Annotated in this window: 101 protein-coding genes and 1 other RNA gene; 47 read left to right on the top strand and 55 right to left on the bottom strand. The window is 67.9% G+C overall.

Annotated elements, in window-relative coordinates; all coding sequences use genetic code 11:
* Positions 1 to 127: 127 nt before the first annotated feature.
* From QZM35_RS29420 to proC, 6 genes are all read left to right on the top strand, one after another.
* On the top strand, positions 128 to 1,537 hold the full coding sequence (locus QZM35_RS29420; protein ID WP_301777345.1) for an FAD-binding oxidoreductase: 1,410 nt from the start codon (positions 128 to 130) through the stop codon (positions 1,535 to 1,537).
* Between the two features lie 40 nt (positions 1,538 to 1,577).
* The gene (locus QZM35_RS29415) at positions 1,578 to 3,071 is read left to right on the top strand and encodes an FAD-linked oxidase C-terminal domain-containing protein (RefSeq protein ID WP_089424543.1); all 1,494 of its coding nucleotides are present in this window, start codon (positions 1,578 to 1,580) and stop codon (positions 3,069 to 3,071) included.
* Positions 3,072 to 3,211: 140 nt separating this feature from the next.
* A complete protein-coding gene (glcE, locus tag QZM35_RS29410) occupies positions 3,212 to 4,300 on the top strand; it encodes a glycolate oxidase subunit GlcE (RefSeq protein ID WP_089424542.1) in 1,089 nt (362 codons plus the stop codon).
* 317 nt (positions 4,301 to 4,617) lie between these two features.
* Positions 4,618 to 5,844, top strand: coding sequence for a glycolate oxidase subunit GlcF (gene glcF / locus QZM35_RS29405; RefSeq protein WP_089424541.1), 1,227 nt, complete (start codon positions 4,618 to 4,620; stop codon positions 5,842 to 5,844).
* Positions 5,845 to 5,987: 143 nt separating this feature from the next.
* Positions 5,988 to 6,686 carry a YggS family pyridoxal phosphate-dependent enzyme gene (locus QZM35_RS29400; RefSeq protein ID WP_089425846.1) on the top strand — a complete coding sequence of 233 codons (699 nt, stop codon included), beginning with the start codon at positions 5,988 to 5,990 and terminating at the stop codon, positions 6,684 to 6,686.
* A gap of 51 nt (positions 6,687 to 6,737) precedes the next feature.
* Positions 6,738 to 7,550 (top strand): pyrroline-5-carboxylate reductase, encoded by an 813-nt coding sequence (gene proC, locus QZM35_RS29395; RefSeq protein WP_089430622.1) that lies wholly within the window; start codon positions 6,738 to 6,740, stop codon positions 7,548 to 7,550.
* A gap of 154 nt (positions 7,551 to 7,704) precedes the next feature.
* On the opposite strand, the gene ubiA is transcribed toward proC, so the two are convergent.
* The 7 genes from ubiA to recG all read right to left on the bottom strand — a co-directional run bounded on the left by ubiA (position 7,705) and on the right by recG (position 15,904).
* Positions 7,705 to 8,568, bottom strand: a complete 864-nt coding sequence (ubiA, locus tag QZM35_RS29390; RefSeq protein ID WP_089424539.1) for a 4-hydroxybenzoate octaprenyltransferase — start codon at positions 8,566 to 8,568, stop codon at positions 7,705 to 7,707.
* A 275-nt stretch (positions 8,569 to 8,843) separates the two neighbouring features.
* Positions 8,844 to 9,332 (bottom strand): non-specific DNA-binding protein DpsA, encoded by a 489-nt coding sequence (gene dpsA, locus QZM35_RS29385; RefSeq protein WP_089424538.1) that lies wholly within the window; start codon positions 9,330 to 9,332, stop codon positions 8,844 to 8,846.
* A 104-nt stretch (positions 9,333 to 9,436) separates the two neighbouring features.
* Positions 9,437 to 9,577, bottom strand: coding sequence for a hypothetical protein (locus tag QZM35_RS29380; RefSeq protein WP_179255249.1), 141 nt, complete (start codon positions 9,575 to 9,577; stop codon positions 9,437 to 9,439).
* Positions 9,578 to 9,679: 102 nt separating this feature from the next.
* On the bottom strand, positions 9,680 to 11,866 hold the full coding sequence (gene katG / locus QZM35_RS29375; RefSeq protein ID WP_089424537.1) for a catalase/peroxidase HPI: 2,187 nt from the start codon (positions 11,864 to 11,866) through the stop codon (positions 9,680 to 9,682).
* A 100-nt stretch (positions 11,867 to 11,966) separates the two neighbouring features.
* Positions 11,967 to 12,095: a hypothetical protein gene (locus tag QZM35_RS29370; RefSeq protein WP_256976531.1), complete on the bottom strand. Its 129-nt coding sequence runs from the start codon at positions 12,093 to 12,095 to the stop codon at positions 11,967 to 11,969.
* Positions 12,096 to 12,488: 393 nt separating this feature from the next.
* Complete coding sequence (locus QZM35_RS29365) at positions 12,489 to 13,448, bottom strand: hydrogen peroxide-inducible genes activator (RefSeq protein ID WP_043189592.1); 960 nt, start codon at positions 13,446 to 13,448, stop codon at positions 12,489 to 12,491.
* Positions 13,449 to 13,573: 125 nt separating this feature from the next.
* Complete coding sequence (gene recG, locus QZM35_RS29360) at positions 13,574 to 15,904, bottom strand: ATP-dependent DNA helicase RecG (RefSeq protein WP_301777344.1); 2,331 nt, start codon at positions 15,902 to 15,904, stop codon at positions 13,574 to 13,576.
* Positions 15,905 to 16,071: 167 nt separating this feature from the next.
* On the opposite strand from recG, the gene queA reads away from it, so the two are divergent.
* The 6 genes from queA (at position 16,072) to QZM35_RS29330 (ending at position 23,888) form a co-directional block, all read left to right on the top strand.
* Positions 16,072 to 17,139, top strand: a complete 1,068-nt coding sequence (queA, locus tag QZM35_RS29355; RefSeq protein ID WP_301777343.1) for a tRNA preQ1(34) S-adenosylmethionine ribosyltransferase-isomerase QueA — start codon at positions 16,072 to 16,074, stop codon at positions 17,137 to 17,139.
* A gap of 163 nt (positions 17,140 to 17,302) precedes the next feature.
* The gene (gene tgt / locus QZM35_RS29350; RefSeq protein ID WP_089424534.1) at positions 17,303 to 18,502 is read left to right on the top strand and encodes a tRNA guanosine(34) transglycosylase Tgt; all 1,200 of its coding nucleotides are present in this window, start codon (positions 17,303 to 17,305) and stop codon (positions 18,500 to 18,502) included.
* Positions 18,503 to 18,758: 256 nt separating this feature from the next.
* Positions 18,759 to 19,082 carry a preprotein translocase subunit YajC gene (gene yajC / locus QZM35_RS29345; RefSeq protein WP_006476868.1) on the top strand — a complete coding sequence of 108 codons (324 nt, stop codon included), beginning with the start codon at positions 18,759 to 18,761 and terminating at the stop codon, positions 19,080 to 19,082.
* 106 nt (positions 19,083 to 19,188) lie between these two features.
* Positions 19,189 to 21,210 (top strand): protein translocase subunit SecD, encoded by a 2,022-nt coding sequence (gene secD / locus QZM35_RS29340; protein ID WP_089424533.1) that lies wholly within the window; start codon positions 19,189 to 19,191, stop codon positions 21,208 to 21,210.
* A gap of 16 nt (positions 21,211 to 21,226) precedes the next feature.
* On the top strand, positions 21,227 to 22,177 hold the full coding sequence (secF, locus tag QZM35_RS29335; protein ID WP_089424532.1) for a protein translocase subunit SecF: 951 nt from the start codon (positions 21,227 to 21,229) through the stop codon (positions 22,175 to 22,177).
* 145 nt (positions 22,178 to 22,322) lie between these two features.
* Positions 22,323 to 23,888, top strand: a complete 1,566-nt coding sequence (locus tag QZM35_RS29330; RefSeq protein WP_301777342.1) for a S41 family peptidase — start codon at positions 22,323 to 22,325, stop codon at positions 23,886 to 23,888.
* Positions 23,889 to 23,906: 18 nt separating this feature from the next.
* On the opposite strand, the gene QZM35_RS29325 is transcribed toward QZM35_RS29330, so the two are convergent.
* From QZM35_RS29325 to QZM35_RS29310, 4 genes are all read right to left on the bottom strand, one after another.
* Positions 23,907 to 25,184 (bottom strand): MFS transporter, encoded by a 1,278-nt coding sequence (locus QZM35_RS29325; protein WP_301777341.1) that lies wholly within the window; start codon positions 25,182 to 25,184, stop codon positions 23,907 to 23,909.
* Between the two features lie 185 nt (positions 25,185 to 25,369).
* A complete protein-coding gene (locus QZM35_RS29320; protein ID WP_089424529.1) occupies positions 25,370 to 25,951 on the bottom strand; it encodes a YceI family protein in 582 nt (193 codons plus the stop codon).
* A gap of 65 nt (positions 25,952 to 26,016) precedes the next feature.
* Positions 26,017 to 26,577: a YceI family protein gene (locus QZM35_RS29315; protein WP_089425844.1), complete on the bottom strand. Its 561-nt coding sequence runs from the start codon at positions 26,575 to 26,577 to the stop codon at positions 26,017 to 26,019.
* Positions 26,578 to 26,585: 8 nt separating this feature from the next.
* A complete protein-coding gene (locus QZM35_RS29310) occupies positions 26,586 to 27,146 on the bottom strand; it encodes a cytochrome b (RefSeq protein WP_089424528.1) in 561 nt (186 codons plus the stop codon).
* Positions 27,147 to 27,404: 258 nt separating this feature from the next.
* Between QZM35_RS29310 and QZM35_RS29305 the strand changes: the two genes are divergently transcribed.
* The 6 genes from QZM35_RS29305 to QZM35_RS29280 all read left to right on the top strand — a co-directional run bounded on the left by QZM35_RS29305 (position 27,405) and on the right by QZM35_RS29280 (position 35,097).
* Complete coding sequence (locus QZM35_RS29305) at positions 27,405 to 28,070, top strand: paraquat-inducible protein A (RefSeq protein ID WP_301777340.1); 666 nt, start codon at positions 27,405 to 27,407, stop codon at positions 28,068 to 28,070.
* A complete protein-coding gene (locus tag QZM35_RS29300; protein WP_301777339.1) occupies positions 28,067 to 28,696 on the top strand; it encodes a paraquat-inducible protein A in 630 nt (209 codons plus the stop codon). The genes QZM35_RS29305 and QZM35_RS29300 overlap by 4 nt, the downstream gene beginning before the upstream one ends.
* Positions 28,689 to 30,308 (top strand): intermembrane transport protein PqiB, encoded by a 1,620-nt coding sequence (locus QZM35_RS29295; RefSeq protein WP_089424525.1) that lies wholly within the window; start codon positions 28,689 to 28,691, stop codon positions 30,306 to 30,308. Before QZM35_RS29300 ends, QZM35_RS29295 begins: the two co-directional genes overlap by 8 nt.
* A complete protein-coding gene (locus QZM35_RS29290) occupies positions 30,305 to 31,033 on the top strand; it encodes a membrane integrity-associated transporter subunit PqiC (protein ID WP_089424524.1) in 729 nt (242 codons plus the stop codon). Before QZM35_RS29295 ends, QZM35_RS29290 begins: the two co-directional genes overlap by 4 nt.
* A 473-nt stretch (positions 31,034 to 31,506) precedes the next feature.
* Complete coding sequence (locus tag QZM35_RS29285) at positions 31,507 to 33,630, top strand: site-specific recombinase (RefSeq protein WP_089430618.1); 2,124 nt, start codon at positions 31,507 to 31,509, stop codon at positions 33,628 to 33,630.
* A 165-nt stretch (positions 33,631 to 33,795) separates the two neighbouring features.
* The gene (locus QZM35_RS29280; RefSeq protein ID WP_039361417.1) at positions 33,796 to 35,097 is read left to right on the top strand and encodes a class I SAM-dependent RNA methyltransferase; all 1,302 of its coding nucleotides are present in this window, start codon (positions 33,796 to 33,798) and stop codon (positions 35,095 to 35,097) included.
* A gap of 96 nt (positions 35,098 to 35,193) precedes the next feature.
* Here QZM35_RS29280 and QZM35_RS29275 read toward each other — a convergent pair whose 3' ends face one another.
* Positions 35,194 to 35,658 (bottom strand): SRPBCC family protein, encoded by a 465-nt coding sequence (locus QZM35_RS29275; RefSeq protein ID WP_089430617.1) that lies wholly within the window; start codon positions 35,656 to 35,658, stop codon positions 35,194 to 35,196.
* The gene (locus QZM35_RS29270) at positions 35,651 to 35,983 is read right to left on the bottom strand and encodes a helix-turn-helix transcriptional regulator (RefSeq protein ID WP_089430616.1); all 333 of its coding nucleotides are present in this window, start codon (positions 35,981 to 35,983) and stop codon (positions 35,651 to 35,653) included. Before QZM35_RS29270 ends, QZM35_RS29275 begins: the two co-directional genes overlap by 8 nt.
* Positions 35,984 to 36,156: 173 nt before the next feature.
* Between QZM35_RS29270 and QZM35_RS29265 the strand changes: the two genes are divergently transcribed.
* Positions 36,157 to 36,561 carry a VOC family protein gene (locus QZM35_RS29265; protein WP_089424518.1) on the top strand — a complete coding sequence of 135 codons (405 nt, stop codon included), beginning with the start codon at positions 36,157 to 36,159 and terminating at the stop codon, positions 36,559 to 36,561.
* A 73-nt stretch (positions 36,562 to 36,634) separates the two neighbouring features.
* The gene (locus QZM35_RS29260; protein WP_069746174.1) at positions 36,635 to 37,321 is read left to right on the top strand and encodes a YafY family protein; all 687 of its coding nucleotides are present in this window, start codon (positions 36,635 to 36,637) and stop codon (positions 37,319 to 37,321) included.
* 78 nt (positions 37,322 to 37,399) lie between these two features.
* On the opposite strand, the gene QZM35_RS29255 is transcribed toward QZM35_RS29260, so the two are convergent.
* Positions 37,400 to 38,323, bottom strand: coding sequence for a carbon-nitrogen hydrolase family protein (locus QZM35_RS29255; RefSeq protein WP_046544957.1), 924 nt, complete (start codon positions 38,321 to 38,323; stop codon positions 37,400 to 37,402).
* 80 nt (positions 38,324 to 38,403) lie between these two features.
* On the opposite strand from QZM35_RS29255, the gene QZM35_RS29250 reads away from it, so the two are divergent.
* Entirely contained in the window at positions 38,404 to 39,324 is a 921-nt protein-coding gene (locus tag QZM35_RS29250; protein ID WP_301777338.1) for a LysR family transcriptional regulator, read from the top strand.
* 88 nt (positions 39,325 to 39,412) lie between these two features.
* On the opposite strand, the gene QZM35_RS29245 is transcribed toward QZM35_RS29250, so the two are convergent.
* From QZM35_RS29245 to QZM35_RS29235, 3 genes are read right to left on the bottom strand one after another with little or no spacing between them, the layout of a single operon-like run.
* The gene (locus tag QZM35_RS29245; protein ID WP_175238186.1) at positions 39,413 to 40,867 is read right to left on the bottom strand and encodes an NAD(P)(+) transhydrogenase (Re/Si-specific) subunit beta; all 1,455 of its coding nucleotides are present in this window, start codon (positions 40,865 to 40,867) and stop codon (positions 39,413 to 39,415) included.
* Positions 40,864 to 41,190 carry an NAD(P) transhydrogenase subunit alpha gene (locus QZM35_RS29240; RefSeq protein WP_301777337.1) on the bottom strand — a complete coding sequence of 109 codons (327 nt, stop codon included), beginning with the start codon at positions 41,188 to 41,190 and terminating at the stop codon, positions 40,864 to 40,866. Before QZM35_RS29240 ends, QZM35_RS29245 begins: the two co-directional genes overlap by 4 nt.
* A gap of 17 nt (positions 41,191 to 41,207) precedes the next feature.
* Positions 41,208 to 42,347, bottom strand: a complete 1,140-nt coding sequence (locus QZM35_RS29235) for a Re/Si-specific NAD(P)(+) transhydrogenase subunit alpha (protein ID WP_301777379.1) — start codon at positions 42,345 to 42,347, stop codon at positions 41,208 to 41,210.
* A gap of 274 nt (positions 42,348 to 42,621) precedes the next feature.
* On the opposite strand from QZM35_RS29235, the gene QZM35_RS29230 reads away from it, so the two are divergent.
* Complete coding sequence (locus QZM35_RS29230) at positions 42,622 to 43,131, top strand: NUDIX hydrolase (RefSeq protein ID WP_089424513.1); 510 nt, start codon at positions 42,622 to 42,624, stop codon at positions 43,129 to 43,131.
* Positions 43,128 to 44,276: a tRNA 2-thiouridine(34) synthase MnmA gene (mnmA, locus tag QZM35_RS29225; protein ID WP_301777336.1), complete on the top strand. Its 1,149-nt coding sequence runs from the start codon at positions 43,128 to 43,130 to the stop codon at positions 44,274 to 44,276. The genes QZM35_RS29230 and mnmA overlap by 4 nt, the downstream gene beginning before the upstream one ends.
* A gap of 51 nt (positions 44,277 to 44,327) precedes the next feature.
* Here mnmA and QZM35_RS29220 read toward each other — a convergent pair whose 3' ends face one another.
* The gene (locus tag QZM35_RS29220) at positions 44,328 to 44,702 is read right to left on the bottom strand and encodes a helix-turn-helix domain-containing protein (protein ID WP_089424511.1); all 375 of its coding nucleotides are present in this window, start codon (positions 44,700 to 44,702) and stop codon (positions 44,328 to 44,330) included.
* A gap of 74 nt (positions 44,703 to 44,776) precedes the next feature.
* On the opposite strand from QZM35_RS29220, the gene QZM35_RS29215 reads away from it, so the two are divergent.
* Together QZM35_RS29215 and QZM35_RS29210 are read left to right on the top strand one after the other, a co-directional pair.
* Positions 44,777 to 45,547, top strand: a complete 771-nt coding sequence (locus QZM35_RS29215; protein ID WP_301777335.1) for an NAD(P)H-dependent oxidoreductase — start codon at positions 44,777 to 44,779, stop codon at positions 45,545 to 45,547.
* 190 nt (positions 45,548 to 45,737) lie between these two features.
* Positions 45,738 to 47,357, top strand: coding sequence for an FMN-binding glutamate synthase family protein (locus QZM35_RS29210; protein WP_174973251.1), 1,620 nt, complete (start codon positions 45,738 to 45,740; stop codon positions 47,355 to 47,357).
* A gap of 121 nt (positions 47,358 to 47,478) precedes the next feature.
* Here the strand turns inward: QZM35_RS29210 and QZM35_RS29205 are convergent, their stop codons facing one another.
* Entirely contained in the window at positions 47,479 to 48,093 is a 615-nt protein-coding gene (locus QZM35_RS29205) for a glutathione S-transferase family protein (protein WP_089430611.1), read from the bottom strand.
* A 184-nt stretch (positions 48,094 to 48,277) separates the two neighbouring features.
* Between QZM35_RS29205 and QZM35_RS29200 the strand changes: the two genes are divergently transcribed.
* From QZM35_RS29200 to QZM35_RS29155, 10 genes are all read left to right on the top strand, one after another.
* Positions 48,278 to 49,663 carry an aminopeptidase P N-terminal domain-containing protein gene (locus QZM35_RS29200; RefSeq protein ID WP_174973247.1) on the top strand — a complete coding sequence of 462 codons (1,386 nt, stop codon included), beginning with the start codon at positions 48,278 to 48,280 and terminating at the stop codon, positions 49,661 to 49,663.
* A 40-nt stretch (positions 49,664 to 49,703) separates the two neighbouring features.
* Positions 49,704 to 50,891: a UbiH/UbiF/VisC/COQ6 family ubiquinone biosynthesis hydroxylase gene (locus QZM35_RS29195; protein ID WP_174973246.1), complete on the top strand. Its 1,188-nt coding sequence runs from the start codon at positions 49,704 to 49,706 to the stop codon at positions 50,889 to 50,891.
* Between the two features lie 124 nt (positions 50,892 to 51,015).
* Complete coding sequence (gene dusB / locus QZM35_RS29190; RefSeq protein ID WP_006497523.1) at positions 51,016 to 52,083, top strand: tRNA dihydrouridine synthase DusB; 1,068 nt, start codon at positions 51,016 to 51,018, stop codon at positions 52,081 to 52,083.
* Positions 52,080 to 52,313 carry a Fis family transcriptional regulator gene (locus QZM35_RS29185; RefSeq protein WP_006476892.1) on the top strand — a complete coding sequence of 78 codons (234 nt, stop codon included), beginning with the start codon at positions 52,080 to 52,082 and terminating at the stop codon, positions 52,311 to 52,313. The genes dusB and QZM35_RS29185 overlap by 4 nt, the downstream gene beginning before the upstream one ends.
* Positions 52,314 to 52,357: 44 nt before the next feature.
* Complete coding sequence (gene purH, locus QZM35_RS29180) at positions 52,358 to 53,923, top strand: bifunctional phosphoribosylaminoimidazolecarboxamide formyltransferase/IMP cyclohydrolase (protein WP_069247146.1); 1,566 nt, start codon at positions 52,358 to 52,360, stop codon at positions 53,921 to 53,923.
* Positions 53,924 to 54,073: 150 nt separating this feature from the next.
* Entirely contained in the window at positions 54,074 to 54,616 is a 543-nt protein-coding gene (gene ruvC / locus QZM35_RS29175) for a crossover junction endodeoxyribonuclease RuvC (RefSeq protein ID WP_089424505.1), read from the top strand.
* Positions 54,617 to 54,771: 155 nt separating this feature from the next.
* Positions 54,772 to 55,353 (top strand): Holliday junction branch migration protein RuvA, encoded by a 582-nt coding sequence (gene ruvA / locus QZM35_RS29170; RefSeq protein WP_014898064.1) that lies wholly within the window; start codon positions 54,772 to 54,774, stop codon positions 55,351 to 55,353.
* Positions 55,354 to 55,472: 119 nt separating this feature from the next.
* Positions 55,473 to 56,543 (top strand): Holliday junction branch migration DNA helicase RuvB, encoded by a 1,071-nt coding sequence (gene ruvB / locus QZM35_RS29165; RefSeq protein WP_089430607.1) that lies wholly within the window; start codon positions 55,473 to 55,475, stop codon positions 56,541 to 56,543.
* Positions 56,544 to 56,566: 23 nt separating this feature from the next.
* Positions 56,567 to 57,520 carry an oxygenase MpaB family protein gene (locus tag QZM35_RS29160; RefSeq protein WP_301777334.1) on the top strand — a complete coding sequence of 318 codons (954 nt, stop codon included), beginning with the start codon at positions 56,567 to 56,569 and terminating at the stop codon, positions 57,518 to 57,520.
* 152 nt (positions 57,521 to 57,672) lie between these two features.
* The gene (locus tag QZM35_RS29155) at positions 57,673 to 58,800 is read left to right on the top strand and encodes a ParB/Srx family N-terminal domain-containing protein (RefSeq protein WP_089425842.1); all 1,128 of its coding nucleotides are present in this window, start codon (positions 57,673 to 57,675) and stop codon (positions 58,798 to 58,800) included.
* 59 nt (positions 58,801 to 58,859) lie between these two features.
* Here the strand turns inward: QZM35_RS29155 and QZM35_RS29150 are convergent, their stop codons facing one another.
* The 3 genes from QZM35_RS29150 to tyrS are packed head-to-tail and all read right to left on the bottom strand — an operon-like array spanning position 58,860 to position 61,242.
* Positions 58,860 to 59,522: a histidine phosphatase family protein gene (locus tag QZM35_RS29150; protein ID WP_089424501.1), complete on the bottom strand. Its 663-nt coding sequence runs from the start codon at positions 59,520 to 59,522 to the stop codon at positions 58,860 to 58,862.
* A 23-nt stretch (positions 59,523 to 59,545) separates the two neighbouring features.
* Positions 59,546 to 60,004 carry a D-aminoacyl-tRNA deacylase gene (dtd, locus tag QZM35_RS29145; RefSeq protein WP_011350959.1) on the bottom strand — a complete coding sequence of 153 codons (459 nt, stop codon included), beginning with the start codon at positions 60,002 to 60,004 and terminating at the stop codon, positions 59,546 to 59,548.
* Complete coding sequence (gene tyrS, locus QZM35_RS29140; protein WP_175238194.1) at positions 60,001 to 61,242, bottom strand: tyrosine--tRNA ligase; 1,242 nt, start codon at positions 61,240 to 61,242, stop codon at positions 60,001 to 60,003. Before tyrS ends, dtd begins: the two co-directional genes overlap by 4 nt.
* A 199-nt stretch (positions 61,243 to 61,441) precedes the next feature.
* Between tyrS and QZM35_RS29135 the strand changes: the two genes are divergently transcribed.
* A complete protein-coding gene (locus tag QZM35_RS29135) occupies positions 61,442 to 62,533 on the top strand; it encodes an anhydro-N-acetylmuramic acid kinase (protein ID WP_306427339.1) in 1,092 nt (363 codons plus the stop codon).
* A gap of 113 nt (positions 62,534 to 62,646) precedes the next feature.
* Here the strand turns inward: QZM35_RS29135 and erpA are convergent, their stop codons facing one another.
* From erpA to rplM, 3 genes are all read right to left on the bottom strand, one after another.
* Positions 62,647 to 63,018, bottom strand: a complete 372-nt coding sequence (gene erpA, locus QZM35_RS29130; RefSeq protein WP_011350956.1) for an iron-sulfur cluster insertion protein ErpA — start codon at positions 63,016 to 63,018, stop codon at positions 62,647 to 62,649.
* A gap of 218 nt (positions 63,019 to 63,236) precedes the next feature.
* Positions 63,237 to 63,629, bottom strand: coding sequence for a 30S ribosomal protein S9 (gene rpsI, locus QZM35_RS29125; protein WP_011883283.1), 393 nt, complete (start codon positions 63,627 to 63,629; stop codon positions 63,237 to 63,239).
* Positions 63,630 to 63,640: 11 nt separating this feature from the next.
* Positions 63,641 to 64,069: a 50S ribosomal protein L13 gene (gene rplM / locus QZM35_RS29120; RefSeq protein ID WP_009687896.1), complete on the bottom strand. Its 429-nt coding sequence runs from the start codon at positions 64,067 to 64,069 to the stop codon at positions 63,641 to 63,643.
* Between the two features lie 311 nt (positions 64,070 to 64,380).
* On the opposite strand from rplM, the gene QZM35_RS29115 reads away from it, so the two are divergent.
* Together QZM35_RS29115 and QZM35_RS29110 are read left to right on the top strand one after the other, a co-directional pair.
* Positions 64,381 to 64,689, top strand: a complete 309-nt coding sequence (locus tag QZM35_RS29115; protein ID WP_301777332.1) for a DUF1090 family protein — start codon at positions 64,381 to 64,383, stop codon at positions 64,687 to 64,689.
* A 417-nt stretch (positions 64,690 to 65,106) separates the two neighbouring features.
* Complete coding sequence (locus QZM35_RS29110) at positions 65,107 to 65,571, top strand: OsmC family protein (RefSeq protein WP_172625585.1); 465 nt, start codon at positions 65,107 to 65,109, stop codon at positions 65,569 to 65,571.
* Positions 65,572 to 65,641: 70 nt separating this feature from the next.
* On the opposite strand, the gene rnpB is transcribed toward QZM35_RS29110, so the two are convergent.
* An RNA gene (gene rnpB / locus QZM35_RS29105) (RNase P RNA component class A) lies at positions 65,642 to 66,053 on the bottom strand.
* Positions 66,054 to 66,121: 68 nt separating this feature from the next.
* Positions 66,122 to 67,186, bottom strand: coding sequence for a dihydroorotase (pyrC, locus tag QZM35_RS29100; protein ID WP_301777331.1), 1,065 nt, complete (start codon positions 67,184 to 67,186; stop codon positions 66,122 to 66,124).
* Positions 67,187 to 67,391: 205 nt separating this feature from the next.
* Here pyrC and QZM35_RS29095 point away from each other — a divergent pair, with 205 nt between their 5' ends.
* Positions 67,392 to 68,303 (top strand): class II glutamine amidotransferase, encoded by a 912-nt coding sequence (locus tag QZM35_RS29095; RefSeq protein ID WP_089424497.1) that lies wholly within the window; start codon positions 67,392 to 67,394, stop codon positions 68,301 to 68,303.
* A gap of 634 nt (positions 68,304 to 68,937) precedes the next feature.
* Complete coding sequence (locus QZM35_RS29090; RefSeq protein ID WP_301777330.1) at positions 68,938 to 74,196, top strand: autotransporter outer membrane beta-barrel domain-containing protein; 5,259 nt, start codon at positions 68,938 to 68,940, stop codon at positions 74,194 to 74,196.
* Between the two features lie 100 nt (positions 74,197 to 74,296).
* Here the strand turns inward: QZM35_RS29090 and QZM35_RS29085 are convergent, their stop codons facing one another.
* The 6 genes from QZM35_RS29085 to QZM35_RS29060 form a co-directional block, all read right to left on the bottom strand.
* Entirely contained in the window at positions 74,297 to 75,022 is a 726-nt protein-coding gene (locus QZM35_RS29085) for an amino acid ABC transporter ATP-binding protein (protein ID WP_046544940.1), read from the bottom strand.
* Positions 75,019 to 75,696, bottom strand: coding sequence for a glutamate/aspartate ABC transporter permease GltK (gene gltK, locus QZM35_RS29080; protein ID WP_089424495.1), 678 nt, complete (start codon positions 75,694 to 75,696; stop codon positions 75,019 to 75,021). The genes QZM35_RS29085 and gltK overlap by 4 nt, the downstream gene beginning before the upstream one ends.
* Complete coding sequence (locus QZM35_RS29075; RefSeq protein ID WP_089424494.1) at positions 75,696 to 76,436, bottom strand: amino acid ABC transporter permease; 741 nt, start codon at positions 76,434 to 76,436, stop codon at positions 75,696 to 75,698. The genes gltK and QZM35_RS29075 overlap by 1 nt, the downstream gene beginning before the upstream one ends.
* 84 nt (positions 76,437 to 76,520) lie before the next feature.
* Positions 76,521 to 77,414, bottom strand: a complete 894-nt coding sequence (locus QZM35_RS29070) for a glutamate/aspartate ABC transporter substrate-binding protein (RefSeq protein WP_174973240.1) — start codon at positions 77,412 to 77,414, stop codon at positions 76,521 to 76,523.
* A 252-nt stretch (positions 77,415 to 77,666) separates the two neighbouring features.
* Complete coding sequence (locus QZM35_RS29065) at positions 77,667 to 78,953, bottom strand: Glu/Leu/Phe/Val dehydrogenase (RefSeq protein WP_011350945.1); 1,287 nt, start codon at positions 78,951 to 78,953, stop codon at positions 77,667 to 77,669.
* A 250-nt stretch (positions 78,954 to 79,203) separates the two neighbouring features.
* Entirely contained in the window at positions 79,204 to 80,157 is a 954-nt protein-coding gene (locus QZM35_RS29060) for a LysR substrate-binding domain-containing protein (protein ID WP_089424492.1), read from the bottom strand.
* A gap of 231 nt (positions 80,158 to 80,388) precedes the next feature.
* Here QZM35_RS29060 and purB point away from each other — a divergent pair, with 231 nt between their 5' ends.
* Positions 80,389 to 81,777, top strand: a complete 1,389-nt coding sequence (gene purB / locus QZM35_RS29055) for an adenylosuccinate lyase (protein ID WP_043191242.1) — start codon at positions 80,389 to 80,391, stop codon at positions 81,775 to 81,777.
* A gap of 77 nt (positions 81,778 to 81,854) precedes the next feature.
* On the opposite strand, the gene QZM35_RS29050 is transcribed toward purB, so the two are convergent.
* Positions 81,855 to 83,276, bottom strand: coding sequence for an FAD-binding oxidoreductase (locus QZM35_RS29050; protein WP_301777329.1), 1,422 nt, complete (start codon positions 83,274 to 83,276; stop codon positions 81,855 to 81,857).
* Positions 83,277 to 83,559: 283 nt separating this feature from the next.
* Here QZM35_RS29050 and QZM35_RS29045 point away from each other — a divergent pair, with 283 nt between their 5' ends.
* Positions 83,560 to 84,207, top strand: coding sequence for a TetR/AcrR family transcriptional regulator (locus QZM35_RS29045; protein WP_301777328.1), 648 nt, complete (start codon positions 83,560 to 83,562; stop codon positions 84,205 to 84,207).
* 77 nt (positions 84,208 to 84,284) lie between these two features.
* On the opposite strand, the gene QZM35_RS29040 is transcribed toward QZM35_RS29045, so the two are convergent.
* The 4 genes from QZM35_RS29040 to edd form a co-directional block, all read right to left on the bottom strand.
* The gene (locus QZM35_RS29040) at positions 84,285 to 84,788 is read right to left on the bottom strand and encodes a gluconokinase (protein WP_089424489.1); all 504 of its coding nucleotides are present in this window, start codon (positions 84,786 to 84,788) and stop codon (positions 84,285 to 84,287) included.
* A gap of 13 nt (positions 84,789 to 84,801) precedes the next feature.
* Positions 84,802 to 86,163 (bottom strand): GntP family permease, encoded by a 1,362-nt coding sequence (locus QZM35_RS29035; protein ID WP_089424488.1) that lies wholly within the window; start codon positions 86,161 to 86,163, stop codon positions 84,802 to 84,804.
* 219 nt (positions 86,164 to 86,382) lie between these two features.
* Positions 86,383 to 87,009 carry a bifunctional 4-hydroxy-2-oxoglutarate aldolase/2-dehydro-3-deoxy-phosphogluconate aldolase gene (gene eda / locus QZM35_RS29030; protein WP_011350938.1) on the bottom strand — a complete coding sequence of 209 codons (627 nt, stop codon included), beginning with the start codon at positions 87,007 to 87,009 and terminating at the stop codon, positions 86,383 to 86,385.
* Between the two features lie 19 nt (positions 87,010 to 87,028).
* Positions 87,029 to 88,885 (bottom strand): phosphogluconate dehydratase, encoded by a 1,857-nt coding sequence (gene edd, locus QZM35_RS29025; protein WP_301777327.1) that lies wholly within the window; start codon positions 88,883 to 88,885, stop codon positions 87,029 to 87,031.
* A gap of 282 nt (positions 88,886 to 89,167) precedes the next feature.
* Here edd and QZM35_RS29020 point away from each other — a divergent pair, with 282 nt between their 5' ends.
* Positions 89,168 to 90,016, top strand: coding sequence for a MurR/RpiR family transcriptional regulator (locus QZM35_RS29020; protein WP_039361495.1), 849 nt, complete (start codon positions 89,168 to 89,170; stop codon positions 90,014 to 90,016).
* Between the two features lie 107 nt (positions 90,017 to 90,123).
* Here the strand turns inward: QZM35_RS29020 and QZM35_RS29015 are convergent, their stop codons facing one another.
* The 9 genes from QZM35_RS29015 to bamE form a co-directional block, all read right to left on the bottom strand.
* The gene (locus tag QZM35_RS29015; RefSeq protein ID WP_089424484.1) at positions 90,124 to 90,546 is read right to left on the bottom strand and encodes a CopD family protein; all 423 of its coding nucleotides are present in this window, start codon (positions 90,544 to 90,546) and stop codon (positions 90,124 to 90,126) included.
* Between the two features lie 19 nt (positions 90,547 to 90,565).
* Complete coding sequence (locus QZM35_RS29010; protein WP_301777326.1) at positions 90,566 to 91,837, bottom strand: glutamate-5-semialdehyde dehydrogenase; 1,272 nt, start codon at positions 91,835 to 91,837, stop codon at positions 90,566 to 90,568.
* A gap of 138 nt (positions 91,838 to 91,975) precedes the next feature.
* Positions 91,976 to 93,070 carry a DNA polymerase III subunit delta gene (gene holA, locus QZM35_RS29005; RefSeq protein ID WP_175238201.1) on the bottom strand — a complete coding sequence of 365 codons (1,095 nt, stop codon included), beginning with the start codon at positions 93,068 to 93,070 and terminating at the stop codon, positions 91,976 to 91,978.
* 18 nt (positions 93,071 to 93,088) lie between these two features.
* Positions 93,089 to 93,643 (bottom strand): LPS assembly lipoprotein LptE, encoded by a 555-nt coding sequence (gene lptE / locus QZM35_RS29000; protein WP_069247123.1) that lies wholly within the window; start codon positions 93,641 to 93,643, stop codon positions 93,089 to 93,091.
* Positions 93,644 to 93,681: 38 nt separating this feature from the next.
* On the bottom strand, positions 93,682 to 96,276 hold the full coding sequence (leuS, locus tag QZM35_RS28995; protein WP_089424481.1) for a leucine--tRNA ligase: 2,595 nt from the start codon (positions 96,274 to 96,276) through the stop codon (positions 93,682 to 93,684).
* Positions 96,277 to 96,568: 292 nt separating this feature from the next.
* On the bottom strand, positions 96,569 to 97,030 hold the full coding sequence (locus tag QZM35_RS28990) for a biopolymer transporter ExbD (protein ID WP_069247121.1): 462 nt from the start codon (positions 97,028 to 97,030) through the stop codon (positions 96,569 to 96,571).
* 24 nt (positions 97,031 to 97,054) lie between these two features.
* On the bottom strand, positions 97,055 to 97,723 hold the full coding sequence (locus tag QZM35_RS28985) for a MotA/TolQ/ExbB proton channel family protein (protein WP_089424480.1): 669 nt from the start codon (positions 97,721 to 97,723) through the stop codon (positions 97,055 to 97,057).
* An 18-nt stretch (positions 97,724 to 97,741) separates the two neighbouring features.
* Entirely contained in the window at positions 97,742 to 98,539 is a 798-nt protein-coding gene (gene dapB / locus QZM35_RS28980; protein ID WP_089424479.1) for a 4-hydroxy-tetrahydrodipicolinate reductase, read from the bottom strand.
* A 65-nt stretch (positions 98,540 to 98,604) separates the two neighbouring features.
* Positions 98,605 to 99,423, bottom strand: a complete 819-nt coding sequence (gene bamE / locus QZM35_RS28975) for an outer membrane protein assembly factor BamE (protein WP_089424478.1) — start codon at positions 99,421 to 99,423, stop codon at positions 98,605 to 98,607.
* A 141-nt stretch (positions 99,424 to 99,564) separates the two neighbouring features.
* On the opposite strand from bamE, the gene fur reads away from it, so the two are divergent.
* A complete protein-coding gene (gene fur, locus QZM35_RS28970) occupies positions 99,565 to 99,993 on the top strand; it encodes a ferric iron uptake transcriptional regulator (protein ID WP_011350926.1) in 429 nt (142 codons plus the stop codon).
* A 178-nt stretch (positions 99,994 to 100,171) separates the two neighbouring features.
* Here the strand turns inward: fur and QZM35_RS28965 are convergent, their stop codons facing one another.
* The 3 genes from QZM35_RS28965 to QZM35_RS28955 form a co-directional block, all read right to left on the bottom strand.
* Complete coding sequence (locus tag QZM35_RS28965; RefSeq protein WP_069247118.1) at positions 100,172 to 100,690, bottom strand: ureidoglycolate lyase; 519 nt, start codon at positions 100,688 to 100,690, stop codon at positions 100,172 to 100,174.
* Positions 100,691 to 100,704: 14 nt separating this feature from the next.
* Positions 100,705 to 101,712 carry an allantoicase gene (gene alc, locus QZM35_RS28960; RefSeq protein WP_301777325.1) on the bottom strand — a complete coding sequence of 336 codons (1,008 nt, stop codon included), beginning with the start codon at positions 101,710 to 101,712 and terminating at the stop codon, positions 100,705 to 100,707.
* A gap of 104 nt (positions 101,713 to 101,816) precedes the next feature.
* On the bottom strand, positions 101,817 to 103,139 hold the full coding sequence (locus tag QZM35_RS28955) for a C4-dicarboxylate transporter DctA (protein ID WP_046546282.1): 1,323 nt from the start codon (positions 103,137 to 103,139) through the stop codon (positions 101,817 to 101,819).
* Positions 103,140 to 103,351: 212 nt separating this feature from the next.
* Here QZM35_RS28955 and QZM35_RS28950 point away from each other — a divergent pair, with 212 nt between their 5' ends.
* A complete protein-coding gene (locus QZM35_RS28950) occupies positions 103,352 to 104,074 on the top strand; it encodes a FadR/GntR family transcriptional regulator (RefSeq protein ID WP_089472139.1) in 723 nt (240 codons plus the stop codon).
* A 45-nt stretch (positions 104,075 to 104,119) separates the two neighbouring features.
* Here the strand turns inward: QZM35_RS28950 and cynR are convergent, their stop codons facing one another.
* Positions 104,120 to 105,010: a transcriptional regulator CynR gene (gene cynR, locus QZM35_RS28945; protein WP_089425841.1), complete on the bottom strand. Its 891-nt coding sequence runs from the start codon at positions 105,008 to 105,010 to the stop codon at positions 104,120 to 104,122.
* 312 nt (positions 105,011 to 105,322) lie between these two features.
* On the opposite strand from cynR, the gene QZM35_RS28940 reads away from it, so the two are divergent.
* On the top strand, positions 105,323 to 106,522 hold the full coding sequence (locus QZM35_RS28940; RefSeq protein ID WP_089424475.1) for an MFS transporter: 1,200 nt from the start codon (positions 105,323 to 105,325) through the stop codon (positions 106,520 to 106,522).
* 110 nt (positions 106,523 to 106,632) lie between these two features.
* Here QZM35_RS28940 and QZM35_RS28935 read toward each other — a convergent pair whose 3' ends face one another.
* The 4 genes from QZM35_RS28935 to QZM35_RS28920 form a co-directional block, all read right to left on the bottom strand.
* Positions 106,633 to 107,691, bottom strand: coding sequence for an L-idonate 5-dehydrogenase (locus QZM35_RS28935; protein ID WP_089424474.1), 1,059 nt, complete (start codon positions 107,689 to 107,691; stop codon positions 106,633 to 106,635).
* Positions 107,692 to 107,701: 10 nt separating this feature from the next.
* Positions 107,702 to 108,658 (bottom strand): 2-hydroxyacid dehydrogenase, encoded by a 957-nt coding sequence (locus QZM35_RS28930; RefSeq protein WP_089424473.1) that lies wholly within the window; start codon positions 108,656 to 108,658, stop codon positions 107,702 to 107,704.
* A gap of 69 nt (positions 108,659 to 108,727) precedes the next feature.
* Positions 108,728 to 110,176 carry an MFS transporter gene (locus QZM35_RS28925; RefSeq protein ID WP_089424472.1) on the bottom strand — a complete coding sequence of 483 codons (1,449 nt, stop codon included), beginning with the start codon at positions 110,174 to 110,176 and terminating at the stop codon, positions 108,728 to 108,730.
* Positions 110,177 to 110,332: 156 nt separating this feature from the next.
* Entirely contained in the window at positions 110,333 to 111,106 is a 774-nt protein-coding gene (locus tag QZM35_RS28920) for an SDR family NAD(P)-dependent oxidoreductase (protein WP_301777324.1), read from the bottom strand.
* A 151-nt stretch (positions 111,107 to 111,257) separates the two neighbouring features.
* Between QZM35_RS28920 and QZM35_RS28915 the strand changes: the two genes are divergently transcribed.
* The gene (locus QZM35_RS28915) at positions 111,258 to 112,160 is read left to right on the top strand and encodes a LysR substrate-binding domain-containing protein (RefSeq protein ID WP_089430594.1); all 903 of its coding nucleotides are present in this window, start codon (positions 111,258 to 111,260) and stop codon (positions 112,158 to 112,160) included.
* Positions 112,161 to 112,306: the final 146 nt, after the last annotated feature.

The raw sequence follows: 112,306 nt of genomic DNA, 5'->3' as shown, positions 1-112,306 counted from the left end.
GAACGCGATTATCGCAGCCCGCGGAGGCGGGCGCAGCGGGCGTTACAGCGTAGAATGGGCCGAAACCCTGCAGCACGGGAGCCGGGCCGGTGCCAACGCGCTCACCCGGATCGACAAGGAGACGTACGTGAATCACCCTGCCCAGCCGGCCGCCACGCGCCGCCCCCTTCCCCCTGCCATGCTCGATGCGCTGCGCGCCGCCTTCGGCGAGCGCGTGTCGACCGCCGACGCCGTCCGCGCCCACCACGGCCGCGACGAATCAGCGTTCGACCCGCAGCTACCCGACGCCGTCGTGTTCGCGCACAGCGCGGACGACGTGCGCGAAGTCGTGTCGCTGTGCTCGCTGTACAGCGTCCCGCTGATCCCGTACGGCGCCGGCTCGTCGCTCGAGGGCCATCTGCTCGCGGTGCGCGGCGGCGTCTCGCTCGACCTGTCGGAAATGAACCGCGTGCTGTCGATCAACGCCGAAGACCTGACCGTGACGGTCGAGCCGGGCATCACGCGCAAGGCGCTCAACGAAGCGCTGCGCGACACCGGCCTGTTCTTCCCGATCGACCCGGGCGCCGACGCGAGCATCGGCGGGATGACCGCCACACGCGCGTCGGGCACCAACGCCGTGCGCTACGGCACGATGCGCGAGAACGTGCTCGGCCTGACCGCCGTGCTCGCCGACGGCCGCGTGGTGAAAACCGGCTCGCGCGCCCGCAAGTCGTCGGCCGGCTACGACCTCACGCGCCTGTTCGTCGGCTCCGAAGGCACGCTCGGCGTGATCACCGAGATCACGCTGCGCCTGCATCCGCTGCCCGAAGCCGTATCCGCCGCGATCTGCACGTTCCCGTCGATGGGCGACGCGGTGCGCACCGTGATCGAGACGATCCAGATCGGCGTGCCGATCGCGCGCGTCGAATTCGTCGATGCGCTCGCCGTGCGCTCGATCAACCGCCATTCGAACCTGACGCTCGCCGAAGCGCCGACGCTGTTCTTCGAATTCCACGGCACCGAGGCCGGCGTGAAGGAACAGGCCGAGCTCGTGCAGGCGCTCGCCGGCCAGAACAACGGCCAGGGCTTCGAATGGGCCACCCGCCCCGAGGACCGCAGCCGGCTCTGGGCCGCCCGCCACAACGCGTATTTCGCGATGCTGCAGTTGAAACCCGGCTGCCGCGCGGTGACGACCGACGTGTGCGTGCCGATCTCGCAGCTCGCCGCGTGCGTCGAGGAAACCGAGGTCGACCTGCGCGCGTCGTCGCTGCCCTGCCCGATCGTCGGCCACGTCGGCGACGGCAATTTCCACGTCGCGATCCTGATCGACCCCGACAAGCCCGAGGAAATCGCCGAAGCCGAGCACATCAACGACCGGATCGTCGAACGCGCGCTGCGCCTCGGCGGCACCTGCACGGGCGAGCACGGCGTCGGGCTGCACAAGATGCGCTTCCTGCCGAAGGAGCACGGCGACAACGCGATCGACACGATGCGGGCGATCAAGCTCGCGCTCGATCCGCGCAACCTGATGAATCCGGGCAAGATTTTCACGTGCTGACACGGTGCGCGACACCGCGCCGCCTGCTGCAGGAGACCCCATGAACGCTCCCGTCGAACTGTCGAGCGCGGCACGCGCGCAGCGCCAGCGTGAAGTCGTGCAGGCGCTGATGGCCGTGCTGCCGACACACTGCCTGCTGTACCGCGACGAAGACACGGCGCCGTACGAATGCGACGGCCTGTCCGCGTACCGCCGCCTGCCGCTCGCGGTCGCGCTGCCCGAAACGGAATCGCAGGTACAGCGGATCGTGCAGATCTGCCGCCGCATGGAGGTGCCGATCGTGCCGCGCGGCGCGGGCACGAGCCTGTCGGGCGGCGCGCTGCCGATGGCTCTCGGCGTCGTGCTGTCGCTGGCGCGCTTCACGCGCATCGTCGAAGTCGATCCTTACGCCCGCACGGCAACCGTGCAGCCCGGCGTGCGCAACCTTGCGATCTCGGAAGCCGCCGCGCCGTACGGCCTGTATTACGCGCCCGATCCGTCGTCGCAGATCGCGTGCACGATCGGCGGCAACGTCGCGGAGAATTCCGGCGGCGTCCACTGCCTGAAATACGGGCTGACGGTGCACAACGTGATGCGCGTGCGTGCGGTGACGATCGACGGCGAGATCGTCGAATTCGGCTCGCTCGCGCTCGACATGCCGGGCCTCGACCTGCTCGCCGTGATGATCGGCAGCGAAGGGATGTTCGCGATCGTCACCGAGGTCACGGTGAAGCTGATCCCGAAGCCGCAAACGGCCCAGCTCGTGATGGCGAGCTTCGACGACGTCGTCAAGGGCGGCGAGGCCGTCGCGGCGATCATCGCGTCGGGGATCATCCCGGCCGGGCTCGAAATGATGGACAAGCCGGCCACGCAGGCCGTCGAGTCCTTCACGCATGCCGGCTACGACCTCGACGCGAAGGCGATCCTGCTGTGCGAATCGGACGGCACGCCGGAGGAAGTCGCGGAAGAGATCGTGCGGATGACGGCCGTGCTGCGCGAGCATGGCGCGACACGCATCCAGGTATCGCGCAACGAGAGCGAGCGGCTGCGCTACTGGTCGGGCCGCAAGAACGCGTTCCCGGCCGCCGGCCGTATTTCGCCCGACTATTACTGCATGGACGGCACCGTGCCGCGCCGCGCGATCGGCCCGCTGCTCGCGCGCATCGAGCAGCTCGAAACGCGCTACGGGCTGCGCTGCATCAACGTGTTCCATGCGGGCGACGGCAACATGCATCCGCTGATCCTGTACAACGCGAACGATCCGGACGAACTGCACCGTGCCGAGCAGTTCGGTGCGGAAATCCTCGAATGCTGCGTGGAATTCGGCGGCAGCGTGACGGGCGAGCACGGCGTCGGCATCGAGAAGCTCAATTCGATGTGCGTACAGTTCTCGCCGCAGGAGCGCGATGCGTTCTTCGCGGTCAAGCGCGCGTTCGATCCGGCGGGGCTGCTGAACCCGGACAAGGGCATCCCGACCCGCGCGCGCTGCGCCGAGTACGGTCGCCAGCACGTGCGCGGCGGGCTGCTGCCGCACCCCGACCTGCCGCGCTTCTGAGCCTCACCCCCGGTACGCGGCCCGTTCGAGCGACGGCGCAAGCTTGCGGCCTGCAATACGGGGCTTAGGGATAGTCGCGATGTGGATTCGCGCCACCCCGGTACAATCGACCGAACAACAAGTCGAGGCAGCAACAGAACATGGAAGAGGACGACATCGTCGCCGGATGGGCCGAGCGTATCCGCGCCGCCAGTGCCGACGGCCGGCCGCTGCGGATTCGCGGCGGCGGCACCAAGGACTGGTACGGCCAGGCGCTCGAGGGCGAGATACTCGACACGCGCGCGTTTCAGGGCGTCGTGTCGTACGACCCGGCCGAACTCGTCGTCACGGTCCGCGCGGGCACGCCGCTCGCGCAGCTTGAAACCGTCCTCGCCGAGTGCGGCCAGATGCTGCCGTTCGAGCCGCCGCACTTCGGCCGCTCGGCCACCGTCGGCGGCTGCGTCGCGGCCGGCCTGGCGGGCCCGCGGCGCGCCACCTGCGGCGCGCCGCGCGATTTCGTGCTCGGCGTCACGCTGATGAACGGCCGCGGCGAAATGCTGCGTTTCGGCGGTCAGGTCGTGAAGAACGTCGCCGGCTACGACGTGTCGCGGCTGATGGCCGGCGCGCTCGGCACGCTCGGGCTGATGCTCGACCTGTCGCTCAAGGTGCTGCCGATGCCCGTCGCCGAAGTCACGCTGAAGTTCGAGATGACCGCGACCGACGCGGTGCGCAAGCTCAACGAGTGGGGCGGCCATCCGCTGCCCGTCAGCGCGAGCGGCTGGCGCAACGGCACGCTCGTGCTGCGCCTGTCGGGCGCCGAAGCGGCCGTGAAATCCGCGAAGACGCTGCTCGGCGGCGAAGTCGTCGACGCGGTCGAGGCCGAACGCTTCTGGGCCGGCCTGCGCGAGCATACCGACCCGTTCTTCAACGGCATCCCGCCCGGCTATGCGCTGTGGCGCCTCGCGCTGCCGTCGATCACCGAACCGATGCACCTGCCCGGCACCCAGCTGATGGAATGGGGCGGCGCGCAGCGCTGGTGGATCACCGACGCCGACGCGCAGACCGTGCGAATGAGCGCGAAGCAGGCCGGCGGCCACGCGACGCTGTTCCGTGCGGGCGACGCGTACGACCGCAGCGCGGGCGTGTTCACGCCGCTCCCCGCCCCGATGATGAAAATCCACCGCGGGCTGAAGGCCGCGTTCGACCCCGCGCGCATCTTCAACCGCGGCCGGCTCTACCCCGATCTTTAGGGTCTGTTTACCGATGGAACGCACATGCGAATGCCCGAAATCGCCCGTAGGGCACGAAGTGAGGAGCGCCGTTCGGCCTTGCCAAACGCCCCGAAGGAAGTCCCCTTGGGGGACAAGCGACGAGCGACGCCGCCATACGGGCGATTTCGGGCATTCCCGTGACATGTTTTTTTTAATTTGGGGTTGCCCCGAGAACGGCCGCTCGCCGCGTTGCGCTCCTTGGCGATACGTCAGTATTCGCGGCGTCGCGCGCCTCGCGAGCGGCCGTTCTCGGGGCAACGCATGTGCGTTCCATCGGTAAACAGACCCTAAGCTCGATGCAAACGAACCTCGCCGATTTCATCCGCAATACGCCCGACGGCGACGAAGCCGACGCGATATTGCGCAAGTGCGTGCATTGCGGGTTCTGCACCGCGACCTGCCCGACCTACCAGTTGCTCGGCGACGAACTCGACGGCCCGCGCGGCCGGATCTACCTGATCAAGCAGATGGTCGAAGGCGCACCTGTCACGCGCAGCACTCAGCAGCACCTCGACCGCTGCCTCACCTGCCGCAGCTGCGAGACGACCTGCCCGTCCGGCGTCCAGTACGGCCGGCTCGTCGAGATCGGCCGCAAGCACGTCGAGGCGCAGGTGCAGCGCCCGGCGCAGCAGCGTCTCGTGCGCCGCCTGCTCGCGAGCCTGGTGCCGAACGAGGCGCTGTTCTCGCCGGTGATGCGGCTCGGCCAGCACGTGCGGCCGCTGCTGCCGAAGCGGCTGCGCGACAAGGTGCCGCCGCGCACGCGGCTGCTCGAATGGCCGCACCTCACGCATACGCGCAAGATGCTGATGCTCGGCGGCTGCGTGCAGCCGTCGATGCTGCCGAACATCAACATCGCGACCGCGCGCGTGCTGGACGCGCTCGGCATCGAGACGGTCGTCTCGCCCGACGCGGGCTGCTGCGGCGCGATCCGCCTGCACCTGAACTATCACGACGAAGCGCTCGACGACGCGCGCCGCAACATCGACGCGTGGTGGCCCCATGTCGAACAGGGTGTCGAGGCGATCGTGATGAATGCGTCGGGCTGCGGCGCGACGGTGCTCGAATACGCGCACCTGCTGCGCGACGACCCGGCCTACGCGGAGAAAGCGCAGCGCATCGTGTCGCTCACGCGCGACATCTCCGACGTGCTGCTCGCGTTCGAGGCCGAGTTGGCGACGCTCGCGCGGCGCCGCGCGATCCATACGGTCGCGTACCACCCGCCGTGCACGCTGCAGCACGGCCAGCAGTCGCGCGGCAAGGTCGAACGCCTGCTCGAGACGCTCGGCATCGATGTGCGGCTGCCGGCCGACAGCCATCTGTGCTGCGGGTCGGCCGGCACCTATTCGCTGACGCAGCCGTCGCTGTCGTACCGGTTGCGCAAGCAGAAGCTGCTGAAGCTGCAGGCGCTCGAACCGCAGATGATCGTCTCCGGCAACATCGGCTGCATCGCGCACCTGCAAAGCGGCACGCAGATTCCGGTCACCCACTGGATCCAGCTCGTCGAGCATCTGCTGTACGGCTAGCGCGTGCTCATACGAATGACGGGTGGACGCTGGGCCTCGCGCACGGCGTCCGTATAATGGGCGAATCGATGCGTCGCGTGCCGCGGCGCATCCGCACCATGCCCGCTTCCATGCCCGCTTCCGTGCCTGCTTTCGTGCCCGTCATGTCCGATCTCGCCGCCCGTCTCGCCTCCGTTCATCGCCGCATCGCCGACGCCGCCCGCGCGGCCGGCCGCGATCCCGCCACCGTGTCGCTGCTCGCCGTGTCCAAAACCTTTCCCGCCGACGACGTGCGCGCCGCGCATGCGGCCGGGCAGCGTGCCTTCGGCGAAAACTACGTGCAGGAGTCGATCGACAAGATCGACGCGCTCGCCGACCTGCGTGCGGACCTCGAATGGCATTTCATCGGGCCGCTGCAATCGAACAAGACGCGCCCGGTTGCCGAACGCTTCGACTGGGTCCATTCGGTCGACCGGCTGAAGATCGCGCAGCGCCTGTCGGAACAGCGCCCCGCGCACCTGCCGCCGCTCAACATCTGCGTGCAGGTGAACATCAGCGGCGAGGCGTCGAAGAGCGGCGTTGCGCCGGCCGACGTGGCCGAGGTTGCGCGCGCGGTCGCCGCGCTGCCGTCGCTGCGGTTGCGCGGGCTGATGGCGATTCCCGAACCGGCCGGCGACACCGACGCGCAACGCGCGCCGCATCGTGCGCTGCGTGCGCTGTTCGACACGTTGCGTGCCGACGGCCTGCCGCTCGACACGTTGTCGATGGGCATGTCCGCCGATCTCGATGCGGCCGTGCTCGAAGGCGCGACGATCGTGCGCGTCGGCACCGCGATCTTCGGCGCGCGCGATTACTCGCACTGAGCGCCACGCCCTTTCTGCCCTACCGTTCACTCACTTGCTCAATCGGACATCATGAAAATCGCATTCATCGGCGGCGGCAACATGGCCGCGGCCCTGATCGGCGGCCTGATCAAGCGCGGCGTTGCCGCTGACGGCCTGTATGCCATCGACGTCAACGAAGAGGTGCGCGCGCGCGCCGCCCAGCAGTTCGGCGTGCGCACCGGCGCGGCCATCGACGCGACGCTCGCCGACTACGACGCGGTCGTGCTCGCGGTGAAGCCGCAGGTGCTGAAGGACGTCGCGCAGGCGCTCGCACCGCACCTGAAGACGCAACTCGTGATCAGCATCGCGGCCGGGATCCGCGGCAGCGATCTCGCACGCTGGCTCGGCGATTACGCACGCGTCGTGCGCACGATGCCGAACACGCCCGCACTCGTCGGCATGGGCGTGACGGGCCTCGCCGCACTGCCGGGCGTCGACGCGGCGGGCCGCGAACTCGCGTCGAACGTGCTGGGTGCAGTCGGTGAAATCGTGTGGTTCGACGACGAGTCGAAGCTCGACGCCGTCACGGCCATTTCGGGCAGCGGCCCCGCGTACGTGTTCTATTTCATCGAAGCGCTGCAGGAAGCCGCGCGCCAGCTCGGCATGAACGACGAACAGGGCCGTGCGCTCGCGGTCGCGACGTTCACGGGTGCCGCGCAACTGGCCGCGCAATCGGGCGAGCCGGCGAGCGTGCTGCGCGAGCGCGTGACGTCGAAGGGCGGCACGACGGCCGCCGCGCTCGCGTCGTTCGACGCGCAAGGCGTGAAGGATGCGATCGTGCGCGGTGCGCTCGCGGCCGAAGCGCGTGCGAAGGAAATGGGCGACGAGCTCGGCCGCGCGTGAGCGCGCTGGCGGTAGCAGCCCGGCGCTCGCTGTACGCGTTGGGCGCCCCGCCCCGTCATGCTGATTTGCACGAACAACAAAAAAGCGGCCCAGGCCGCTTTTTTGTTGGTACCGCGTCTAGCATCGCATACCGCCTGCGGTGCGATCGCGAAATTCAGCTCCCCGCCAGCAGGTAATGCACGGCGATCCCGGCGAACAGCACGCCGCCGAGCCAGTTGTTGTGCCGGAACGCCGCGAAGCACGGCATCCGCTCGCGGTCCTTGATCAGCGTGTAGTGATACAACGCGCAGCCGACCGCCGCCGCCCAGCCGGCCCAGTATGCGAGGCCGAAGCCGAGCGTCACGCCGATCCACACGTAGATGCCGAGTGTCACCGCGTAGCACAGCATCACGGCCGCGACGTCGAAGCGGCCGAACGTCAGCGCGGACGTGCGGATGCCGATCTTGATGTCGTCGTCGCGATCGACCATCGCGTATTCCGTATCGTACGCGACCGACCAGAAGATGTTCGCGACCAGCATCACCCACGCGATCGTCGGCACCGTGTCCTGCACGGCCGCGAACGCCATCGGGATGCCGAAGCCGAACGCGATGCCCAGATAGGCCTGCGGAATCGCAAAGAAGCGCTTCATGAACGGATACGAGCCCGCGACGAACAGCGCGACGACGGACAGCTGCTTCGTCAGCGTGTTGAGCGGCAGGATCAGCAGGAACGAGATGAACGCGAGCCCGACCGCGATCGCGATGGCCTCCCATGCGCGGATCTTGCCCGACGTCAGCGGCCGGTCGGCCGTGCGCTTTACATGGCGGTCGAAGTCGCGGTCGGCGTAATCGTTCATCGCGCAGCCGGCCGAGCGCATCAGCAACGTGCCGAGCGAGAAGATCACGAGCAGCGGCCAGCGCGGATGGCCGTCGGACGCGATCCACAGCGCGTTGAGCGTCGGCCACAGCAGCAGCAGGCTGCCGATCGGCTTGTCCATCCGGACGAGCCGCAGATACAGGGGAAAGCGGGCAAGCATGGCGAAGCACCGGGAAGATAACCCCGGCATTTTAGAGCCGAGCGGCGCCTCGCGTCATGTCGGCAAGGCCCGCGGGCGCTCGCGGCCGGACGCCGGCGCGCTGCCCGCGCCCGCTGCACATGGCCGAGCGGCAACGCGCATCAATCAAGGGACAGAGCCGGCGCACGCACGGATCCGCGCAGCGCGCCGGACTGGGTTCGGCCCGACGACGGTGAATCAATCAGGGCCGGAGTCACGATGCGCAGGCTTCGGCCAGCCTGCCGCGCGTTGCACGCCTACGCGAGCAACGACCGCAGCATCCACGCGGTTTTTTCATGAATTTGCAGGCGCTGCGTCAGCAGGTCGGCGGTCGGCTCGTCGCTCGCCGCATCGGCAAGCGGAAAGATCGCACGCGCGGTACGCACGACGGCCTCGTGCCCTTCGACGAGCTGGCGGATCATGTCTTCGGCAGCGGGCACACCGTTCGCTTCCGGCACCGACGACAGTTTCGCGAAATCACCGAAGGTGCCCGGCGCGACGACGCCGAGCGTGCGAATGCGTTCGGCGACTGAATCGACCGCGAGCCACAATTCGTTGTACTGCTCCTCGAACATCAGGTGCAGCGTGTTGAACATCGGGCCCGTGACGTTCCAGTGGAAATTGTGGGTCTTCAGGTACAGCGTGAACGTATCGGCAAGCAGGCGCGACAGGCCTTCCGCGATCTTCTTGCGGTCCTTGTCGCTGATGCCGATGTTGATCTGGGCAGCTTGAGTTTTCCTGGCCATGTTCGGACTCCTTATTCAATGAAGCAGGGCAATGAAAGTGAATCGGACTACCTGCCTATTGATACCACACCAGCCGCACGCGCGTGGCGCGCGAAACGCCGCGCTCAGGCGGCCGCGATCGCGTGCAGCGCCTGCGACACCAGTTCGGCCGCCCCGCCGATGACGATGGCGGATCCGACGACGTATCGCGCGACCTCTGCCGGCGACGCCAGTACAGCGCGCGTTCTCAACATCATTTGCGTCATGATCGTCACTCCTTCAACAACACTCAGGGTCAGGAAGAAACGGCCGGTCGGACGACCGGCCGTTTCCCGTTACTGCCTCACCGCACTACCGCGCAGCGACGCTTACGCGAGGTCGAAGCGGTCCAGGTTCATCACCTTGTTCCAGGCCGCGACGAAGTCGTGCGCGAACTTCTCCTTCGCATCCGCGCTGCCGTACACCTCGGCCAGTGCACGCAGTTGCGCATGCGAGCCGAAGATCAGGTCGACGCGCGAGCCCGTCCACTTGACCTGCCCCGTCGCCCGATCGCGCCCTTCGAACACGTCGTTCGCGGCCGACACCGGCTTCCATTCCGTGCCCATGTCGAGCAGGTTCACGAAGAAGTCGTTCGTCAGCGCTTCCGGACGATCGGTGAACACGCCCAGCTTCGCATCGCCGGCGTTCGCACCCAGCACGCGCAGGCCACCGACGAGCACCGTCATCTCGGGCGCGGTCAGCGTCAGCAGTTGCGCCTTGTCGACCAGCAGCGCCTCGGCCGGCGTCTTGTATGCGCTCTTCAAGTAGTTGCGGAAACCGTCCGCGACCGGCTCGAGCACGGCCATCGCTTCGATATCGGTCTCTTCCTGCGACGCATCCGCACGGCCCGGTGCGAACGGCACCGTCACCGCGACGCCCGCGTTCTTCGCAGCCTGCTCGACACCGGCCGCACCGGCCAGCACGATCAGGTCGGCGAGCGACACCTTCTTGCCGCCCGTCTGCGCATCGTTGAACGCCTTCTGCACGCCTTCGAGCGTCTCGAGCACCGTCGCGAGTTCAGCCGGACGGTTCACTTCCCAGTCCTTCTGCGGCGCCAGGCGGATACGCGCACCGTTCGCGCCGCCGCGCTTGTCCGACCCGCGGAACGTCGCAGCCGACGCCCATGCGGTCGACACGAGCTGCGACACCGACAGGCCCGTGGCCAGCACCTTCGCCTTCAGCTCGGCGACGTCGGCGGCGTCGATCAGCGGGTGATCGACCGCCGGGATCGGGTCCTGCCACAGCAGATGTTCCGCCGGCACGTCCGGGCCGAGATAGCGGGAACGCGGGCCCATGTCGCGGTGCGTGAGCTTGAACCAGGCGCGCGCGAACGCGTCGGCGAACTCGGCCGGGTTCTCGTAGAAGCGGCGCGAAATCTTCTCGTAGGCCGGATCGAACCGCAGCGACAGGTCGGTCGTCAGCATCGTCGGGCGATGCTTCTTCGACGCGTCGAATGCATCCGGAATCACCTCGCCTGCATCCTTCGCGACCCACTGGTGCGCGCCGGCCGGGCTCTTCGTGAGCTCCCACTCGTAGCTGAACAGGTGCTTGAAGAAGTCGTTGCTCCACTGCGTCGGCGTCGACGTCCACGTGACTTCGAGGCCGCTCGTGATGGCATCCTTGCCCTTGCCCGTGCCGAACGTGCTCTTCCAGCCGAGCCCCTGCTGCTCGAGGCCCGCGGCTTCCGGCTCGGGGCCGACGTTCGACGCCGGACCGGCGCCGTGCGTCTTGCCGAACGTATGGCCGCCCGCGATCAGCGCGACCGTCTCTTCGTCGTTCATCGCCATGCGCGCGAACGTCTCGCGGATGTCATGCGCGGCGGCGACCGGGTCGGGGTTGCCGTCCGGACCTTCCGGGTTCACGTAGATCAGGCCCATCTGCACCGCGGCGAGCGGGCTTTCGAGCTCGCGCTTGCCCGAGTAGCGGCTGTTCGGGCCGCCGCTCAGTTCCAGCCAGATCTTTTCCGAACCCCAGTACACGTCGTCCGGTTCCCACGTATCGACGCGGCCGCCGGCGTAGCCGAAGGTCTTGAAGCCCATCGATTCGAGCGCGACGTTGCCGGTCAGGATCAGCAGGTCGGCCCACGAGATGTTGCGGCCGTACTTCTGCTTGATCGGCCACAGCAGGCGGCGCGCCTTGTCGAGGCTGACGTTGTCCGGCCAGCTGTTGAGCGGCGCGAAGCGCTGCTGCCCGCCGCCCGCGCCGCCGCGGCCGTCGGCCGTGCGGTACGTGCCGGCGCTGTGCCAGGCCATGCGGACGAACAGGCCGCCATAGTGGCCGAAGTCGGCCGGCCACCAGTCCTGCGACGCCGTCATCAGTGCGTGCAGGTCCTGCTTCACCGCCTCGAGGTCCAGCTTCTTGAACGCTTCGGCGTAGTCGAAATCCTTGTCCATCGGATCGGACAGCGCCGAATGCCGATGCAGGATGTTCAGGTTCAGCTGATTCGGCCACCAGTCCTTGTTCGTCGTGCCGCCACCAGCGGTGTGGTTGAACGGGCACTTCGTTTCGTTCGACATGCTTTTTCTCCTTGTCTTGCTCGTAGGCCCCCACGTGCCAGGCGCGGTTCGTGGAGCATTGCGGGGGGATGAAACGGAACAGGCGGTTCCTCCTGTCGTACTACGGGACGTCGTGCGCGGCCTGCGACCCGCTTTCCCGCTGCGACGCGCCGCAGGCGGGGCGCTCGGGAAAGCGGCTGCCGGCAGTCGTCGTGCCGGCGAGGCGGGCGGCTTTTCGGGTATCGGACATGCAATGCTCCCTCATGGCTCGGCGGCAGTTAGTCGGGGGAACACAGGACCGGTGTGCGGCGGCACTCATCCGCCATACACACGATCCGCCAGGTACGCGAACGCAATCGGACGCAGGCTGCGAACCGCCGCCCTGGCGCGATGTACGACCGCGTCGCGCGACGGGATGTTCCGCTGCGCGTGCTGCAATACCGACCGCATCATGACATCCTCCTTTGACGCTTGCATCCAACGTGCTGATCGGTCGTCGACATCACGCCGATCCATGGAGAAGATTCTATCTACATCTATCGATTAATTGAATTTGATAAATTTCATCTATTCGATAGAGAAAAATAAACGGGGTCGCAAGACCCCGTTCATCGTGCTGCCACACGCGCATGCAGGAGCGTGCTCAGTTCATCGTCGCCGGCATGTCGAGCTTCGCGACACCCGGCAGCTCACACGCGGAAATCGCGTCGCTGATCGCGTCGATCGCGGGCATCCGCGTGAAGCTCTTGCGCCACACGAGCACCACGCGGCGGTCGGGCACCGGCTCGTTGAACGGCACGTATGACAGCAGTTCGGCATCGGGGCCATTCGCGCGCGGGCCGACCTCGGCGACCGACATCCGCGGCAGCACGGTGATGCCGACACCGCTTGCGACCATGTGGCGGATCGTCTCGAGCGACGAGCCCTCGAAGGTCTTCTGGATGCCGTCGGCCGTCTGCGAGAAGCGCATCAGTTCCGGGCACACGCCGAGCACGTGATCGCGGAAGCAGTGGCCGTTGCCGAGCAGCAGCATGGTTTCCTGCTTGAGATCCTCGGCGTCGATTTCCTCGCGCTTCTCCCACGGATGGCCGGCGGGCAGCGCGACGACGAACGGTTCGTCGTACAGCGGGCGCACCATCAGGCCGGTTTCCGGGAACGGCAGCGCCATGATCGCGGCGTCGATCTCGCCCTGCTTGAGCAGTTCGAGCAGCTTCAGCGTGTAGTTTTCCTGCAGCATCAGCGGCATCTGCGGGACACGCTGGATCATCTGCTTGACGAGCGTCGGCAGCAGATAGGGCCCGATCGTGTAGATCACACCGAGGCGGAACGGGCCGACCAGCGGATCCTTGCCCTGCTTCGCGATCTCCTTGATCGCGAAAGTCTGCTCGAGCACGCGCTGCGCCTGCGTGACGATCTGGTCACCGATCGGCGTGACGCTCACTTCGCTCGCGCCGCGTTCGAAAATCTGCACGTTGAGCTCGTCTTCGAGCTTCTTGATCGCCACCGACAGCGTCGGCTGGCTCACGAAGCATGCTTCGGCCGCGCGGCCGAAATGCCGTTCGCGCGCGACCGCGACGATGTATTTCAATTCAGTCAGCGTCATTGTGGGTCAATCAGAGATATACAAGCGATAGGTTTAATTTATACACCCTGTGACACCGGTTCGCCAAGTTTCTCAGCATCTGAATGCTTCAAACGGCGGTGTTAAATCCGGCCCGGACCCGCGGATCAGGCCTTCAGATACTGCTCCCGCGCACCGAGCCAGCGCGCGAGATGCTGCGTGACGACCTCCGGATACGCGGCAATCAGCCGCGACGCGGCTTCGCGGGCCGGCTCGATCAACCAGCCGTCGGTCTCGAGGTTCGCGAAGCGCAGCATCGCCGCGCCCGACTGGCGTGCGCCGAGGAATTCGCCGGGGCCGCGGATCTCGAGGTCGCGCCGCGCGATCTCGAAGCCGTCGGTCGTCTCGCGCATCGTCTTCAGCCGCTCGCGGCCTGTGAGCGACAGCGGCCCCGTGTACAGCAGCACGCACACCGACGCCGCGGTGCCGCGCCCGACCCGGCCGCGCAGCTGGTGCAGCTGCGCAAGGCCGAAACGCTCGGCGTGCTCGATCACCATCAGCGACGCGTTCGGCACGTCGACGCCGACCTCGATCACGGTCGTCGCGACGAGCAGTTGCACGTCGTTGCGCGTGAACGCTTCCATCACGGCCGCCTTGTCGGCCGGCGACAGCCGGCCGTGCACGAGCCCGACCTTCAGCTCCGGGAGCGCGGCGGCCAGCGTCTCGTATGTCTCGACGGCCGTCTGCAGTTGCAGCGTCTCGCTCTCCTCGATCAGCGGGCACACCCAGTACACCTGGCGCCCGGTCAGCGCGGCCTCGCGCACGCGGGCGATCACCTCCTCGCGCCGCGCATCGCCGACGAGGCGCGTCAGCACCGGCGTGCGGCCCGGCGGCAGCTCGTCGATCGTCGAGACTTCGAGATCGGCGTAATACGTCATCGCGAGCGTGCGCGGAATCGGCGTGGCCGACATCATCAGCTGGTGCGGCTGGAAGTCGCGCGCGCCGTTGGCCGCGTTCGCGGCCTTCGCACGCAGCGCGAGCCGCTGCTCGACGCCGAAGCGGTGCTGTTCGTCGACGATCACGAGGCCGAGCCGCGCGAATTCGACCGTGTCCTGGATGATCGCGTGCGTGCCGATCACGAGCTGCGCGGTGCCGAGCGCGGCCGCCTCGATCGCCGCGCGCTTCTCCTTCGCCTTCAGGCTGCCCGCGAGCCACGCGACCGTGACGCCCAGCGGCTCGAGCCACGCGCGCAGCTTGCGCGCGTGCTGCTCCGCGAGGATTTCGGTGGGCGCCATCAGCGCGGCCTGGTAGCCGGCGTCGATCGCCTGCGTGGCGGCCAGCGCCGCGACGACCGTCTTGCCGCTGCCGACGTCGCCCTGCAGCAGGCGCTGCATCGGGTGCGCAAGGGTAAGATCGTTCGCGATTTCGTCGACGACGCGCGCCTGCGCGCCCGTCAGCGTGAACGGCAGCGCGGCGTAGAGCCGGGTCGTCAGTGCCTCGGCATCGCTCGCGGCGCGGCGCGGCATCGCGGGCGCCGCACGCGTGCGGCGCTCCTCATGCGCCCGCTTGAGCGACAACTGCTGCGCGAGCAGCTCCTCGAACTTGATGCGCGTCCACGCCGGATGCGAGCCGTCCATCAGCGCGGCTTCGTCGGAATCGACGCGCGGGTGGTGCAGGATGCGCACCGCCTGCTCGAGCGTCGGCACGTCGAGCGGCTTCAGATAGTCGCGCTGGATCTCGGGCGGCAGCAGCTCGGGCAGCGGCGTGCGCTCGACCGCGTTCTCGATCGCCTTGCGCAGATAGGCCTGCGACACGCCGGCCGTGCTCGGATAGACGGGCGTGAGCACCTGCGGCAGCGGCGCATCCGCTTCGACCACGCGCACCGCCGGATGCACCATCTCCATCCCGAAGAAACCGCCGCGCACGTCGCCGCGCACGCGCAGCCGCTGGCCGACGGCCATCTGCTTGACCTGCGAGCCGTAGAAATTCAGGAAGCGCAGCACGAGATGCTCGCCGTCGTCGTCCTGGATCTTCACGACCAGCTGGCGGCGCGGCCGGTATGCGACCTCGTTGTCGAACACGACGCCTTCGGTCTGCGCGATGCCGCCCGGCAGCAGCTCGCCGATCGGCGTGAGCGTGGTTTCGTCCTCGTAGCGCATCGGCAGATGCAGCACGAGATCGATCGAGCGCGTGAGGCCGAGCTTCGCGAGCTTGTCGACCGTCTTCACGGGTTTATCGGCGGCGGCCTTCTTCTTGCGCTTCGCGCCGGCCGCGCCTGCCGCGTCGCTTTCAGCCGCGCCATTGGCATCGGGCGCGGCGGCGGCCGGCTGCGCGAGCCTGCCGTCGGCGCCGCGCTTCGGGCCGGCGCGGCGCGGGGCGGCGCGCTCCGTGGAATCACGCTCGCCCGCGCGTTGCGCGGGCGGCGCGACATCGTCCGCGTCGAACGGATCGGCGGAATCGGCAACGGCAGCGGGGGAACGGCGTGGTGACACAGGCATCGGATCGTCTGGGTGCTTCGCAAGGCAAGTACAATAGCGGCTTTCACGTCGTCCGAACGAACGACGCCGGCCAGGCCGCGCATCCCGCCATCATAGCGGCTCGCGCGCCCGATTTACGCGTTTCCGCCCCGCCGGCGACGCCCGCCGGCCGCTTCGAACCAGCCCGCATGTTCACGCTTTCCGATTTCGATTTCAATCTGCCTCCCGAGCTGATTGCACAAACCGCGCTGCCCGATCGCACCGCGAGCCGCCTGCTCGAGGTCGACGGCACCGTCGCGCCCGCACGCCTGGTCGACCGCCATTTCACCGCGCTGCCGTCGTGCATCGCGGCCGGCGACCTGCTCGTCTTCAACGATACCAAGGTGCTGAAGGCGCGTTTCTTCGGCCAGAAGGCCAGCGGCGGCAAGATCGAGGTGCTGATCGAGCGCGTGACCGGCACGCACACGGCGCTCGCGCAGATCCGCGCGAGCAAGTCGCCGGGCGCCGGCACGACGCTGCGGCTCGCCGATGCGTTCGACGTGACGGTGGGCGAGCGCGTCGACCCGTTCTTCACGCTGAACTTCCCCGCGCCGTGCCTCGACCTGATCGATCAGTACGGCCGCCTGCCGCTGCCGCCCTATATCGAACACGATCCGGACGCGACCGACGAGACGCGCTACCAGACCGTCTACGCGAGCAACCCGGGCGCGGTCGCAGCGCCCACGGCCGGGCTGCACTTCGACCAGCCGATGCTCGACCGGCTCGACGCGATGGGCGTCGAGCGCGCGACGCTGACGCTGCACGTCGGCGCCGGCACGTTCCAGCCGGTGCGCGTCGACAACATCGCCGAGCACAAGATGCACAGCGAGTGGTACGACCTGCCGCAGTCGCTCGTCGACAAGATCGCCGCGACCCGTGCGCGCGGCGGCAACGTGATCGCGGTCGGCACGACGTCGATGCGCGCGCTCGAAGCCGCGGCGCGCGCGGCCGACGAAGCGGGCCGCCCGCTCGCGGCCACGCAGGCCGAGACCGACATCTTCATCACGCCCGGCTATCGTTTCCGCGTGGTCGACCGGCTCGTCACGAACTTCCACCTGCCGAAGTCGACGCTGCTGATGCTGGTGTCCGCGTTCGCGGGCGTCGAGACGATCCGCGCCGCGTACCGGCACGCGATCGACGAGCGCTACCGCTTCTTCAGCTACGGCGACGCGATGCTGCTCACGCGGCGCGACGCGCCGGAGGCGCCGAGCGCGTAAGCGGGGCATGCGCGACGGCCCTCGCACCGCGCGGCCGTCGCGCCCCCGTTTTCCCGCCGCGCGCGCTACGATGGCGCGCACCTGTTTTCTTCCCCGCCGCCGGCTTCCGGCGGCGTTTCCAACATGCGCCGGACTGTTTTCCGGTAGCAAGGAGCACCCTACGATGACCGAAGGTTCATCCCACGATACGCACGCTGATACGCACGCCCCCGTGCAGGACCGCCCGGCGAACGGGCTCGAATTCGAACTGCTGACGACCGACGGCCATGCGCGCCGTGGCCGCGTGAAGCTCAACCATGGCGTGGTCGAGACGCCGATCTTCATGCCGGTCGGCACGTACGGCACCGTGAAGGCGATCCAGCCGCGCGAGCTGCACGAGATCAAGGCCCAGATCATCCTCGGCAACACGTTCCACCTGTGGCTGCGCCCGGGCCTCGACACGATCGACGCGCACGGCGGCCTGCACGCCTTCATGGGCTGGAACAAGCCGATCCTGACCGACTCGGGCGGCTTCCAGGTGTTCTCGCTCGGCGACCTGCGCAAGATCACCGAGGACGGCGTGACGTTCGCGTCGCCGATCAACGGCGACAAGCTGTTCCTGTCGCCGGAAGTGTCGATGCAGATCCAGAAGGTGCTGAACTCCGACGTCGTGATGCAGTTCGACGAGTGCACGCCGTATGCGACCAACGGCGTGCCGACCACGCACAAGGAAGCGGCCGACTCGATGCGCATGTCGCTGCGCTGGGCGAAGCGCTCGCTCGACGAGTTCAACCGGCTCGGCAACCCGAACGCGCTGTTCGGGATCGTCCAGGGCGGGATGTTCGAGGACCTGCGCGACGAATCGCTCGCGGGCCTCGCGGAACTCGGCTTCCACGGCCTCGCGATCGGCGGGCTGTCGGTGGGCGAGCCGAAGGAAGACATGATGCGCGTGCTGCGCCACGTCGGCCCGAAGCTGCCGGCCAACAAGCCGCACTACCTGATGGGCGTGGGCACGCCGGAGGACCTGGTCGAGGGCGTCGCCAACGGCGTCGACATGTTCGACTGCGTGATGCCGACCCGCAACGCGCGCAACGGCTGGCTGTTCACGCGCTTCGGCGACGTGAAGATCCGCAACGCGACGCACAAGAACTCGCTGAAGCCGCTCGATGCGAGCTGCACGTGCTACACGTGCCAGAACTTCTCGCGCGGCTACCTGCATCACCTGCACCGCGTGGGCGAGATCCTCGGCGCCCAGCTCAACACGATCCACAACCTGCACTACTACCTGCAGCTGATGAGCGAGATCCGCGAAGCGATCGAGACCCACACGTTCGACGCGTTCCGCCAGCGCTTCGCGGAGGATCGCGCCAGAGGGGTCGACTGACGGACGGTCGCGCCGCCCTTGATAAGACAAGCACTAAACGGATCGAAAATCTTTTGGGACTCGTCCTAAACAAGCGCGTCCCAACTGCCGCTCGGAACCGACAAACATTACAATTGCCTTTCCATACAAGTCGCAACGGTACCGGTTCACGCTTTAACAGCTTGATCCGAAAGCGCATTTGCCGATCCGTTTGCGCATGGGGCCGGTGGTAGAATAACCGGCTTATTTTTCGATCTTCCCCTACGGAGAGACCAACGTGCCGTTCATTTCCAACGCGTTCGCCCAAGGTGCCGGTGGCGCCGAATCGAGCCTGATGAGCTTCCTGCCGCTCATCCTGATGTTTGCCGTGCTCTACTTCATCATGATCCGTCCGCAGATGAAGCGTCAGAAGGAGCACCGCAACATGCTCGCGGCCATGGCCAAGGGCGACGAAGTCGTCACGAGCGGCGGCCTCGTGGGCAAGGTGACGAAGGTCACCGAAGGCTACATCGGCGTCGAAATTGCCGAAGGCACCGAAATCACCGTGCAGAAGGCCGCGGTCACGACCATTCTGCCGAAGGGCACGATCAAGTCGCTGTAAGCCCTTCACCGAGCGTCCGGCTCCCCGCGCCGTGCCCGCCTGAGAGAGCGGGCCGCCGCGGCGCCGGACGCGACGCTTTCACGCCAACCACCCGTTCGGCCCCCTCATGAATCGTTATCCACTCTGGAAATATGTCGTGATGGTCGTGGCGCTCGCCATCGGCCTTCTGTACACATTGCCCAACTTCTTCGGCGAATCGCCGGCGGTGCAGGTGTCGAGCGGCAAGGCCACGGTCAAGCTCGACTCGACCACGCTGACCCAGGTCGAATCGGCGCTCGCCTCCGCGCAGATCACGCCGGACGACGTCACCTTCGAGAACACGGCGACCAACGCGAACATCCGCGTGCGCCTGAAGGACACCGATACGCAGCTGCGCGTCAAGGACCTGCTGCAGAAGTCGCTGAACACCGACCCGAACGATCCGCAGTACGTCGTCGCCCTGAACCTGCAGAGCGCGTCGCCGCGCTGGCTGACCTCCCTGCACGCGCTGCCGATGTATCTCGGCCTCGACCTGCGTGGCGGCGTCCACTTCCTGCTCCAGGTCGACATGACGGGCGCGCTCACGAAGAAGCTCGATTCCGACGCGTCCGACGCGCGCACGCTGCTGCGCGACAAGAACATCCGCGACGGCGGCGTGAGCCGCGTCGACCAGTCCGTGGTCGTCAACTTCAGCGATGCGCAGACGGCGGAAGACGCCCGCAAGCTGCTCGCGCTGTCGATCACCGAACTGCAATGGGCGACCCAGCCCGGCGGCGGCGGCACGCAGGTCGTCGGCACGTTCACGCCGGCCGTGCAGAAGTCCGTCGAGGACGCCGCGCTCAAGCAGAACCTGACGACGCTCCACAACCGCGTGAACGAACTCGGCGTGTCCGAGCCGATCCTGCAGCAGCAAGGTAGCGACCGCATCGTCGTCGAGCTGCCGGGCGTGCAGGACACCGCGAAGGCGAAGGACATCATCGGCCGCACCGCGACGCTCGAGGCGCGCCTCGCCGATCCGATCAACACGCACCCGAACCCGAACGACCCGGTGCCGCCGGGTGAAGAGCTGTTCACGCAGGGCAACCAGGCGCCGGTGCTGCTGAAGAAGGACGTGATCTTCACGGGCGACCGCATCATCGATGCATCGGCCGGCTTCGACGATCACCAGCGTCCGTCGGTCAACATCCGCCTCGATTCGGCGGGTGGCCGCTCGGTGCGCGCGGTCTCGCGCGAGAACATCGGCAAACCGATGGCGATGGTGCTGTTCGAGAAGGGCAAGGGCGAAGTGCTGACGGTCGCGACGATCCAGTCGGAACTCGGCGACCGCTTCCAGATCACCGGCCAGCCGACGCCGCAAGCCGCGGCCGACCTCGCGCTGCTGCTGCGCGCCGGTTCGCTCGCCGCGCCGATGGACATCATCGAGGAACGCACGATCGGCCCGAGCCTCGGCGCCGACAACATCAAGATGGGCATCCACTCGGTGATCTGGGGCTTCTGCGCGATCGCCGTGTTCATGATCGCGTACTACATGCTGTTCGGCGTGATCTCGGTGATCGGCCTGTCGGTGAACCTGCTGCTGCTCGTCGCCGTGCTGTCGCTGATGCAGGCGACGCTGACGCTGCCCGGTATCGCCGCCATCGCGCTCGCGCTCGGTATGGCGATCGACGCGAACGTGCTGATCAACGAGCGCGTGCGTGAAGAACTGCGCGCCGGCCAGCCGCCGCAGACCGCGATCCAGGCCGGCTACGCGCATGCGTGGGCGACGATTCTCGACTCGAACGTCACGACGCTGATCGCCGGCCTCGCGCTGCTCGCGTTCGGCTCGGGCCCGGTTCGCGCGTTCGCGATCGTGCACTGCCTCGGTATCCTGACGTCGATGTTCTCCGCGGTGTTCTTCTCGCGCGGGATCGTCAACCTCTGGTACGGCGGCCGCAAGAAGCTGAAGTCGCTCGCGATCGGCCAGGTGTGGAAGCCGGAAGGCGCCGCTGCCGCCGCGTCGTTCACCGACGCCGACGAATCGACCGACACCGCACGCGCCGCGAAGCTCGCCGCCCCCGCGAAGGGCAACGCGCCGCGCGCCGGCAAGCCGCAGCTGCGCAACCGCGCGCAGCAGGGCGTGTCGCCGAAGAAACCGGGCTCGACCCAATAAGGCCCCGGAGAAGACCATGGAATTTTTCCGCATCCGTAAAGACATTCCGTTCATGCGGCACGCGCTGGTGTTCAACGTGATCTCGCTGGTCACGTTCCTCGCCGCCGTGTTCTTCCTGTTCCACCGCGGGCTGCACCTGTCCGTCGAATTCACCGGCGGGACGGTGATCGAGGTGCAGTACCAGCAGGCCGCTGAACTCGAACCGGTGCGCGCGACGCTCGGCAAGCTCGGCTACGCCGACGCGCAGGTGCAGAACTTCGGCACGTCGCGCAACGTGCTGATCCGCCTGCAGCTGAAGGAAGGCCTCACGTCCGCGCAGCAGAGCGACCAGGTGATGGGCGCGCTGAAGGCGCAGAACCCGGACGTCACGCTGCAGCGCGTCGAGTTCGTCGGCCCGCAGGTCGGCCGGGAGCTCGCGACCGACGGCCTGCTCGCGCTCGCGTGCGTCGTGATCGGCATCGTGATCTACCTGTCGTTCCGCTTCGAGTGGAAGTACGCGGTGGCCGGCATCATCGCCAACCTGCACGACATCGTGATCATTCTCGGCTTCTTCGCGTTCTTCCAGTGGGAGTTCTCGCTGGCGGTGCTCGCGGCGATCCTCGCGGTGCTCGGCTACTCGGTCAACGAGTCGGTCGTCATCTTCGACCGGATCCGCGAAACGTTCCGCCGCGAACGCAAGATGAGCGTGCAGGAAGTGATCAACCACGCGATCACGACCACGATGTCGCGTACGATCATCACGCACACGTCGACCGAAATGATGGTGCTGTCGATGTTCTTCTTCGGCGGCCCGACGCTGCACTACTTCGCACTCGCGCTGACGGTCGGCATCATGTTCGGCATCTACTCGTCGGTGTTCGTCGCGGGCTCGCTCGCGATGTGGCTCGGCATCAAGCGCGAAGACCTGATCAAGGAAAAGAAGTCCGCGCACGATCCGGACGATCCGAACGCAGGCGCGCAGGTTTAAGCGCCACGCTGCTTCGGCACAGACGAAAAGCCGGCCCGGTTGGGCCGGCTTTTTCATGCCCGCGCCACCGCCGCGCATCGCGCCGCCCGCCGGCCGTGCGTCAACGGGACAGCGCCTTCGCCCTCCGTTCAAACGTGCGGTTCCGATGATGCCTCCCACGCGTGTCGTGCTTCGCCTTGCCGTTTGCGCCGCCGTCACGGCCGCGCTCCTGCCGTGCGCGTCATCCGTCGGTGCGCAACAGCCGGCGTCCGCCCCGCCCGCTTCTGCCGCTTCTGCCGCTTCGGCGCCCGCAGCCGCTTCGCCCGCCCCCACCCAACCGCCCTCGCCCTGCCCGCCCGACTGGGAGCCGCAGATCTGCGAGCTCAAGGCGGCGGTGGAAGTCCTGAAGCGGCAGCACCTGACCGACATCGACATCGGCGCACTGCTCGACGCAACGACCCACGCGGGGATCAAGACGCTGCCGTACGCGCGTTTCTTCGACGCGAAGGAGGAGCAGGCGCGGCGCGACGACGAACGGCGCGCGCGCGACGGCACGCCCGGCATCGGCATCGTGTTCGAGACGCGGCCCGACGGGCTGCACATCGTCGACGTGATTCCCGACGCACCGGCGGAAAAGGCCGGCGTGCGCCCCGACGATCTCGTCGTCGCGATGAACGATACGAGCGTCGTCGGCATCGACCCCGCCGACCTGACCAGACTCGCCAAGGGCGACGCGGGCGTGCCGCTGAAGCTCACGGTCCAGCGCGGCCCGTCGCACGCGGTGCTGAGCGTCGCGCCCGTGCGGACGATCCTCAAGCCCCATCCGGCGACCGCGAAGCGGCTCGACGGCGACATCCTGTACACGCGGCTGTCGAGCTTCCCCGAACCGGCAGTCGGCGACTACATCGACGCGGTGCAGGCGGCGCGCCGCACGGGGCCGCCGGTGAAAGGCGTGATCCTCGACCTGCGCATCAACGGCGGCGGCGCGCTCAATGCGGCGATCGGCATCACCGCGCTGTTCGCCGGCCGCGACCGCACCGCGATGGTGACGGTCGAGCGCGGCGACGCCAACCGCCGCCGCTACACGACCAACTGGCCCGACTATGCATTGCCGGTCATGCACAGCCAGGATCCGCTCGCGCCGCTGCAGGCGGACGACTGGTGGCGCACCGTGCCGCTCGTCGTGCTCGTCGACGGACAGAGCGCGTCGGCGGCCGAAGCGACCGCGGCGGCGCTGAAGGATCTCGGCCGCGCGAAGCTGCTCGGCATGCCGACCTACGGGAAGGGGCTTGCGCAGACGGGCGTCGACCTGATCGACGGCACGCGCCTGAATTTCACGTACGCGCGCAACCTGCGGCCGAACGGCTGCCCAATGGACGGCTACGGCGTCGTGCCGGACTGGCTCGTGCCGCCGCGCCGCGACTCGGACGTCGACGGCGTGCTGCTGTGGTACCGGGAAGCCGATCTCGCCCGCGCGCCGTATGCGGACCGGCTGGCGCCCGATCCGTTCGCGAAGGTGCGCAAGGAACGGCAGAAGCGGCGCGAGCAGCGAGCGCTCGCGAAGATCGATACCGCGAAGAGCGCGGCGCTGCCGCAGCGCGAGTTCGGCACGGCCACCGACTGGCAGGTCGGTCAGGCGCTGGCGGCGCTCGCCGGGCGCCCGGTGCGAACCGTCGAAGCCAGGCCGCAGTTGATGCCCGCCCAACCCGTGTGCGAGCGCGCCGGCAACTGACGCGCGCCGCCCGTCCCGTTACCGGAACCCGAACCGCTTGCGCAGCACGACCAGCGCCACGAGGCTCAGCACGGCCGCGAACATCAGGTAGAAGCTCGGCGCGTTCTTCATTCCGGTCGCCTTGATCAGCCACGCGATGATGAACGGCCCGAAGCCGCCGAAGATCGTCACCGCGACGTTATACGCGAGCGACATCCCAGTCGTGCGCGTCTGCACCGGAAACACTTCCGACAGCAAACCCGGCAGCGCCGCGAAGTAGCCCGTCATCAGGAACGCGAGCAGCACCTGCAGCGCGATCAGCGTGCCGAAGCCCGGATGCGCGACCAGGTACGCGAACGCCGGATAGATCAGCACGAGGATGCCGATGGCCGGCGCGATCATCACGCGCACGCGGCCGTAGGTGTCCGACCAGTGGCCGACGAGCGGCGCGAACGCCATCTGGATCACGCCGACCACCAGGATCGCCGCGAACGCGGCCGACGGCGCGAGGCCGAGCTGCTTCACGCCGTAGGTCGGCATGAACAGCACGAGATAAGTCGCGACCGTGCCGAGCACGACCACGCCCATCGCGGCGACGAGGCGCGCCTTGTGCGACGCGAACGTGTCGCGCAGCGGGTTCGCGGTGCCTTCCGACGCGAGGAATTCGGGGGTCTCGTCGACCTTCGTGCGGATGTAGTACGCAACCGGCCCGAGCAGCAGGCCGAAGAAGAACGGCACGCGCCAGCCCCACGACGCCATCTGCGCGGCCGTGAGCTGCGCGTTCAGCACGGTGCCGAAGCCGGCGGCGAGCAGCGTCGTGAGCCCCTGGCTCGCGACCTGCCAGCTCGCGAAGAAGCCGCGCCGGCCCGGCACGTGCTCGGCGAGGAACGCGGTCGCGCTGCCGAACTCGCCGCCGGCGGAGAAACCCTGCATCAGCCGCGCGGCGACGAGGATCACGGGCGCCGCGACGCCGATCGTCTCGTAGGTCGGCAGCACCGCGATGATCAGCGTGCCGCCCATCATCAGCAGGATGGACAGCGTGAGCGCGGCCTTGCGGCCGGCGCGGTCGGCATACGCGCCGAGCACGATCGCGCCGAGCGGGCGCATGAAGAACGACACGCCGAACGTGCCGAGCGTGAGCAGCAGCGACACGGTGTCGTTGCCGGCCGGGAAGAACAGCTTCGAGATCGTCACCGCGAAGAAGCCGTAGACGACGAGATCGAACCACTCGAGCGCATTGCCGATCGACGCGGCGACCACCGCGCGCCACACGCGCGGCGACGAGGCAATGGAACGGGACTGCGTGACGGCATGCATCGGCGATCTCCTTGTCGTTGTACGTTCTGTTCGAGGCGGCCGCTCGCGCGCCGTCGGCCTGCCCGGCGCCGGGTACGGCGCTCGGGCGATTATAGGCGCGCAAATAAAAACCGCCGCGCCCCCTGACGGGAACGCGGCGGCGGGCTCGCGACGGGCCGGCGCGACGGCCGGCCCGACCGGCGGGCTTACTGCTGCTTGAGCGCTTCGGCCGTGATCAGCAGCTTCGTCTTCATCTTGAAGCCGTACTGCTTGCCGTAGTCGAGGCCGAAATCGCTGCGGTCGAATTCGCCGACCGCGTCGACGCCGCACACTTCACGCTTGAGCATCGGGTGCGGCATGCACTTGAACGAGTCGATCTTCAGCGTGACCGGCTTCGTGACGCCATGCAGCGTCAGGTTGCCGACCACCGATACCGGCTTGTCGCCGTCGAACTTGATCGCGCCCTTGTAGTTCGCCTGCGGGAACTTGGCGACGTCGAAGAACTCGGCCGTCTGCAGATGCTCGTCGAGCTTCGTGCTGCCGGTGTGGATCGACGCGATGTCGGTCGTCACGTCGACCGTCCCCGTCTTCGCCGCGCGGTCGAGCGTCACGGAGCCGCTCGACTTGTCGAACTTGCCGCGCCAGACCGACAGGCCGCCCATGTGGTCAGCCTCGAAGCTCGGGTACGTGTGGCTCGGGTCGAACTGGTACGTGACGCTTTCGGCGAATGCCGAGAACGACAGCGACGCTGCCAGCGCGCCTGCGGCGATGATCAGTTGCTTTTTCAAACCTTTTCTCCTTGGAACAGCGCCGCGCCCTCGCGCGGCATTCGGGTGAGGCGACAGTGCGCCGCTTACTTGGTGGCGACGAGATGGAACTTGATCTGCACTTCGTCCGCGACGACCGACGTGTCCTTCCACTCGCCGGTGCCGACGTTGAACGCCGAGCGCTTGATCGGCAGCACGCCGTCGAAGGTCTGCGTCGCGCCGCTCTGCGTGACCGTGACGGGCACCGTGACGTTCTCGGACTTGCCCTTGATCGTCAGCTTGCCGGTCACGTTGTACTTGTTGCCGCCCGCCGGCGCGATCGCCGACGACACGAACGTGGCCTGCGGATACGCCTTCGCGTCGAACCAGTCCTTGCCGGCGACCTGGTCGTTGTACATCTTGTCGCCGAGGTCATAGCTGGCGACGTCGATCGTCATCTGGGCGCTGCCCTGCGCGGCTTTCGCCGGGTCGAACTTCACCTGCGCGGAAAACTTCTTGAACGCGCCTTCGGTCGGCACGTTCATCTGCTTCGACACGGCGGACACCTTGCTCTTCGCGAGATCGACATCGGCGAGCGCCGCGCCCGACGCGACAAGTGACGCCGCGGCGAACGCGGTCAGCATGGAGCGGGAGAAAGACACTTTCATGGGATCCTTCATTTGGCAAAGGGAAGCATCCGCGACAGCAGGCCGTCGCGGTCCAACAACTGGTGCTTGAGCGCCGCGACCACGTGCAGCGAAACGAGCGCAAGCAGAATGTAATTCAATGACACGTGAAGCGTCTTGAAGGTTTCCTTCAGCACCGGATCGGGGTCGATCAGCCGCGGCAGCGGCACGATGCCGAGGTAGACGACCGGGATGTTCGACGCCGAGCTGTACAGGTAGCCCGTCACCGGAATCACGATCATCAGCAGGTACAGCAGGATGTGCACGCCGTGCGACGCCGCACGCTGCCACGCGGGCGTGCCGCCCGGCAGCGCCGGCGGCACATGGGTCGCACGCCACAGCACGCGCGCGACGGCCAGCGCGAATACCGTCACGCCGATCCACTTGTGCCACGAGAAGTACTTCAGCTTGGTCGGCGTGAAGCCGGGGATGTCGGTCATCACCCAGCCCAGCGCGAACGCGCAGACGATCAGCAGCGCGATCAGCCAGTGCAGCGCGATCGCCGTCTGCGTATAGCGTACCGGCCTGGCCGGCAGCGATTTCGATGCCATCTTGGATTCCTCAGTTCAGCGAACGGCCGCGCCGGCCATACGTCCGACGCTTGTCAAGGGCGCCATGCTACCGCAACCTTTTGACGCGCGCGGACTCTGAAGACAGGCCCGCCAGCCGGCTGACAGCTTCCTGTCATGTTACCGATCAGTCACCGAACTGGCGATCGTTGACACACCGAAAAAGGCCTTTTGGTAAGATTGGCGCGGGTTCCGGCCCCGTCGACGCGTCTCCCCAGCCGTCGCACCACTGCCTTTTCCATGCAACGATACGACCTGATTGCCTGCCACGAATGCGACGCACTGTTGCATAAACCGCGCCTGAGCGGCCGCGAGATCGCGCGCTGTCCGCGCTGCGACGCGCTGCTCTATCGCAACAGCACCACGCAGATCGAGCGCATCACCGCGCTCGCGGTCGCGGCGCTCGTCACGTTCATCATTGCGCAGACGTTCCCGATCCTCGAAATGGACCTGAACGGCACGCGCGTGCAGACGACGCTGATCGGCGCGATCGACACGCTGTGGCATCAGGACATGGCGGTCGTCGGCGTGATGGTGTTCTGCTCGACCGTGCTGTTCCCGCTCGTCGAGATGGCCGCGCTGCTTTACGTGCTGCTGCCGATCCGCCGCGGCGTCGTGCCGCCGGGCCTGAACCTCGTGCTGCGCACGATCCAGCTCGTGCGGCCGTGGGGGATGATCGAGGTGTTCATGCTCGGCATCGTGGTCACGATCGTGAAGATGGTGAGCCTCGCGCGCGTCGTGCCCGACGCGGCGCTGTTCGCGTTCGGCGCGCTCACGCTGATGATCGCCGTCGTGCTGATGTTCGACCCGCGCACGGTGTGGGACATCGCCGACGACCTGCGCGCCGGCCGCTCGCCCGCGGGGCCTGACACCGCGGCGGCGCTGCCGGACGCGCCCCGCCGATGACGACGCCGACCGCCGCCCGCGAGGGCTACGTCAGCTGCCACGCGTGCGGGCTCGTGCAGACGCTCGACCAACCGCACGCGCATTGCGCGCGCTGCGGCAGCGCGCTGCACGTGCGCACGCCGAACAGCATCATGCGCACGTGGGCGCTGCTGCTCGCGGCCGCGATCCTGTATATCCCGGCGAACCTGCTGCCGATCATGCGCACGTCGTCGATCGTCGGCTCCCAGGAAGACACGATCATGAGCGGCGTCATCTATTTCTGGACGTCCGGCGACTGGCCGCTCGCCGTCGTCGTGTTCGTCGCCAGCATCCTCGTGCCGATGCTCAAGCTCGGCGTGCTGCTGATCATCGTGATCAGCGCGCAGCGCCGCGCCGCCTGGCGGCCGCTGCAGCGCACGCGCCTCTACCGGATCGTCGAACGCATCGGCCGCTGGTCGATGCTCGACATCTTCGTCGTAACGCTGACCGTCGCGCTCGTCCATTTTCGTTCGCTCGCCGTCATCACGGCCGGCCCCGGCGCGCTCGCGTTCGGTTCCGTCGTGATCCTGACGATGCTCGCATCGATGCAGTTCGATCCCCGCCTGATCTGGGATCCAGTCGAAACCTCAGGGAATCACCATGAATAGTCCACAAGGCCCGCAGCACGACGCGCCCCGGCCGCCCGATCCGACGATCTCGACGAAAAGCGGCTGGCTGCCGTCGCTCGTCTGGCTCGTGCCGCTGATCGCCGCGCTGATCGGCATCGGCCTCGTGATCAAGTCCGTACGCGAGCGCGGCCCGGAAATCACGATCAGCTTCCACAGCGCCGAAGGGCTCGAGCCGGGCAAGACCCAGGTCAAGTACAAGGACGTCGAGATCGGCATGGTCAAGACGATCAAGCTGTCGAAAGACCTGTCGCGCGTGCTCGTCCAGGTGCAGCTCAAGAAGGAAGCGGAGGATTTCGCGGTCAAGGGCTCGCGCTTCTGGATCGTGCGGCCGCGCGTCGGCGCGACCGGCGTGTCGGGGCTCGGCACGCTGCTGTCGGGCGCGTACATCGGCGTCGACGCCGGGCGCTCGGAGGATACGCTGACCGACTTCACGGGACTCGAGTCACCGCCCGCCGTCACGGGCGACCAGAAAGGCACGCAGTACGTGCTGCGCGGCGATTCGCTCGGCTCGGTCGACATCGGCTCGCCGGTCTACTACCGCCGCGTGCAGGTCGGCCAGGTGGTCGGCTTCTCGCTCGACAAGGACGGCACCGGCGTCACGTTCAACGTGTTCGTCAACGCGCCGTACAACCAGTACGTCGGCGTGAATTCGCGCTGGTGGCAGGCAAGCGGCGTGGACCTGCGGCTCGACTCGAGCGGCCTGAAGCTGAACACGCAGTCGCTCGCGACGGTGATCCTCGGCGGCATCGCGTTCCAGACGCCGCCGAACCAGGGCTCCGGCGCGACCGCGCCGAACAACACGACGTTCCGCCTCGCGTCCGACGAGGGCGACGCGATGCGCGACCCGGACGGCCAGCCGCTGCAGGTCGTGATGAACTTCAACCAGTCGCTGCGCGGGCTCGCGGTCGGCGCGACGGTCGACTTCCGCGGCATCGTGCTCGGCGAAGTGACGAACATCGGCATCGACTTCGATCCGAAGACGAAGAACTTCCTGATGCCGGTGACGATGAACGTGTATCCGGAACGCCTCGGCCGCCGCTTCCGCGAAACGATCGAGAGCAAGGGCGAACCGGCCCGCCGCGAGATCGTCGAGCGGCTCGTCCAGCACGGGCTGCGCGGCCAGCTGCGCACCGGCAACCTGCTGACGAGCCAGCTGTACGTCGCGCTCGACTTCTTCCCGAAGGCGCCGGCCGTGAAGATCGACACGGCGCGCCAGCCGCTCGAGCTGCCGACCGTGCCGAACACGCTCGACGAGCTGCAGCTGCAGGTCGCCGACATCGCGAAGAAGCTCGACAAGGTGCCGTTCGACCAGATCGGCGCGAACCTGAACAGCGCGCTGTCGAACGCCGACAAGCTGTTCAAGCAGCTCGACACGCAGGTCGCGCCGGAAGCGCGCGACACGCTGTCGGCCGCGAAGCAGACCTTCTCGACCGCCGAAGCGACGCTGCAGCAGGATTCGCCGCTGCAGTCCGACGTGCGCGGTGCGCTGAAGGAGCTCACGCGCACGCTGCAATCGCTGAACGCGCTCGCCGACTATCTGGAGCGCCACCCCGAATCGCTGCTCAAGGGCAAGCCAGGAGATAAACAATGACGACGACACGCGTGAACGGTTTCGCGAGCGGCGCGGCGGCAGCTGTCGCCGCCCTCGCGCTCGCCGCGTGCAGCTCGCCGCCCGCGCGGTTCTACACGCTCAGCCCGGCCGATGCCGCGGCACCGCTGCGCACCGCGCCGGCCAACCCGGCGTTCCTGATCGAGGTGCCGTCCGTCGGCGTGCCCGAGCAGGTCGCGAAGAACCAGCTGGTCGTGCAGAAGAACGCCGCGCAGGTCGACGTGCTCGAGCAGGAACGCTGGGCGTCGCCGCCCGCCGACGAGATCCGTCGCGCGCTGTCGGACGATCTCGCCGCGCAGCTCGGCACGATCGACGTCGCGAACTCCGCGACCCCGCCCGGCGTGCCGGTGTACCGGATCAGCGTGAACGTGCAGCGCTTCGAGTCGTGGCCCGGCAAACGCGCGGCGGTCGACGCCGTGTGGAGCGTGCGCTCGCTCGCCACGCAGGCCGTGATGACCTGCCGCACGAGCGTCGCGGAACCGGTCGCCGACGGCTACGACGCGCTCGTCGCCGGCCACCGGCGCGCGCTCGACGTGATTGCCACGCAAGCCGCGGCCGGCGTGCGCGCGATGGCCGCGCGCCGCGGCACGGCGACTGCCACGGCGCCCGCTGCCGGCAGCAAGACGGCCGCCGCGCCGGTCGTGCCGTGCCCGGCCAACCCGACCTCCGGCGGCGACGCCGGCGCGACGGGCAAGTCCGGCGCGTAAGCGGGCGGCGCGCAGGCGAGCGCTCGACGGCGTGCTCGCCCGCGCGGTTTCGGGCGGCGTGACCGGGATCGTCGACGACGCGCTGGCCGCCGTCGGCGTTGCGGCGCCGCCCGCCTCCCGTCACGCTCATCGGCCAAACGGCCTCTTTACATTGTTTGTCAAAGTCGGCCGGAACCGGCGCCATGCGACACGGTCGGCTTGCGTTTTCCGGCCCGATTGACGATCCTACGCACTTTCCGGCTCGCGCCGTTCGTCGTGCGCGCCAGCCAGCGGCGCCGGGCCGCGTTCGGCCCGACCGCCGTGCCTCCCGGCGCCTGCACGCGATCGGCGTGCACCGCAGCGGGGCAGCCGCATCGCGGGTCGCCGCGCATCGTCCGGCAACCGGCCCCGTCTCACCCGTTCTCCCCGGCGCCGCGCCGTTTCCCCGGCCGGCAATCCGAACCCGCCCGCCGAGGGCTTTCGTTATTCCGTTTATGTTTCGTTCCCTGACGACCCTGATCAAGAAGTGGCGCGCGTCGCGCAATGCCGGTCACCAGCTCGATGCGCTGCTCGCGCACGCCGACGCCGATGCGTCGTACGCCGAGCGCAGCGAATGGCTGATCGAGCTCGCGCACTGGCTGCGCCGCACCGGCACGATGCAGGCCGCACCCGACGCGCCGGCCGATCGCGACGCCGATGCGCGCGCGTATCCGGCCCATGCGCGGTTGCGCTACCTGTTCCACGTGCTCGATCGCAATCCCGCGTGGAAAACCCACGCCGCGCGCATCCTGCGCGGCATCCTGCGCGAGTGCGACGGCATCTCGCTCCTGTGCGACGCCGGCATGCCCGTGCACTCGGGCTTCTTCGGCGCGCTGTTCGAGCGGATCGACGCGTCGCTGATCCCGCCCGCGCCGAACCGCCGCGAGCTGTCCGCGCTGTTCACGCTGATGTTCCCGACGCCGGAAGACGCGCAATGGATCGACGCGCTGCCCGACGATCTCCTCACGCGCCTCGCCGAGCTGATCTCGTTCGACGTCACCGACGAAGAGCGCCACGAGCCGGGCTCGTTCTCGCGCGACCTGCTGGCCGCGCTGCACAACCTGACCTGCCAGATCAGCTCGACCGGCCTGTCGCAGACGGTGCGCAGCCGGCTCTCCGACGACGACGCACGCAAGCCGCTCGAAACCCAGCCGTTCTACCGCCTCACGCGCGCGATGCTCGCGGTCGAGACCGCGCACGCGGCCGTCGAGGACGGCGGCGACCCGAGCAAATTGCTGCACGAGGTGAACTACCTGCGCGTGCTGCTCGACGAATGCCGGATCGCCGTCGACGACGTGTTCTCGCACCTGTACCGCAACGGCGTGTCGGTCGACATCGTGTTCCAGGTCGAACGGATGCGCATGCGCATCGTGCGCGCCGAGATGCTGCTGAACGCGTGGATGGCGCGCGACGACCTGCACGGCATGGCGCACCTGACGGCCGAGCTCATCGACGCGAACCACAACAGCCAGAGCGTGTCGCACCTCGTGCGCAGCAACTTCTCGCTGTTCGCGCGCAAGCTCGTCGAGACCAATGCGGACACCGGCGAGCACTACATCTCGCGTGGTCGCGCCGAGTACCTGAAGATGCTGCGGATGGCCGCGGGCGGCGGCCTCGTCACGGTCGTGACCGTGTGCGTGAAGTTCGCGATCACGGGCGCGCACCTGCAGTCGATGCTCGAAGGGCTGCTCGCGGGCGTCAACTACGCGGCCAGCTTCATGCTGATGCACTTCCTGCACTTCACGCTCGCGACCAAGCAGCCCGCGATGACCGCGCCGACCCTCGCGCGCGAGCTCGACGACACCGGCCACGAGGAAGGCGTGAAGGCGTTCGTCGCGTCGGTGATCGCGCTGATCCGCACGCAGGCCGCTGCCATTTCCGGCAACGTGCTCGTCGTGCTGCCCGTGTGCCTGCTGGTGCAGCTGTTCGCGGGCCACGTGATGCACGCGAACCTGATCTCGCCGGAGAAGGCGCACGCGACCCTGCACTCGTTCTCGCTGCTCGGCCCGACGCCGCTCTACGCGGCGCTGACCGGCGTGCTGCTGTGGGCGTCGAGCCTGCTCGCGGGCTGGGCCGACAACTGGTTCGTGCTGCACCGGGTCGGCGACGCGCTCACGTACAACCGCCGGCTGCGCCTCACGCTCGGTCAGGCCGGTGCCGCGAAGCTCGCGCACTTCTGCCGGTCGAACGTGGCCGGCGTGGTCGCGAACGTCGGGCTCGGCCTGATGCTCGGCCTCGTTCCGGCGATCGTCACCGTGTTCATGTTCCCGTTCGAGGTGCGGCACGTGACGCTGTCGGCCGGCTCGATCGGCATCGCGCTCGGCGTGCTGGGCAAGGATACGCTCGGCACGCCCGAGCTGTGGTGGGCCGGCGCCGGCGTGCTCAGCATGGCGATCCTCAACGTGCTCGTGAGCTTCGCGCTCGCGTTCACGATGGCCGTGCGCTCGCGCAGCCTGCGCCGGACCAAGGTGCGCGCGCTCGTCGCCGCGATCGTCCGCACGGTGCTGTCCAATCCGCTCGCGCTGTTCTGGCCGGGCAGCAGCCCAGCCGCGCGCGCCGGCCAGCCGGGCTCGCACTGAGCCCGCGGCGGCATGGCGGTGCCCGCCCGGGCGCAGCCGCACGGCCTGCCGGCACGCGTGTGGGGCGCCCCGGCCCGCGCCGCGGCACCGAAAGGCGACGCAACGCCGGCCCCGGCCGCCCGCGCCGCGTACAATAGTGGACTTTTGCACGTCCTCACCCGCCTTATGTCCTCGCCCACCCTGTACGAATTCTTTGCCCCCTGCCCGCGCGGCCTCGAAGCGGCGCTTGCCGCCGAGCTGGCCGAAATCGCCGGCCGCCACCTGAACGGCGCGCCGTTCACCGCGGGCGCGCAGGTGCCGGGCGGCGTCCACTTCAGCGGCGGCTGGGCCGCCGGCATGGCCGCGAACCTCCATTCGCGGATCGCGAGCCGGGTCCTGCTGAAGATCGCGCACCGCGCGTACCGCAACGAGCAGGACGTCTACGCGCTCGCGCTCGAGCAGCCGTGGGAGCGCTGGTTCGCGGCGACGCAGACGCTGCGCGTCGACATCACCGCGATCAAGTCCCCGCTGAAGAGCCTCGAATTCGCGACGTTGCGCGTGAAGGACGCGATCTGCGACCGGATGCGCGACAAGACCGGCGCGCGCCCCAGCATCGACACGGGTGCGCCGGACGTGCGCGTGTTCGCCTTCCTGACCGCGGGCGAGTGCACGCTGTACCTCGACACGTCGGGCGAGCCGCTGTTCAAGCGCGGCTGGCGTCTCGACAAGGGCGCGGCGCCGCTGCGCGAGAACCTCGCGGCCGGCATCCTGCGCCTGACGGGCTGGACGCCCGGCACGGCGCTGTACGACCCGATGTGCGGCAGCGGCACGTTCCTCGCGGAAGCCGCGCAGATCGCGCTCGGCGTGGCGCCGGGCGTCGAGCGCCGGTTCGGCTTCGAGAAGCTCAAGCAGTACGACATCACCGCGTGGCAGGGGCTGAAGGTCCCCGCGCTGGACGCGAAGCGCGCGGCGCGCGGCAAACGCGGCGAAGCGCTCGGCGTGTACGGCAGCGACATCTCCGGCGACATGCTCGAGAAGGCGCGCGCGAACCTCGAGCGTGCAGGCGTGCCGTCGGTATGGCTCAAGCAGGTCGACGCGCGCGGGATGACGCCGCCGTGCGACGGCCCGGGCATCATCCTCGCGAACCCGCCGTACGGCGAGCGGATCGAGGTGCGCGGCCGCAGCGCGCGCGGCGAGGTGCGCGAGACGGGCCGCAACCGCGGCAACGACGACGCCTTCCGCCGCACCCACACCGACGCACCCGACAGCGAGTTCTTCAACGCGCTCGGCGATGCGCTGAAGCAGCGCTTCACGGGCTGGCAGGCGTTCCTGCTGACGTCCGACCGTTCGCTGCCGGGCCAGCTGCGGCTGCGCGAATCGGCGAAGACGCCGCTGTTCAACGGCGCGCTCGAATGCCGGCTGTTCCGCTTCGACCTGATCGCCGGCAGCGTGAAGGCGCGCCCGGCCACGCCGGAAGGCGACGCGTAACCGGCATCATGATCGCCACGGGGCCGCCGCTGCGGCTCCGCTACGACAACCGGAACGCCGCCGTTACCGCACCCGCGGCAACGGCGGCGTTGCGTTTCAGTGCTTCGAGCACGCCCAGCGCCCCATCGTGAACGGCAGCGCCTGCCCCGTCTCGAGCAGCGTCTTCAGGCTCGACAGCACGACCGGCCAGCCGCCGCGAATCCCGCGATCCATCTCCGAACCCGGCACCAGCCCGTCGTGCGTGACCGTCAGCTTCACGACGCCCTCGTGCGGCTCGACGAGATAGGTCACGCGCGACGCCTCCCCCTCCCCTGACGGCGTACGCCACGTGACGACCAGCCGGTGCGGCGGATCGTTCTCGACCACTTCGCCGACGATGTCGACCCGCGACGGATCGTCGTAGTCCTGATGTTCCCAGCGCGAGCCCGGTCGCCAGTCGGGCGACGCGTTGCGGTGCCGCACCCAGTAGTCCTTCGTCAGCTCGGCGTTGGTGAGCGCATCGAACACACGCTCGGGCGTCGATGCAATGAACGTCACGTACACAAAGGCCGGATTACTCATCGTTGTCTCCCGATTCGCCGGCCGCTTCCAGCCCGCGCTTGAGGTCCGCCAGCGCCTGCAGCCGCTGACGCTCGAACTTGCCGATCCAGCGTTCCGCGATGTCGTGGATCGGCACCGGATTCAGGTAATGCAGCTTCTCCCGGCCGCGCCACGTCGTCGCGACGAGATTCGCGGCCTCGAGCACCGCGAGATGCTTGCTCACCGCCTGCCGGCTCATCGCGAGCCCGTCGCACAGCTCGGACAGGGTTTGCCCGCTTTTCGCGTGCAGCAAATCAAGCAACTGGCGGCGCGTGGCGTCGGCCAGCGCCTTGAAAACGAGATCCATGCCACTCCCGGGTCAATGGCCTTATTATGCAACCAATCAGTTGCATGTCAAGGGTGACAACTCTACTGACAATACGGTGTCAGCAGGCCGCGATCACACTGCAATCCCGGCGCAATGCAAGACCGGTTTCCGCACCGAATCCGAACAACAAACAACGCAACAAGGAGCTCGTCATGACGTCCGCAACTGCCACCGCCACCGTGGAACGCGCGATCGCGTGGTTCGACATTCCGTCCCTCGATTTCGACCGGGCGATCCGCTTTTACGAAACCGTGCTGCAGACGACGCTGCAGCGCGCAGTCATCGGCGGCGTGCCGATGGCCACGTTCGACCGCGACGCATCGAGCACGGGCGGCAGCATCGTGTTCGATCCGCAGCAGCTGAAGCCGAGCGCGAACGGCGTGCTCGTCTACCTGAACGCCGGCGAATCGGTCGTCGCGGCGCTCGAACGCGCGAAGCGCGCGGGCGGCGTCGTGCAGGGCTCGGTCGTCGAGCTGCCGAACAACTACGGCTACGTCGGCTACCTGATCGACACGGAAGGCAACCGCGTCGGCCTGCACGCGCCGAAATGCCACTGAGCGCAGCGGCCGTCGGGCCCGCGCGGCGCTATCATCGCGAAGTCCCCACTGCCGTTGGAATCGAGGTGCCGTCATGACGCGCCGTGCCGACCGCCTGTTCCAGATCGCCGAGCTGCTGCGCGGCCGTCGTCTCACGACCGCGCAGCAACTGGCCGACTGGCTGTCGGTGTCGCCGCGCACCGTCTACCGCGACGTGCGCGACCTGCAACTGTCAGGGGTGCCGATCGAAGGCGAAGCCGGCATCGGCTACCGGCTGAACCGCAACGCGAGCCTGCCGCCGCTCACGTTCACGGCCGAGGAGCTGGCGGCGCTCGCCACCGGCGCACGCATGCTCGAAACCTGGGGCGGTGCGCGCTTCGCGAGCGGCGCGCGCTCGGCGCTCGCGAAGATCGCGTCGGCGATGCCGGCCGACAAGCGCACGGCGCTCGACCGCCTGCCCGTGTTCGCGCCGTCGTTCCACATCGACGAGACGTTTTGCGCGAAAGTCGACGCGATCCACCAGGCCATCGACACGCGCCACGTCGTCAGCTTCGGCTACCGCGACCGGCTCGGCGCGCATTCGCAACGCCGCGTGTGGCCGCTCGGGCTCGTCTACTGGGGCGGGCGCTGGACGATCGGCGCGTGGTGCGAGCTGCGCGACGATTTCCGTACCTTCGACATCGCGCGGATGGGCGACATCACCGTGCACGAGCAGTTTCCGGACATGGAAGGGCGGCGGATCGCCGACTACATGCGGATCGCGGAAGCGCCGATGCGCTGACGCGGCACGACGGCGGGTGCAATGCGCGCCGCCGCCGTTCATCTTCCGGGCCGCCGTGCGGCGCCTAGCCGCCCCGCCCTACCCGCCGAACACCACCGTCCGCTTCGGCCGCTCGTCGACGTGCAGCGAGAACACGTCGGGCCGCGCGTAATGCCCGACCACGTCGAAGTCGTAGCGCGCCCGCACGAGTTCATCGGTATCGATGCGCGCGGTCACGAGCCCGGCTTCGCCGATCAGCGGCTCCGTCAGCAGGTCGCCGAGCGGCCCGACGATCACGCTACCGCCACGGATCAGCGGCCGCTCCGGATCCCAGCCCGGCACGTCGATGCCGAGCGCACGCGGCGACGGCTGCACCTGGCACGCGCTGACGACGAAGCAGCGCCCTTCGTGCGCGATGTGCCGCATCGAGCTCTGCCAGACGTCGCGCTCGTCGACGGTCGGCGCGCACCAGATCTGCACGCCCTTCGCGTACATCGCGCAGCGCAGCAGCGGCATGTGGTTCTCCCAGCAGATCGCGGCGCCCGCGCGGCCCGCGGCCGTGTCGACCACGGGCAGCGTCGAGCCGTCGCCCTGCCCCCAGATCAGCCGCTCGGTGCCGGTCGGCATCAGCTTGCGGTGCTTCGCGACGAGCCCGTCGCGCGGATCGAAGAACAGCGCCGTGCAGTACAGCGTGCTGCCGCCGCGCTCGATCACGCCGACCACGAGGCTCGCGCCCGTGCGCTGCGACAGCGCGGCCAGTTCGTCGGTTTCCGGCCCCGGCACGTCGATTGCCTGCGCGGCATAGCGCGCATACGCGTCGCGGCCTTCGGGCAGCCGGTAGCCGAGCCGCGTGCCGAAGATCTCGCCTTTCGGATAGCCGCCGAGCACGGCCTCGGGCAACACGACGAGCGACGCGCCGCTGTCGCGGATCGCGGTTTCGTAGCCGAGGATCGTGTCGAGCGTGGCACGCGTGCCGGCGGGCGATGCGCCGATCTGCAGCGCGGCGATGACTGACGTGGACATGAAGGCGTCTCCGGTGAATGGGGTAACGCCATCTTTATCGATAAGATGTCATCGATCAAATCGATAGAACGATAAGTGTCATGAATGCTGATGATATCGCCGGCCTCGACCTGAACCTGCTGAAAGTGTTCGAGGCGCTGTACGAGGAAGGCGGCGCGAGCCGCGCGGCGCTGCGGCTCGGCCTTACGCAGTCGGCGGTGAGCGCGGCGCTCGCGCGGCTGCGCGTGATCTATGCCGATCCGCTGTTCGTGCGCACCGGCCGCGGGCTCGCGCCGACGCCGCGCGCGGACGAGCTGAAGCCGATCCTGTCCGACGCGCTCGACCGCTGTCGCGAAAGCCTCGCGATCGCGGCCGACGGCGGCGAGCGCATCGGCCGCACGATCTCGATCGGGCTGTCGGACGACTTCGAGATCGCGCTCGGCCGCGCACTGATCGACGCCGTCGCGCGGGAAGCCGCCGGGATCCGGCTGATCTTCCGCCAGACGCACAGCGGCATCGCCGGCGACGCGCTGCTGCGACACGGCGTCGACCTCGCGATCGCGTCGGGCGGCTTCTCGGCGAACGGGCTCAGCCGGCGCGCGGTCGCGACGGGCGGCTACGCGTGCCTGATCGACCCGGCCGCCGGCCCGAAGCCGCCGCGCACACTCACGCTCGCCGATTTCCTGCGGCGCGACCACCTGCTCGTGTCGTCGGGCGGCGTGATCGGGATCGTCGACGAGGCGCTGGCCACGCTCGGCCACAAGCGGCGCGTCGCGGCGTCGACCACGCATTTCGCCGCGCTGCCGTACCTGCTCGCCGGCTCCGGCGCGGTCGCGACGATTCCCGCGCACGCGGCGCGCGCGATCGCGCAATCCACCCCGCTGCGCGCGCTCGCGTGCCCGGTCGACTTGCCGCACTACCCGGTCGAAATCGGCTGGCGCACGAGCACGCAGCGCGACCCGGCGATCGTGCGCGTACGCGACACGATCGCTGCGTGCGTCGCCCATCTCGTCGCACCATGAAAAAGGCCCGACTGACTGGTGCCAGTCGGGCCTGCCCGGTCACGCTGCCCATGATTCGAAGCACACAGCCACGTCACTCGCACGTGCGTCATTCGACCGACTTCACCATGTCCTCGATGACCTTCTTCGCATCGCCGAACACCATCATCGTCTTGTCCATGTAGAACAGGTCGTTGTCGAGGCCCGCGTAGCCGGCCGCCATCGAGCGCTTGTTGACGATCACCGTGCGCGCCTTGTACGCCTCGATGATCGGCATCCCCGCGATCGGCGACGCCGGATCGTTCTTCGCGGCCGGGTTCACGACGTCGTTCGCGCCGAGCACCAGCACGACGTCGACCTGGCCGAATTCGCCGTTGATGTCCTCCATCTCGTGCACGATCTCGTACGGCACTTCCGCTTCCGCGAGCAGCACGTTCATGTGCCCGGGCATCCGCCCCGCGACCGGATGGATCGCGTACTTCACGTCGATGCCCTTGTCGACCAGCTTGTCGGTCAGCTCCTTCAGCGCGTGCTGCGCACGGGCCACGGCCAGCCCGTAGCCCGGCACGATCACGACCGTCTCCGCGTTGCCGAGCATGAACGACGCGTCTTCGGCCGAGCCCGCCTTCACCGGCCGCTGCTCCTTCGCGCCCGCCGCGCCACCCGCCGCCGCGTCGCCACCGAAGCCGCCGAGGAGCACGTTGAAGAACGAGCGGTTCATCGCGTGGCACATGATGTACGACAGGATCGCGCCCGACGAGCCGACGAGGGAGCCTGCGATGATCAGCATCGCGTTGTTCAGCGAGAAGCCGATGCCGGCCGCGGCCCACCCCGAATACGAGTTCAGCATCGACACGACCACCGGCATGTCCGCGCCGCCGATCGGGATGATGATCAGCACGCCGAGCGCGAACGCGATCGCCGTCATGATGATGAACGGCAGCCACGACTGCGTGATGAAGAACAGGATGCCGAAGCCGAGCATCGCGAGCGCGAGCATCAGGTTGAGCAGGTGCTGGCCCGCGTACACGACCGGCGCGCCCTGGAACAGCCGGAACCGGTATTTGCCCGACAGCTTGCCGAACGCGATCACCGAACCGGAGAACGTGATCGCGCCGACGACCGTGCCGATGAACAGCTCGACGCGGTTGCCGAACGGGATGAAGTTCGACGACACCGCGTCCTGCGGCACCAGCCCGAACGCTTCCGGCTCCGACACCACCGCATACGCGATGCACACGGCCGCGAGACCGATCAGCGAATGCATCGCCGCGACGAGCTCCGGCATCTTCGTCATCTCGACGCGCGCGGCGACGAACGCCCCCACGCCACCGCCGACGATCAGCGCGCCGAGCACCAGCGCGATGCCGAGCGGCAGGTTCGCGCCGAGCCACTCGGCCTGCTTGACGATCAGCGCGACCGTCGTGAGGATCGCGATGGCCATCCCGGCCATCCCGAACAGGTTGCCGCGCCGCGCGCTCTTGGGGTTCGACAGGCCCTTCAGCGCCTGGATGAAGCACACCGACGCGACGAGATACAGCAGCGTGACGACGTTCATGCTCATCGCGCGCCCTCCTTGCCGCCGTCGGCCGGCTTCGGCGCCTTCTTGCGGAACATCTCGAGCATGCGCCTCGTCACGAGGAAACCGCCGAACACGTTGACGGCCGCGAGCGCGACCGCGAGCGTGCCGAACACCTTGCCGGTCGTGCCGACGGTCAGCACCGCCGCCAGCATCGCGCCGACGATCACGATCGCCGAGATCGCGTTGGTCACGGCCATCAGCGGCGTATGCAGCGCCGGCGTGACGTTCCACACCACGTGGTAGCCGACGTACACCGCCAGCACGAAGATGATCACGTTGATCACCGTGTGATTGATGACTTCCATGGTCGCCTTCTCCCCGGTTACTTGCGCGCGACTTCGCCGTCGCGGCACAGGAGCGTCGCGGCGACGATGTCGTCGGTCAGGTCGATGTTCAGCGTGCCGTCCTTCGTGACGATCAGCTTCATGAAGTCGAGCAGGTTGCGCGCATACAGCGCCGACGCGTCCGCCGCGACCATCGACGCGAGATTCGTGTAGCCCGCGATCGTCACGCCGTCGTGCACGATCACCTGGTCGGCGACCGTCAGCGGACAGTTGCCGCTCTTGCGGCCGTCGAATTCCGGGCCGCGGCCGGCCGCGAGATCGACGAGCACCGAGCCCGGCTTCATCGACTGCACGGTTTCGACGGAGATCAAGGTCGGCGCCGGGCGCCCGGGAATCAGCGCGGTGGTGATCACGATGTCGGCCTGCTTCGCCCGCTCGTGCACCAGCGCGGCCTGGCGGCCGAGCCACGACGGCGGCATCGGGCGCGCGTAGCCGCCCACGCCCTGCGCCGCGTCGCGCTCTTCGTCGGTGTCGTACGGGACGTCGAGGAATTTCGCGCCGAGCGACTCGATCTGCTCCTTCACGGCCGGCCGCACGTCGGACGCCTCGATCACCGCGCCGAGGCGCTTCGCGGTCGCGATCGCCTGCAGGCCCGCGACGCCCGCGCCGAGAATCAGCACGCGCGCGGCCTTCACGGTGCCCGCGGCCGTCATCAGCATCGGAAAGAAGCGCGGATACAGCGCCGCGGCCACCAGCACGGCCTTGTAGCCCGCGATGTTCGCCTGCGACGACAGCACGTCGAGGCTCTGCGCGCGCGTCGTGCGCGGCGCGGCTTCGAGCGCGAAGGCCGTCACGCCGGCCGCGGCCAGCTTCGCCGCCTGCTCGCCGTCGAACGGATCGAGCATGCCGACCAGCACCGAGCCGCGCTTGAGCAACGGCAGTTCGGCGTCGGTGGGCGCCTGGACCTTCAGCACGATGTCGACGTCGAACGCGGCCGACTGGCCGGTCAGTTCGGCACCGGCGGCCGCATAGGCGCCGTCGGGATAACTCGCGGCGACGCCGGCCCCTCTCGCGACGCTGACCCGATGCCCGGCCGCCGCGTATTTCTTCACGGTTTCCGGCGTCGCGGCCACCCGCGCCTCGTTCGCCCGCGTTTCGGCAGGCACGCCAATATGCATCGTCGGTCCCTCCGTCATCGTCAGTGTTTCGTTTCCTGCGTTTTCTACTGCGCAACGAGCCGGCAGGCTGACTACCGGCTCACGAGCGACGACACTCACCTTCCACTTTAGGCGAAAGCGAGGGCCGTACCAGCAGCTCCACACGGGCGCGCCTGATGGCGCGCCAGCCCGGCCGGCGTCGCCGCGCATCGGCAGGACAGACGAATTGCGAGGGTCGGATTCGTTTAGCGAGGTGACCGGCAGCGTTCGGGCGCAACCGGTAAAATGCCGAACCATGAAACCCGAAATCTGGACCCCGCATGTGACGGTCGCCGCGCTCGTCGAGCACGCCGGCCGCTTTCTCATGATCGAGGAAGAAACCTCGTCGGGCCTGCGCATCAACCAGCCGGCAGGCCATCTCGAAGCCGGCGAAACGCTGGCCGACGCCGTGATCCGAGAAACGCTCGAGGAAACCGCGCACCCGTTCACGCCCGACGCGCTCGTCGGCGTCTATCTCGCGCACTACGACCGCCCCGGCACCGCCGGCGCGACCTACCTGCGCTTCACGTTCTGCGGCACGGCCAGCGAGCCGATCGCGGGCCACGCGCTCGACGACGGCATCGTCCGCACGCTGTGGATGACCGCCGACGAGCTGCGCGCGTGCGGCGAGCGCCATCGCTCGCCCGCGGTGATGCGCTGCGTCGACGATTACCTCGCCGGGCGGCGCATTCCGCTCGATTTCGTGCACACGCATTCGGTCGCGCCGCGCCCCGAAGCATTCGAACGTCAGGCGGTCAACAAATGAGCAAGCGCCGTGTAGTGGTGGGCATGTCGGGCGGCGTCGATTCGTCGGTGACCGCTTGGCTGCTGAAGGAGCAGGGTTACGACGTGGTCGGCCTGTTCATGAAGAACTGGGAAGACGACGACGACGGCGAATACTGCTCGACGCGCCAGGACTGGATCGACGTCGTGTCGGTGGCCGACCTGATCGGCATCGACGTGGAAGCCGTCAACTTCGCGGCCGAATACAAGGACCGCGTGTTCGCCGAATTCCTGCGCGAATATTCGGCCGGCCGCACGCCGAACCCCGACGTGCTGTGCAACGCCGAGATCAAGTTCAAGGCGTTCCTCGATCACGCGATGTCGCTCGACGCGGAAATGATCGCGACCGGCCACTATGCGCGCGTGCGCGAGCGTGACGGGCGTTTCGAACTGCTGAAGGCCTTCGATCATACGAAAGACCAGTCGTACTTCCTGCACCGGCTGAACCAGGCGCAGTTGTCGAAGACGATGTTCCCGCTCGGCGAGATCCCGAAGACGAAGGTGCGCGAGATCGCCGCGCAGATCGGGCTGCCGAACGCGAAGAAGAAGGATTCGACCGGCATCTGCTTCATCGGCGAACGGCCGTTCCGCGATTTCCTGAACCGCTATCTGCCGACCCAACCCGGCCCGATGAAGACGCCGGACGGCAAGGTCGTCGGCGAGCACATCGGTCTCGCGTTCTACACGTTCGGCCAGCGCAAGGGCATCGGCCTCGGCGGCAGCAAGACCGGCAACGGCGATCCGTGGTTCGTCGCCGCGAAGGACATCGCGTCGAACACGCTGTACGTCGTGCAGGGCCACGATCATCCGTGGCTGCTGGCGCGCGAGCTGGTCGCGGGCAACGTGAGCTGGGTCGCCGGCGAACCGCCGGCCGAAGGTTTCGCGTGCGGGGCGAAGACGCGCTACCGGCAGGCCGACGCGGCGTGCGCATTCGGCGCCGCCACGCCCAGCCCGGCAGGCGAGGCGCGCTTCTCGCTCGCGTTCGACGACGCGCAGTGGGCCGTCACGCCCGGCCAGTCGGCCGTGCTGTACGACGGCGAGATCTGCCTCGGCGGCGGGATCATCGAATCCGCGCTGTCCGGCAACACGCAGGCGAACGCAGCACCGGCCCTCGCGCTCGCCCGCTGACGCGCCGCCGGCGCCGCGCAAGCGGGCGCCGGCCGGACGCGGCCCCGCCACTCACCGCATGTTCCGCACCGACGCGTCGTAGCGCTCGCGCGCCGCGTCCAGCTCGGGAAAATGGCGCTCGGCCCAGCGGTCGAGCGCCACGAGCGTCTCCACGAGCGACCCCGCCACCGCCGTCAACCGGTACTCGACGTGTGCGCGTCGCGCCGCCACCGCGATGCGTTCGATCAGCCCGTTGCGCTCCAGCTCGCGCAGCGTCTGCGTCAACACCTTCTGGGAAATCCCGCCGATACGCTTGAGCAGCTCGCCATTGCGCAGCGGCCGCTCGGCCAACGCCGGCAGGATCAGCAGCGACCACTTGCCGGCGACCAGCGCGAGCGCATCGCGCGCTGAGCAGTCCGCCGCGTAGACGTCGCCGGGAAATGCCATGGTTACCTCCGGGTGCGTGATTGCGCGGCCCCACCGCCGCCGGCCATCATCGTCGCACACTCCCGGAGCCCGCCATGCATGCGCTGATCGTCGTTGCCCATCCCGAACCGCAGTCGTTCAACGCCACCCTCGCCGGCACGGCGGCCGACGCCTGGCGCGCGGGCGGCCATGCCGTGACGGTCGCGAACCTGTATGGCGAGACATTCGACCCGTGCGAGGCACCGCGCCATTACGCGGATCGGCTCGATCCCACCTGCTTCGACGCGCAGCGCGAGCAGCGCCATCACTGGGAACGCGGCACGCTCGCGCCCGAGATCGCCCATCATGTCGGCCTGCTGAAGCAAGCCGATGCGCTGATCCTGCAGTTCCCGCTGTGGTGGTTCGGCGCGCCCGCGATCCTGAAGGGCTGGATGGATCGCGTGTTCGTCTACGGCGGCCTTTACAGCAGCCGGCAGCGCCACGATCGCGGCGTGCTGCAAGGGCGGCGCGCGTTGCTGAGCGTCACGACCGGCTCGTCGGCCGCCGCCTGCGCGTCCGATGGCCGTGAAGGCGATACCCGCCTGCTGCTGTGGCCGATCATGTACGCGCTGCGCTACGTCGGCTTCGACGTGCTCGAACCGCACCTGGTCCACGACGTCCGCGGCGGCCTGGCAGGCGACGCCGCGCGACGACAGGACGCGCGCCTCGCACGCTGCCTCGTCGACTACCGCGCGCGGCTGCGCGACTGGCCCGCATGGCCGCGCGTGCCGTTCAACCGCGACGAGGACTTCGACGACGACGCCAGGCTGAAACCCGGCACCCTGGCGTACAGCCCGTTCATCCGCCCGACCGAGACCGGCCGGTAGCCGCCGGCTCGGCAACGCGAGCTTCACGACACCCGTAGTAGACTCTCGACCATCGTGGGCGCCGGCGGCGGCGGGTACGGCACGGGCACCATGCCCGCCGGGCCTGCGCGATGCCTCGGGCGCCGACCTGCCGGCCGCCGCGCGATCCTGGCGACGTGACGGCCATCCAGACAATTACGATGGAGTCCCCATGTTTTCCCGACGCTATATCGCGATGTGGTGCGCGGTCCTGCTGTTCGTGGCCGTCGCGGCGCTCGCCGCCCGGCACACGATCGCGTGGCTGTGGCTCGTGATCCCGGCCGCGCTCGTCGCGCTCGGCCTGTACGACCTGAAGCAGGACCGCCACGCGATCCTGCGCAACTACCCGCTCTGGGGCCACTTCCGCTTCCTGTTCGAATTCATCCGACCTGAAATCCGCCAGTATTTCGTCGAGGACGACACCGACGAAAAGCCGTTCTCGCGTGCGCAGCGCAGCCTCGTCTACCAGCGCGCGAAGAACGTCGCCGACAACCGCCCGTACGGCACCGAGCTGAACGTGAAGGCCGTCGCGCACGAATGGATCAGCCATTCGCTCGCGCCGACGAAGCTGCCGAACCACGATTTCCGCATCCGCGTCGGCGCGAACCGCGCGCAACCGTATGACATTTCGATCTTCAACATCTCGGCGATGAGCTTCGGCTCGCTGTCCGCGAACGCGATCCGCTCGCTGAACCTCGGTGCGAAGAAAGGCGGTTTCGCGCACGACACGGGCGAAGGCTCGCTGTCGAAGTACCACCGCGAAAACGGCGGCGACATCATCTGGGAAATCGCGTCCGGCTACTTCGGCTGCCGCAACGACGACGGCACCTTCAACCCCGACAAGTTCGCGAAGCAGGCCGCCGATCCGCAGGTCAAGATGATCGAGGTGAAGCTGTCGCAGGGTGCGAAGCCCGGCCACGGCGGCGTGCTGCCGGCCGCGAAGATCACGCCGGAAATCGCCGAGACGCGCGGCGTGCCGATGGGCAAGGACTGCATCTCGCCGGCGACACACTCGGAGTTCTCGACGCCGCGCGGGCTGCTCGAATTCGTCGACCGGCTGCGCACGCTGTCGGGCGGCAAGCCGACCGGCTTCAAGCTGTGCATCGGCCATCCGTGGGAATTCTTCGGGATCGCGAAGGCGATGCTCGAGACCGGCATCGTGCCGGACTTCATCGTCGTCGACGGCGCGGAAGGCGGCACGGGCGCGGCGCCGCTCGAATTCACCGACCACGTCGGCGTGCCGCTGCAGGAAGGGCTGCTGCTCGTGCACAACACGCTCGTCGGGATCGGCGTGCGCGATCGCGTGAAGCTCGGCGCGAGCGGCAAGATCATCACCGCGTTCGACATCGCGCGTACGCTCGCGATCGGCGCGGACTGGGTGAACTCGGCGCGCGGCTTCATGTTCGCGGTCGGCTGTATCCAGGCGCAGCACTGCCACACCGATCGCTGCCCGACCGGCGTCGCGACCCAGGACCCGGTGCGCCAGCGCGCGCTCGTCGTGCCCGACAAGGCCGAGCGCGTGTACAACTTCCACCGCAATACGCTGCATGCGTTGCAGGAACTCGTGCAGGCGGCCGGCCTCGCGCACCCGTCCGAGCTGCGCGCGCATCACATCGTGCAGCGGGTCGCGCCGCATGAAGTGCGGCTGATGTCGCAGTTGCTGAAGTACCTGAAACCCGGTGCGCTGCTCGACGGCCAGACCTGCGGCTTCTCGCTGTACGACAAGTGGTGGCCGATTGCGCGCAGCGATTCGTTCACGCTCGGCGAAGCCGTGTACGCATCGATCGAATGACGCGGGCGCCCCCCCCGCCGCGGGGCGGCCCGGCAAAAAGAAAAGCGCCCCGCGGGGCGCTTTTCTTTTGTCTGCCGAATGGCGTGAAACGCGTGAAGCGCGTGAATGCGTCGCGTGCGGCTCAGCTCTGCGGCAGCGTGTCGGCGAACGACGGCCGCTGCAGCAGCTTCGCGAAGTGCTTGTCGAGGTTCGGGTGGCGATCGCGCCAGTTGAGCTCGGGCATCCGGAAGTCGAGATAGCCGAGCGCGCAGCCGAGTGCGATGTCGGCGAGCGTGTAATGATTACCGACGCACCACGTCTTGCCGCCGAGGCCCTGCGACATCGCGACGAGGCCGTCGTCGATCTTGCGTTGCTGGCGCGCGATCCAGCTCGCGCTGCGCTGCGCCTCGTCGCGCATCGTATGTTCGACGCGAATCGCGACCGCCGCGTCGATCACGCCGTCGCCCAGCGCTTCCCAGCACCGCACCTCGAGGCGCTCGCGGCCCGACGGCGGAATCAGCTTGCCGACCGGCGACAACGTATCGACATATTCGCAGATCACGCGGGAATCAAACACCGCGGCACCATCCTCCATCACGAGGCACGGGACCTTGCCGAGCGGATTCGAGGCATGAATATCCGTCTCCGGCGCCCACACGTTCTCGAGCTCCAGCTTGTAGTCGATCTTCTTTTCAGCCAGCACGATCCGCGCCTTGCGGACGTACGGGCTGCTGAGCGAACCGATTAATTTCATCATCTGCCTTTTTAAGGGAACCGCCGAGAGTATACGTTGTCGCCGATCATAACCGGCCAGCGTCGCGCGACAGAAAATCGCCCGGACGGCCTGTGGATGGTTTGCAACAACCGCCGCGCGGGCCTTCCAGGGCGGCTTCCCGCCCCCTCTCTCACGCACGGCGTCCCGCGGCGCTACAATCGCACGAATGAACGCGCCCCTCGATACCGCCATCGCCGTCGACGTCTACCGCCAGCGCCGTGAACGCGTGCTTGCCGCACTGCGTGCCGCCGGCGGCGGCGTCGCCATCGTCCCCACCGCGCCCGAAGTGCCGCGCAATCGCGATACGGACTATCCGTACCGGTTCGACAGCTACTTCCACTACCTGACAGGCTTCAGCGAGCCGGATGCCGTGCTCGTGCTGAACGCGGCCGCGCCGCACGGCGCGCCGGAGTCGATCCTGTTCTGCCGCGCCAAGAACGCCGACCGCGAAATCTGGGAAGGCTTCCATTACGGGCCCGAAGCCGCGCGCGATGCGTTCGGCTTCGACGCGGCGTTCGCCGTCGACGTGATCGATACCGAGATGCCGCGCCTGCTCGCCGACGCGGGCACCGTGCACTACCGGTTCGGCGCATCGGCCGACTTCGAGCGCCGGCTCGCGGGCTGGGTCGACGCGGTGCGCGCGCTGGCGCGCACGGGTGTCGCCGCGCCGGACGCGATGCTCGACCTCACGCCGCTGCTCGACGACATGCGGCTCGTGAAGGACGAGCACGAACTCGCGATCATGATGCGCGCCGCGCACATCTCCGCCCTTGCGCACCGCCGCGCGATGCAGGCGTGCCGCCCCGGCATCCGCGAATACGAACTCGAGGCCGAGCTGCTGTATGTGTTCCGCAAGCACGGCGCGCAGTCGCCCGCGTACGGCTCGATCGTCGCGGCCGGCGCGAACGCGTGCGTGCTGCACTACCCGGCCGGCAACGCAACCGCACAAGATGGCGACCTGATCCTGATCGACGCCGCGTGCGAACTCGACGGCTACGCGTCGGACATCACGCGCACGTTCCCGGCCAACGGGCGCTTCTCGCCCGCGCAACGCACGCTGTACGACATCGTGCTCGCCGCGCAACAGGCCGCGATCGACGCGACGCGCGCCGGCGTGCCGTTCGAGGCGCCGCACGACGCCGCCGTGCGCGTGCTCGCGCAGGGGCTGCTCGACACCGGCATCATCCCGAAAACGCGCTTCTCGAACGTCGACGACGTGATCGCCGAGCGCGCCTACGCACGCTTCTACATGCATCGCACCGGCCACTGGATCGGGATGGACGTGCACGATTGCGGCGACTACCGCGAGCGGCTCGCCGAGCGTGACGGCAACGGCGCGCTGCCGTGGCGCACGCTGAAAGCCGGCATGACGCTGACGATCGAGCCCGGCCTGTACGTGCGCGCCGCCGACGACGTGCCGCCCGAGTACTGGAACATCGGCATCCGCATCGAGGACGACGCGATCGTGCGCGAGCACGGCTGCGAGCTGATCACGCGCGGCGTGCCCGTCGCGGCGGACGAGATCGAAGCACTGATGCGCGCGGGCGCATGACCGGCCGCCGCCGACCGTTACCTCCGTTTCACGAATCAAGATGACGACCGCCTCCTCCCCGGCCACGCCGGACTACGATCTCGCCATCGTCGGCGCGGGCCCCGTCGGGCTCGCGCTCGCCGGCTGGCTCGCGCGCCGCAGCGCCACGCAGCACGCATCGATCGCACTGATCGATGCACGCGAACCGGCCGCCAGCGCGAACGATCCGCGCGCGATCGCCGTGTCGCACGGCAGCCGCGTGCTGCTCGACACGCTCGCGTGGCCCGCCGACGCGACGCCGATCGAACATATCCACGTGTCGCAGCGCGGCCATTTCGGCCGCACGCTGATCGACCGCGACGAGCACGACGTCGCCGCGCTCGGCTACGTCGTGCGCTACGGCTCGCTCGTGCAGGCGCTCGCGGGCGCCGTGCGCGGCACGCGCGTCGACTGGCTCACGTCGACCACCGCGCGCGCGCCGCAGCAGGATGCCGACGGCGTCACGCTGACGCTCGACGGCCCGCAGGGCGAGCGCACGCTGCGCGCACGCGTCGTCATCAATGCCGAAGGCGGGCTGTTCCACGAACAGCAGGCCGACGCCAGCAAACATCGCCGCGACTACGGGCAGACCGCGATCGTCGGCACGGTCACGGTATCGGCGCCGCGCCCGAACGTCGCGTGGGAACGCTTCACGCACGAAGGCCCGCTCGCGCTACTGCCGCTCGGCGGGCCGCGCCAGGCCGAGTACGCGCTCGTCTGGTGCTGCACGCCCGACGAAGCGGCGCGGCGCGCCGCGCTGCCCGACGATGCGTTCCTGCGCGAGCTCGGCCGCGCATTCGGCGAACGCATGGGCGACTTCGTCGCGATCGCGGGGCGCGCATCGTTCCCGCTCGGCCTGACCGCCGCGCAGACGCTCGTCAACGGCCGCGTCGCGATCGTCGGCAATGCCGCGCAGACCCTGCACCCCGTCGCGGGCCAGGGGCTCAACCTCGGGCTGCGCGATGCGCATACGCTCGTCGATACGCTGTCCGCGCAAGGCTTCGAGGCCACCGCGCTCGCCACCTTCAACGCGCGCCGCGCACTCGACCGGCGCTTCACGATCGGCGCGACCGACACGCTGGCACGCCTGTTCACGATCGACTCGGGCCCGCTCCCGCTGCTGCGCGGCGCGGCACTCACCGCGCTCGAGTTCGTGCCGCCGCTCAAGAAGGTGATCGCGCGACAGATGATGTTCGGCCAGCGCAACTGACCCGCGGCGCGCACAGTCGCGCCGCTCAAACCGGGTCAAATCGGCAGGGCATGGGAATACGGTAAAATGCGCGTTTCCGTCTGCCCTTTCCCTGCCCGCGCCCGCCGCGGGCGGTGCCATTGCGATGCCCGTTATCGGCCCTCACGTATTGCGTAACAACCTGTTCGTCGCCCCGATGGCCGGCGTGACGGATCGTCCGTTCCGCCAGCTCTGCAAGCGGCTGGGAGCCGGTTACGCCGTGTCCGAGATGGTCGCGTCCAACGCGCAGCTGTGGAAAAGCGCGAAGACGATGCGGCGCGCGAACCACGAAGGCGAGGTGGAACCGATTGCGGTCCAGATCGCCGGCGCCGATCCGGCGATGATGGCCGAAGCGGCCCGCTACAACGTCGACAACGGCGCGCAGATCATCGACATCAACATGGGCTGCCCGGCGAAGAAGGTCTGCAACGTCGCGGCCGGCTCCGCGCTGCTGCAGAACGAGCCGCTCGTGCAGCGCATCGTCGAGGCCGTCGTCGCGGCGGTCGGCACGGGGCCCGATGCGGTGCCCGTCACGCTGAAGATCCGCACCGGCTGGGATCGCGAGCACAAGAACGCGATCACGGTTGCGCGCCTGGCCGAAGCCGCCGGCATCTCGATGCTGACCGTGCACGGCCGCACGCGCGCCGACCTGTACCGCGGCGACGCCGAATACGACACCATCGCGGCCGTGAAGGCGGCGGTGCGGATTCCGGTGGTCGCGAACGGCGACATCACGTCGCCCGCGAAGGCGAAGGCCGTGCTCGACGCCACCGGCGCCGACGCCCTGATGATCGGTCGTGCCGCGCAAGGTCGGCCGTGGCTGTTCCGCGAAATCGATCATTTCCTGCAAACCGGCGAGCTGCTGCCCCCGCCGCGGATCGACGAGATCCAGCACGTGATGAACGAACACCTGGAAGACCACTACGCTTTCTATGGTGAATTCACGGGAGTCCGTACTGCGCGCAAGCACATCGGCTGGTACACTCGCGGCCTTTCCGGTGCCAACGGGTTCCGGCACAGGATGAACACGCTCGATTCCACCCGCGAGCAGCTCGCCGCCGTCAATGCATTCTTCGAGGCGCAAAAGGCGCTGTCGGACCACCTCGTCTACGTCGATGACGAAGAGGAAAACGGCCAGGGCGAGTCGGACGACCATAACCAGTTAGCAGCATGAGCAAGCACAACATCGAACAATGTGTCCGCGAGAGCCTGGACGTGTATTTCCGGGATCTAGACGGCTCCAATCCGCACGACGTCTATGAAATGGTGATGTCCTGCGTCGAAAAGCCGATGCTCGAGGTCGTGCTCGTACAGGCCGGCGGCAACCAGTCGCTCGCCGCGGAGTACCTCGGCATCAATCGCAATACGCTGCGCAAGAAGCTGCAGCAGCACGGCCTGCTGTAGGCGGCCGTCCCGTCCCCGTTTCCCTGGCTATTGGTGGTTCCATCATGATCAAGCAAGCGCTCATTTCCGTTTCCGACAAGACCGGCATCGTCGACTTCGCGAAGTCGCTGTCCGACCTCGGCGTCAAGCTGCTGTCGACGGGCGGCACCGCGAAACTCCTCGCCGACGCCGGCCTGCCCGTGACCGAAGTGGCTGATTACACGGGCTTCCCGGAAATGCTCGATGGGCGCGTAAAGACGCTCCACCCGAAGGTGCACGGCGGCATCCTCGCCCGCCGCGACCTGCCCGAGCACATGCAGGCGCTGGAACAGCACGGCATCCCGACGATCGACCTGCTCGTCGTGAACCTGTACCCGTTCGTCGCGACGATCGCGAAGGACGACTGCACGCTCGCCGACGCGATCGAGAACATCGACATCGGCGGCCCGACGATGCTGCGCTCGGCCGCGAAGAACCACCGCGACGTGACGGTCGTCGTCGATCCGGCCGATTACGCGGTCGTGCTCGATGAAATGAAGGCGAACGGCAACGCGGTCGGCTACGCGACCAACTTCCGCCTCGCGACGAAGGTGTTCGCGCACACCGCGCAATACGACGGCGCGATCACGAACTACCTGACGAGCCTGACCGACGAGCTGAAGCACGCGTCGCGCAGCGCGTACCCGGCCACGCTGAACCTGGCGTTCGACAAGGTGCAGGACCTGCGCTACGGCGAGAACCCGCACCAGAGCGCCGCGTTCTACCGCGACCTCGCGACGCCGGCCGGCGCGCTGGCGAACTACCGCCAGCTGCAGGGCAAGGAACTGTCGTACAACAACATCGCCGACTCCGACGCGGCGTGGGAATGCGTGAAGACGTTCGACGCGCCGGCCTGCGTGATCATCAAGCACGCGAACCCGTGCGGCGTCGCAGTCGGCAACGATTCGGCCGACGCATACGCGAAGGCATTCCAGACCGACCCGACGTCGGCATTCGGCGGCATCATCGCGTTCAACCGCGAAGTCGACGAAGCGGCTGCCCAGGCCGTCGCGAAGCAGTTCGTCGAAGTGCTGATCGCACCGTCGTTCTCCGACGCCGCGAAGCAGGTTTTCGCCGCTAAGCAGAACGTGCGCCTGCTCGAGATCGCACTCGGCGAAGGCCATAACGCATTCGACCTGAAGCGCGTGGGCGGCGGCCTGCTCGTGCAGTCGCTCGATTCGCGCAACGTGCAACCGAGCGAGCTGCGCGTCGTCACGAAGCGCCAGCCCACCGCGAAGGAAATGGACGACCTGCTGTTCGCATGGCGCGTCGCGAAGTACGTGAAGTCGAACGCGATCGTGTTCTGCGGCAACGGCATGACGCTCGGCGTCGGCGCAGGCCAGATGAGCCGCGTCGATTCCGCGCGCATCGCGAGCATCAAGGCGCAGAACGCCGGCCTGACGCTGGCCGGTTCGGCAGTCGCATCGGATGCGTTCTTCCCGTTCCGCGACGGCCTCGACGTCGTCGTGGCAGCCGGCGCGACCTGCGTGATCCAGCCGGGCGGCTCGATGCGCGACGACGAAGTGATCGCGGCGGCCGACGAGCACGGCATCGCGATGGTCCTGACGGGCGTGCGCCACTTCCGTCACTGATCGCATGCGGCCCGCGCGGCCGCCGCACGACGACCCGGCGGCATCGCACCCGCCGGGTTTTTTATTGCGCGGCGCCTTCGCGCACGACCGGCGACCGGCTTGCCGCACCAATCGTTGTAGTATCGCTGCATCACGCCATTCTCCTCACTCATGCGAATTCTCGGCATCGACCCCGGCCTGCGCGTCACCGGCTTCGGCGTCATCGACGTCAGCGGCCACCGGCTCGCGTATGTCACGAGCGGCGTAATCCGCACGCCGACGGCCGACCTGGCCACCCGGCTCGGCACGATCTTCCAGGGCGTCTCGACCATCGTGCGCGAGCACGCCCCCGACCAGGCCGCGATCGAAAAGGTGTTCGTCAACGTGAACCCGCAGTCGACGCTGCTGCTCGGCCAGGCGCGCGGCGCCGCGATCTGCGGCCTCGTCGCGGGCGGCCTGCCCGTCGCCGAATACACGGCGCTGCAGCTCAAGCAGGCCGTGGTCGGCTACGGCCGCGCGACCAAGACGCAGATGCAGGAAATGGTCACGCGGCTGCTCAACCTCTCCGGCCAACCGGGTTCCGACGCGGCCGACGCGCTCGGCATGGCGATCTGCCACGCGCACGGCGGCGATACGCTCAACACGCTCGGCGGCCTCGCGCCGGCGCTCGCGAAGAAAGGGCTGCGCGTGCGGCGCGGGCGGCTGGTCGGCTGACGGCGGCGCCCCCTTCACACGGCATGCCGGATCGGCCGCCGTGCCTGCACGCGATGCACACGCGCCATGCATCGCCCCGGCCTGATGGCCGACTCCGTCGGCATCGCGCCGCACGTGCGCTACACTCGCGCTTTCTTCCTCGCATCAAGCCATCCATGATCGGTCGCATCGCCGGCATCCTGCTCGAAAAGAACCCGCCCCACCTGCTCGTCGACTGCAACGGCGTCGGCTACGAGATCGACGTGCCGATGAGCACCTTCTACAACCTGCCGCAAACCGGCGAGCGCGTCGTGCTGCTCACGCAGCAGATCGTCCGCGAGGACGCGCACCTGCTGTACGGCTTCCTGACGCCGCAGGAGCGCACGACCTTCCGCGAGCTGCTGAAGATCACCGGCATCGGCGCGCGCATGGCGCTCGCCGTGCTGTCCGGCATGAGCGTGCAGGAACTCGCGCAGGCCGTGACGATGCAGGACGCCGCGCGCCTCACGCGCCTGCCCGGCATCGGCAAGAAGACGGCCGAACGCCTGCTGCTCGAACTGAAGGGCAAGCTCGGCGCCGATCTCGGCGCGCTCGCCGGCGCCGCCTCGCCGTCCGACCACGCGACCGACATCCTCAACGCGCTGCTCGCGCTCGGCTATTCCGAAAAGGAAGGCCTCGCCGCGATCAAGAACGTGCCGGCCGGCACCGGCGTATCCGAAGGCATCAAGCTCGCGTTGAAGGCGCTGTCGAAGGTCTAACGCCCGCGTGACGCGCTGCCGAGCGGTGCGTTGAAGCCAGTGTCGCGCAGCCGCGCAACGCTCGCCAGTCGGCCGTTCGGTCAGGTGGGCGGGACTGTGGCGCGCGGTACAATGGCCGCATGATTGAAACCGACAAACTCGCCACCGAGCAGCGGATCATCGCCGCCACGCCCGCCTCGTCGCACGAGGAGGTGTTCGAACGTGCGCTGCGGCCGCGCCAGCTCGACGACTACGTCGGCCAGGAAAAGGTACGCGGCCAGCTCGAGATCTTCATCGAAGCCGCCAAGCGCCGCTCCGAGCCGCTCGACCACGTGCTGCTGTTCGGGCCGCCGGGCCTCGGCAAGACGACGCTCGCACACATCATCGCGCGGGAGATGGGCGTGAACCTGCGCCAGACGTCGGGCCCCGTGCTCGAGCGCGCGGGCGATCTCGCCGCGCTGCTGACGAACCTCGAAGCGAACGACGTGCTGTTCATCGACGAGATCCACCGGCTGTCGCCGGTCGTCGAGGAAATCCTGTATCCGGCACTCGAGGATTACCAGATCGACATCATGATCGGCGAAGGCCCGGCCGCGCGCAGCGTGAAGCTCGACCTGCAGCCGTTCACGCTGGTCGGCGCCACCACCCGCGCCGGGATGCTGACCAACCCGCTGCGCGATCGTTTCGGGATCGTCGCACGCCTCGAGTTCTATGATGCCGATCAACTGTCGCGCATCGTGCGGCGCTCGGCGTCGCTGCTGAACGCGCAGATCGATCCGAACGGCGCGCTCGAAATCGCGAAGCGTTCGCGCGGCACGCCGCGGATCGCGAACCGGCTGCTGCGCCGCGTGCGCGACTTCGCGGAAGTGAAGGCCGACGGCCAGATCACCGCGGCCGTCGCCGATGCCGCGCTCGCGATGCTCGACGTCGATCCGGTCGGCTTCGACCTGATGGACCGCAAGCTGCTCGAGGCGATCCTGTACAAGTTCGACGGCGGCCCGGTCGGCATCGACAACCTCGCGGCGGCGATCGGCGAAGAGCGCGACACGATCGAGGACGTACTCGAGCCGTACCTGATCCAGCAGGGCTTCCTGCAGCGCACGCCGCGCGGGCGCGTCGCGACGCTGCTTACGTATCGCCACTTCGGGCTTTCCGTGCCCGACACCGGCCGCACCGAACGCGGCGAGTGGGATACCCCCGACGGGAAGTAACCCGTCGCCCGAGCCGCCCCACCATGACGACGCCACCCAGCTCCCGCCCCGCCGCACCCGCACCGGGCCCGCGCTGGGCCGAGCCGATCCGCAAGCGGCTCGTGGCCGGCGTCACGCACCTGACCGTGGGTGGCGGCGGCCCGTCACTCGACCTCTCTTCACCGCTGGGAGACCCGGGGCTGTTCGGTCCCGAGGCCGTCTGCTGGCGTGTGCATGCCGACTTCACGTCGATGATGACGGGCGGCATCGCGGCGCTGCTGCTGCAGGCGCTCCACCCGCTCGCGCTCGCGGGCGTCTGGGATCACTCGTCGTTCCGCACCGACATCCTCGGCCGCTTGCGACGCACCGCCACGTTCATCACCGGTACGACGTTCGGCAGTCGCGCGGACGCCCTCGCGCTGATCAAGCGCGTGAAATCGATCCACGCGCACATCTCGGGCACCGCGCCGGACGGCCGCCCGTACCGCGCCGACGATCCGGCGTTGCTGACCTGGGTGCATGTCGCGGAAGTGTCGAGTTTCCTCGCCGCGCACCTGCGCTATGTGAATCCCGCGCTGCCGGGCGAGTTGCAGGACCGCTACTACGCTGAAACGGCATTGGTCGCCGAGCTGCTCGGCGCACACGAGGTGCCCCGTTCGCGTGCCGAGGTGGCCGCCTATCTCGCGCGCATGCAGCCCGAGCTCGAGGCCGGGCCGCGCACGTTCGACGTGATGTCCATCCTGCTGAACGTGCCGGTCGCGAAGCCCGCGCTGCGGCCGGCCGCGTCGCTGGTGATGCATGCGGGCATCGACCTGCTGCCGCCGTGGGCGCAGCGCATGCTCGGCGTGTCGGCGTTCGCGCCGCTGCGCCGCGCGGTGGTCCGGCCGGGCATCCGGGTCGTCGCACCCGTGCTGCGCTGGGCGCTCGTGAACGGCGCGTCAAAACGTGCGCGCCGCCGCGCCACAGCGACGCCGCCCGACGGCACCCCGCCTGCCTGACGATTCGCTTCCTCTTATCATTTCAATTTACTGTCAAATACCTGTGACAAGCTGACGGGCTTGCACCCGCGCACGGTCGCACGTGCCGCACGTCCCGCCTGTCCGTGACCCGCGCGGTGTCCCGCCCACCCGACCGACACCCGATGCCCGCGATGCCACGCCTGCCGATCCGTTTCGCCCTTGCCGCCAGCCTGTCCACCGTCTTCGCCCTCACCGCCTGCGGGGGCGACGATGTCACTGCCGTCGCTCGTTCGGACGCACAAACGCCGTCCGGCGGCACCCCGACCACGCCTGCCCCTACGCCGCCCGCCACCGTCACGCCGCAACCGGGCAAGTGGAAGACCGCGCGCGCGGGCGACCTGATCGACGTGACGCTCGGCGACCTCCATCCGACGCAAGGCGCGATCGGCTACGACCAGATCTATTACAAGCTCGGCCGCTACGAACTGCAGCCCGACAAGAAATTCGACGACTTCTGCGCGGACGAGGGCCTCGGCGGCGTCGCGTCGAGCGGCTACACAGCCAGGTCGACGCTGCGCGAGCCCGCGAGCTACACGTGCACGACGACCGACGCGAACGCCCGCGACCGCTCGGTGCTGAACCCGGTCGTGATCGGCCCGAACGGCGATGCGCTGTACCTGACCGACGGCCACCACGGCCTGTCGACCTACTTCGAGACGCCCGACGGCGGCCCGGCGCTGCACGTGCACGTCGTCGTCAAGGACAACCTCAGCGACTACTCGGGCGACGCGTTCTGGCAGCAGATGCAGAGCCGCGGCTATCTGCGCCTCAAGAATGGCGACGGCAAGGCGATCACGACCGCGCAACTGCCGACCGGGCTCGGCCTGAAACTCGGGATGACGAATGACCGCTACCGCTCGCTCGTCTATTTCACGCGCGACATCGGCTACAGCAAGCCCGCACAAGCCACCGACTATCTCGAGTTCTACTGGGCCGACTGGCTGCGCGCGCAACCGGGCACGTTCTCGCTCGCCGGCTATGACCTGACGCGCGCCGGCACAACTGACCCGGATCCGGCAAAGGCCGACACCGGCTACCTGAACGCGGTCTGGAATGCGTCGACGCGCATGGTCGCGGCCACGGACCCGGTGATCGACGGCAAGACGGGCGCCGACCTCGGGCGCGCGGACACGATCAACGGCGGCAAGAAATACAACAAGGGGGAATTCGACAAGCTGCGCCAGCCGATCACGGCGGACAAGCCCGGCAAGATCGCGTACGCGCTCGACTACAAGACGCGCCACGCGCTGCCGCAGTAAGCAGCCGGCACCACGCAGGAAGGAAGTCCCGGCCGGCGATGCCGGACGGGCCTGCAGGCTCAGAGCACCTTGCGGTACCCGTCGTCGTCGCTCGCGGCGTCCAGGTGCGACACGTCGGCCCACTGCACGACCTGCGCGCGGCCGTCGACGTAATCGACGACGTTGATGCTCGTGTTGAGCAGCTGATAATTGCGCGGCGCCGACAGCTCGATGCCGTTCGCGAAACGATAGACGCAGTCGAGCACGCCGCCATGCGCGACGCACGCGATCCGGCCTCCCGGATGCTCGGCGACGATCGGTTCGAGCGCATGCAGCACGCGGTGGTAGAACTCGCGCTGCGACTCGCCGCCCTCCGGCGCGAAGCCGGGGTCGCGCGTCTGCCAGGCCGCGTACGCGTCGGGGAACAGCGTCTCGATCTCGGCGCTGTCGTGCCCCTGAAACTGGCCGTACGAGCGTTCGCGCAGCCCTTCCCGCAGCCGCGGCGCAAGCCCGAGCGCGTCGGCGAACGGCTGCGCGGTCTGCTGCGCACGCATCAGGTCGCTCGAATAGATCGCGTCGAGCCGTGCACCGTCACGCGCGTCGCGCGCGAGCCGTGCGGCCAGCTTTTGTGCCTGCTCGAGGCCCGTTTCGGCCAGCGGGATGTCGATATGACCCTGGATGCGCTTGATGCGATTCCAGGCCGTCTCGCCATGGCGGATGAAAAGAATCTGCGTGGTGGCCATCGCGGCGCGTCTCCGGGGAAGAATCAGGGCCGCACTTGCAGCCAGAAGGTCACGGGGCCGTCGTTGACGAGCGACACCTGCATGTCGGCGCCGAACTCGCCCGTCTCGACGACCGGATGGCGCGCCCGCGCGGCCGCCACGAAATAGTCGAACAGCCGCGCGCCTTCGTCGGGCGGCGCGGCCGGCGTGAAGCTCGGACGCAGCCCGCTGTTGGTATCGGCCGCCAGCGTGAACTGCGACACGAGCAGCAGGCCACCTGCGCGGCCCTCGCCGTCGATATTCGACACCGGCAGGTTCATCTTGCCGGCGGCGTCGCTGAACACGCGGTAGCCGAGCATCTTCGCGAGCAGCTTGTCGGCCGCTGCGTCGGTGTCGCCGCGCTCCGCGCAGACCAGCGCGAGCAGGCCCGCGCCGATCTCGCCCGTCGTGCGATCGCCGACGCGCACGTCGGCGCGCTTCACGCGCTGGATCAGCGCGATCATGCGGTCAGCGTGACGCGTGCGAAGCGGCGCTTGCCGACCTGCACGACGAACTCGCCGGCGTCGACCTTCAGGCCCTTGTCCGACACGGTCGCGCCATCGATCTTCACGCCGCCCTGCTCGATGTTGCGCAGTGCCTCGCTCGTCGACGGCACGAGGCCGGCCTGCTTCAGCAACTGGCCGATCGCGAGCGGCGCGCCCGCGAGCGTGACCGACGGAATGTCGTCCGGCACGCCGCCCTTCGCGCGGTGGTTGAAGTCCTCGAGCGCACGCTCGGCGTCGGCCTGCGAGTGGAAGCGCGCGACGATTTCCTGCGCGAGCAGCACCTTGAAGTCGCGCGGGTTGCGGCCGCCTTCGATCTCGCGCTTGAAGCCGCCGATCTCGTCCATCGGACGGAACGACAGCAGCTCGAAGTAACGCCACATCAGCGTGTCCGAGATGCTCATCAGCTTGCCGAACATGTCGTTCGGCTGCTCGCTGATGCCGACGTAGTTGCCCTTCGACTTCGACATCTTCTCGACGCCGTCGAGGCCTTCGAGCAGCGGCATCGTGAGAATGCACTGCTGTTCCTGGCCATACTGCTTCTGCAGTTCGCGGCCGACCAGCAGGTTGAATTTCTGGTCGGTGCCGCCGAGCTCGAGGTCGGCGTTCAGCGCGACCGAGTCGTAGCCCTGCATCAGCGGGTACAGGAATTCGTGGATCGAGATCGGCACGCCGCCCTGGAAGCGCTTCGTGAAGTCCTCGCGCTCGAGGATCCGCGCGACCGTGTAGCGCGACGCGAGCTTGATCATCCCGTCCGCGCCGAGCGGCATCGACCATTCGCTGTTGTAGCGGATTTCGGTCTTGTCGCGGTCGAGCACGAGCGCGGCCTGCTCGAAGTAGGTCTTCGCGTTCGATTCGATCTGTTCGCGCGTGAGCGGCGGCCGCGTCGCGTTGCGGCCCGACGGGTCGCCGATCAGCGACGTGAAATCGCCGATCAGGAAGATGACCGTGTGGCCGAGATCCTGCAGCTGACGCATCTTGTTCAGCACGACCGTGTGGCCGATGTGGATGTCAGGCGCGGTCGGGTCGAGGCCGAGCTTGATGCGAAGCGGCGTGCCCGTCGCCGCGCTGCGCGCGAGCTTCTGCGCGAACTCTTCCTCGACCAGCAGCTCGTCGACGCCGCGCTTCGTGACGGCGAGCGCATGCCGGACTTCGTCGGTGATCGGGAAAACAGGCTTGGAACTGGGTTCGGTGCTCATCGGTGCCAGGAAGAATGTCGCAAAAACAGGGATTTTCCCATAACTTGCGCGCCCATCGCTTAACGGCGCGTCACGTTGCGCGGATAATCGGGCGCAAGGCGCGCGGCACCGGCCCGCGTCGCACGATCCAGGAGAACCCAACGTGCCGCAACGACAGCCGCAAAATGCCCATCCGGCCGACGGCATCTACTTCGGGCTGATGTCGGGAACCAGCATGGACGGCGTCGATGGCGTCGCCGTGCGTTTCGAGGCCGGCAAGGCACCGGTCGTGCTCGCGGAAGCGTTCGTCGGCTTCGCGCAATCGCTGCGCGACGCGCTGTTCGCGCTGCAGCAGCCCGGCGACGATGAAATCGACCGCGAATCGCTCGCGGCGAACGCGCTGGTCGCGCGCTATGCGGTGTGCTGCCACGAATTGCAGCGCACCGCCGGGCTGTCGCGCGACGAAATCCGCGCGATCGGCGTGCACGGCCAGACCGTGCGCCATCGCCCCGAGCGCGGCTATACGCGGCAGATCAACAACCCGGCGCTGCTCGCCGAGCTGACCCAGCTCGACGTGATCGCCGATTTCCGCAGCCGCGACGTCGCCGCGGGCGGCCATGGCGCGCCGCTCGCGCCGGCCTTCCATGCGACGGTGTTCGGCGCGCCGGGCGAAACGCGCGTCGTCTGCAATCTCGGCGGGATCAGCAACATCACGATCCTGCCCGGCGAAGGCGGCGACGTGCGCGGCTTCGACTGCGGCCCCGCGAACGCGCTGCTCGACGAATGGGCGACCCGCCATCTCGGCAAGCCGTACGACGACGGCGGCAAGTTCGCCGCGCGCGGCACCGTCCACGCGCCGCTGCTCGACGCGCTGCTCGACGAGCCGTATTTCGCCGCACCGCCGCCGAAAAGCACCGGGCGCGACCTGTTCAATCCCGCATGGCTCGACGCGAAGCTCACCGCGTTCGCGCAGGTCACGCCGGAGGACGTGCAGGCGACCCTTACCGCGCTCACGGCCGTGTCGGTCGCACGCGAGATCGCGCAGCACGCAGCGGGCTGCAAGGCCGTGTTCGTCTGCGGCGGCGGCGCACGCAATCCGGTGCTGCTCGACGCGCTCCGGAACGCACTGCGCGAGGCCGGCGTGCCGGCCACGGTCGATACGACGGCCGCGCTCGGCGTGCCGCCGCAGCAGGTCGAGGCGCTCGCCTTCGCGTGGCTCGCGTACCGCTTCACCGCGCGCCAGCCCGGCAATCTCGCGACGGTCACGGGCGCAGCCGGCAATCGCGTGCTGGGCGCGCTCTATCCGCGCTGACGCGGCACCTGCCGCACGGCGGGCGCCGCATCGCCAAAGCGAACGGGCATAAAAAAACGGGGCATGAAGCCCCGTTTTTCATTCCGGCGAACCGGATCGGATCTGCCGTGTGCTCAGACCGAGAACGACGAGCCGCACCCGCAGGTGGTGCTCGCGTTCGGGTTCTTGATCACGAACTGGGCGCCGTTGAGGTCGTCCTTGTAGTCGATCTCGGCGCCGACCAGGTACTGGTAGCTCATCGAGTCGATCAGGAGCTGGACGCCGTTCTTGTTCATCACGGTGTCGTCCTCGTTGACTTCCTCGTCGAACGTGAAGCCATACTGGAAGCCGGAGCAGCCGCCGCCCTGCACGAACACGCGCAGCTTCAGGTCGGGATTGCCCTCTTCGTCGATCAGTTGCTTGACCTTGTCGGCTGCGGCGTCGGTGAAGACGAACGGAACCGGCATTTCGGCCGTCGTTGCTGCGGATTCGGTAACAGCGTTCATTGCGAACTCTCCAAAAAGCTTTAGCCGCTATTGTAGGGCCGATCAGAAGATCGTGCTGAAGTCCATGAAATCAATAGGTTCTTGTCGATTTCGTCAAACTCGCCCGCGCGGGCCGCGGCAGCACGCGCCTGGAAGCGGACATAAAAAAACCGCCAGCGCGAACGCTGGCGGTTTTTCCGGCGGACGCCGCCCGGGAGCGGCGAGGCCATGAAGCGGAATTAACGCTTCGAGAACTGCTTTGCGCGACGTGCCTTGCGCAGACCAACCTTCTTACGCTCGACTTCACGTGCATCGCGCGTGACGAAGCCTGCGTTCGACAGCGACGGCTTCAGCGTCGCATCGTAGTCGATCAGTGCACGGGTGATGCCGTGGCGCACTGCACCTGCCTGACCCGTTTCGCCGCCGCCGTTGACGTTGACCTTGATGTCGAACGTCTGGCCGTGGTTCGTGAGTTCCAGCGGTTGACGCACGATCATCAGCGACGTTTCGCGCGAGAAGTAGTCAGCGATGGGCTTGCCGTTGACGATGATGTCGCCCTTGCCAGCCTTGATGAAGACACGTGCGACTGCGCTCTTGCGGCGGCCCGTACCGTAGTTCCAGTTACCGATCATGTGGGCTCCCCTTAGATCTCGAGCGCCTTCGGCTGTTGCGCCGAATGCGGATGCGTAGCTTCAGCGTAGACCTTCAGCTTCTTGATCATCGCGTAGCCGAGCGGGCCCTTCGGCAGCATGCCCTTGACCGCTTTCTCGAGCGCGCGGCCCGGGAAGCGTTCTTGCATCTTGCCGAACGTCGTTTCATAGATACCGCCCGGGTAGCCCGAGTGACGGTAGTACTTCTTGTCCAGAGTCTTGTTGCCCGTGACCTTCAACTTGCTTGCGTTGATGATGATGATGAAATCACCAGTGTCGACGTGCGGGGTGAACTCAGGCTTGTGCTTGCCGCGCAGACGGCGTGCCACTTCGCTGGCAACACGGCCGAGAACCTTATCCGTCGCGTCAATCACGTACCATTCGCGCGTCACCTCATGGGCTTTTGCGGAAAACGTCTTCATGATCGATCCAAAAAAATTGCTTAGCCCGGTGTGTTCTTCCTGCTTGTCTGTGTGCGCTTCGAGGCGCGGTGCAGGCTCTCCCTGTTCTTTTTCCGTGGGCATGAATGCGGAAAAGCCCTGAATTATAAAGGAAATACGGCAACGCGGTCAAAGGGAATCCACTTCCCGTGTCCACGGCGGCCGAAATGGGCCAAAATCCGTTCGTGCCCCGACAAGCCAGGCGAACCGAGCGCCCGGGGAGGCACCCATCGACGCGCGGCACATGACCATCCCGCGCCAGACCGGCCAAATCTGGAAAACAACAAACAAGCATGATGAATCAACGACTTACGCCCTTCCTTGCGGCCGCGCTGCTGGCCGCCGCGGCGCCTGCCGTCGCCGCCCGCACCGACTGCGAAGCCAAGCTCGACGCACTCGATACCCGCATTATCGAAGCCCGCGCCGCCCATGCCGAGGATCGCGTCGCCCGCCTGCGCGCGGTGCGCGAGCGCGTCCGGCACTTCTGCGCGCGCGGCCATGGTCATGCGTCGGCCGTCCACGTTCCTGCACCTGACACACGCATGCCCGGCACGGCGCCCGGCGGCGCGACGTCACAGTCGGACGCAAAGCAACCGGCATAACGATGCCGGGATGCGAGGCGCGCAAGCCGCGCGCCGATGTTTGCATGGGACGAAAAAAAGCCCGAACGGCTGGTTCGGGCTTAATCCACCATAGGAGGAGGGTGGAGGAGACATTCGGAGGTTGCCGCAGCGCGACAACCAATGAGGCTCATTATACGAATGCGTCGCCGACTTCACAAGAAAATTTGCATTGCGAAATCAAACACCATAATGCGGAATATTTCGCATCTCGTTTGAAAAAATCATTTTTCCTTTGAAATCAATCACCTGATCCCGTCTGGCAGGCTCGAAAACGCCCCGCTTCTAGAGCAAAACCCCTAAATCCGAGGGGGAAATGGCCGTCCGGCGCGTCGCTCGTGCGGCGCCGGCATTGCGCGTCGTGCAGCGCATCAGCCGTCCGTTGCGCAGCGGGCTACAATGCCGGATCGAATCCGAATCAGGCAACGCTGGAGTGCAAGCATGGAATGCAAAGTAAGCTGGATGGGCCAGGACGGCATGGCGTTTTCCGCCGAGACCGGCAGCGGCCACCTCGTCACGATGGATGGCGCGCCCGAAGGCGGCGGCCACAACCTCGCGCCGCGCCCGATGGAAATGGTGCTGCTCGGCACCGGCGGCTGCACGGCCTATGACGTCGTGCTGATCCTGAAGAAGAGCCGCCAGGAAGTCAGCGGCTGCTCGGTCACGCTGAAGGCCGAGCGCGCGAGCGAAGATCCGAAGGTGTTCACGAAGGTGCACTTCCACTTCACCGTCACCGGGCGCAACCTGAACCCGTCCACGGTCGAACGCGCGATCAACCTGTCGCACGACAAGTATTGCTCCGCGTCGATCATGATCGCGAAGACGGCCGAACTCACGCATTCGTTCGACATCGTCGCCGGCTGAACGCACGGCGAGCGCGCATGAAAAAAGGGCCGGCGCTCCGCGGGGAGACGCCGGCCCTTTCGCATTCGAACCGCAAAGCAGGCCGATAAGCCGGATTCTGTGCACGCTGCGCGCCGAAGCACGCAACGCGTGGCAGCCATTCCTCTAGGCGCGCCATTGCTGACGCGCTCAAGCTTCCTACCCGCAGACGAGACGGGGGCCCCGTCCTGCATCCGAAAATGCGCGCCTGCCTACTTGGAATTGCTCCGGGTGGAGGTTACCGTGCCGGCGAACGTCGCCGTCGCCGCGGTGCGCTCTTACCGCACCGTTTCACCCTTACCTGATCCCGGCTTGCGCCGGGCCATCGGCGGTTTGCTTTCTGTTGCCCTGTTCCGCGTGTCGCCACGGATGGCCGTTAGCCATCACCCTGCCCTGTGGAGTCCGGACTTTCCTCGCCCCCGCGCGCCCGAAGGCGGCGAGGCCGCGACTGCCTGGCCTGCTTTGCGACGCGCATTCTAGCACTGCGCGCCGCAGGCCGCATGGGGCCGGGTTCGCGCGACGGCGCGGTGGCTTACGCCAGCTTCCAGCCGATCGTCTCGCCGCCGCGCAGCGGCACGACGGGTGTATCGCCCGCGAAGATCTCGCGCGGCAGTTCCCATGCCTCGCGACGCAGCGTGACGGTCTCGGCGCTGCGCGGCAGCCCGTAGAAATCGGCGCCGAAGAAGCTCGCGAAGCCTTCCAGCTTGTCGAGCGCGCCGGCGGTGTCGAACGCTTCCGCATACAGTTCGAGCGCGTGCAGCGCCGTGTAGCAGCCCGCGCAGCCGCACGCGGTTTCCTTCGCGTCGCGCGCATGCGGCGCGCTGTCGGTGCCGAGGAAGAAGCGCGGGTTGCCCGACGTCGCGGCCTCGACCAGCGCGACGCGATGCGTCTCGCGCTTCAGCACCGGCAGGCAGTAGTAATGCGGGCGAATCCCGCCGACGAACAACGCGTTGCGGTTGTACAGCAGGTGATGCGCGGTGATCGTCGCGCCGAGCAGGCCGGGCGCCGCGTCGGCGTCGCGCACGTAGTCGGCCGCGTCCTTCGTCGTGATGTGCTCGAACACGACCTTCAGGCCCGGGAAATCGCGGCGCAGCGGCGTCATCACGCGGTCGATGAAGATCTTCTCGCGGTCGAACAGGTCGATCGACGCATCGGTCACCTCGCCGTGCACGAGCAGCGGCATGCCGGTTTCCTGCATCGCCTCGAGCGTCTTCGCGCATTTCGCGAGATCGGTGACGCCGTGGTCGGAATTCGTCGTCGCGCCCGCCGGATACAGCTTCACGCCGTGCACGAAGCCGCTTTCGCGCGCGCGGCGGATCTCGTCGGGCGGCGTGTTGTCGGTCAGGTACAGCGTCATCAGCGGTTCGAACGTCATTCCGGCCGGCAGCGCGGCCAGGATGCGCTCGCGATAGGCCTGCGCCTGCGCGGTGGTCGTCACCGGCGGCTTCAGGTTCGGCATGACGATCGCGCGGCCGAACTGGCGCGCGGTGTGCGGCAGCACGGCGGCCAGCATGTCGCCGTCGCGCAGGTGAAGGTGCCAGTCGTCGGGACGGGCGAGCGAGAGCGTCGCCGGGGAGGAAGCGTTCGAGGCAGTCATAGGAGGCGTCGTGAGGAACGGGCTGGCCATCGGCGGGGCCGGAACGCGCGTGCGCGGGCCGACTGACGGCAAACCGCAACACGGGGCCTTCGGCCGGCGGAATCCGCTTTTTACCGCTCAGGGCTCGGTGATATGCTAGAAGCCGCATTGTACCGGGGTTCGCCCGGTTCGTTACCCCCCGCCTCAGCCTGCTGCCCCAAGTAAAATGTGCCAACTCTTAGGAATGAACTGCGCCGCGCCGACGGACGTCACATTCTCCTTCACAGGTTTCGCGGCCCGGGGCGGGCTCACCGATCACCATGCCGACGGCTGGGGCATCGCGTTCTTCGAAGATAAGGCCTGCCGCCTGTTCATCGATCACCAGGCCTCGGCCACGTCGCCGATCGCCGAAATGGTGAAGCGCTACCCGATCAAGTCCAAGAACACGATCGCGCACATCCGCAAGGCGACGCAAGGCCACATCCTGCTGGAGAACAGCCATCCGTTCATGCGCGAGCTGTGGGGCCGGCACTGGATCTTCGCGCACAACGGCGACCTGCAGGACTACGCCCCGGACATGGACGGCAGCGTCTACCATCCGGTCGGCACGACCGACAGCGAACAGGCGTTCTGCGTGCTGATGCAGGGGCTGCGTGAAGCGTTCCCCGGCGCGCAGCCGCCGTTGCCCGAACTGTTCGAGCGCGTCGGCGAGCTGACGCGCGGCATCACCGATCACGGCGTGTTCAACTTCCTGATGTCGAACGGCCAGGCGCTGTTCGCGCATTGCTCGACGCGGCTGCACTACCTCGTGCGGCGCTGGCCGTTCTCGACCGCGCACCTCGTCGACGAAGACCTGTCGATCGACTTCGCGAAATACACGACGCCCGAGGATCGCGTCGCGGTGATCGCGACGCAGCCGCTCACCGACAACGAAGTCTGGACCGCGTTCGAGCCGGGCGAGCTGATCATGTTCCAGTGCGGCGACGTCGCCGCGCGGATGCGGATCCCGGTGCCGGAACGCGTGCTCGAGAAGCTGCGCAATCCGGCGCTCGACGCGTCGGCATCGGCGCCGCGCGATACGCGCGAGGTGCTCGCCACCGCCGCCGAAGTCGATTCCGACGACGCGATCGACTTCTGAGCGTCCGGCGCGCAAGCGCCCTCCTCCTTTCACCTCGGCACGTCGACGGCCCGCCGTGCCCGATCGCGGCGGCGGCTTCACGCGCCCACGATTCAGTTGATGTTGTTCACCGTCGGAACAGATCGCCCACGCCAGCGCCGACTGCGTTTCATCCGGATCACAATCCGGCATTTCGAAGCGACGCCGCGCAACACTTCATTCAGATTTAATTTATTTTCAATAAAATCAATTCAGATATAAAAAATAAAATACGGCACCGGACTTCAGATAATCCGGCAACCGCATTTTAACGCACCAATCCGGCGCACACCGTGCGCCACCTCACCGAGCCGGCAATCGCCGATTCGCATCGCTCAAATCCACCAAAGCCTTGTACAACAAGGCCTTCAGTTCGATTCATCACACAATACAAAAATAGCGGATGCAATCGACAAGATTGCCGCATTTGTTAGCTTCCCGACAATCGATCACGCGCCCGATCAATAGACTCCGCCCATCCTCGGTGTAACGAATTGCGATTCGCGGAGAAACGGCCACGGCCGCCGCACACCCATTCACGCCATTCTCCACCGCGGATTGCGATTTCACTGCGCCGCGGTGAAAACCACATCAAAAGAAGAGAGAGGGGCTTGTCGTGAATCATTCATTTCGATCGATATGGAGCGAGACCACCGGCTGCTGGGTCGCGGTTGCGGAAACGACACGGGCGCGCGGCAAGCGTTCGCGCAGCGCTTCCTGCGCGAGCCGCCGCGCCGCACACGCGGCAACATGCCGGATCTCGCTTCGCATCGCGGTAGCCGGCGTTGCGCTGGCCGCGCTGTCGGCCGGCGCCGCGCATGCCTCGACCTGCGGCGGCACGGCCGTCGCGAACGGCGGCACCTGCGCACCCGGCAGTTTCAGCCCGACCGTCAACGACAACCTGGCAGGCTCCGCCACCGTCTCGGGCGGCGACACCATCGGCGTGTCGGGCGCGTGGGCCGGCGCCGGCGGCGACCCGGGCTACACGCTCACGCCGATCGGCAGCACGACCATCGTGTCGGGCAACCCGAACCAGCCGCTGCTGTCGCTCGGCGGCAAGACGCACAGCGTCAGCACACCCGACTCGATCACCGGCACCCGCACGTCGGTCGCGACCTACGATTCGTCCGCGTTCTCCGCGTCGACGGCCGGCACGACCCCGGTACCCGTCTACCACGACGTGAACGGCGATCAGTACGTGAACACGCGCATCGGCACCGTCGCCGCCACCGGCGGCACGCTCAACGTGTCGATCGGCAATGCGGCGAACGCGCCCGATGCGGCCGGCAACGCGATCGAGATGGCGGCGAAGCAGACCGACCTGACCTTCGCGGACGGCACGGGCGCCGCGAAAAGCACCGTCACCTGGAACTCGCGCAACCAGGTCCGGTTCACCACCGGCGACTATCTTGCGGACGGCGGCGCCGTCGGCAGCCGCCAGCTCGACGTGCCGGCCTACGCGGGCACCTTCACCGCATTCGACGGCAGCACGTGGAAGGTCACCGACGCCGCATCGCTCGCCGCGTACAACGACTTTCTCGTGCGCTCGGTGCAAAGCGGCACGCTCGGCTCGCAGGCCGCCTACGACAGCGCGCTCGGCCAGGCCGTCACGTTCTCGCAGCAATCCTTCCAGTATCAGAACAACGTGTCCCCGGGCGACAAGAACACGCTGCCGATCGGTTTCCTGTCGGCGATGCACGGCACCGGCGCGAACGCGACACTGCAGATCGGCAAGGACGGCCAGATCGACTTCCGCGGCGTCAACACGATCGACTCGAGCTCGGCCGTCCTCGCGGAAAACGGCGCGCACTTCATCAACGACGGGCGCCTGTCGGGCGACTTCACGCTGGTGCGCCTGCTGAGCGGCGCAAGCGGCGTCAACAACGGCGTGATCTCGTCCGGGTACGCGTCCGGCGACGACTTCGACACGAGCGGCAACGCGCCGCCGAACAACTTCGGCTACCACGCGTACACCGAAGGCAACGGCGTGTTTGCGAATGGCGCGGGCACGTCGTTCGCCAACCACGGCGTGATGAACGTCGGCGCGTGGACGCTCGACGGCAACCAGCCGGACCTGCAGAACTACGCGGTCGCCGTGACAGGCGGCGCGACCGCGTCGAACGCCGGCACGATCAATGTCGGCGTCAATGCGACGACGCTCGACAGCCAGGTGATCGGCGGCCTCGTCGATGGCGGCAGCTTCACGAACGAAGCGGGCGGCACGATCACCCTCGGCCGCTCGGCGCAGTACGCGCCCGGCGGAACGGCAAGCGACGTCGCACTCGCCGCGCACGCATACGGCATCCTGCTCGGCAATTCCGGCACCGCGAGCAACCTCGGCACGATCGTGATCGGCTCGCAGACGCAGAACGGCGCCGCGCTGGCGAGCATCGGCTCGGCGTCCGGCACGCTGACCAACGCGGGCGCGATCGTCGTCAACGGCGCGGCGTCCGGCACGCCGCTCGCCAACGTCGGCATGCTCGCGGCCAACACGGCCGCGACCGTGACCAACACCGGCACCATCACGCTGAATGGCGTCAACGGCATCGGCATCATGGTCGTCGGCACCGGTGCGCAGGCAACGTCCGCGCTGTCGAGCGGCACGATCAACGTCGCCGGCGGCCTCGATCCGGCCTCGAGCACGCGTAACTACGGCGTGTGGGCCGAAGGGCCGCGCGCCACGGCCACGCTCGACGGCGCGCTCAACCTGACGGGCACCGGCGCGATCGGCGTGCATGCACGCTCGGGCGCGACGATCAACGTCGGCGCCAATGCCGTGCCGGCCTTCATGTCGGGCGCCAACCAGATCGGCTTCTACGCGTATGGCGCGGGCTCGAAGATCAACGTCGCCGCGCAGCACCTGAGCGTCGACACCGACGATTCGACGCTGTTCCGCGTCGCGGGCGGCGCGGCCTACACGGGCACGTCGACGGCCGGCGCGCTGACGACCGACGTCAACGGCCAGCGCGCGCACGGCGTGCTCGCGACCGACGCCGGCACCGTGCTGTCGACCGGCAACGCGACCTACAACGTCAACGGCGCGAACGGCATCGCGATCGCGGTCGAAGGCGGCGCACAAGGCACGATCGACGCGGGCGCGACGATCAACCTGAACGCGGCCGGTGCGATCGCCGGCGTCGTCGACGGCCAGGCGCACGACCTCGCCGGCGCCAATGCCGGCGCACCGGTCGCGACGACGCTCACCAACCACGCCGCGGTCACGTCATCGACGGCCGGTGTCACCGGCTTCGTCGCGCAGAACCTCGGCACGCTCGAGAACCGCGACACGGTGCTGCTGACGGGCGCCGGCTCGACCGGCGTCGTGATCGGCACGCTCGGCACGGTGAACAACGCGTCGACGATCCGCGTATCCGACGGCACCGGCGCGCTCGTCCAGGGGGCGTCGGCAACGCTCGACAACGCCGGTTCGATCGAAGCCGACGACGGCATCGCGGGCGTCCACCTGACGGGCGCCGGCGCATCGGTCGCGCTGTCGGGCGCCGGCACCGTGATCGCGAACGGCAGCGCCGACGGCGTGCTGATCGACTCGACCGTGACGGGCGGCGGGCTGGCAGCCGGCACGACATCGATCGCGGTCGGCGGCTCGGGCAAGGGGATCGACAACCAGGGGACGAACGCGACGATCGCGCTGGCCGGCACGCAGATCGGCACGACCGGCCGTGGCGCCGACGGCCTGTCGTCGACGGGAGCCGGCGCGCGCATCGCGACCGATGCAGCGACCGTCGTCCACACCAGCGGCGACAACGCACACGGCTTCTTCGTGTCGGGGGCGGATTCGACGCTGGCGGCCAACGGTACGACCGTCGCGACGACCGGCGCGGGTTCGGCCGCGATCGTGACGATCGGCGGCGCGACCGCGCTGCTGTCGGGCGCGAAGATCACCACGTCGGGCGCGACGTCCGACGGCCTCGTCGCGCAAAACGGCGGCCGCATCGGCGATACGGGCTCGACGATCGCCAGCGCCGCCGGCAACGGCGCCACCGCCGACAGCGGCGGCGTGCTCGCGCTGACCGGCACGGCGCTCAAGGGTGCGACGGCCGGCGTGCTGACGTCCGATACGCTCGCAAACGGCGCGACGAGCTCGGTGCTCGTCGACGGCGGCAGCATCACGTCCGTCACCGGGCCGGCTTTCGCCGTGCGCGGCGGCACGGCCGACGTCGCCGTGCGCAACGGCACGGTCGTGACGGCCGGCAACGGCACGCTGCTCGACCTGTCGAACGGCAGCCACGCCACCTTCACCGCATCGGCCGTGAACCTGGCCGGCGACATCGTCTCCGACGCATCGAGCACCGGCAACGTGTTCCTCGCGAGCGGCACGACGCTGACCGGCAAGATCGATCCGGTCGCACTGACCGTCGACAACACCAGCACGTGGCGCATGACGGGCAGCTCGGTCCTGAGCAGCCTGAACAACGCGGGCCTCGTCGCATTCGCCGCACCGACCGGTTCGCCGACGCTCGCGGGCAGCTACAAGACGCTGACGACCGGCAGCTACGTCGGCAACGGCGGCACGATCGCGCTCAACACGTTCCTCGGCACCGACGCCTCGCCGACCGATCGGGTGATCGTGAGCGGCGGCACCGCGAGCGGCACGACGGGCCTGAAGATCGCCAACACGGCCGGCACCGGCGCGCAGACGAGGGGTGACGGGATTCCGGTGGTCGTCACGGCCAACGGCGGCACGACCACCGCATCGGCATTCCAGCTCGCGGGCCCCGTGCAGGCAGGCGCATACGAATACCGGCTCTATCGCGGCGGACAAGGTGACGCGAACGGCTGGTACCTGCGGTCGCAACTCGATCCGTCGGACCCCGGCGACCCGATCCACCCGTCCGGCGGCGGTGACCGCGGCAACAACGGGAATGGCAACGGCGGCACGCTCGCGTATCGCCCCGGGGTCTCGGGCTATGCCCTCACGCCGCTGCTCAACGCCGACTACGGCTTCTCCACACTCGGCAAGCTGCACGAGCGCGTCGGCGACATCTACAACCTCGAAAAGCAGCAGCCGGGCAATCGCGACGGCGTGTGGGGGCGCATCGGCGGCCAGAGCCTCGACGCAAACGCGGGGCGCTTCTCGGCAGACGAGCGCACGTTCTTCGCGCAATTCGGCAAGGACTGGACGCTCGACCAGGCACCGAACGGCGGCGGCAGCACGCATGCGGGCGTGACGGCCAGCATCGGCGTGTCGAACGCGAGCTTCAGCGACATGGCGCGCGCCGAGACGGCCAACCTGTCGACGTCGACGGGCTCGGTCGAGATGCACGCACAGAGCATCGGCGGCTACTGGACGAAGTACCTGTCCGACGGCACGTACTTCGACAGCGTCGGTCAGGTCACGCACTACGGCAACCGCTATCGCGACAGCTATGGCAACGAGGCGTCGCAGAACGGCTTCGGCATCGCACTGTCGCAGGAAGTCGGCAAGCCGTTCGCGATCGGCGCGCTGCCGGTCGCGGTCGAGCCGCAGGCGCAGCTCATGTACCAGTACTTGAAGCTGAACGGGTTCAACGACAACGTCTCGGCGGTATCGGGTACGACGACGAACGCGCTGCGCGGACGCGTCGGCGTGCGCATCTTCCGGCCGAACCTCCAGTCGGATTCGGGCGGCGGCGCCGCCACGCCGTACTTCACGGCCGACGTGCTGCACGACTTCGTATCGCCGGGCCAGACCGTCGTCGGCGGCACGCCGTTCGCGACGCATCTCGGCCGCACGTGGTATGAACTCGGCGTCGGCGTGACCGCGGGCTTCGGCAAGTCGGGCGAGCTGTACGCGAACGCGAAGATCGCGCGCAACATCGGCGGCGACTACCGGCGCGGCATCGTCGGGCAGGTCGGCTACCGCTACAGCTGGTAACGGCGCGCACTCGCGTAACGGCGGACGAAAAAAAACCGCCCGGCGCTCGGCCGGGCGGTTTTCGTATCGGCGCATCGGCAGCGCCGACGGGCGCGAACGCTCAGTGCAGGATCTTCGCGAGGAAGTCCTTCGCGCGTTCCGATTTCGGATTCGAGAAGAAATCGTCCTTGCGGTCGTCCTCGACGATCGCGCCCTTGTCCATGAAGATCACGCGGTGCGCGACCTTCTTCGCGAAGCCCATCTCGTGCGTGACGACCATCATCGTCATCCCTTCCTGCGCGAGTTCGACCATCACGTCGAGCACTTCGTTGATCATCTCGGGGTCGAGCGCGGACGTCGGCTCGTCGAACAGCATCGCGATCGGATCCATCGACAGCGCGCGCGCGATCGCGACACGCTGCTGCTGGCCGCCCGACAGCTGGCCCGGGAACTTGTGCGCATGCGCCTTCAGGCCGACGCGGTCGAGCAGCTTCATGCCCTTCTCGTTCGCCTCGTCCTTGCCGCGGCCGAGCACCTTGATCTGCGCGAGCGTCAGGTTCTCGGTAATCGACAGGTGCGGGAACAGCTCGAAATGCTGGAACACCATCCCGACCTTCGAGCGCAGCTTCGACAGGTTCGTCTTCTTGTCGCCGACCGACTGGCCGTTCACGAGGATCTCGCCCTGCTGGAACGGCTCGAGGCCGTTCACGGTCTTGATCAGCGTGGATTTACCCGAGCCCGACGGGCCGCACACGACGACCACTTCGCCTTTCTTGACCTCGGTCGTGCAGTCGGTGAGAACCTGAAACTGGCCGTACCACTTCGAAACGTTCTTGATGGAAATCATCTTGTGACCTTTTTCTGGAGACCCTTGACGAGTGCAGACGCCAACGAGCAAATCACGAAATAGCATGCGCCGGCGAACAGGACCATCTCGACGGTCGTGCCGTCGCGATCGCCGATGTTGGCCGCCGTGCGGAAGAAGTCCGCGAGACTGATCACGTACACGAGCGACGTATCCTGGAACAGGACGATCGCCTGCGTGAGCAGCAGCGGCACCATCGCGCGGAACGCCTGCGGCAGGATCACGAGGCGCATCGCCTGCGCGTAGTTCATGCCGAGCGCGAACGCGGCATTCACCTGCCCGCGCGGCACCGCCTGGATGCCGGCGCGGATGATCTCGGAATAATACGCGGCTTCGAACAGCGAGAACGCGACCATCGCCGAGGCGAGACGGATGTCGATCGTCGGCGACAACCCGAGCACGCCCTGCAGCAGCTGCGGCACGATCAGGAAGAACCACAGCAGCACCATCACGAGCGGGATCGAACGGAACACCGTCACGTACGCTTTCGCGAACCATGCGAGCGGCGTCACGCCGGACAGCCGCAGCAGCGCGAGCAGCGTGCCCCAGACGATCCCGACCACGATCGCGATCAGCGTGATCTGGAACGTGACGACCGCCCCCGTCCACAGCGTCGGCAGCGCGCCGGGAATACTACTCCAGTCGAACTGATGCATCACTTGCCTCCGATATAGCCGGGCAGCCGCGTACGGCCTTCGATCCAGCGCATGAACGCCATCACGACGAGGTTGATGATCACGTAGGCGAGCGTCACCGCGATGAACGATTCATACGTCTGCGCGGTGTAGTCGACGAGCTGGCGCGCCTGCGCGGACAGGTCGAGCAGGCCGATCGTCGACGCGACGGCGGAGTTCTTGAAGATGTTCAGGAATTCCGACGTGAGCGGCGGCACGATGATCCGGTACGCAACGGGCAGCAGCACGTAGCGGTACGTCTGCCATTGCGTGAAGCCCATCGCGAGACCGGCGGCGCGCTGGCCCTTCGGCAGCGCGTTGATCCCCGAGCGCACCTGTTCGCACACGCGCGCGCCCGTGAACAGGCCGAGACAGATGATCGACGCGGTAAAGAACTGCGTGGCGGGCGGCAACTGCTTGATCCAGGTGCCGATCGACGCGGGCAGCAGCTCCGGTATCACGAGATACCAGATGAAGAACTGCACGATCAGCGGAATGTTCCGGAAGATCGACACGTACAGGGTGCCGATCGCGGACAGCCATTTGTTCGGCACGGTGCGCAGCACGCCGAACAGCGAACCGACGATCAGCGCGATGACCCAGGCGACGAGCGACACTTCGATGGTCACCCAGAAGCCGGACATCAGCCATCCGAAATAAGTCGTCGGCTCGCCGGTCGATACGGGGCTCAGGAAGATGCCCCAGTTCCAGTGGTAAGACATGGGCAAGACTCCAGCAAAAAGAGACGGAAGAAGCGGGGCCTCTTCCGTCTCATTAGCGTCATTTCTGCATCAACGGCCGTGCGGTCAGTCGAGCGCCTTGTCGTTCGGGTTCGCGTACAGCTTCTTCATCGAATCGGACAGCGGGAAGTTGAGGTTCAGCCCCTTCGGCGGGATCGGGTTCTCGAACCACTTCGCGTAGATCTTCGCGGCTTCGCCCGACTTCTCGACTTGCGAGATCGCGTCGTCGACGACCTTCTTGAAGTCCGCATCGCCCTTGCGCATCATGCAGCCGTACGCCTCTTCCGATTGCGGCGTGCCGACGATCACCCACTCGCCCGGCTGCTTCGCCTTCGCGCGCTCGCCCGCGAGCAGCGCGTCATCCATCATGAACGCGACCGCGCGGCCCGATTCCAGCGTATTGAACGAATCGCCGTGATCCTTCGCGCTGATGATGTTCATGCCGAGCTGCTTGTCGTTGTTCATCTTGCGCAGCAGGCGCTCCGACGTCGTGCCGGCGGTGGTCACGACCGTCTTGCCCTTCAGGTCGGCGAAATCCTTGACGCCCGAATCCTTCTTCGTCATCAGGCGCGTGCCGATCACGAAGATCGTGTCGGAGAACGAGGCCTGCTGCTGGCGTTCCGCGTTGTTGGTGGTCGAGCCGCACTCGATGTCGACCGTGCCGTTCTGCACGAGCGGGATGCGGTTCTGCGACGTGACCGGAATGTTCTTCACCTGCAGGTTCGGCAGGTTCAGCTTCTTCTTCACCGCGTCGACCACCTTCAGCTGGAATTCGCGCGAATAGCCGACTACCTGCTGGTTCTGGTCGTAGTAGGAGAACGGAATCGACGATTCGCGGTGCCCCAGCGCGATCACGCCCGTGTCCTTGATCTTCTTCAGCGTGCCCGTCTCCTGAGCATGCGCGCCGCTTGCGAACGCGCAAAGCGCCGCGAACATCAGGACTGCCTTTTGGTATTTCATTTTGGTCATCTCCTTGGCTAAAACCCGCGCCAGTGTATCAAAGTAATATTTTTGAAAGTACTGGTTGTTTACCGCACTACGAATCGCGCTGCGCGAAGCCTTCCTCCCGGCTTCGGGCGCCCCTTCCGGCGCCTGAATGCGCGCGCGGGCGATGCCGGATTCGGCACCGCCCGCGAGGGTTCATGCACGCAACCGGATGGATTGCGTCATGGATTGATCGTAGTCAACCGATCTGAAATCGGCAACTGCCGATCAGGGGTACAGGCCGCGCATTTCGCGCGCCATCAGGATGCGCTTGCACGCAACGATGAACGCTGCGGTACGCACCGACACCTTGTGCTCTTCCGCGACCGCCCACACGCCGGAGAACGCTTCGCGCATCACGCGTTCGAGACGGTGGTTGATCTCGTCTTCCGTCCAGAAGAAGCTCGAGAAATCCTGCACCCATTCGAAGTACGACACGGTCACGCCACCCGCGTTCGCGATCACGTCCGGAATCACCAGCACGCCGTTCGCGGTCAGGATGTCGTCCGCCGCCGTCGTCGTCGGGCCGTTCGCGCCTTCGACGATGATCTTCGTGCGGATCTTCCCTGCGTTCTTCTCGGTGATCTGGTTTTCCAGTGCCGCCGGGATCAGGATGTCGGTTTCGACCGTCCAGAACTCGTCATTCGGCATCGGCTCCGCGCCTTCGAAGCCCGCGACGCCGCCCGTGCGTGCGACGTGGTCGAGCAGCTTGTTCGAATCCAGACCGGCCGGCTGGTAGATCGTGCCCGTGTGATCCTGCACCGCGATCACCTTCGCACCCGCTTCCTGGAACAGCTTCGCCGCGATGCCGCCGACGTTGCCGAAGCCCTGCACCGCGATGCGTGCGCCTTCGATCTCGAGGCCCTTCTTCTTCGCCGCTTCGCTGCCGACGACGAACACGCCGCGGCCCGTTGCTTCCTTGCGGCCGAGCGAACCGCCGAGCGCGATCGGCTTGCCGGTCACGACGCCGGTCGACGTCTGGCCCTGGTTCATCGAGTACGTGTCCATCATCCACGCCATCACCTGTTCGTTGGTGTTGACGTCCGGCGCCGGAATGTCGGTGTTCGGGCCGATGATGATGCCGATTTCGCTGGTGTAGCGGCGCGTCACGCGCTCGAGCTCACCACGCGACAGCTTGCGCGGGTCGACGCGGATACCGCCCTTCGCGCCGCCGTACGGCACGTTCACGGCCGCGTTCTTGACCGACATCCATGCGGACAGTGCCATCACTTCCGACAGCGTCACGTCCTGGTGGTAACGCACGCCGCCCTTGCCCGGGCCGCGCGACACGTTGTGCTGCACGCGATAGCCTTCGAAGTGCGCGACGGTCCCGTTATCGAGCTCGATGGGGCAGTCGACGATCAGGATGCGCTTCGGGCGCTTCAGCGTTTCGAGCCAGCGCGACAGCGAGCCGAGATACGGCGCGACGCGATCGACTTGCTGAAGGTAGTTGCCCCACGGGCCGAGATCGTCGGCGTGCAGGTAGGACGGGATGGACTGCAATTGCGAAGACATGGATGCTCCAACGGTCAACAGGTGCGCACATTGTCGAAAAACCCGTTTTTTTTATCCAATGCCGTTTGCTTATTCGATTATGCGTTTCTTGCATGATCGCGATTTTTCGCAAATCCGCGGTCGATTTGCGCAAGAACGCCCGCGATCGATCGTGCATCGCGTACGTGAAAAATCGTGTTTCCTGGCGGCGGGACGGCCGCCGGACAGCCGTCCGACAGGCTTCGCAAGCTCGACGACAGCAGGCCGGCGGTTAACCCGCGGTTTCGCGCAATTCGTCGCGCACGACGTCCCACAGCGCACGCACGAGCTTCTGGCGGGGATCGTCGCCCTGCAGCGCGAGCTTGTCGCAGTACAGCCGGATCTCCATCGTCAGCGTGAACGGGTGCGCGCCGCCGCGCACCGACCGGTCGAGCCGGATCAGGCGGCCGCCCGCGACCGCATCCTCGACCGCGCTGTGCGGCAGGAACGCGACCCCGTGGCCCGCGAGCGCCATCGCCTTCAGCCCTTCGGCCATGTCGGTCTCGTAGACGCGATCGAGGAACAGCGGTGTCGTCGCATTCGCGACGATGACTTCCGTCATCCGGCCGAGATACGCGTTCGGCGTATAGGACAGGTACGGCACGCGCGCGTCGGCCGTGCCGGGCAGCGTATAGCGCGGCCGCCCCGCGCGGCCCGGCGCCGAGAACGGGCTGATCGGCTCGCTGCCGAGAATCAGCATGTCGTAGCGCGCCGGGTCGAGCGCGACCGGATGGCTCGGGTGGTGGTAGCCCATCACGAGATCGCAGCCGCCCTCGACGAGCGACAGCACCGCGTCGTGCACGTTCAGCGCCCGCAGCCGCGTGTGGACCTGGCCCATCTTCGCCTCGATCCGCTGCAGCCAGCGCGGGAAATACGTGAGCGACAGCGTATGCGGCACCGCGAACTCGATCGTCGGCACCGGCGCGCCGACGTGGCCGCGCAGCAGCGTGCGCGCCTCGTGCGCCTGCGACAGCATCGTCAGCGCCTGTTCGTAGAAGATCTGCCCGGCCTGCGTGAGCCGCGTCGGATAAACCGAACGATCGATCAGTTCGGTCGCGAGCCACGCCTCGAGCGCCTGGATGCGCCGCGAAAACGCCGGCTGCGACACGTGCCGCAGCTCGGCGGACCGGCTAAAGCTGCGCGTTTCCGCGAGCGAAACGAAGTCTTCGAGCCATTTCAGTTCCATGCAGGCGGGCGCGGCGGGCGACAGTCGGGAAGAAGCCTGCATTCTACCGGCGGGCGGGCCCCGCCGGCGGCGCGGCGAGCGGCCCGGCGCCCTGCCGCGCACGCGCGCCGGCGCGGTATCCGCGCGCGGCGGCGCCCGCCGGCCGCGTGCGGCCGGGATCGTCCCGCGCCAATGGTAAAATGCCGGATTCTCCCTCCCCTCGCTCGACCCGGCCCCAAGGCCCGCCCGATCATGTCCGACACTCGTCCCGATACGCTTTTCGCCCTCACCGCGCTTTCGCCCATCGACGGCCGCTACGCCAGCAAGACCGAAGCGCTGCGCGACTGGCTCTCCGAAGCCGCCTTCATGCGCCACCGCGTCACCGTCGAGGTGCACTGGCTGATCGCGCTGTCGCGCGCCGGCTTCGCGGAAGTCCCGCGCTTCTCCGATGCGTCCGAACAGTTCCTGCTGCAGCTCGCCGAGCGCTTCACCGCGCACGACGCCGCCCGCATCAAGGACATCGAGCGCGTGACGAACCACGACGTGAAGGCCGTCGAATACTGGCTGAAGGAATCGGTGAAGGGCCAGGAAGAACTCGAAAAGGCCAGCGAATTCATCCACTTCGCGTGCACGTCGGAAGACATCAACAACACGTCGCACGGCATGATGCTCGCCGGTGCGCGCGAGCACGTGATCCTGCCGGCCCTGCGCACGGTCTACCAGCGCCTCGTCGCACTCGCGCACGCGCACGCCGAGCAGCCGATGCTGTCGCGCACGCACGGCCAGCCGGCCAGTCCGACGACGCTCGGCAAGGAACTCGCGAACGTCGCGGCCCGCCTCGCCCGTGCGATCACGCGCATCGAGAAGGTCGAGATCCTCGGCAAGATGAACGGCGCGGTCGGCAACTTCAACGCGCATCTGTCGGCGTATCCGGAATTCGACTGGGAAGCGTTCTCGCGCGACGTGATCGAGAACCGCCTGAAGCTCACGTTCAACCCGTACACGATCCAGATCGAGCCGCACGACTACATGGCCGAGCTGTTCGACGCCGTGGCGCGCGCGAACACGATCCTGCTCGACCTCGACCGCGACGTGTGGGGCTACATCTCGGTCGGCTACTTCAAGCAGAAGACGAAGGCCGGTGAAATCGGCTCGTCGACGATGCCGCACAAGGTCAACCCGATCGACTTCGAGAACTCGGAAGGCAACCTCGGCCTCGCGAACGCGACGCTGCGCCACCTCGCCGACAAGCTGCCGGTGTCGCGCTGGCAGCGCGACCTGACCGACTCGACGGTGCTGCGCAACATGGGCGTCGCGCTCGGCTACTCGCTGCTCGCGTACGACTCGCTGATCCGCGGCCTCGACAAGCTCGAAGTGAACCCGCAGCGCCTGAACGAAGACCTCGACAACTGCTGGGAAGTGCTCGCCGAGCCGGTGCAGACGGTGATGCGCCGCTACGGCATCGAGAACCCGTACGAGCAGCTGAAGGAACTGACGCGCGGCAAGGGCATCACGCGCGAAGCGCTGCAGGAATTCGTCGGCACGCTCGCGATCCCGCAAGACGCGAAGGATCTCCTGCTCGCGATGACGCCGGCGTCGTACATCGGCAAGGCCGTCGAACTCGCGAAGCGGATCGCGTAAGCGCCGCCGTCTGCGCACGTAAAAAAGCCCGATGCGAGCAATCGCATCGGGCTTTTTCGTTGCCTGCCGCGGCAGCATCAGAACGAGATCATCCGCCCCGGGTTGAGCGCGCTCATCACGCTCATCGCGGCCTTCGCGGCGGGAATCGCGATCGGCGACAACTGGCGGCCGAGCGGAATCGCGCGATGGTCGATGCCGGTCAGCATCGAGAAATCGTCGTTACGGCCGACGAAATCGTCGCAGATCGCCTTGCCGATCCGCACCGTCTGCGCGACGCCGTGGCCGCTCCAGCCCTGCACCATGTACATCGGCACACGGCCGTCGGTCTTGCGGCTGTCGGTCGCGCCGTTCAGCGTGAAGTCGCTGACGCCGCTCCAGCAGTAGTCGAGCGCGAAACGGCCGTCGTGCTGCGGGAACACCGTGTTCAGCCGCGTCAGCAGGTACGCGTTCACGTCGGGCTGCGCCCAGCACGTGCCGGTGCCCTGCCCGCCGAACAGCAGGCGGTTGCCGCGGACCGGCCGGTAATAGTCGATCTGGAACTGCGTGTCGTACACGGGCATGCCGGCCGGCATCAGCGTCGCGACGTCGACGTCGAGCGGCGCCGTCACGCTCACGTAGGTAAAGAACGGCACCGTGGTCGCCGCGCCGTCGTCGAGCAGCCGGAACGTCGTGTTGTGCAGCGCGAGCACGACGCCGCGGCGCGCGGTGATCGTGCCGCCCGGCGTCGTCGCGACGACGCCCTCCGGCGTCTCGTCGAGCTCGAGCACCTCGGTGCCCTCGAACAGCGCGCCGCCGTTCAGCCGGAAGCCGTGCACGAGGCCGCGCACCAGCGCGAGCGGATGAATCTGTCCGCCGATCGCGTCGATCGCCGCACCGTGGTACAGCCCCGAGCGCACGTAGTCGTCATGCAGCTGATGGCGGCCGACGAGCGTCACGCCCGCGTCGCCGAGATGACGGCGCGCATCCGCGCCGTCCAGCAGCGCGCTCATGTGGCCCGGGTGAACCGCCGCGGTGATGTGGCCGCGCTTGCGGTCGAGCTCGAGCGCGTAACGTGCGCCGATCGCATCGATCAGGTCCATCGATTCGGCCGACGCGAAGCGCCACAGCCGCTTCGCGTCGTCGTGGGACAGGTAGTCGATCATGTCGGCGGCTTCCCAGCGCGCGAGGCCGGGCGTGAGCTGCCCGCCGTTGCGGCCCGATGCGGCCGAGCCGACGTGGTGCTTGTCGACGAGGATCGTGTCGACACCCGCTTCCGCGAGATGCAGCGCGGCCGACGCGCCGAGCAGGCCCGCGCCGATCACGAGCACGTCGCAGACGGCGTCGTGCGCGAGCGGCGCGCTGTTCGCGTGGCGTGACAGCGACGCTTCATACCAGTTCGCCGGGCGCTCGCCGTCGTAGCGGGCCGGGTCGCACCAGTTCCAGTTGTCTTTTTCGATGTTCAGTTGCGTTTGTTCGAAACGCGATTCGCCCTGGATCAGGGGTTGATTGTTGAAAGTCATGATTGCACTTGCATGGTCTTGGGCCGCCTGTCGAAGGGCCTCGTTGCGTCGAGGCTTCGCGGGTGGGGCAGCCGGTTCCACATGGGTGTCAACGAGAAAAGGGGCGTGATGGCCCGTGTTGACGGCGGCACGCTCGTGCCGCCTGGATCCCGGACTGTGCGAAAGCACGTATTGAAAGGTGCCGGGACACCCAATTTCTACACCGCAGAAATAATTCTACAGTGTAGAATAAGCTTTCGTCAAGTTTACAGCCGGTGCCGCACCGGCTCGCCAGCCCGCATCGATGAAAGACAAACCCGCCCAGGGCCCGCGCGGCCTCGACAAGGATGCGATCGTCGCGGCCGCGCTCGCGCTGCTCGAAGACGTCGGCGAAGCCGCGTTCAGCGTGCGCAAGCTCGCGCAGTCGGTCGGCTGCGACCCGATGAGCGTGCTGTACCACTTCAAGTCGAAGGAAGGCCTGAGCCGTGCGATCGCGAACGCGCTGTCGCGCTCGCTCGTGCCGGTCGACGCCGCACTGCCGTGGCGCGAACGGCTGCGCGACCTCGCTCGCCAGTACCGCGCGCTCGCGCTGCGCTACCCGGCGGCGTTCGCGCTGCTGCAGCGGCACATGAGCACCGGGCCGGCCGATCTCGCGCACATCGAGGCCGTGCATCGCGCGCTGGCCGACGCCGGCATCCCGCGCGCGGCGCTGCCGTCGGTGTGCGTCGGCTGGTATGCGAGCGTGATCGGGCTGGCCGCGGCCGAAGCCGGCGGCCTCACGCGCGCCGCGAACGACGTCGAGCTCGCGGAAATGGCAGCGCTGTCCGACGCCGCGCATCCGCTCGTCAAGGCGGCCGCCCCGCTCTATGCGCAGCTCGATCCGGCCGCCGTGCACGACACGATGCTCGACGTGCTGCTCGACGGCATCGCGAAGCAGGCGCACGCGGCCTGACCGGCCCGCGAAGACGAGCCGCCAACGAAAAAGGCGCCCGAAGGCGCCTTTTCCATGACGATTGCCGCGAACCGCGCTCAGTGCTGCTGCGCGATGCCGATCTTCAGCATGACCTGATCGACGATCTGCTCGGGCGTCAGCTCGATGCTGACCTCGATCGCTTCGTCCGGGCCCGGCTCCTCGAGCGTGTCGAGCTGGCTCTTCAGCAGCGACGGATCGAAGAAATGGCCGGTGCGGCTCTTCAGGCGCTCGTGCAACACCTCGAACGAACCCTTCAGATACACGAACCGCACGTCGGTGTCGGTGCCGCGCAGCACGTCGCGGTACGACCGCTTCAGCGACGAGCACGTGAACACGGCCGTCTCACCGGCACGCTGCTTTTCCTCGATGGCCGCGCGGATCGTGCGCAGCCACGGCCAGCGGTCGTCGTCGGTCAGCGGAATGCCGTGGTGCATCTTTTCCTTGTTCGCCGCGCTGTGAAACGCGTCGCCATCGGTATAGCTGCACGACAGGCGTTCCGCCAGCATTTCGCCGATCAGCGACTTGCCGGCGCCCGACACGCCCATTGCGATCAGAATCATTGACTACCCCTTGTTACAGAACCATGCTCAGCAGCAGTGTAAAGCCGAGGCCGAGCACCGAGATGATCGTTTCGAGCAACGACCAGGTCTTGAACGTCTGACCGACCGTCATCCCGAAGTATTCCTTGATCAGCCAGAAGCCGCCGTCGTTCACGTGCGAGAAGATCAGCGAGCCCGAGCCGGTGGCGAGCACCAGCAGTTCCGGGCTGACCGCCGCGCCGGACGCCGCCGCGATCGGCGCGACGATGCCGCAGGCCGTCGTCATCGCGACCGTCGCCGAACCCGTCGCGAGACGCATCAGCGCGGCGACGAACCAGCCGAGCAGCAGCGGCGACAGGTGCGCGTGCTTCGCGGTCTCGACGATCTGCTGCGAAATCCCGCTGTCGCGCAGGACGCCGCCGAAGCCGCCGCCCGCGCCGACGATCAGCGTGATGCCCGCGATCGGTGCCAGGCATTCGCCGCAGAACTTCTGGATCTGGTCGCGGTTGAAGCCCTGCAGCTTGCCGAACGTGAAGAAGCTCACGAGCACGGCGATCAGCAGCGCGACGTCCGAGTTGCCGGCAAAGCGCAGCAGGTTGTTCGGCAGCGACTTCGGCGTGAACACCAGGTCGGCCCAGCTGCCGACGAGCATCAGCACGACGGGCAGCAGGATCGTGAACAGCGTGATGCCGAAGCTCGGCAGTTCGCGCTTTTCACCGTTCGCGCGCGAGTCGACGAACTGCGCGGCGAGCGGGTTGTTCTCCGGCAGCTTCACGAACTTCGAGATCGTCAGCGCGAACAGCGGGCCCGCGATGATCGCGGTCGGCACGCCGACGATCAGGCCGAACGCGATCGTCTTGCCGATATCGGCGCCGTATTGCTGAACGGCCAGCAGCGCGGCCGGGTGCGGCGGGATCAGGCCGTGCACGACGGACAGGCCGGCCACCATCGGCAGGCCGACGACGAGCAGCGACTTGCCGGTGCGCTTCGCGACGTTGAACGCGATCGGGATCAGCAGCACGAAGCCGACTTCGAAGAACACCGGCAGGCCGACGATGATCGCGACGAACATCATCGCCCAGTGGATGTTCTTTTCACCGAACCAGTCGATCAGCGTGGTCGCGATCCGTTCGGCGCCGCCCGATTCGGCCATCATCTTGCCGAGCATCGTGCCGAGGCCGACGACGATCGCGATGTGGCCGAGCGTACCGCCGGTGCCCGTCTCGAACGACTTGACGATCTTGTCCATCGGCATGCCGACGGCCAGGCCGAGGCCGAGCGACACGATGATCAGCACCAGGAACGGGTAGATCTTGTAGCGCGCGATCATCAGGATCAGCGCGGCAATCGCGATCAGCGTGAATACGAGCAGCATGCTGCCTTGGACAGCCCCCATGTGGCACTCCTCCTAGAATTGTTCGAACCGGGCGAGTTGTTGCGAGTATGCCCGGCTATGCAGGTCTCCGAAACACGGGGGGTACCCACCCCGTCAGGACGCTGAATTTTACTTATCTTTACGGTCCACGGATAGAACCGGTTCCATCAGCAAAAACCCTCGGTAAAACAAGCACTAAGGCTCGCTTTCCGAGGGTCAAACCGTCATCTCGTACAAGTCTTATCGGGGAAGCTGGCTCGCGGCTTGCGCGAGGCGCGTGACTTCGGCCCAGTCCTGCGCGGCGAGCGCGGCTTTCGGCGTGAGCCACGAACCGCCGACGCACACGACGTTCGGCAGTTTCAGGAAATTCGGCGCGGTTTCGACGGTGATGCCGCCGGTCGGGCAGAACTTCAGCGCCGGGAACGGGCCGTGGAACGCCTGCAGCATCGGCACGCCGCCCGCTTGCTGCGCGGGGAAGAACTTCACGATCTCGTAGCCGAATTCGAGCGCCTGGATGATGTCGCTCGGCGTCATCACGCCCGGCAGCAGCGGCAGGCCCGCGTCGAGCGACGCGAGGTGCAGCTCCTTCGTCAGGCCCGGCGACACGCCGAACTTCGCGCCCGCGCGCTTGGCCTGCTCGCAATGCTCGGGCTTCGTGATCGTGCCGACGCCGACGACGATGTCGTCCGCGAGCTGGCTGGCGCGCTGGATCGCTTCCAGGCCGGCCGGCGTGCGCAGCGTGATCTCGAGCACCTTCACGCCGCCTGCGTGCAGCGCACGCGACACGTGTTCGCCCTGCTCGACCGAGTCGAATGCGAGCACCGGGATGACCGGGCCCAGCTTCACGATTTCAGCAATCGTCTTCATTGAATTGGCTCCTTGAAATTCATGCGGCGACGTGGGCGGCCGTTTCGCCGACCAGCGCGCCGAAAACCGATGCGCCCTGCTCGGCCGGCGCGGCGGCCGCGCGGAACACGCCGAACAGTTCACGCCCGAAACCGACCTCGTTCTCGGCCTGGTGCAGCGGCTGCGCGACCGGGCGTGCCTGCCACTCGGCGGCGTCGACCTCGATGTCGAGCACGCCGGCTTCCGCGTCGATCACGAGCGTATCGCCCGTCTTCACCTTGCCGAGCGGGCCGGCCAGCAGCGCTTCCGGCGACACGTGGATCACGGCCGGCACCTTGCCCGACGCGCCCGACATGCGGCCGTCGGTAACCAGCGCGACGTGGAAGCCCTGATCCTGCAGCACGCCGAGCAGCGGCGTCAAACGGTGCAGTTCGGGCATCCCGTTCGCGCGCGCGCCCTGGAAGCGCACCACCGCGACGAAATCGCGCTTCAGCTCGCCGCGATCGAATGCTTCCTGCACGGCTTCCTGCGAATCGAACACGATCGCAGGCGCCGTCACCTTGCGGTGCTCGGGCGCGACCGCCGAAATCTTGATCACGCCGCGGCCGAGCCGGCCCTGCATCAGGCGCAGGCCACCGTCCGGCTGGAACGGGTCGCGGATGCCGCGCAGCACCTTCGTGTCGTGGCTCTCGGCCGCGCCGTCGACCCACGTCAGCTTGCCGTCGATCAGCTTCGGCTCCTTCGTGTAGTGCGCGAGACCCTTGCCGGCGACCGTCGTCACGTCCTCGTGCAGCAGCCCGCCTTCGAGCAGGTTGCGTACCAGGAAGGCCACGCCGCCCGCCGCGTGGAAATGGTTCACGTCGGCCTTGCCGTTCGGGTAGATCTTCGCGAGCAGCGGCACGACGGCCGACAGTTCGTCGAAATCGTTCCAGTCGATCAGGATGCCGGCCGCGCGCGCGATCGCGACGAGGTGCAGCGTGTGGTTGGTCGAGCCGCCCGTCGCGAGCAGCGCGACGATCCCGTTGACGATCGCCTTCTCGTCGATCACGTGGCCGATCGGCGTGTAGTGGCCGCGCTCGACGGTCAGGTCGAGCACGCGGCGCGCAGCCTCGGCGGTGAGCGCGGTGCGCAGCGGCGTGTGCGGGTGGACGAATGCCGAGCCCGGCAGATGCAGCCCCATCAGCTCCATCAGCATCTGGTTGCTGTTCGCGGTGCCGTAGAACGTGCAGGTGCCGTGGCCGTGATAGGCGGCGGATTCGGCTTCGAGCAGCGCGTCGCGGCCGACCTGGCCGGTCGCGAACTGCTGGCGGATCTTCGCCTTGTCGTCGTTCGACAGGCCGCTCGTCATCGGGCCGGCCGGCACGAAGATCGTCGGCAGGTGGCCGAACTGCAGCGCGCCGATCAGCAAACCCGGCACGATCTTGTCGCAGATGCCGAGGCAGAGCGCCGCGTCGAACATGTTGTGCGTGAGCGCGATCGCCGTGCCCATCGCGATCGCCTCGCGCGAGAACAGCGACAGCTCCATCCCCGGGTTGCCCTGCGTGACGCCGTCGCACATCGCCGGCACGCCGCCCGCGAACTGCGCGACCCCGCCGTTCTCGCGCGCGGCCGTCTTGATGATCTCGGGGAAATCCTTGTACGGCGCATGCGCGGACAGCATCTCGTTGTACGAGGACACGATGCCGATGTTCGGCTCGCGGATCGCCTTGATCGAGAACTTGTCGTTACCCTCGAGGCCGGCGAAGCCGTGCGCGAGGTTCGCGCACGATAGCGCGCCGCGTGCCGGGAACTTGCCCTGCGCGCCGTCGATGCGCTGCAGATAGGCGGAACGGGTCGATTGGCTGCGGGCGATCACGCGTTCGGTGACCTTCGCCAGAGTGGGGTGCAGCGACGTCATGCTGGGCGCTCCTGTATGCCGGCCGACACCGGCGGTTGGAATCGTGGGGACGGTCGAATGCGTCGACAGAACGAAGCCAGTCTAGTAGAAAAACTACAAGCATGCAATGCGGATTCGTCGACCCGCAACCCCCATTCCCGCTACCAGTAAGGCACAACCTAGTGAAAACCCTAACCAACCTCACTGAAAGCACTGCGCCCACGCTAGTATTTTCTTGTAGATTTTCTACAATTCGATTGCGATACACTCGCTCATCCGAACCCGATTTCTGCCTGCCGTCCCATGCTGCCCCGCATTGAAGCGATCCGCACCGAGTTGCGCCCGTCCGAGCGCAAGCTCGCCGACTACATCCTCGCCGCGCCGCGCGAGGTGCTCGACCTCGCGATGACCGAGCTGTCGACGCGCGCGGGCGTCAGCCAGCCGACGATCGCCCGCTTCTGCCAGGCGCTCGGCTGCAGCGGCTTTCGCGAATTCAAGATCCGGCTCGCGCAGAGCGTCGCGCCGGGCGTGTCGTCGGTCTATCGCGACGTCGAGCCCGACGAACCGGCGCCCGGCATCATCGGCAAGGTGTTCGACCGCACGATCGGTGCACTGATCGAGGTGCGCAACAGCCTGTCCGCCGGCAGCGTCGCCGAGGCGATCGGGCTGCTGTCGAACGCGTCGCGGATCGAGTTCTACGGCGCCGGCGGCTCGGGCATCGCCGCGCAGGACATCCAGCACAAGTTCTTCCGGCTCGGCGTGCCGAGCGTCGCGTATTCGGATCCGCACACGTTCTCGATGTCGTCGGCGCTGCTCGGCCCGCACGACGTCGTCGTCGCGATCTCGAACACCGGCCGCACGCGCGACATCGTCGACGCCGCGCGCTCCGCACTCGCGTGCGGCGCGAAGGTCGTCGCGATCACGCAGAGCCATTCGCCGCTCGCGAAGCTCGCGACGGTGAGTCTCGCGTCGAACGTCGCGGAGGAAACGGACGTGTTCTCGCCGATGACGTCGCGGATGTCGCATCTCGCGATCGGCGACATCCTCGCGGTCGGCGTCGCGCTGTCACGCGGCCCCGCGCTGATGGAACGGGTCGGCCGCGCGAAGGAGGCGATCACGCGCCGCCGGATCGACGACGGCACGAAGGATTGAGCAGACGCCCGCGCCGACCGCGTGCACAAACCGTAAACGACAAACGGCGCCCCGCAGGGCGCCGTTTGCCTATCAGGCCGCGCCGGCAACTGCGCCGGCGATGCCGCTCAGAACGGCTTGATCACGACCAGCGCGACCGCCGCGAGCATGCCGAGCACCGGCAGCTCGTTGAACACGCGATACCACTTGTCGGTGCGGCGGTTCTCGCCGCGCTCGAACACCCGCAGCAGATACCCGCAATACGCGTGATAGACGATCAGCAGCAGCACGACCGTCACCTTCGCGTGAATCCAGCCCTGCCCCTGCCCGATGCCGATCGACAGCCAGAGCCACAGCCCGCAGGCCAGCGCCGGCACCGCGATCATCGTCATGAAGCGGAACAGCTTGCGCGCCATCAGCAGCAGGCGACGCACGGCGGCCGGATCGGTTTCCATGGCCAGGTTCACGTAGATGCGCGGCAGGTAGAACAACCCTGCAAACCACGCGGCGATCAGAACGATATGGAACGTCTTGACCCAGAGCATCGCCATCGATTGTGCGCCTCGCTGTTTATTGGCGGCCTTCGCCGTGTCCGAGCACGACGTACTTCAGCGACGTCAAGCCTTCCAGGCCGACGGGGCCGCGCGCGTGCAGCTTGTCGTTCGAGATGCCGATTTCCGCGCCGAGGCCGAATTCGAAGCCGTCCGCGAAGCGCGTCGATGCGTTGACCATCACGCTCGCCGAGTCGACCTCGCGCAGGAACCGCATCGCGCGGTCGTGATCCTCGGTGACGATCGCGTCCGTGTGGTGCGAGCCGTAGTGATTGATGTGCTCGATCGCGGCGTCGGGGCCGTCGACGACCTTGATCGCGAGCACCGGCGCGAGATACTCGGTGTGCCAGTCTTCCTCGGTGGCATCGACGAGCGGGCCGACGCCCGCATCGGCGAGCACCGCGCGCGCGGCCGCGTCGACGCGCAGTTCGACCTGCTTGTCGCGATACAGCTTGCCGAGCGGCGGCAGCAGCTTCGCCGCGACGCCGCTCGCGACGAGCAGCGTCTCCATCGTGTTGCAGGTGCCGTAGCGGTGCGTCTTCGCGTTGTCGCAGACGGTCAGCGCCTTGGCGAGATCGGCGCGATCGTCGACGTACACGTGGCAGATGCCGTCGAGGTGCTTGATCATCGGCACGCGCGCCTCGTTGATCAGGCGCTCGATCAGGCTCTTGCCGCCGCGCGGCACGATCACGTCGACGTACTCGGTCATCGTGATCAGCTTGCCGACCGCCGCGCGATCGGCCGTCGCGACGACCTGCACCGCGTCCTGCGGCAGGCCGGCTGCCTCGAGCCCTTCGCCGATCAGCTTCGCGAGCGCCGCGTTCGATTCGAGCGCCTCGGAGCCGCCGCGCAGGATCGTCGCGTTGCCCGACTTCAGGCACAGCGCCGCCGCGTCGATCGTCACGTTCGGGCGCGATTCGTAGATGATGCCGATCACGCCGAGCGGCACGCGCATCTGGCCGACCTGGATGCCGCTCGGGCGGTACTTGAGGTTGCTGATCTCGCCGATCGGATCGGCCAGCGACGCCACCTGGCGCAAGCCCTCGACCATCGTCTTCAGCGCCTTGTCCGACAGCGTCAGGCGATCGACGAACGCGGCATCCATCCCCTTTTCACGGGCACGGGCGACATCGCGCGCATTCGCGTCCTTCAGCACCTGTGCGTCGCGTTCGATCGCGCGCGCCACGGCGTCGAGCGCCGCGTTCTTCGCCGCCGTGCTGGCGCGCGCCATCGCGCGGGAAGCGTGCCGGGCGCGACGGCCCAGGTCGGTCATGTACTGATCGATATCCATCGTGTGACTCGAGAAGCGCGCCGCGCGGGGCGGCATGAATTCGTGGGGAAGCGTGAGCGGCGGCGGCCGGAAGGCCGCGCCAGCCATCGAAACATTGTAAGCGGGTTGCGCAGCGCGCGCTGAAGGCCCGAACGGGACTTAGCGTCGCACGCGCCCCGCGGTCGGCGGTCGCTCGCCGCGGGCACCGGCCACCGTCATCGCGAGCTGGAACAGCCCGTCCCACGGATCGGGCGGCGGTTCGTCCTGCGTACGGCGCCCCGGCGCGACGGCCGTGAGCCCCTTGACCTGACGGTCGAGCTTCGCGGCAAATGCGAGCGCCTTCTCGAGCACGGCTTCGGACACGCGATTCAGCGCGGGACCGATCAGCCGCTCGCGCGGCCCCCACACACGGTTCTCGCGCAGCAGCGTTGCCAGCGGCTTGCCGGCCGTCGTGCCGCGCTTGATCCGCAGCAGCGTGCGTAATTCCTCGACGACGGCCCACATCACGAGCACGATCGCCTCGCCCTCGCCCTTCAGCCCGTCGATCATCCGCGCGAGCCGCGCGGCGTCGCCGGCGAGCATGGCTTCGTTCAGCTTGAAGACGTCGTAACGCGCGACGTTCAGCACCGCGTCGTGCACCTGCTCGAACGACAGCGCACCCTGCGGATACAGCAGCCCGAGCTTCTGGATTTCCTGGTGTGCGGCGAGCAGGTTGCCTTCGACGCGCTCGGCGATGAACTGCAGCGCGCGCCGCCCGTCCTCGCCGGGCGCGGCGCGCTGTCCCTGCAGCGCGAGGCGCTGGCCGATCCAGTTCGGCAGCTGCGCGCGGTCGACCGGATCGATCTTCAGCGCGACGCCGCCGTTCTGCAGCGCGGTGAACCACGCGGATTTCTGCGTGGCCGCGTCGAGACGCGGCAGCGTGACGAGCATCAGCGCGTCGGGGTTCGGCGTGGCCGCGAGCGTCTTCAGCGCATCGGCGCCTTCCTTGCCGGGCTTGCCCGACGGAATGCGCAGCTCGATCAGCTGGCGCTCGCCGAACAGCGACATCGCCTGGGTCGCGCCGAGCAGCACGCTCCAGTCGAAGCCGCGCTCGACCGTATGCACCGAACGCTCGGTGAAGCCGGCCGCGCGCGCGGCCGCACGAATGCGGTCGCACGCTTCCTGCGCGAGCAGCGGCTCGTCGCCGTAGACGGTATAGAGCCCGGCCAACCCCTTCGCGAGGTGCGGCTCCAGCGCATCAAGTCGCAGTTGCATCGATACGTGCGCCGTCGATCAGAGCGGCGGCGGCGGCAGCGGCGCGCGCGGTGCGACGCCCGGCACCACGTCTTCCGGCGCCGGCGTCAGCGAATGGACGATCGCGAGACGCCGCATCAGCTGGTCGACCGCGTCGCTCTGCATGTCGGCGTACAGGAGGTCCGCTTCCTGCGCCTTCGCGTTCGTGTACTGATCGCTGTACGTCATCGCGCGGTTCAGCGCGATCGCGCTCGGCGGGATCAGCACGGTGCCGTCCTTGCTCGTCAACTGATAACGCAACGTATAGAAGAGCGCGTATTCCTGCGCCGAACCGTACTTGTTGAGCGTCAGCGTGTTCTGGCCACGCGATTCCCACATGGTCAGCACGGCGTCGGCGTCGTCCGCCGACTTGACGATCTTCGTGTCGCTGCCGGCCTCGACGAGGCGCACGAGACGCGCCTCGACCGGCGCCGGCGCGCCGGCGATCAGCAGGTGCTTGAACGCGTAGTCCTGCTGGCCGCGCAACTGGAAGCCGCATGCCGACAGTGCAACCGCGCTGCCGACAGCGAGCATCAAAAACGATCTGCGGATCACCTTCGCTCCTTCTGGGTACGTCCGATGGCCAGCGGCCGTCAGACGACGATGTTCACGAGGCGGCCCGGCACGACGACGATCTTCTTCGCCGGCTTGCCGTCGCTGAACTTCGCGAACGCGTCGTCGGCCACTGCCGCGGCTTCGATCGCCTCGCGGCTCGCGTCCTTCGCCACCTTCAGCGCGCCGCGCACCTTGCCGTTCACCTGCAGCACGAGTTCGATCTCGGCCTGCTCGAGCGCGGCCTCGTCGACCTTCGGCCACGGTGCGTCGAGCAGCGGGCCGAATTCGTCCGCATAGCCCAGCGCCTTCCACAGCTCGAACGTGACGTGCGGCACGACCGGGTACAGCACACGCAGCAGCACGCCGTACGTTTCACGCAGCACGCCGGGCGTCGCGCCCTTCGCACCGTCGATCGCGTTCAGCATCTTCATCGCGGCCGACACGACCGTGTTGTACTGCAGGCGCTGGTAGTCGAAATCGGCCTGCTTCAGCACGCTGTAGATCTCGCGGCGCAGCGCCTTGTCGGCGTCACCGAGCGCGGCCGCATCGAAGCCCGCGCGCGCGGCGAGCGCTTCGCGGTTCGTCGCGCCGAAGCTCCACACGCGGCGCAGGAAGCGGCTCGCGCCCTCGACGCCCGCACCCGACCACTCGAGCTGCTGCTCGGGCGGCGCGGCGAACATCGTGAACAGGCGCGCGGTATCGGCGCCGTACTGGTCGATCAACAGCTGCGGATCGACACCGTTGTTCTTCGACTTCGACATCTTCTCGATGCCGCCGAGCACGACCGGCTGGCCGTCCGCGTTCAGCGTCGCGCCGACCGGGCGGCCCTTGTCGTCGTGCGTGACCGTCACGTCGAGCGGGTTGTACCAGGTCTTCTTGCCCGATGCGTCCTCGCGGTAGTACGTCTCGTTCAGCACCATGCCCTGCGTGAGCAGGTTCTTCGCCGGCTCGCCGAACTTCACGAGGCCGAGGTCGCGCATCACCTTGGTCCAGAAGCGCGAATACAGCAGGTGCAGGATCGCGTGCTCGATGCCGCCGATGTACTGGTCCATCGGCATCCAGTAGTCGGTGCGCGCGTCGACCATCGTCTCGGCGTCCGGCGCCGTGTAGCGCGAGAAGTACCACGACGAATCGACGAAGGTGTCCATCGTGTCGGTTTCGCGCTTGGCCGCCGCGCCGCACTTCGGGCACGTGCAGTTCAGGAACGCTTCCGACTTCGCGAGCGGGTTGCCCGAGCCGTCCGGCACGAGGTCTTCCGGCAGCACGACGGGCAGATCCTGCTCGGGCACCGGCACGTCGCCGCACGACGGGCAGTGGATGATCGGGATCGGCGTGCCCCAGTAGCGCTGGCGCGACACGCCCCAGTCGCGCAGGCGCCACGTGACCTGCTTGTCGCCGAAGCCGCCGGCGTTCAGGTCGGCCGCGACCGCGTCGACGGCTTCCGCATAGTGCAGGCCGTCGTACTTGCCGCTGTTCACGCAGACCGCGGTTTCCTTGTCGCCGTACCACTCCTGCCAGGCGTCGAGCGAGTACTGCTGGCCTTCGGCCGAGATCACCTGCTTGATCGGCAGGTCGTATTTCTTCGCGAACGCGAAATCGCGCTCGTCGTGGCCCGGCACGCCCATCACCGCGCCTTCGCCATAGCTCATCAGCACGTAGTTGCCGATCCACACCTCGACCGGCTCGCCGGTCAGCGGATGCGTGACCGAGAAGCCCGTCGCGACGCCCTTCTTCTCCATCGTCGCGACGTCAGCCTCGGCGACGCCGCCGCGCTTGCATTCGTCGATGAACGCGAGCAGCTCGGGCTTGTCCTGCGCGAGGCGCGTGGCGAGCGGATGCTCGGCCGCGATCGCGCAGAACGTGACGCCCATGATCGTGTCGGCACGCGTCGTGAACACGCGCAGCAGCTTCTTCTCGCCGTCGAGTTCGTACGGGAAGCCGAAGTTCACGCCGAAGCTCTTGCCGATCCAGTTCTGCTGCATGATCTTCACGCGCTCGGGCCAGCCGAGGCCGTCGAGGTCGTTCAGCAGCTCATCCGCGTACTGCGTGATGCGCAGGTAGTACATCGGGATCTCGCGCTTCTCGACGAGCGCGCCCGACCGCCAGCCGCGGCCGTCGATCACCTGCTCGTTCGCGAGCACGGTCTGGTCGACCGGGTCCCAGTTCACGGTGCCCGTCTTCTTGTACGCGATGCCCTTTTCGAGCATCTTCAGGAACAGCCACTGGTTCCACTTGTAGTAGTCGGGCTTGCACGTCGCGATTTCGCGCGACCAGTCGATCGCGAGGCCCATCGACTGCATCTGGCCCTTCATGTAGTCGATGTTGTCGTAGGTCCACTTCGCGGGCGGCACGCCGTTAGCCATCGCGGCGTTCTCGGCCGGCATCCCGAACGCGTCCCAGCCCATCGGCATCAGCGTGTTGTAGCCGTTCATCCGCAGATAGCGGTACATCACGTCGTTGATCGTGTAGTTGCGCACGTGACCCATGTGCAGCTTGCCGGACGGGTACGGCAGCATCGACACGCAGTAGAACTTCGGCTTCTGCGAATCTTCCTTCGTCTTGTAGGCGTCGGCTGCGCGCCAGTCGCCCTGGGCGGCGGCTTCGACGTCGGCGGGTACGTATCTCTCGTGCATGGTGTGGTTCGGACTAGGCTTTAAGCGACGCGACGGCGCGCGCGCAGGAGTGGATCGAAAATCGTGCTTGCCCGGCGGACCTGCAGGTTCGCTGTAGCCGGACCTGTTCGCGGTTGCCGGGCATTTTCCGGGTAACCCGCAGCATGCCCGGGTAGCCTGGAAAATTCCGGGTTACCTGAAAAAAGCCTGCCAACCGGGAAAAACGTTGATTATACCGTCCGCGCCGGCCCATTCGACCGGTCTTGCGGCGTGCGGCCCGATCCCGTGGCCGGGACAGGCCCGCCGGCTCCGCTCAGCGGTTGGCCGGCACGGCGGGCGCCGCCGCGGAACCGCCCGCCTGCGGCGGCACGTCGGTCACGAAGCCGATCCGCGTGAGGCCGGCGGCCTGCGCGGCGCCCATCACCTGCGCGATCACGTCGTAGCGGGTCGCACGCGACGCGCGCAGCCGCAACTCGGGCGGCGCGCCGCCCGCGGCGGCGGCCCGGAAGCGCGCGGGCAGCGCATCGAGCGCGACCGGTGAGTCGTCCCAGTACAGCTTGCCCGCGTCGTCGATCGACAAGGTGACGGATTGCGGCGTGTCGCGCGCGACGCTGGCCGCGACTTTCGGCAAGTCGAGCCGGATCGCGTGCGTCATCAGCGGCGCGGTGATGATGAAGATGACGAGCAGCACCAGCATCACGTCGATCAGCGGAGTCATGTTGATCTCCGCCATCGGCGCGGACGTCTTGTGGTGCTCGAGTCCGCCGAATGCCATGGTCGCTCCTCCGGAATGGGCGCGTCAGGCTTCCTGCGCGCACACGAACACGTGCAGGTCGCGCGCGAAGCCGTCGAGTTCCTCGGCGAGCTGCCGCACGAGCCGCCCGAGGATGTTGTAGGCCAGCACCGCGGGAATCGCGACGACGAGCCCGAACGCGGTCATGATCAGCGCCTCGCCGACCGGCCCCGCGACGTTCTCGATCTGCGCCTGCCCGCTCGCGGCGATGCTGCCGAGCGCGTGGTAGATGCCCCACACGGTGCCGAGCAGCCCGACGAACGGTGCGGTGCTGCCGATCGACGCGAGCAGCACCTGGCCGAATTCGAGGCGCCGCTGCGAGCGCAGCATCGCGTGCCGCAACGCGCGCAGCACGCGTTCGCCGCGCTCGACGCGCGCGGCCAGGGCAGCCGGGTCGTGGTCGTCAGCCGCATCGCGCGCGGCTTCGGCGAGCGGCACGAACACGCGCTCGCGATCGGCGCCGGCGAGCGCGGCGATGCCCGCGTCGAGCGACGGCGCGCGCCAGAACGCGGCAAGCGCGCGCGGCCCCTGCCGCTTCGCGCGGACCAGGAGCCAGGCTTTCATGAGGAGGAAGCACCAGCTGGCGACGGACATCGCCAGCAGCACATAGGCGACGGCATGCGTGATCGCATCGCCGCTTTCGAGGTAGTGGACAACGCCGGTGGGTATCGCCATCGGAGTTTCCCCGTGGTGTCAGCGCAGGCCGAGCACGTCCTGCATGTCGAACAGGCCGGCGCCGCGCGCCGACAGGAAGTGGACCGCGCGCAGCGCGCCCTGCGCGTACGACACGCGGCTCGACGACTTGTGCGTGATCTCGATGCGCTCGCCGATCCCGGCGAACAGCACGGTGTGATCGCCGACGATGTCGCCGCCGCGCACCGCGGCAAAGCCGATCGACGACGGATCGCGCTCGCCCGTCACGCCGTGGCGGCCGTACACCGCGCAATCGTCGAGCGAGCGCCCGAGCGCGCCGGCGACGGCTTCGCCCATCATCAGCGCGGTGCCCGACGGCGCGTCGACCTTGTGGCGGTGATGCGCCTCGATGATCTCGATGTCGTAGCCATGCGAGAAATGCTTCGCCGCGAATTCGAGCAGCTTCAGCGTGACGTTCACGCCGACGCTCATGTTCGCCGCGAACACGATGCCGATCTTGCCCGCCGCCGCTTGCAACTCGGCCTTCTGCTCGGCGGTGAAGCCGGTCGTGCCGATCACGAGCTTCACGTCGTGGCGCAGCGCGGCCTCGATATGGGCCATCGTGCCTTCCGGACGCGTGAAATCGATCAGGGTGTCGGCCTGCGCGAACACGGCGTCGAGGTCGGCGGTGAGCTTGACCCCGGTTTCCTTGCCGAGGAACGCGCCGGCGTCCTGGCCGAGGAACGGCGAATCGGCGCGGTCGAGCGCGCCGACGAGCTGCGCGTCGGCATCGTTGAGAACGGCTTCGATCAGCATCCGGCCCATTCGGCCCGATGCCCCGGCAATCGCAATCTTCATGGCTTTCTACACGACAGGTATAAAAGCGGGCGGCGCATGCCGCCCTGTTTCCGCACGCCGGCTGCTTACTGGGCCGGCGCGGTGAGCGGCTGGTTCTGCAGGTTGTCCGAGCCTTGCGGGCCGACCGGCGGTGCAGCCTCGTTCGACGCGTTCGGCTGCGGCGGCCGATGGAACTGGAACTGCGGCTGGATCGCCGGCGCGGCGCCCGGCGGCTGGCCGCCCGGCACCGGCGCGCCGGCCGAGGCTTTCGCGGCCGGCGTGAACCGGCGCGAACCCGAACCCTGCCCCGACACCTGGTTGGTCGCGCGGTTCGCCGCGCGGGCGGCCTGCGCGTTCGCATCCTGGTCAACCACCGCAGCGGACGCCGGCACGGTGGACGGGCTGGCGACAGCGTCCGGCGCCGGCGCGCTCGCGGCCGCTTGCGCGGCGCTCGCGGCGGCGGCAGCCTCGGCGGCCTTCTTCGCCGCTGCGGCCGCCTTCGCCTTCTTGCCGCCGCGGTCGCCGTCGATATCGGCCAGCAGGTCGAGTTCCGAAGGCAGGTTGTCCGCCCCCGTCCAGCTCGCCAGGCGATCGCCCGAGAACGTCACGACGAGATCGCGCTGCTGGACGACTGCCGTCGAGCCGCGCTTGAAGTAAAAGAGGTAGTCCCAACGGTCGGCGTGGAACATGTCGGCCAGCAACGGGGTGCCGAGCAACGCGCGCACCTGCTCGCGCGACATGCCGACCTGCAGCTGCGCGGCCTTCTCCTGCGACACGAAGTTGCCTTGCACGACGGTGATCCGGTAGGGGGTGATGCTCTGCGCGATGCGCTGCGTCACGCTGTCGTACGACGAACAACCAGCCAGCGCGGCAACGGCGGCGGCAGCGATGATGACACTCCGCATGCGGCTCCTCTGAAAGTGCGAAAGAGATTCTGGAATCATTTCCCTCACCGTGCAGGCCCGTGTGCAGGCCGCGCGTGTTTCTGGAACGGCGAAAAGCCGGTAACATTGAAGCCCTGCATTGTACTCTAGGGATGCCTAGCCATGACCAATCCGACGGATCTCAAGAATATCGGGCTAAAGGCCACCCTACCGCGCCTCAAGATTCTCGAGATCTTCCAGCAAAGCCCGGTGCGCCACCTGACGGCAGAAGACGTCTACCGGAACCTGCTCAACGAGCAGCTCGACATCGGGCTGGCCACCGTCTATCGCGTGCTGACGCAGTTCGAGCAGGCCGGCCTGCTCACGCGCAGCAACTTCGAATCCGGCAAGGCCGTGTTCGAACTGAACGAAGGCTCGCACCACGATCACCTCGTGTGCCTCGATTGCGGCCGTGTCGAGGAATTCTTCGACGCCGAGATCGAAGGCCGCCAGCAGGCGATCGCGAAGGAGCGCGGCTTCCGGCTCCAGGAGCACTCGCTCGCGATGTACGGTTCGTGCACGACCGAGAACTGCCCGCACCGCAAGCACTGATTCGCGCGCCTCGCGCACGCAGCACGGCCCGGCCGGCATCTTGCCGCCCGGGCCGTGTTCTTTTCGGGATAACGGCGACGCGCCGCCGCGTGGGTCGTGTGCCCCAGGCTTTCGGCAACCCTTCGACACGCCCGCCCGGGCGGCCGTCAGGCAGCCGGAGCCGGGCGTTGCCCTTGCGTCAGGCCGCGCAGGCCGGCTCGAACTCGAGCGCCCACGCACGCTCGAGCGGGATTTCGTCGCAGTTCGGCTGCGGCCCGCCGCGATCGACGATCACGAAATCGCTGACCGCGTCGAGCGCGAGCAGCGGATGGTGCCAGACGCCCTTCGCATAATTCACGCCCTGCCACCCTTCCGCGAGGAACGCGCGCATCGCGTCCGGCCGGAATTCGCCCGCGGGCGCGACGACGATCGCGTAGCGCGACACGGCCGCGAGCGGGATGAATGCCTGGCTGCCGTGCGGATGGCGCTCCATCAGCGTGACCGCGACCGGCAGCGCGCGCGGCTGCGCGCGGAACACGCTGACGAGCGGGCGGCCGCCGTCCGCGCACACGTCGATCGTCGCGAGATCGTGGAAGCGCTCGGTCGTGCCGCCGTTGATCGGAAAATGCCGCGCGCCTTCGAGCGCGATCACGTCGCCGAACGGCGCGAACGCTTCGCGCGTCAGGCGCTCGACGCGCAGGATCCGGGATTCGCTCATGCCGTTGCCCTCCTTCAAGCCGGCTCGCCCCACAGACGCAGGCGCGACACGCCGCCGTCCGGGAAGATGTTGAAACGCACGTGCGTGACGGGGCCGAGCGCGGCAAGCTGGTCGAACGTGTGGACGTGGTTCATCTGCAGCTTCTGCTCGACGAGCAGTTCGGCCCAGAACATCGCCTGCGTGACGAGCGAATCGTCGGTGCCGCCCGCGACCCGCGCGGCCTGCAGCGAGCAGCGGTCGGGGAAATTGCCCTTGAAGAACGCGGTATCGACCTCGACGCGCCGGATGATGCCCGGCCGCGCGAGCGCGACGATCGCCCAGTCGTTGCCGGGCTCGCGGCGCCGCCGCGTTTCCCAGCCGTCGCCCATGTTCACGCCGCGCCCCGGCATCAGCATCTGCGACGCCGGGCCGAAGTGCTGGTTGTTCGCGGCCACCAGGTAGCCGCCGTTCTCGATCGCCGCGAGATCGACGAGCTCGCCGGCCGGCACCTGGCGCCAGTCGCGCTGCGGCTGGCCGTACACGCGCAGCCGCGCGAGGCCGCCGTCCGGGTACAGGTTCACGCGCAGGTGCGTATAGGGCTGCGCATCGTCGACACTCACGTAGTGATGCGAATTGCCCTGCAGCGTCGTCGCCGGGACGATCGGGTGCCATTCGGCGTCATCAGGCGGCGTGTCGCCTTCGGCGACGCACGCGTCGATCGACGCGGCCGGCGGGAAGTTGCCGGTGAAGTGGCTCGTATCGAGGTCGACGCCGTGGATCACGCCCGGCCGCGCGAGCCGCACCACGCAGAAGTCGTGGCCGGTCGTGCGCTTGCGGCGCGTTTCCCAGCCGTCCATCCACTTGCCGTGGTCGTCGTACTTGCCGGGGATGAACACGGCAGGCTCGGGATTCAGCATGCGCTCCTTCGGCGCGAAGAATTCGTCGCTGGCAAAGAGCGCCTGCGCCCCGAGACGCGGGTCGGCGAGGTTCATGTAACGCCGCGTGAAGGCCGGCGCATTCGGATCGAGGATGGGGGCTGCCATGTCGTCTCCTGAGTTTGGATGGCGTGCCGGCGCATCGAGGCGCCGGCCGCATGAATTCGGGTGCGCGGGACGACCAGGGGAAGCCGCCCCGCGCGGGGGTGCGCTCAGAGCGCGTGAGCCTGGTCGCCGGCGACCGGCGCCGCGCGGCCTTCCTCTTCGGCCGGCACGTAGCGCAGCTCGCGATTCAGCACGCGGGTCGCGCGGGCACGATCGATGTCGTTCTCCCACACCGCGACGACCACCGTCGCGACGCAGTTGCCGATCAGGTTGGTCAGCGCGCGGGCGATGCCGACGAACCAGTCGACCGGCAGGATCAGCACGAGGCCGAGCACCGGAATCGCCGGGATCGCCGACAGCGTCGCCGCGAGGATCACGATCGCCGAGCCCGGGATCCCGTGCGCGCCCTTCGACGTGACGAGCGACACGAGCAGCACGACGATCAGGTCATGCGTCGACAGCGGCGTGTTGGTGGCCTGCGCGATGAACAGCACCGCGAGCGTCAGGTAGATCGAGAAGCCGTCGAGGTTGAACGAATAGCCGGTCGGGATCACGAGGCCGACCGTCGAATCCTTCACGCCCATGTATTCGAGCTTGCGCATCACCTGCGGCAGCACCGCGTCCGACGACGCCGTGCCGAGCACGATCGACAGTTCCTCGCGCAGGTAGCGGATCAGCTTGAACACCGAGAAGCCCGCGAGCCGCATCACCGCGCCGAGCACGACCGTGACGAACACGAAGCAGCTCAGGTAGAACACCGCGACCAGGTAGCCGAGCTGCTTGAGCGACGCGACGCCGTACTTGCCGGTCGTGAACGCGATCGCGCCGAGCACGCCGAGCGGCGCGAGCTTGATGATGAAGCCGATGATCCGGAAGAACACGTGCGACAGTTCCTCGATCAGCGAGTTGACGCGCTGCGCCTTGTCGCCGAGCAGCGACAGCGCGGAGCCGAACAGCACCGCGAACACGAGAATCTGCAGGATGTCGCCCTTCGCGAACGCGTCGATCGCGGTCTCGGGGATGATCTTCATCAGGTAGCCGGCCGTGTCCTTCAGGCTTTCGGCGTTCTTCGCGTACGACGCGAGCGACGACGCGTCGAGCGAGCGCAGGTCGATGTTCATCCCGACACCCGGGCGCGTGAGCCACGCGAGCACGAGGCCGATGCCGAGCGCGAGCGTCGTCATGATCTCGAAGTAGATGACGGCCTTCAGGCCGACCCGGCCGACCTTCTTCAGGTCGCCCGCATTGGCCATCCCGCTGACCACCACGCAGAACACGATCGGCCCGATCACCATCTTGATGAGCTTCAGGAAGCCGTCGCCGAGCGGTCGCAGCGACTCGGCGAAATGCGGGAAGAACGCGCCGAGCGCGATCCCTAGAATCAATGCGACGACTACTCGGCCAAACAGCGAATTGAGGAATTTCGACACGGCGCTCTCCCGATCCAACGGTTGCAGTTTCGTCTGTTCATACTGGTAAGACCAGTGATGTTATGGTGGATAGTAGGAAGCCGATATAGTCACGTCAAGGACGGACAAAATAGGGATTTCCCGCCCCTGCCTGCCCTGGTTTCGATGCACCGTGAGGGGCGGATCGTGGCTTTCCCGTAGGCCGGCCATGCACCGCCTGCGTGCGGATTACAATGCCGGTCAGACCGGCCCAAGTTCACATCATGAAAAACGTTCCGCATACCGTGACCGACGCCGCCATCGCGACGATCCGCGACCGGATCGAGGCAGGCGTTTATCCGGTCGGCAGCCTGCTGCCGGCCCAGCGCCAGCTCTCCGAGGAGCTGGAGATCAGCCGCGCGTCGCTGCGCGAGGCGCTGTCGACGCTCGAGGCGCTCGGGATGCTGCGCATCCGCGCCGGCAAGGGCGTGTACGTCGAAAGCGCGCAGGCCACGGCCGCGCATGCATGGCGCTTCGCCGAGCAGTCGTCGCCGCCCGACACGTATCAGATGCGCTATGCGCTCGAAGGGTTCGCCGCGCGGATGGCCGCGCACGTCGTCAGTGACGACGACATCGCGTGGTTCGAGGACAACCTCGCCGACCTGCACGTCGCGCTCACCGAAAACGCGCTCGACGACGCGTCGCAACTCGACTTCGATTTCCACATGCGGATCATCCATCTCGCCGGCAACGCGGCGATCGAATCGGTGCTGCGCAGCAGCGCGGACATCATGAAGGAAAGCCAGCGCATGCCGTTCTACCGGCGCGAGCTGCTGCTGTCGACGTGGCAGGAGCACCGCGCGATCGTCGACGCGCTGATCGCGCGCGATGCGGGCGCCGCCGGCATTGCGATCGAAACGCACATCGCGAACGCCGCGCAGCGCGCGGGCATCTTCTTCCCGACACCCCGCACGTGACGGCCCGGGCGGCCGCCCGTCGCGCGCGCCGCCCGGTCTTGCCGGTCAACCTCCCGACGGATCCCGATACGCGAGCGCACGCTCGATGAACGCACGCGCCGCAACGCTGCGGTACGCGCCCTTGCGCGTGAGCAGCGCGGCCGTGCGCGCGGGCAGCGGCGGATCGATCTCCAGCGCGCACAGGTCGGCGCTCTCGCGCGCGACCGCGTCGGGCAGCACCGTCGCGAGCCGGCCGCACCGCACGAGCTCCAGCACCGCGCTGACCGTATTCGTCTCGATCGCGATCTTCGGCTGCGCGCCGTGTTCGATGAAATACCGGTCGATGCGCTCGCGCGTCGCGAACGCGCGGCTCAGCAGCACCAGTGGCTCGCCGCCGAGCTCGGCCGGCGTCAGCGCGCGACGGCGCCGTGCAAGACGATGCGTGCGGCCCGTCACGAGCGCGAGCGGCTCGTCCCACAGCGGCAGCGCGTCGATGTCCGGCGCACGCGGCGGCATGAACGCGAAGCCCGCGTCGAGCCGGTCGTCGGCGAGCAGCGCCTCGATGCGCGCCTGCGGCATCGCATCGATCGTCAGCGCGACGTTCGGATAGTCGGCATGGAACGCGTCGATCAGCGAGCCGCTCAGGTAGGCCGCGAAGGTCGGCATCATCGCGAGCCGCAGCGACCCGCTGCCGAGATCGGCGACGTCGTGCAGCGCGCGCTGACCCGCATCGAGCTCGTGCAGCGCGGCGCGCGCATGGCGCGCATAGACTTCGCCGAACTCGGTGAGCTGCACCGTGCGGCCCGAGCGGTCGAACAACGGCACGCCGAGCGTGTCCTCGAGCTGGCGCACCTGCTGCGACAGCGTCGGCTGCGACACGTGCAGCGCGTCGGCCGCGCGCGTGAAACTGCGCTGCTCGGCGACGGCCAGGAAATAGCGGATGTGGCGGAGGAGCATGGCGGCCGAGGTATTGGTTTTGCCAATGATGCGCATAACGATCCAGTCTTGGACGCTATGGCTCGATTCCCGCATCATACGCACATCCGTTCCCGTGCATGACCGCTGCCAGCGCACCGGAACGGCTCGCCCGGGCCCGCCCTGCCTCCGCCCGCCGCACGACGAACCGCCGCCCGCCCGATCCGGGCCCGGCCGCGATCCGCCCGGCGCGCATCGGCTCACCGCCGATCCGTCGACGCCGGCCCCGATTTCCGTCACCCCGCGCATCCGACGGCTCCGTGCCGCCGGCCGGCGCCGCTGTTTTTCGCGACCATGGAACCGCATCACGACACCCATCCTCCCCTGACCCGCGCCATGACGCTGCTGTTCGCCTGCGCGTGCGGCATCGTCATCGGCAACATCTATTACGCGCAGCCGCTGCTCGCCGCGATCGCGCGCAGCTTCGGGCGCGCGCCGACCGAGCTCGGCTATCTCGTCACGCTGACCCAGCTCGGCTATGCGGCGAGCCTGCTGCTGATCGTCCCGCTCGGCGACGCAGTCAACCGTCATACGCTGATCGTGCGGCTGCTGATGCTCAACGTCGTCGCGCTGGTCGCGGTCACGTTCAGCACGAACTTCACGATGTTCGTCGTCGCGAACGTCGCGGTCGGCTTCGTCACCTGTTCGACGCAGCTGCTCGTGCCGTTCGCCGCATCGCTTGCCGATGCGCGCTCGCGCGGCCGCGCGGTCGGCACCGTGATGAGCGGGCTGCTGCTCGGCATCCTGCTCGCGCGCGTCGCGGCCGGAGCGATCGCCGACGGGTTCGGCTGGCGTGCGGTGTACGGCATCGCGACGGTGATGGTGGCGGCGCTGACCGTCGTGCTCGCCGTGAAGCTGCCGAAGGATCGCCGCAATGCGCGCCTCGACTATGCGGCGCTGATGAAGTCGCTCGTCGCGCTGGTGCGCGCACAACCGCTGATCGCGCTGCGCTCGACCTACGGCGCGCTCGTGTTCGCGTGCTTCAGCCTGCTGTGGACAGGCCTCACGTTCCTGCTCAGCCAGCCGCCGTACAGCTATTCCGAAGGGCAGATCGGCCTGTTCGGCATCGTCGGCGCAGTCGGTGCGCTCGCGGCGACGTCAGCCGGCCGGCTCGTCGATCGCGGGCACGGCAACGCGGCAACGGGGCTGTTCGCGGCGGCCGTGCTCGCGTCGTTCGCACTGATCGCTGCCGGCGCGCACTCGCTCGCGGCGCTGATCGCAGGCATCCTGCTGCTCGACGTCGGCGTGCAGGGCATGCACATCTCGAACCAGAGCGTGATCTATGCGCTGGCCGGCAACGCGCGCAGCCGCGTGACGACGATCTACCTGACGAGCTACTTCATCGGCGGCGCATTCGGGTCGTTCGCGGCGAGCGTCGCGTACGGCATCGACGGCTGGCGCGGCGTGTGCATCGCGGGCGCGGCGCTTGCCGGCGTGCTGATCGCGCTGTGGCTCGCATCGCAGCGCGTCGGCGTGCGGCAGGTCACGCAGTAATGCAGTAGCGCGTTTTCGCAGCACGACGAAAAAAGGCACGCCGCGCAAATCGCGGGCGTGCCTTCTTTTGACGACGTCGATAGCGTCCGTCGCGCACTAGCGCGTGATCGTCACGCGGCCTCGTCCGCGAAGTCGATCAGCACCTTCATCGCGCGCTGCCGGTCGCCGGCCAGTTCGAACGCGAGGTTCGCGTCGCGCATCGGGAACACGCGCGTGACGGCCGGCCGCAGGTCGACGCGCCCCGCGTTGATCAACTGCACCGCGAGCGCGAATTCCGCATGAAAACGGAACGACCCGCAGATCGACAGCTCCTTCGCGACCACGACGTTCTGCGGCAGGCTGACATCGCCGCCGAGCCCGAGCTGCACGACGACCCCACGTGGACGCATCACGTCCAGCCCGTCACGCAGCGCGCGTGCATTGCCCGAACACTCGATCATCACGTCGAACGTGCCCTTGTCGGCGCCGTAGCGCTCGACCCAGCCGGCATCGACCACCGCATTGATCGTGCGGTCGGCGCCGAGCGCGCTCGCCACGGCCAGCGGCGCCTCGACGACGTCGGTCGCGACGATCTCCGCCGCGCCGTGCACGCGCGCCGCCGCCACCGCCAGCACGCCGATCGGCCCGCAGCCCGACACCAGCACGCGCTTGCCGATCAGCGGGCCCGCGCGCGACACCGCATGCAGCCCGACCGCGAACGGTTCGGCGAGCGCCGCGAGCGACAGCGGCACGTGATCGGCGACCTTCACGCACTGCACCGCGTCGCACACGAGCGCATTGCGGAACGCGCCCTGCACGTGCGGCATCCGCATCGCGCTGCCGTAGAAGCGCATGTCGAGACACTGGTTCGGCAGCCCTTCGAGGCAATAGCGGCACGCGCCGCACGGCCGGCTCGGATTGACCGCGACGCGATCGCCGACCTTCACCGACGTCACGTCCGGCGCGACTTCCGCGACCGTGCCGGCCACCTCGTGGCCAAGCACCATCGGCTGCTGCAGCCGAATCGCGCCGAAGCCGCCGTGCCGGAAATAATGGAGATCGGAGCCGCAGATGCCGCCCATCGCGACATCGACGCGCACCTGGCCCGGGCCGATCTCGCCCGCGTCCTGCTCTTCGACCCGCAGGTCGTTCGGCCCGTGGATCACGACACACATGCAACGCATACGCATGACAGCCTCCTCAGACGACCGGCGTGACCAGCGGCTCGCCGGCGAAGTGCGCGGCAAGGTTGTCGCGCACGAGCCAGCCCATCGCCTGGCGCGTCTCGATCGTGCCGCTCGCATGGTGCGGCTGCAGCAGCACGTTCGGCAACGCGAGGAAACGCGGGTCGATGCGCGGCTCGTTCCAGAACACGTCGAGCGCCGCGCCGGCGATCGCGTTGCGCTCGAGCGCGTCGAGCAGCGCCGGTTCGTCGACGGTCGTGCCGCGCGACACGTTCACCAGATAGCCGTGCGGCCCGAGCGCTTCGAGCACGGCCGCATCGACGAGGTGGCGCGTCGTCGGTCCGCCCGCGAGCGTGACGATCAGCAGGTCGCACCAGCCGGCCAGCTCGGCGAGGTCGCCGAAGAAGCGGTGCGGACTGTCCGCGCGCGGCGCGACGTCGAAGTAGCCGAGCTCGACGTCGAAGCCCGACAGCCGGCGCGCAATCGTCGTGCCGATCCGGCCGAAGCCGACCACGCCGACGCGCTTGCCATACAGCCGCGTGACGAGCGGCATGTCGCCGTCGCGCCACGCGCCGGAACGCACATACGCGTCGCCCGCGCCGATGCGGCGCATCATCGCGAGCGCGAGCCCGACGCCGAGATCGGCCACGTCGCCGGTCAGCACGTCGGGCGTGTTGGTCACGCGAATGCCGCGCTCACGCGCGGCGGCGAGATCGATCGCATCGGTGCCGACGCCGTAGCAGGAGATGATCTCGAGCTTCGGCAACGCGGCGATCAGTGCGGCATTCGCACCGAGATCGCCGCGCGTCGCGATCGCGCGCACGCCGGCGCCGTGTTCGGCGAGGAACGCCGTGCGATCGGCGGCCTCCCACAGCCGGTGGACGTCATAGCCTGCCGACAGCCATGCGTCGTCCCACGGCTGGTAAGGGCCCGTCATCAGCAGTGCGGGCCGCTGGGTCGATTCGTGCGCCATCTGCGCTTGCTCCTGTCGAGATAAGTGGAATGCGAAAGCGAGCCGGGCCGCGTCAGCCGCCCGGCCCGTTCATGCGTGCCGCGCGAGCGGATCGGCGTCCGGTGCCGGCGCCGCCTGCGCCGCGTCGAGCGGATCGTCGAGATCGCGGTTCAAGGTTTCCGGCATCCGCGACGTCGTGAACAGCGTGATCAGCGTCAGCAGCGCCAGGTACGCGGCGATCGGCACCCACGCGCGCACGCCGGCCGCATGGTCGCCGCCGTGCAGCGCGATCACGGTCGCGATGATCGTCGCGCCGACGAGCGGCGCGATCCCGCCCGCGAGCACCGCCGACACTTCACGCGAGAACGACACGCCCATGTAGCGATGGCGCGCGCCGAACAGTTCGGGCAGCAGCGCGGCCTGCGCGCCGAGCATCCCCCAGTTCGCGAAGCCCTGCGCGACCGAGATCGCGATCACGCTCGCGACCACGTTGCCGTGGCTGAAGATCCACCACACCGGGAATGCGAGCGCGAGCTGCAGCCACGCGAACGTGCGATACACGCGCACGCGGCCGAAACGGTCGCTCAGCCAGCCGGCCAGCGGCACCGTGCATGCGCCGACGGTCGCCGCGCACACCAGCGCGAGCGCACCGATCGGCCCCTTCATCCCGATCACGCCGGCGAGATAGCTGACCGCGAGCGCCTGGTAGATCGACGAGCCGCCGTTCTCGGCCACCCGCAGGCCGATGCCGATCAGCAGCGAGCGCTTCGAATGCTGCACGGCGCTCTTCAGCGGATTCGCCAGGACCTGCGCACGCTTCTCGAGCCGCACGAAGGTCGGCGACTCGTGCAGCCGCACACGCATGTAGATCCCGACTGCGACGATCACCGCGCTGAACAGGAACGGCACGCGCCAGCCCCAGCCGTCGGTCACGCGGTCGAGGTTCGCGAGCAGCAGGAAATAGACGGCCGCCGCCAGCACCGTGCCGAGCTGGATGCCGAGAAACGGCAGCGACGCATAGAAGCCGCGCTTGCCCGGCGGCGCATACTCGGTCATCAGCACCGCGGCGCCGGCCTGCTCCGCGCCCGCACCGAGGCCCTGCAGGATGCGCAGCAGGATCAGCAGCGCGGGCGCCCAGTAACCGGCCGTCGCGAAAGTCGGCAGCACGCCGATCAGCGTGCTCGCGACACCCATCAGCAGCACCGTCGCGGTCAGCACGAACTTGCGGCCGATCCGGTCGCCGAGCACACCGAACACGACGCCGCCGAGCGGGCGCACCGCGAAGCCGACGAAGTAGGTGCCGAAGCTCGCGATCAGCCGCATCTCGGCGGTCTGCGCGGGGAAGAACAGCGGCCCGAACACGAGGGCCGATGCGAGCGTGTACAACGCGAAATCGTAGTATTCGAGCGCGCTGCCGAGCGAGCAGGTCCATGCCGCGCGGTTGAGCTGCTTCGTGTCGACGCCGCGGCGCTCGACGGTCTCGCCCGGCGCAGCGGACCCTGCATCGTGCCGCGCGGGCGGCGGGGAAATGCGATCCATCGTTGTCTCCTGTCTCCTGCCTTCCGTTCCGGAACCCGGCCGCGTATCGCGCGGCCGGACATCGGCCCGCTCGTGCGGCGGGCTCTTCTGGGAATTCGGATGCCGGCGCAGCCGGCGCAACGGCACGCCGCGGGCGCGCCGCGGGCGCGCCGCCGCTCAGACGGCGCTGGTCAAGCCGCCGTCGACGAACAGCGTCTGGCCGTTCACGAAATCGGATGCGGCCGACGCGAGGAAGATCGCCGCGCCGCACAGCTCGTCGACGCGCCCCCAGCGGCCGGCCGGCGTGCGCTTGCACAGCCAGTCCGAGAACGCCGCGTCGTCGACCAGCGCGCGGTTGAGTTCGGTTTCGAAATAGCCGGGCGCGAGGCCGTTCGCCTGGATGCCGTGGCGCGCCCAGTCGGCGCACATCCCCTTCGTCAGCATCCGCACCGCGCCCTTGGTCGCCGCGTACGGCGCGATCGTCGGCCGTGCGAGCTCGCTCTGCACCGAGCAGATGTTGATGATCTTGCCGCGGCCGCGCGCGATCATGTGCCGCGCGACCGCCTGCGCGACATTGAACACGCCGTCGAGGTTCACGCGCATCAGCGCATGCCAGTCGTCGGGTTCGAACGCGTCGAGCGGTGCGCGGCGCTGGATGCCCGCGTTGTTCACGAGGATGTCGATCGCGCCGACGCGCGCCTCGAAATCGTCGATCGCCGCGCGCACCTGCGCGTGCTCGGCGACGTCGAATACCGCGTAGTCGGCCGTGAAGCCTTCCTCGCGCAGATGCCGCACGAGCGCTGCGGCCTTCTCCTCATTGCGATCGTTGATGACGATCGCCGCCCCCGCTTCGGCCAGCCCGCGGGCGAGCGTCAGCCCGATTCCGCGTCCGGAACCGGTAATCAGTGCGCGGCGGCCGTCGAGGCGGAACCGTTCAAGCGCGTCGGTCATGCGTGTCTCCTCGTGCCAGTCGAGCCGGCGGCCCATCGCAGCCGGTCTCGCGTTGACGATATCTTCGGCTGCCGGCCGGGCGCCGCGCCAATGGTCTTTTTTGATCCGGTTATCATGAAACTTGATCACCGCCCTCGCCTGCCCGCCGCCCATGGAACTCAAGCAATTGCGCGCCTTCGTCACGCTCGCGGAAGAGCTGCATTTCGGGCGCGCCGCGCAGCGCCTGTTCATCGTGCAGCCCGCGCTGAGCATGCAGATCAAGGCGCTCGAGGAAGAACTCGGCGCGCGCCTGTTCGAGCGCGACCGGCACAAGGTCGAACTGAGCGATACGGGGCGCGTGTTCCTGCCCGAGGCGCGCGCCACGCTGCAGCAGGCCGCGCGCGCGGAACAGATGGCGCGGCTGTCGAGCCGCGGCGAGATCGGCACGCTGCGGATCGCGTTCGTGTCGTCGGTGCTGCCCGCGCTGCTGCCGGCCGTGCTGCGCACGATGCGCGAGCGCTATCCGCTGATCACGCTCGAACTGAAGGACCTGCCGACCCCCGACCAGATCGCCGCGCTGCGCGACCGGCGGATCGATTTCGGGATGATCCGGCTGCCGGCCGCGTATGCGGGCATCGACACGCGCGTGGTGCTGGAGGAAGGTTTCGTCGTCGCGCTGCCGCTCGACCATCCGCTCGCCGCGCACGATGCGATCGCGCCGGCCGCGCTGCGCGGCCAGCCCGCGTTCGTGCTCGCGCGCCGCTACGCGCCGGGCTTTCACGACGACATGCTGCTCGCGCTGAGCCGCGCGGGCACGACGCTCGAGATCGCGCAGGAGTTCGGGGAATTCACGACGATGCTCGCGCTCGTCGCGGCGGGGATGGGGATCGGGCTGATTCCGGCGGAGGCCGCCAGCGCGTTGCCGCCGAACGTGCTCGCGCGGCCGCTCGACCTGGCCGGGCATCGCACCGGCATCGGCCTTGCGTGGACCGACCTCGACAGCCCGCTGAAGCGCGCGTTCGTCGCGGCGCTCGAGCAGGTGACGGCAATATCGAGCCATAGCGGCGGGCAATAAAAAAGCCCGGCCGGAAAACTGAACTGCACCCCAAAAGTTGGACATCGATCCAACCTTTGGGGTGTTTTTCATGAGCAAGTACACGGAGCAGTTCAAGGTATCCATTGCAGAGGAGTACGAGTCCGGCCACGCTGGGTTCCGTGAGA

This window comes from Burkholderia sp. AU45274 (assembly GCF_030482505.1).
GTDB lineage: Bacteria > Pseudomonadota > Gammaproteobacteria > Burkholderiales > Burkholderiaceae > Burkholderia.
Note: the sequence above shows the minus strand (reverse complement) of the source record. Positions and strands in the feature narration are given on the sequence as shown.

What these genes read in the sequence shown, in the direction of transcription:
- QZM35_RS29415 (WP_089424543.1), top strand. Translation starts at nt 1,578, where the DNA reads ATGAACGCTCCCGTCGAACTGTCGAGCGCGGCACGCGCGCAGCGCCAG.
- glcE (WP_089424542.1), top strand. Translation starts at nt 3,212, where the DNA reads ATGGAAGAGGACGACATCGTCGCCGGATGGGCCGAGCGTATCCGCGCC.
- glcF (WP_089424541.1), top strand. Translation starts at nt 4,618, where the DNA reads ATGCAAACGAACCTCGCCGATTTCATCCGCAATACGCCCGACGGCGAC.
- QZM35_RS29400 (WP_089425846.1), top strand. Translation starts at nt 5,988, where the DNA reads ATGTCCGATCTCGCCGCCCGTCTCGCCTCCGTTCATCGCCGCATCGCC.
- proC (WP_089430622.1), top strand. Translation starts at nt 6,738, where the DNA reads ATGAAAATCGCATTCATCGGCGGCGGCAACATGGCCGCGGCCCTGATC.
- ubiA (WP_089424539.1), bottom strand. Translation starts at nt 8,568, where the DNA reads ATGCTTGCCCGCTTTCCCCTGTATCTGCGGCTCGTCCGGATGGACAAG.
- dpsA (WP_089424538.1), bottom strand. Translation starts at nt 9,332, where the DNA reads ATGGCCAGGAAAACTCAAGCTGCCCAGATCAACATCGGCATCAGCGAC.
- QZM35_RS29380 (WP_179255249.1), bottom strand. Translation starts at nt 9,577, where the DNA reads ATGACGCAAATGATGTTGAGAACGCGCGCTGTACTGGCGTCGCCGGCA.
- katG (WP_089424537.1), bottom strand. Translation starts at nt 11,866, where the DNA reads ATGTCGAACGAAACGAAGTGCCCGTTCAACCACACCGCTGGTGGCGGC.
- QZM35_RS29370 (WP_256976531.1), bottom strand. Translation starts at nt 12,095, where the DNA reads ATGTCCGATACCCGAAAAGCCGCCCGCCTCGCCGGCACGACGACTGCC.
- QZM35_RS29365 (WP_043189592.1), bottom strand. Translation starts at nt 13,448, where the DNA reads ATGACGCTGACTGAATTGAAATACATCGTCGCGGTCGCGCGCGAACGG.
- recG (WP_301777344.1), bottom strand. Translation starts at nt 15,904, where the DNA reads ATGCCTGTGTCACCACGCCGTTCCCCCGCTGCCGTTGCCGATTCCGCC.
- queA (WP_301777343.1), top strand. Translation starts at nt 16,072, where the DNA reads ATGTTCACGCTTTCCGATTTCGATTTCAATCTGCCTCCCGAGCTGATT.
- tgt (WP_089424534.1), top strand. Translation starts at nt 17,303, where the DNA reads ATGACCGAAGGTTCATCCCACGATACGCACGCTGATACGCACGCCCCC.
- secD (WP_089424533.1), top strand. Translation starts at nt 19,189, where the DNA reads ATGAATCGTTATCCACTCTGGAAATATGTCGTGATGGTCGTGGCGCTC.
- secF (WP_089424532.1), top strand. Translation starts at nt 21,227, where the DNA reads ATGGAATTTTTCCGCATCCGTAAAGACATTCCGTTCATGCGGCACGCG.
- QZM35_RS29330 (WP_301777342.1), top strand. Translation starts at nt 22,323, where the DNA reads ATGATGCCTCCCACGCGTGTCGTGCTTCGCCTTGCCGTTTGCGCCGCC.
- QZM35_RS29325 (WP_301777341.1), bottom strand. Translation starts at nt 25,184, where the DNA reads ATGCATGCCGTCACGCAGTCCCGTTCCATTGCCTCGTCGCCGCGCGTG.
- QZM35_RS29315 (WP_089425844.1), bottom strand. Translation starts at nt 26,577, where the DNA reads ATGAAAGTGTCTTTCTCCCGCTCCATGCTGACCGCGTTCGCCGCGGCG.
- QZM35_RS29310 (WP_089424528.1), bottom strand. Translation starts at nt 27,146, where the DNA reads ATGGCATCGAAATCGCTGCCGGCCAGGCCGGTACGCTATACGCAGACG.
- QZM35_RS29305 (WP_301777340.1), top strand. Translation starts at nt 27,405, where the DNA reads ATGCAACGATACGACCTGATTGCCTGCCACGAATGCGACGCACTGTTG.
- QZM35_RS29300 (WP_301777339.1), top strand. Translation starts at nt 28,067, where the DNA reads ATGACGACGCCGACCGCCGCCCGCGAGGGCTACGTCAGCTGCCACGCG.
- QZM35_RS29295 (WP_089424525.1), top strand. Translation starts at nt 28,689, where the DNA reads ATGAATAGTCCACAAGGCCCGCAGCACGACGCGCCCCGGCCGCCCGAT.
- QZM35_RS29290 (WP_089424524.1), top strand. Translation starts at nt 30,305, where the DNA reads ATGACGACGACACGCGTGAACGGTTTCGCGAGCGGCGCGGCGGCAGCT.
- QZM35_RS29285 (WP_089430618.1), top strand. Translation starts at nt 31,507, where the DNA reads ATGTTTCGTTCCCTGACGACCCTGATCAAGAAGTGGCGCGCGTCGCGC.
- QZM35_RS29280 (WP_039361417.1), top strand. Translation starts at nt 33,796, where the DNA reads ATGTCCTCGCCCACCCTGTACGAATTCTTTGCCCCCTGCCCGCGCGGC.
- QZM35_RS29275 (WP_089430617.1), bottom strand. Translation starts at nt 35,658, where the DNA reads ATGAGTAATCCGGCCTTTGTGTACGTGACGTTCATTGCATCGACGCCC.
- QZM35_RS29270 (WP_089430616.1), bottom strand. Translation starts at nt 35,983, where the DNA reads ATGGATCTCGTTTTCAAGGCGCTGGCCGACGCCACGCGCCGCCAGTTG.
- QZM35_RS29265 (WP_089424518.1), top strand. Translation starts at nt 36,157, where the DNA reads ATGACGTCCGCAACTGCCACCGCCACCGTGGAACGCGCGATCGCGTGG.
- QZM35_RS29260 (WP_069746174.1), top strand. Translation starts at nt 36,635, where the DNA reads ATGACGCGCCGTGCCGACCGCCTGTTCCAGATCGCCGAGCTGCTGCGC.
- QZM35_RS29255 (WP_046544957.1), bottom strand. Translation starts at nt 38,323, where the DNA reads ATGTCCACGTCAGTCATCGCCGCGCTGCAGATCGGCGCATCGCCCGCC.
- QZM35_RS29250 (WP_301777338.1), top strand. Translation starts at nt 38,404, where the DNA reads ATGAATGCTGATGATATCGCCGGCCTCGACCTGAACCTGCTGAAAGTG.
- QZM35_RS29245 (WP_175238186.1), bottom strand. Translation starts at nt 40,867, where the DNA reads ATGAGCATGAACGTCGTCACGCTGCTGTATCTCGTCGCGTCGGTGTGC.
- QZM35_RS29240 (WP_301777337.1), bottom strand. Translation starts at nt 41,190, where the DNA reads ATGGAAGTCATCAATCACACGGTGATCAACGTGATCATCTTCGTGCTG.
- QZM35_RS29235 (WP_301777379.1), bottom strand. Translation starts at nt 42,347, where the DNA reads ATGCATATTGGCGTGCCTGCCGAAACGCGGGCGAACGAGGCGCGGGTG.
- QZM35_RS29230 (WP_089424513.1), top strand. Translation starts at nt 42,622, where the DNA reads ATGAAACCCGAAATCTGGACCCCGCATGTGACGGTCGCCGCGCTCGTC.
- mnmA (WP_301777336.1), top strand. Translation starts at nt 43,128, where the DNA reads ATGAGCAAGCGCCGTGTAGTGGTGGGCATGTCGGGCGGCGTCGATTCG.
- QZM35_RS29220 (WP_089424511.1), bottom strand. Translation starts at nt 44,702, where the DNA reads ATGGCATTTCCCGGCGACGTCTACGCGGCGGACTGCTCAGCGCGCGAT.
- QZM35_RS29215 (WP_301777335.1), top strand. Translation starts at nt 44,777, where the DNA reads ATGCATGCGCTGATCGTCGTTGCCCATCCCGAACCGCAGTCGTTCAAC.
- QZM35_RS29210 (WP_174973251.1), top strand. Translation starts at nt 45,738, where the DNA reads ATGTTTTCCCGACGCTATATCGCGATGTGGTGCGCGGTCCTGCTGTTC.
- QZM35_RS29205 (WP_089430611.1), bottom strand. Translation starts at nt 48,093, where the DNA reads ATGATGAAATTAATCGGTTCGCTCAGCAGCCCGTACGTCCGCAAGGCG.
- QZM35_RS29200 (WP_174973247.1), top strand. Translation starts at nt 48,278, where the DNA reads ATGAACGCGCCCCTCGATACCGCCATCGCCGTCGACGTCTACCGCCAG.
- QZM35_RS29195 (WP_174973246.1), top strand. Translation starts at nt 49,704, where the DNA reads ATGACGACCGCCTCCTCCCCGGCCACGCCGGACTACGATCTCGCCATC.
- dusB (WP_006497523.1), top strand. Translation starts at nt 51,016, where the DNA reads ATGCCCGTTATCGGCCCTCACGTATTGCGTAACAACCTGTTCGTCGCC.
- QZM35_RS29185 (WP_006476892.1), top strand. Translation starts at nt 52,080, where the DNA reads ATGAGCAAGCACAACATCGAACAATGTGTCCGCGAGAGCCTGGACGTG.
- purH (WP_069247146.1), top strand. Translation starts at nt 52,358, where the DNA reads ATGATCAAGCAAGCGCTCATTTCCGTTTCCGACAAGACCGGCATCGTC.
- ruvC (WP_089424505.1), top strand. Translation starts at nt 54,074, where the DNA reads ATGCGAATTCTCGGCATCGACCCCGGCCTGCGCGTCACCGGCTTCGGC.
- ruvA (WP_014898064.1), top strand. Translation starts at nt 54,772, where the DNA reads ATGATCGGTCGCATCGCCGGCATCCTGCTCGAAAAGAACCCGCCCCAC.
- ruvB (WP_089430607.1), top strand. Translation starts at nt 55,473, where the DNA reads ATGATTGAAACCGACAAACTCGCCACCGAGCAGCGGATCATCGCCGCC.
- QZM35_RS29160 (WP_301777334.1), top strand. Translation starts at nt 56,567, where the DNA reads ATGACGACGCCACCCAGCTCCCGCCCCGCCGCACCCGCACCGGGCCCG.
- QZM35_RS29155 (WP_089425842.1), top strand. Translation starts at nt 57,673, where the DNA reads ATGCCACGCCTGCCGATCCGTTTCGCCCTTGCCGCCAGCCTGTCCACC.
- QZM35_RS29150 (WP_089424501.1), bottom strand. Translation starts at nt 59,522, where the DNA reads ATGGCCACCACGCAGATTCTTTTCATCCGCCATGGCGAGACGGCCTGG.
- dtd (WP_011350959.1), bottom strand. Translation starts at nt 60,004, where the DNA reads ATGATCGCGCTGATCCAGCGCGTGAAGCGCGCCGACGTGCGCGTCGGC.
- tyrS (WP_175238194.1), bottom strand. Translation starts at nt 61,242, where the DNA reads ATGAGCACCGAACCCAGTTCCAAGCCTGTTTTCCCGATCACCGACGAA.
- QZM35_RS29135 (WP_306427339.1), top strand. Translation starts at nt 61,442, where the DNA reads ATGTCGGGAACCAGCATGGACGGCGTCGATGGCGTCGCCGTGCGTTTC.
- erpA (WP_011350956.1), bottom strand. Translation starts at nt 63,018, where the DNA reads ATGAACGCTGTTACCGAATCCGCAGCAACGACGGCCGAAATGCCGGTT.
- rpsI (WP_011883283.1), bottom strand. Translation starts at nt 63,629, where the DNA reads ATGATCGGTAACTGGAACTACGGTACGGGCCGCCGCAAGAGCGCAGTC.
- rplM (WP_009687896.1), bottom strand. Translation starts at nt 64,069, where the DNA reads ATGAAGACGTTTTCCGCAAAAGCCCATGAGGTGACGCGCGAATGGTAC.
- QZM35_RS29115 (WP_301777332.1), top strand. Translation starts at nt 64,381, where the DNA reads ATGATGAATCAACGACTTACGCCCTTCCTTGCGGCCGCGCTGCTGGCC.
- QZM35_RS29110 (WP_172625585.1), top strand. Translation starts at nt 65,107, where the DNA reads ATGCCGGATCGAATCCGAATCAGGCAACGCTGGAGTGCAAGCATGGAA.
- pyrC (WP_301777331.1), bottom strand. Translation starts at nt 67,186, where the DNA reads ATGACTGCCTCGAACGCTTCCTCCCCGGCGACGCTCTCGCTCGCCCGT.
- QZM35_RS29095 (WP_089424497.1), top strand. Translation starts at nt 67,392, where the DNA reads ATGTGCCAACTCTTAGGAATGAACTGCGCCGCGCCGACGGACGTCACA.
- QZM35_RS29085 (WP_046544940.1), bottom strand. Translation starts at nt 75,022, where the DNA reads ATGATTTCCATCAAGAACGTTTCGAAGTGGTACGGCCAGTTTCAGGTT.
- gltK (WP_089424495.1), bottom strand. Translation starts at nt 75,696, where the DNA reads ATGCATCAGTTCGACTGGAGTAGTATTCCCGGCGCGCTGCCGACGCTG.
- QZM35_RS29075 (WP_089424494.1), bottom strand. Translation starts at nt 76,436, where the DNA reads ATGTCTTACCACTGGAACTGGGGCATCTTCCTGAGCCCCGTATCGACC.
- QZM35_RS29070 (WP_174973240.1), bottom strand. Translation starts at nt 77,414, where the DNA reads ATGAAATACCAAAAGGCAGTCCTGATGTTCGCGGCGCTTTGCGCGTTC.
- QZM35_RS29065 (WP_011350945.1), bottom strand. Translation starts at nt 78,953, where the DNA reads ATGTCTTCGCAATTGCAGTCCATCCCGTCCTACCTGCACGCCGACGAT.
- QZM35_RS29060 (WP_089424492.1), bottom strand. Translation starts at nt 80,157, where the DNA reads ATGGAACTGAAATGGCTCGAAGACTTCGTTTCGCTCGCGGAAACGCGC.
- purB (WP_043191242.1), top strand. Translation starts at nt 80,389, where the DNA reads ATGTCCGACACTCGTCCCGATACGCTTTTCGCCCTCACCGCGCTTTCG.
- QZM35_RS29050 (WP_301777329.1), bottom strand. Translation starts at nt 83,276, where the DNA reads ATGACTTTCAACAATCAACCCCTGATCCAGGGCGAATCGCGTTTCGAA.
- QZM35_RS29045 (WP_301777328.1), top strand. Translation starts at nt 83,560, where the DNA reads ATGAAAGACAAACCCGCCCAGGGCCCGCGCGGCCTCGACAAGGATGCG.
- QZM35_RS29040 (WP_089424489.1), bottom strand. Translation starts at nt 84,788, where the DNA reads ATGATTCTGATCGCAATGGGCGTGTCGGGCGCCGGCAAGTCGCTGATC.
- QZM35_RS29035 (WP_089424488.1), bottom strand. Translation starts at nt 86,163, where the DNA reads ATGGGGGCTGTCCAAGGCAGCATGCTGCTCGTATTCACGCTGATCGCG.
- eda (WP_011350938.1), bottom strand. Translation starts at nt 87,009, where the DNA reads ATGAAGACGATTGCTGAAATCGTGAAGCTGGGCCCGGTCATCCCGGTG.
- edd (WP_301777327.1), bottom strand. Translation starts at nt 88,885, where the DNA reads ATGACGTCGCTGCACCCCACTCTGGCGAAGGTCACCGAACGCGTGATC.
- QZM35_RS29020 (WP_039361495.1), top strand. Translation starts at nt 89,168, where the DNA reads ATGCTGCCCCGCATTGAAGCGATCCGCACCGAGTTGCGCCCGTCCGAG.
- QZM35_RS29015 (WP_089424484.1), bottom strand. Translation starts at nt 90,546, where the DNA reads ATGGCGATGCTCTGGGTCAAGACGTTCCATATCGTTCTGATCGCCGCG.
- QZM35_RS29010 (WP_301777326.1), bottom strand. Translation starts at nt 91,837, where the DNA reads ATGGATATCGATCAGTACATGACCGACCTGGGCCGTCGCGCCCGGCAC.
- holA (WP_175238201.1), bottom strand. Translation starts at nt 93,070, where the DNA reads ATGCAACTGCGACTTGATGCGCTGGAGCCGCACCTCGCGAAGGGGTTG.
- leuS (WP_089424481.1), bottom strand. Translation starts at nt 96,276, where the DNA reads ATGCACGAGAGATACGTACCCGCCGACGTCGAAGCCGCCGCCCAGGGC.
- QZM35_RS28990 (WP_069247121.1), bottom strand. Translation starts at nt 97,030, where the DNA reads ATGGCATTCGGCGGACTCGAGCACCACAAGACGTCCGCGCCGATGGCG.
- QZM35_RS28985 (WP_089424480.1), bottom strand. Translation starts at nt 97,723, where the DNA reads ATGGCGATACCCACCGGCGTTGTCCACTACCTCGAAAGCGGCGATGCG.
- dapB (WP_089424479.1), bottom strand. Translation starts at nt 98,539, where the DNA reads ATGAAGATTGCGATTGCCGGGGCATCGGGCCGAATGGGCCGGATGCTG.
- bamE (WP_089424478.1), bottom strand. Translation starts at nt 99,423, where the DNA reads ATGCGGAGTGTCATCATCGCTGCCGCCGCCGTTGCCGCGCTGGCTGGT.
- fur (WP_011350926.1), top strand. Translation starts at nt 99,565, where the DNA reads ATGACCAATCCGACGGATCTCAAGAATATCGGGCTAAAGGCCACCCTA.
- QZM35_RS28965 (WP_069247118.1), bottom strand. Translation starts at nt 100,690, where the DNA reads ATGAGCGAATCCCGGATCCTGCGCGTCGAGCGCCTGACGCGCGAAGCG.
- alc (WP_301777325.1), bottom strand. Translation starts at nt 101,712, where the DNA reads ATGGCAGCCCCCATCCTCGATCCGAATGCGCCGGCCTTCACGCGGCGT.
- QZM35_RS28950 (WP_089472139.1), top strand. Translation starts at nt 103,352, where the DNA reads ATGCCGGTCAGACCGGCCCAAGTTCACATCATGAAAAACGTTCCGCAT.
- cynR (WP_089425841.1), bottom strand. Translation starts at nt 105,010, where the DNA reads ATGCTCCTCCGCCACATCCGCTATTTCCTGGCCGTCGCCGAGCAGCGC.
- QZM35_RS28940 (WP_089424475.1), top strand. Translation starts at nt 105,323, where the DNA reads ATGGAACCGCATCACGACACCCATCCTCCCCTGACCCGCGCCATGACG.
- QZM35_RS28935 (WP_089424474.1), bottom strand. Translation starts at nt 107,691, where the DNA reads ATGCGTATGCGTTGCATGTGTGTCGTGATCCACGGGCCGAACGACCTG.
- QZM35_RS28930 (WP_089424473.1), bottom strand. Translation starts at nt 108,658, where the DNA reads ATGGCGCACGAATCGACCCAGCGGCCCGCACTGCTGATGACGGGCCCT.
- QZM35_RS28925 (WP_089424472.1), bottom strand. Translation starts at nt 110,176, where the DNA reads ATGGATCGCATTTCCCCGCCGCCCGCGCGGCACGATGCAGGGTCCGCT.
- QZM35_RS28920 (WP_301777324.1), bottom strand. Translation starts at nt 111,106, where the DNA reads ATGACCGACGCGCTTGAACGGTTCCGCCTCGACGGCCGCCGCGCACTG.
- QZM35_RS28915 (WP_089430594.1), top strand. Translation starts at nt 111,258, where the DNA reads ATGGAACTCAAGCAATTGCGCGCCTTCGTCACGCTCGCGGAAGAGCTG.